General features: G+C 51.5%; 103 protein-coding genes and 1 pseudogene (2 of these 104 only partly in view). 22 read left to right on the top strand and 82 right to left on the bottom strand.

What is annotated here, in order from left to right:
• The 4 genes from CJP46_RS06915 to CJP46_RS06900 all read right to left on the bottom strand — a co-directional run.
• A protein-coding gene (locus CJP46_RS06915; RefSeq protein WP_094594816.1) for a response regulator crosses the window boundary here: on the bottom strand, positions 1-271 show its beginning. The gene continues 1,394 nt to the left of window position 1, outside the view; 271 of the gene's 1,665 nt are visible here — the first part of the coding sequence; it begins with the start codon at positions 269-271; its stop codon lies off the left edge, out of view.
• Positions 272-273: 2 nt separating this feature from the next.
• Positions 274-2,073, bottom strand: coding sequence for a cache domain-containing sensor histidine kinase (locus CJP46_RS06910; protein WP_094594815.1), 1,800 nt, complete (start codon positions 2,071-2,073; stop codon positions 274-276).
• A gap of 381 nt (positions 2,074-2,454) precedes the next feature.
• Positions 2,455-3,780, bottom strand: a complete 1,326-nt coding sequence (locus CJP46_RS06905; RefSeq protein WP_094594814.1) for a sensor histidine kinase — start codon at positions 3,778-3,780, stop codon at positions 2,455-2,457.
• A 1-nt stretch (position 3,781) separates the two neighbouring features.
• On the bottom strand, positions 3,782-4,468 hold the full coding sequence (locus tag CJP46_RS06900; RefSeq protein ID WP_094594813.1) for a response regulator transcription factor: 687 nt from the start codon (positions 4,466-4,468) through the stop codon (positions 3,782-3,784).
• A 156-nt stretch (positions 4,469-4,624) separates the two neighbouring features.
• On the opposite strand from CJP46_RS06900, the gene CJP46_RS06895 reads away from it, so the two are divergent.
• The 3 genes from CJP46_RS06895 (at position 4,625) to CJP46_RS06885 (ending at position 6,677) form a co-directional block, all read left to right on the top strand.
• Positions 4,625-4,834, top strand: coding sequence for an SHOCT domain-containing protein (locus CJP46_RS06895; RefSeq protein ID WP_094594812.1), 210 nt, complete (start codon positions 4,625-4,627; stop codon positions 4,832-4,834).
• 107 nt (positions 4,835-4,941) lie between these two features.
• Positions 4,942-6,000: a DJ-1/PfpI family protein gene (locus tag CJP46_RS06890; RefSeq protein WP_094594811.1), complete on the top strand. Its 1,059-nt coding sequence runs from the start codon at positions 4,942-4,944 to the stop codon at positions 5,998-6,000.
• A gap of 29 nt (positions 6,001-6,029) precedes the next feature.
• Positions 6,030-6,677: a DUF2306 domain-containing protein gene (locus CJP46_RS06885; RefSeq protein ID WP_094594810.1), complete on the top strand. Its 648-nt coding sequence runs from the start codon at positions 6,030-6,032 to the stop codon at positions 6,675-6,677.
• Between the two features lie 116 nt (positions 6,678-6,793).
• On the opposite strand, the gene CJP46_RS06880 is transcribed toward CJP46_RS06885, so the two are convergent.
• Positions 6,794-7,345, bottom strand: a complete 552-nt coding sequence (locus CJP46_RS06880; protein ID WP_094594809.1) for a P-loop nucleotide/nucleoside kinase family protein — start codon at positions 7,343-7,345, stop codon at positions 6,794-6,796.
• A 184-nt stretch (positions 7,346-7,529) separates the two neighbouring features.
• Here CJP46_RS06880 and CJP46_RS06875 point away from each other — a divergent pair, with 184 nt between their 5' ends.
• A complete protein-coding gene (locus CJP46_RS06875; protein ID WP_094595106.1) occupies positions 7,530-8,093 on the top strand; it encodes a restriction endonuclease in 564 nt (187 codons plus the stop codon).
• 86 nt (positions 8,094-8,179) lie between these two features.
• On the opposite strand, the gene CJP46_RS06870 is transcribed toward CJP46_RS06875, so the two are convergent.
• The 9 genes from CJP46_RS06870 to CJP46_RS06835 form a co-directional block, all read right to left on the bottom strand.
• Positions 8,180-8,992: a formate/nitrite transporter family protein gene (locus CJP46_RS06870; protein WP_094594808.1), complete on the bottom strand. Its 813-nt coding sequence runs from the start codon at positions 8,990-8,992 to the stop codon at positions 8,180-8,182.
• Positions 8,967-9,317 (bottom strand): nitrite reductase small subunit NirD, encoded by a 351-nt coding sequence (nirD, locus tag CJP46_RS06865; protein ID WP_094594807.1) that lies wholly within the window; start codon positions 9,315-9,317, stop codon positions 8,967-8,969. Before nirD ends, CJP46_RS06870 begins: the two co-directional genes overlap by 26 nt.
• 15 nt (positions 9,318-9,332) lie before the next feature.
• On the bottom strand, positions 9,333-11,738 hold the full coding sequence (gene nirB, locus CJP46_RS06860) for a nitrite reductase large subunit NirB (protein WP_094594806.1): 2,406 nt from the start codon (positions 11,736-11,738) through the stop codon (positions 9,333-9,335).
• A 384-nt stretch (positions 11,739-12,122) separates the two neighbouring features.
• Positions 12,123-12,377 carry a hypothetical protein gene (locus CJP46_RS36085; RefSeq protein ID WP_143812928.1) on the bottom strand — a complete coding sequence of 85 codons (255 nt, stop codon included), beginning with the start codon at positions 12,375-12,377 and terminating at the stop codon, positions 12,123-12,125.
• A gap of 52 nt (positions 12,378-12,429) precedes the next feature.
• Positions 12,430-12,609, bottom strand: coding sequence for a hypothetical protein (locus CJP46_RS06855; protein WP_094594805.1), 180 nt, complete (start codon positions 12,607-12,609; stop codon positions 12,430-12,432).
• Between the two features lie 52 nt (positions 12,610-12,661).
• Positions 12,662-13,093 carry an NUDIX hydrolase gene (locus CJP46_RS06850; RefSeq protein ID WP_094594804.1) on the bottom strand — a complete coding sequence of 144 codons (432 nt, stop codon included), beginning with the start codon at positions 13,091-13,093 and terminating at the stop codon, positions 12,662-12,664.
• Positions 13,094-13,387: 294 nt separating this feature from the next.
• Positions 13,388-13,831, bottom strand: a complete 444-nt coding sequence (locus tag CJP46_RS06845) for a GNAT family N-acetyltransferase (protein WP_094594803.1) — start codon at positions 13,829-13,831, stop codon at positions 13,388-13,390.
• 113 nt (positions 13,832-13,944) lie between these two features.
• Positions 13,945-14,403 (bottom strand): NUDIX domain-containing protein, encoded by a 459-nt coding sequence (locus tag CJP46_RS06840; RefSeq protein ID WP_094594802.1) that lies wholly within the window; start codon positions 14,401-14,403, stop codon positions 13,945-13,947.
• 47 nt (positions 14,404-14,450) lie between these two features.
• Entirely contained in the window at positions 14,451-14,846 is a 396-nt protein-coding gene (locus CJP46_RS06835) for a VOC family protein (RefSeq protein ID WP_094594801.1), read from the bottom strand.
• A 162-nt stretch (positions 14,847-15,008) separates the two neighbouring features.
• On the opposite strand from CJP46_RS06835, the gene CJP46_RS06830 reads away from it, so the two are divergent.
• A complete protein-coding gene (locus CJP46_RS06830) occupies positions 15,009-15,491 on the top strand; it encodes a nucleoside deaminase (RefSeq protein WP_094594800.1) in 483 nt (160 codons plus the stop codon).
• Between the two features lie 106 nt (positions 15,492-15,597).
• Entirely contained in the window at positions 15,598-16,509 is a 912-nt protein-coding gene (locus tag CJP46_RS06825) for an AraC family transcriptional regulator (RefSeq protein WP_094594799.1), read from the top strand.
• A gap of 221 nt (positions 16,510-16,730) precedes the next feature.
• Here CJP46_RS06825 and CJP46_RS06820 read toward each other — a convergent pair whose 3' ends face one another.
• From CJP46_RS06820 to CJP46_RS06785, 8 genes are all read right to left on the bottom strand, one after another.
• Positions 16,731-17,324 (bottom strand): isochorismatase family protein, encoded by a 594-nt coding sequence (locus tag CJP46_RS06820; protein ID WP_094594798.1) that lies wholly within the window; start codon positions 17,322-17,324, stop codon positions 16,731-16,733.
• Positions 17,325-17,365: 41 nt separating this feature from the next.
• Positions 17,366-18,577 carry a multidrug efflux MFS transporter gene (locus tag CJP46_RS06815; protein ID WP_094594797.1) on the bottom strand — a complete coding sequence of 404 codons (1,212 nt, stop codon included), beginning with the start codon at positions 18,575-18,577 and terminating at the stop codon, positions 17,366-17,368.
• 106 nt (positions 18,578-18,683) lie between these two features.
• Positions 18,684-19,502, bottom strand: a complete 819-nt coding sequence (locus CJP46_RS06810) for a helix-turn-helix transcriptional regulator (RefSeq protein ID WP_094594796.1) — start codon at positions 19,500-19,502, stop codon at positions 18,684-18,686.
• Positions 19,503-19,670: 168 nt separating this feature from the next.
• Positions 19,671-20,348 carry a DUF3995 domain-containing protein gene (locus CJP46_RS06805; protein WP_094594795.1) on the bottom strand — a complete coding sequence of 226 codons (678 nt, stop codon included), beginning with the start codon at positions 20,346-20,348 and terminating at the stop codon, positions 19,671-19,673.
• Between the two features lie 11 nt (positions 20,349-20,359).
• Positions 20,360-21,376 (bottom strand): hypothetical protein, encoded by a 1,017-nt coding sequence (locus CJP46_RS06800; protein WP_143812927.1) that lies wholly within the window; start codon positions 21,374-21,376, stop codon positions 20,360-20,362.
• Positions 21,377-21,585: 209 nt separating this feature from the next.
• Positions 21,586-22,245, bottom strand: coding sequence for a response regulator (locus CJP46_RS06795; protein ID WP_094594793.1), 660 nt, complete (start codon positions 22,243-22,245; stop codon positions 21,586-21,588).
• A 43-nt stretch (positions 22,246-22,288) separates the two neighbouring features.
• Positions 22,289-23,734: a sensor histidine kinase gene (locus CJP46_RS06790; protein WP_256992217.1), complete on the bottom strand. Its 1,446-nt coding sequence runs from the start codon at positions 23,732-23,734 to the stop codon at positions 22,289-22,291.
• 235 nt (positions 23,735-23,969) lie between these two features.
• Positions 23,970-26,882, bottom strand: a complete 2,913-nt coding sequence (locus CJP46_RS06785; protein WP_094594792.1) for a glycoside hydrolase family 3 protein — start codon at positions 26,880-26,882, stop codon at positions 23,970-23,972.
• A gap of 272 nt (positions 26,883-27,154) precedes the next feature.
• On the opposite strand from CJP46_RS06785, the gene rlmD reads away from it, so the two are divergent.
• From rlmD to CJP46_RS06770, 3 genes are all read left to right on the top strand, one after another.
• A complete protein-coding gene (rlmD, locus tag CJP46_RS06780; RefSeq protein WP_094594791.1) occupies positions 27,155-28,660 on the top strand; it encodes a 23S rRNA (uracil(1939)-C(5))-methyltransferase RlmD in 1,506 nt (501 codons plus the stop codon).
• Between the two features lie 256 nt (positions 28,661-28,916).
• Positions 28,917-29,882 carry a phosphotransferase gene (locus CJP46_RS06775; RefSeq protein ID WP_094594790.1) on the top strand — a complete coding sequence of 322 codons (966 nt, stop codon included), beginning with the start codon at positions 28,917-28,919 and terminating at the stop codon, positions 29,880-29,882.
• Between the two features lie 46 nt (positions 29,883-29,928).
• Positions 29,929-30,636, top strand: a complete 708-nt coding sequence (locus CJP46_RS06770; RefSeq protein ID WP_094594789.1) for a DNA alkylation repair protein — start codon at positions 29,929-29,931, stop codon at positions 30,634-30,636.
• 83 nt (positions 30,637-30,719) lie between these two features.
• Here the strand turns inward: CJP46_RS06770 and CJP46_RS06765 are convergent, their stop codons facing one another.
• Positions 30,720-32,435: an ABC transporter substrate-binding protein gene (locus CJP46_RS06765; RefSeq protein ID WP_094594788.1), complete on the bottom strand. Its 1,716-nt coding sequence runs from the start codon at positions 32,433-32,435 to the stop codon at positions 30,720-30,722.
• Positions 32,436-32,708: 273 nt separating this feature from the next.
• Here CJP46_RS06765 and CJP46_RS06760 point away from each other — a divergent pair, with 273 nt between their 5' ends.
• A complete protein-coding gene (locus tag CJP46_RS06760; RefSeq protein ID WP_256992215.1) occupies positions 32,709-33,578 on the top strand; it encodes an AraC family transcriptional regulator in 870 nt (289 codons plus the stop codon).
• 17 nt (positions 33,579-33,595) lie between these two features.
• Here CJP46_RS06760 and CJP46_RS06755 read toward each other — a convergent pair whose 3' ends face one another.
• The 5 genes from CJP46_RS06755 to CJP46_RS06735 form a co-directional block, all read right to left on the bottom strand.
• Positions 33,596-35,107, bottom strand: a complete 1,512-nt coding sequence (locus CJP46_RS06755; protein ID WP_094594787.1) for a glycoside hydrolase family 43 protein — start codon at positions 35,105-35,107, stop codon at positions 33,596-33,598.
• Between the two features lie 259 nt (positions 35,108-35,366).
• On the bottom strand, positions 35,367-36,365 hold the full coding sequence (locus CJP46_RS06750) for a cation diffusion facilitator family transporter (RefSeq protein WP_094594786.1): 999 nt from the start codon (positions 36,363-36,365) through the stop codon (positions 35,367-35,369).
• A gap of 166 nt (positions 36,366-36,531) precedes the next feature.
• Positions 36,532-37,194 (bottom strand): hypothetical protein, encoded by a 663-nt coding sequence (locus tag CJP46_RS06745; protein WP_094594785.1) that lies wholly within the window; start codon positions 37,192-37,194, stop codon positions 36,532-36,534.
• A 105-nt stretch (positions 37,195-37,299) separates the two neighbouring features.
• Positions 37,300-38,442 (bottom strand): NAD(P)/FAD-dependent oxidoreductase, encoded by a 1,143-nt coding sequence (locus tag CJP46_RS06740; RefSeq protein ID WP_094594784.1) that lies wholly within the window; start codon positions 38,440-38,442, stop codon positions 37,300-37,302.
• A 97-nt stretch (positions 38,443-38,539) separates the two neighbouring features.
• On the bottom strand, positions 38,540-38,968 hold the full coding sequence (locus CJP46_RS06735) for a GNAT family N-acetyltransferase (RefSeq protein ID WP_179281054.1): 429 nt from the start codon (positions 38,966-38,968) through the stop codon (positions 38,540-38,542).
• Positions 38,969-39,371: 403 nt separating this feature from the next.
• Here CJP46_RS06735 and CJP46_RS06730 point away from each other — a divergent pair, with 403 nt between their 5' ends.
• Positions 39,372-40,676: a catalase gene (locus CJP46_RS06730; RefSeq protein WP_256992256.1), complete on the top strand. Its 1,305-nt coding sequence runs from the start codon at positions 39,372-39,374 to the stop codon at positions 40,674-40,676.
• 226 nt (positions 40,677-40,902) lie between these two features.
• Here CJP46_RS06730 and CJP46_RS06725 read toward each other — a convergent pair whose 3' ends face one another.
• The 9 genes from CJP46_RS06725 to CJP46_RS06685 all read right to left on the bottom strand — a co-directional run bounded on the left by CJP46_RS06725 (position 40,903) and on the right by CJP46_RS06685 (position 57,981).
• The gene (locus CJP46_RS06725; RefSeq protein WP_094594781.1) at positions 40,903-42,039 is read right to left on the bottom strand and encodes a glycoside hydrolase family 88 protein; all 1,137 of its coding nucleotides are present in this window, start codon (positions 42,037-42,039) and stop codon (positions 40,903-40,905) included.
• 109 nt (positions 42,040-42,148) lie between these two features.
• Positions 42,149-46,318: a glycoside hydrolase family 2 protein gene (locus CJP46_RS06720; protein WP_094594780.1), complete on the bottom strand. Its 4,170-nt coding sequence runs from the start codon at positions 46,316-46,318 to the stop codon at positions 42,149-42,151.
• Positions 46,311-46,991 (bottom strand): hypothetical protein, encoded by a 681-nt coding sequence (locus CJP46_RS06715; protein WP_094594779.1) that lies wholly within the window; start codon positions 46,989-46,991, stop codon positions 46,311-46,313. Before CJP46_RS06715 ends, CJP46_RS06720 begins: the two co-directional genes overlap by 8 nt.
• 233 nt (positions 46,992-47,224) lie before the next feature.
• A complete protein-coding gene (locus CJP46_RS06710) occupies positions 47,225-51,001 on the bottom strand; it encodes an Ig-like domain-containing protein (RefSeq protein WP_094594778.1) in 3,777 nt (1,258 codons plus the stop codon).
• Positions 51,002-51,146: 145 nt separating this feature from the next.
• A complete protein-coding gene (locus CJP46_RS06705) occupies positions 51,147-52,655 on the bottom strand; it encodes an ABC transporter substrate-binding protein (protein ID WP_094594777.1) in 1,509 nt (502 codons plus the stop codon).
• 38 nt (positions 52,656-52,693) lie between these two features.
• On the bottom strand, positions 52,694-53,578 hold the full coding sequence (locus tag CJP46_RS06700; RefSeq protein WP_094594776.1) for a carbohydrate ABC transporter permease: 885 nt from the start codon (positions 53,576-53,578) through the stop codon (positions 52,694-52,696).
• Between the two features lie 15 nt (positions 53,579-53,593).
• On the bottom strand, positions 53,594-54,628 hold the full coding sequence (locus CJP46_RS06695; RefSeq protein WP_256992214.1) for an ABC transporter permease: 1,035 nt from the start codon (positions 54,626-54,628) through the stop codon (positions 53,594-53,596).
• A gap of 220 nt (positions 54,629-54,848) precedes the next feature.
• A complete protein-coding gene (locus CJP46_RS06690; protein ID WP_094594775.1) occupies positions 54,849-57,158 on the bottom strand; it encodes a helix-turn-helix domain-containing protein in 2,310 nt (769 codons plus the stop codon).
• 61 nt (positions 57,159-57,219) lie between these two features.
• Positions 57,220-57,981, bottom strand: a complete 762-nt coding sequence (locus tag CJP46_RS06685; protein ID WP_094594774.1) for an SGNH/GDSL hydrolase family protein — start codon at positions 57,979-57,981, stop codon at positions 57,220-57,222.
• A 133-nt stretch (positions 57,982-58,114) separates the two neighbouring features.
• On the opposite strand from CJP46_RS06685, the gene CJP46_RS06680 reads away from it, so the two are divergent.
• A complete protein-coding gene (locus tag CJP46_RS06680; protein WP_094594773.1) occupies positions 58,115-58,981 on the top strand; it encodes a helix-turn-helix domain-containing protein in 867 nt (288 codons plus the stop codon).
• Positions 58,982-59,058: 77 nt separating this feature from the next.
• Here CJP46_RS06680 and CJP46_RS06675 read toward each other — a convergent pair whose 3' ends face one another.
• The 4 genes from CJP46_RS06675 to CJP46_RS06660 all read right to left on the bottom strand — a co-directional run bounded on the left by CJP46_RS06675 (position 59,059) and on the right by CJP46_RS06660 (position 62,045).
• On the bottom strand, positions 59,059-59,451 hold the full coding sequence (locus CJP46_RS06675) for a YkvA family protein (protein ID WP_094594772.1): 393 nt from the start codon (positions 59,449-59,451) through the stop codon (positions 59,059-59,061).
• A gap of 186 nt (positions 59,452-59,637) precedes the next feature.
• Entirely contained in the window at positions 59,638-60,015 is a 378-nt protein-coding gene (locus CJP46_RS06670; RefSeq protein WP_094594771.1) for a VOC family protein, read from the bottom strand.
• 223 nt (positions 60,016-60,238) lie between these two features.
• Complete coding sequence (locus CJP46_RS06665) at positions 60,239-61,471, bottom strand: RICIN domain-containing protein (RefSeq protein WP_094594770.1); 1,233 nt, start codon at positions 61,469-61,471, stop codon at positions 60,239-60,241.
• A 253-nt stretch (positions 61,472-61,724) separates the two neighbouring features.
• On the bottom strand, positions 61,725-62,045 hold the full coding sequence (locus CJP46_RS06660) for a hypothetical protein (RefSeq protein WP_143812926.1): 321 nt from the start codon (positions 62,043-62,045) through the stop codon (positions 61,725-61,727).
• A 118-nt stretch (positions 62,046-62,163) separates the two neighbouring features.
• Between CJP46_RS06660 and pdxR the strand changes: the two genes are divergently transcribed.
• Complete coding sequence (pdxR, locus tag CJP46_RS06655) at positions 62,164-63,600, top strand: MocR-like pyridoxine biosynthesis transcription factor PdxR (protein WP_094594768.1); 1,437 nt, start codon at positions 62,164-62,166, stop codon at positions 63,598-63,600.
• A gap of 57 nt (positions 63,601-63,657) precedes the next feature.
• Here the strand turns inward: pdxR and CJP46_RS06650 are convergent, their stop codons facing one another.
• Positions 63,658-64,578 (bottom strand): VanW family protein, encoded by a 921-nt coding sequence (locus tag CJP46_RS06650; protein WP_094594767.1) that lies wholly within the window; start codon positions 64,576-64,578, stop codon positions 63,658-63,660.
• Between the two features lie 245 nt (positions 64,579-64,823).
• Between CJP46_RS06650 and CJP46_RS06645 the strand changes: the two genes are divergently transcribed.
• Entirely contained in the window at positions 64,824-65,207 is a 384-nt protein-coding gene (locus tag CJP46_RS06645; protein WP_256992213.1) for a MarR family winged helix-turn-helix transcriptional regulator, read from the top strand.
• Between the two features lie 64 nt (positions 65,208-65,271).
• Positions 65,272-66,498, top strand: a complete 1,227-nt coding sequence (locus CJP46_RS06640) for an epoxide hydrolase family protein (protein ID WP_094594765.1) — start codon at positions 65,272-65,274, stop codon at positions 66,496-66,498.
• Between the two features lie 155 nt (positions 66,499-66,653).
• On the opposite strand, the gene CJP46_RS06635 is transcribed toward CJP46_RS06640, so the two are convergent.
• From CJP46_RS06635 to CJP46_RS06580, 11 genes are all read right to left on the bottom strand, one after another.
• Positions 66,654-68,105 carry a sensor histidine kinase gene (locus tag CJP46_RS06635; protein WP_094594764.1) on the bottom strand — a complete coding sequence of 484 codons (1,452 nt, stop codon included), beginning with the start codon at positions 68,103-68,105 and terminating at the stop codon, positions 66,654-66,656.
• Positions 68,102-68,815, bottom strand: coding sequence for a response regulator transcription factor (locus CJP46_RS06630; protein ID WP_094594763.1), 714 nt, complete (start codon positions 68,813-68,815; stop codon positions 68,102-68,104). Before CJP46_RS06630 ends, CJP46_RS06635 begins: the two co-directional genes overlap by 4 nt.
• Positions 68,816-68,908: 93 nt before the next feature.
• Positions 68,909-71,107 (bottom strand): M1 family metallopeptidase, encoded by a 2,199-nt coding sequence (locus tag CJP46_RS06625; RefSeq protein WP_094594762.1) that lies wholly within the window; start codon positions 71,105-71,107, stop codon positions 68,909-68,911.
• Positions 71,108-71,162: 55 nt separating this feature from the next.
• Positions 71,163-71,531: a YxeA family protein gene (locus CJP46_RS06620; protein ID WP_094594761.1), complete on the bottom strand. Its 369-nt coding sequence runs from the start codon at positions 71,529-71,531 to the stop codon at positions 71,163-71,165.
• A 13-nt stretch (positions 71,532-71,544) separates the two neighbouring features.
• Positions 71,545-73,476, bottom strand: a complete 1,932-nt coding sequence (locus CJP46_RS06615) for an ABC transporter permease (RefSeq protein WP_094594760.1) — start codon at positions 73,474-73,476, stop codon at positions 71,545-71,547.
• Positions 73,463-74,230 carry an ABC transporter ATP-binding protein gene (locus CJP46_RS06610; protein ID WP_094594759.1) on the bottom strand — a complete coding sequence of 256 codons (768 nt, stop codon included), beginning with the start codon at positions 74,228-74,230 and terminating at the stop codon, positions 73,463-73,465. Before CJP46_RS06610 ends, CJP46_RS06615 begins: the two co-directional genes overlap by 14 nt.
• Positions 74,231-74,531: 301 nt before the next feature.
• The gene (locus CJP46_RS06605) at positions 74,532-75,755 is read right to left on the bottom strand and encodes a cytochrome P450 family protein (RefSeq protein WP_094594758.1); all 1,224 of its coding nucleotides are present in this window, start codon (positions 75,753-75,755) and stop codon (positions 74,532-74,534) included.
• 19 nt (positions 75,756-75,774) lie between these two features.
• On the bottom strand, positions 75,775-76,392 hold the full coding sequence (locus CJP46_RS06600) for a TetR/AcrR family transcriptional regulator (protein WP_256992212.1): 618 nt from the start codon (positions 76,390-76,392) through the stop codon (positions 75,775-75,777).
• A 214-nt stretch (positions 76,393-76,606) separates the two neighbouring features.
• Complete coding sequence (locus CJP46_RS06590) at positions 76,607-77,251, bottom strand: PspA/IM30 family protein (RefSeq protein ID WP_179281053.1); 645 nt, start codon at positions 77,249-77,251, stop codon at positions 76,607-76,609.
• A 4-nt stretch (positions 77,252-77,255) separates the two neighbouring features.
• The gene (locus CJP46_RS06585; protein ID WP_094594755.1) at positions 77,256-77,756 is read right to left on the bottom strand and encodes a hypothetical protein; all 501 of its coding nucleotides are present in this window, start codon (positions 77,754-77,756) and stop codon (positions 77,256-77,258) included.
• A gap of 235 nt (positions 77,757-77,991) precedes the next feature.
• Positions 77,992-78,468, bottom strand: coding sequence for a hypothetical protein (locus tag CJP46_RS06580; RefSeq protein WP_094594754.1), 477 nt, complete (start codon positions 78,466-78,468; stop codon positions 77,992-77,994).
• A gap of 36 nt (positions 78,469-78,504) precedes the next feature.
• Here CJP46_RS06580 and CJP46_RS06575 point away from each other — a divergent pair, with 36 nt between their 5' ends.
• A complete protein-coding gene (locus CJP46_RS06575; protein WP_094594753.1) occupies positions 78,505-78,729 on the top strand; it encodes a hypothetical protein in 225 nt (74 codons plus the stop codon).
• 95 nt (positions 78,730-78,824) lie between these two features.
• Here CJP46_RS06575 and CJP46_RS06570 read toward each other — a convergent pair whose 3' ends face one another.
• From CJP46_RS06570 to CJP46_RS06550, 5 genes are all read right to left on the bottom strand, one after another.
• On the bottom strand, positions 78,825-79,304 hold the full coding sequence (locus CJP46_RS06570; RefSeq protein ID WP_094594752.1) for a GNAT family N-acetyltransferase: 480 nt from the start codon (positions 79,302-79,304) through the stop codon (positions 78,825-78,827).
• Between the two features lie 74 nt (positions 79,305-79,378).
• Complete coding sequence (locus tag CJP46_RS06565; protein ID WP_094594751.1) at positions 79,379-79,795, bottom strand: NUDIX hydrolase; 417 nt, start codon at positions 79,793-79,795, stop codon at positions 79,379-79,381.
• 71 nt (positions 79,796-79,866) lie between these two features.
• Positions 79,867-82,215 carry an RNA polymerase recycling motor HelD gene (gene helD / locus CJP46_RS06560; protein ID WP_094594750.1) on the bottom strand — a complete coding sequence of 783 codons (2,349 nt, stop codon included), beginning with the start codon at positions 82,213-82,215 and terminating at the stop codon, positions 79,867-79,869.
• A 347-nt stretch (positions 82,216-82,562) separates the two neighbouring features.
• Complete coding sequence (locus tag CJP46_RS06555; RefSeq protein WP_094594749.1) at positions 82,563-83,345, bottom strand: NAD-dependent epimerase/dehydratase family protein; 783 nt, start codon at positions 83,343-83,345, stop codon at positions 82,563-82,565.
• Between the two features lie 28 nt (positions 83,346-83,373).
• The gene (locus tag CJP46_RS06550; RefSeq protein WP_094594748.1) at positions 83,374-83,658 is read right to left on the bottom strand and encodes a GNAT family N-acetyltransferase; all 285 of its coding nucleotides are present in this window, start codon (positions 83,656-83,658) and stop codon (positions 83,374-83,376) included.
• Positions 83,659-83,874: 216 nt separating this feature from the next.
• Here CJP46_RS06550 and CJP46_RS06545 point away from each other — a divergent pair, with 216 nt between their 5' ends.
• Entirely contained in the window at positions 83,875-85,284 is a 1,410-nt protein-coding gene (locus CJP46_RS06545) for an amino acid permease (protein WP_094594747.1), read from the top strand.
• A 78-nt stretch (positions 85,285-85,362) separates the two neighbouring features.
• On the opposite strand, the gene CJP46_RS06540 is transcribed toward CJP46_RS06545, so the two are convergent.
• Positions 85,363-86,046 carry a hypothetical protein gene (locus CJP46_RS06540; RefSeq protein ID WP_256992211.1) on the bottom strand — a complete coding sequence of 228 codons (684 nt, stop codon included), beginning with the start codon at positions 86,044-86,046 and terminating at the stop codon, positions 85,363-85,365.
• Between the two features lie 181 nt (positions 86,047-86,227).
• On the opposite strand from CJP46_RS06540, the gene CJP46_RS06535 reads away from it, so the two are divergent.
• Entirely contained in the window at positions 86,228-87,736 is a 1,509-nt protein-coding gene (locus CJP46_RS06535) for a stalk domain-containing protein (RefSeq protein WP_179281052.1), read from the top strand.
• Positions 87,737-87,816: 80 nt separating this feature from the next.
• Here CJP46_RS06535 and CJP46_RS06530 read toward each other — a convergent pair whose 3' ends face one another.
• Entirely contained in the window at positions 87,817-88,356 is a 540-nt protein-coding gene (locus CJP46_RS06530; protein WP_094594745.1) for a hypothetical protein, read from the bottom strand.
• Positions 88,357-88,609: 253 nt separating this feature from the next.
• Here CJP46_RS06530 and CJP46_RS06525 point away from each other — a divergent pair, with 253 nt between their 5' ends.
• On the top strand, positions 88,610-89,203 hold the full coding sequence (locus tag CJP46_RS06525; RefSeq protein WP_094594744.1) for an NADPH-dependent FMN reductase: 594 nt from the start codon (positions 88,610-88,612) through the stop codon (positions 89,201-89,203).
• Between the two features lie 96 nt (positions 89,204-89,299).
• On the opposite strand, the gene CJP46_RS06520 is transcribed toward CJP46_RS06525, so the two are convergent.
• The 7 genes from CJP46_RS06520 to CJP46_RS06490 form a co-directional block, all read right to left on the bottom strand.
• The gene (locus CJP46_RS06520; RefSeq protein ID WP_094594743.1) at positions 89,300-90,142 is read right to left on the bottom strand and encodes a nucleotidyltransferase family protein; all 843 of its coding nucleotides are present in this window, start codon (positions 90,140-90,142) and stop codon (positions 89,300-89,302) included.
• Positions 90,143-90,205: 63 nt separating this feature from the next.
• Positions 90,206-91,024: an ammonia-dependent NAD(+) synthetase gene (nadE, locus tag CJP46_RS06515; RefSeq protein ID WP_094594742.1), complete on the bottom strand. Its 819-nt coding sequence runs from the start codon at positions 91,022-91,024 to the stop codon at positions 90,206-90,208.
• 15 nt (positions 91,025-91,039) lie between these two features.
• Positions 91,040-91,654 (bottom strand): nicotinate (nicotinamide) nucleotide adenylyltransferase, encoded by a 615-nt coding sequence (gene nadD / locus CJP46_RS06510; protein WP_094594741.1) that lies wholly within the window; start codon positions 91,652-91,654, stop codon positions 91,040-91,042.
• Positions 91,655-91,664: 10 nt separating this feature from the next.
• Complete coding sequence (locus CJP46_RS06505) at positions 91,665-93,155, bottom strand: nicotinate phosphoribosyltransferase (RefSeq protein WP_094594740.1); 1,491 nt, start codon at positions 93,153-93,155, stop codon at positions 91,665-91,667.
• 89 nt (positions 93,156-93,244) lie between these two features.
• Positions 93,245-94,021 (bottom strand): NUDIX hydrolase, encoded by a 777-nt coding sequence (locus tag CJP46_RS06500; RefSeq protein WP_094594739.1) that lies wholly within the window; start codon positions 94,019-94,021, stop codon positions 93,245-93,247.
• 213 nt (positions 94,022-94,234) lie between these two features.
• Complete coding sequence (locus CJP46_RS06495) at positions 94,235-95,833, bottom strand: copper amine oxidase N-terminal domain-containing protein (protein ID WP_094594738.1); 1,599 nt, start codon at positions 95,831-95,833, stop codon at positions 94,235-94,237.
• Positions 95,834-95,971: 138 nt separating this feature from the next.
• Positions 95,972-98,728, bottom strand: a complete 2,757-nt coding sequence (locus CJP46_RS06490; RefSeq protein WP_094594737.1) for a DEAD/DEAH box helicase family protein — start codon at positions 98,726-98,728, stop codon at positions 95,972-95,974.
• A gap of 185 nt (positions 98,729-98,913) precedes the next feature.
• On the opposite strand from CJP46_RS06490, the gene CJP46_RS06485 reads away from it, so the two are divergent.
• Positions 98,914-99,342 (top strand): EamA family transporter, encoded by a 429-nt coding sequence (locus CJP46_RS06485; RefSeq protein WP_094594736.1) that lies wholly within the window; start codon positions 98,914-98,916, stop codon positions 99,340-99,342.
• 29 nt (positions 99,343-99,371) lie between these two features.
• Here the strand turns inward: CJP46_RS06485 and CJP46_RS37495 are convergent, their stop codons facing one another.
• From CJP46_RS37495 to CJP46_RS06445, 10 genes and pseudogenes are all read right to left on the bottom strand, one after another.
• On the bottom strand, positions 99,372-99,773 hold the full coding sequence (locus CJP46_RS37495) for a phosphatase PAP2 family protein (protein ID WP_373557973.1): 402 nt from the start codon (positions 99,771-99,773) through the stop codon (positions 99,372-99,374).
• A gap of 447 nt (positions 99,774-100,220) precedes the next feature.
• Positions 100,221-100,577 (bottom strand): annotated as a pseudogene (locus tag CJP46_RS37490) (DedA family protein); the annotation flags it as partial.
• Positions 100,578-100,985: 408 nt separating this feature from the next.
• The gene (locus CJP46_RS06475; protein ID WP_094594734.1) at positions 100,986-101,642 is read right to left on the bottom strand and encodes a TVP38/TMEM64 family protein; all 657 of its coding nucleotides are present in this window, start codon (positions 101,640-101,642) and stop codon (positions 100,986-100,988) included.
• A 3-nt stretch (positions 101,643-101,645) separates the two neighbouring features.
• Positions 101,646-102,812, bottom strand: a complete 1,167-nt coding sequence (locus CJP46_RS06470) for an MGDG synthase family glycosyltransferase (RefSeq protein WP_094594733.1) — start codon at positions 102,810-102,812, stop codon at positions 101,646-101,648.
• 84 nt (positions 102,813-102,896) lie between these two features.
• Positions 102,897-103,073 carry a hypothetical protein gene (locus CJP46_RS36080; RefSeq protein ID WP_179281051.1) on the bottom strand — a complete coding sequence of 59 codons (177 nt, stop codon included), beginning with the start codon at positions 103,071-103,073 and terminating at the stop codon, positions 102,897-102,899.
• 47 nt (positions 103,074-103,120) lie between these two features.
• Entirely contained in the window at positions 103,121-103,918 is a 798-nt protein-coding gene (locus tag CJP46_RS06465; RefSeq protein WP_256992210.1) for an alkaline phosphatase family protein, read from the bottom strand.
• 123 nt (positions 103,919-104,041) lie between these two features.
• Positions 104,042-104,665: an undecaprenyl-diphosphatase gene (locus tag CJP46_RS06460; RefSeq protein ID WP_094594732.1), complete on the bottom strand. Its 624-nt coding sequence runs from the start codon at positions 104,663-104,665 to the stop codon at positions 104,042-104,044.
• A 196-nt stretch (positions 104,666-104,861) separates the two neighbouring features.
• Positions 104,862-106,268, bottom strand: a complete 1,407-nt coding sequence (locus tag CJP46_RS06455; RefSeq protein WP_094594731.1) for an ATP-binding protein — start codon at positions 106,266-106,268, stop codon at positions 104,862-104,864.
• A complete protein-coding gene (locus CJP46_RS06450) occupies positions 106,265-106,942 on the bottom strand; it encodes a response regulator transcription factor (protein ID WP_094594730.1) in 678 nt (225 codons plus the stop codon). The genes CJP46_RS06455 and CJP46_RS06450 overlap by 4 nt, the downstream gene beginning before the upstream one ends.
• A gap of 203 nt (positions 106,943-107,145) precedes the next feature.
• Positions 107,146-107,919, bottom strand: a complete 774-nt coding sequence (locus CJP46_RS06445) for a C40 family peptidase (protein WP_094594729.1) — start codon at positions 107,917-107,919, stop codon at positions 107,146-107,148.
• A 287-nt stretch (positions 107,920-108,206) separates the two neighbouring features.
• Between CJP46_RS06445 and CJP46_RS06440 the strand changes: the two genes are divergently transcribed.
• Positions 108,207-109,034 (top strand): COG4705 family protein, encoded by an 828-nt coding sequence (locus CJP46_RS06440; RefSeq protein ID WP_094594728.1) that lies wholly within the window; start codon positions 108,207-108,209, stop codon positions 109,032-109,034.
• A gap of 135 nt (positions 109,035-109,169) precedes the next feature.
• Here the strand turns inward: CJP46_RS06440 and CJP46_RS06435 are convergent, their stop codons facing one another.
• The 5 genes from CJP46_RS06435 to CJP46_RS06415 all read right to left on the bottom strand — a co-directional run bounded on the left by CJP46_RS06435 (position 109,170) and on the right by CJP46_RS06415 (position 114,882).
• Positions 109,170-109,925: an ABC transporter permease gene (locus tag CJP46_RS06435; RefSeq protein ID WP_094594727.1), complete on the bottom strand. Its 756-nt coding sequence runs from the start codon at positions 109,923-109,925 to the stop codon at positions 109,170-109,172.
• The gene (locus CJP46_RS06430) at positions 109,916-110,593 is read right to left on the bottom strand and encodes an ABC transporter ATP-binding protein (protein ID WP_094594726.1); all 678 of its coding nucleotides are present in this window, start codon (positions 110,591-110,593) and stop codon (positions 109,916-109,918) included. Before CJP46_RS06430 ends, CJP46_RS06435 begins: the two co-directional genes overlap by 10 nt.
• Positions 110,594-110,781: 188 nt before the next feature.
• Positions 110,782-111,954, bottom strand: a complete 1,173-nt coding sequence (locus CJP46_RS06425) for an amidohydrolase (RefSeq protein ID WP_094594725.1) — start codon at positions 111,952-111,954, stop codon at positions 110,782-110,784.
• A 141-nt stretch (positions 111,955-112,095) separates the two neighbouring features.
• A complete protein-coding gene (gene pepF, locus CJP46_RS06420; protein WP_094594724.1) occupies positions 112,096-113,895 on the bottom strand; it encodes an oligoendopeptidase F in 1,800 nt (599 codons plus the stop codon).
• Between the two features lie 96 nt (positions 113,896-113,991).
• Positions 113,992-114,882, bottom strand: a complete 891-nt coding sequence (locus tag CJP46_RS06415; protein WP_094594723.1) for an AraC family transcriptional regulator — start codon at positions 114,880-114,882, stop codon at positions 113,992-113,994.
• Between the two features lie 149 nt (positions 114,883-115,031).
• Between CJP46_RS06415 and CJP46_RS06410 the strand changes: the two genes are divergently transcribed.
• On the top strand, positions 115,032-115,343 hold the start of the coding sequence (locus CJP46_RS06410; protein ID WP_094594722.1) for a sulfatase. It continues 1,170 nt past the right edge of the window; 312 of the gene's 1,482 nt are visible here — the first part of the coding sequence; it begins with the start codon at positions 115,032-115,034; the stop codon falls past the right edge of the window.

Below are 115,343 nucleotides of genomic sequence, written 5' to 3'. Positions count from 1 at the left end.
CATAATCGTAATCGTCATAGCTGCTGAGCATGATGGTCTTAACCGACGGATACCGCTCACGTAGGATCCCTTGAAGCTCGACTCCGTTCATTTCCGGCATATTCACATCGATAATCGCGATATGGGGCTGCGATTCCTCGATCATCCGCAAAGCCTCGGTCCCACTGTAAGCCTCGCCGACGAACTCGAAGCCATGCTCCTTCCAGTTGAATAACGTCCGAATGACATTGCCAATCAACGGTTCGTCGTCGATCAAAAGCACTTTAAACATCGTCAGATCACCTCTTGATCAGATTGATCGCTATTAACAATTTGAGGTAAACGAATGTCTACCTTCGTATATAGACCCGGCTCGCTGTATAAGCGCAAACCATACGAATCGCCAAACATTCTGATGATCCGCTCGTTCGCATTGCGCACTCCCATGCTGCTGAAGCGCGATGGCGTATCCTCATGTCCCGCTTCTCCAAGAAGAGCGTCCATCTGGTTCTGTGTCATGCCCCGGCCGTTGTCCGTGACTTCGATCCGCAAATCCTGATGCTCCGCATAAACTCGAATAAGGACGAAGCCCCCTTCTCCAGAAGGTCCGATGCCATGCATGATGGCATTTTCGACGAGAGGCTGAAGGATCAGCTTCAGCACACGGCACTCCAACAAGGCGTCGTCTTCGATCTGCGTGTGCACCTCAATGGGCTCCAAATATTTGTATTTCACGATGGATATGTAACTGTTCACATAGTCAAGCTCCTCGCGCAGCGTCAAAAATTCGTTGGAATTCCCCAGTAAGCCCCGCATGAGCTCAATGAGCGAGCCTGACACTTCCTCGATATTAGGCACCCCGTTCAGCTTAGCTAAATACTTGATCGTATTAAGCGAGTTGTACAAAAAGTGCGGGCGGATTTGTGCCTGAAGGGCGGTCAGCTCGGCTTCCCGTTTCTTCTTCTCGCTCCATCGGATGCCTTCCATCAGCCGTTTCAATTCGTCCACCATGCTGATGAACACGCGGTACAGCTGTCCGATCTCGTCCTTTGATCGAATCTCCGTTCTCGGAAACGACAAATTCCCATCCTTCACCTGCATCATCATGGATCTGAGCCGCCGGATATTTAACGTGGTCCGCGAAGAGACCTGATGGGAACCGATCAGGATGACGATAAAGACGATGATCGATACCTCGGTCATCAAGTTACGGATTCGCGTCGATTCGCTAAGTAACGAATCAAGCGGGATCAGTGCCAGCGTGCTCCAGCCTGTGTAATCGGAATGGCGGCTTACGACGATGTAGGACCTGCCGTTAATCTTCTGCTCCACCACGTCGTTATCCCCGGCCAGCTTCCCTTTGATCTTGACGATCGTATCCAGCGGGGGCGTATAGGAAGACGGTGCGGACTCGGATTGATACACATAACCGTTTTGCTCATCGAGAACATACAGCATGCTGTCCGCAGTCGGTTTGACTCCGTATGTTTTTTTAATAAAATCGTAGTCCAAGTCGACCATGACAATGCCGACCGTCTCGCGGTTATAACGAACCTCGCGGCCGACAGTAATCGCATCCGCGGTTCCTTCAGGCTTAAAATACGCATGGCGCGATCCGTTGTGCAGCATATAGTTCAGCATCGGGGTACCCAGGACGCTCCGGTCCATCCAAGGACCACCGGTAAAAAACACCTTTCCGTTCAGCCCGACAACCGCCATACGGGAAATATAGGGCTTGTACTGAATCAGTCCCGATAAATATTCCGTAATCCGCTTCTGTTCCTGGAACCATTCATAGCTGGGTTCTTCGTTCGGGCTCATGATCGTTTTGATCACCGTATTTTTATTGGTCACGACAACTGTGTTCAGCCGGTCGATCTCCTCCAGCATCACGTTGAGTGATTCATCTGCCTGCCGGATACTATCCGAGACGGAAGTAACCGCATTATGCTTGATCGTCTCGCGCATATTCACATAGACGATACCGGTTACGGAGACGATGGACAGAAAAGTGATCAGGCCGAAGGCCATAAAAATTTTCCCCTGGAAACTCGTTTGCGGCCAAAGCCACCTTCGAAGCGTTGATAAATTCATATTATACCACCCTCATTAGTATGTTTAATAATCGATTTATTTTGCGATGGACTGGCAATCTGCTTGCAAGCGCTTCCCAATCCTTAGAAAAATATATTTACTTGTTCTCTAAGGTTACCGATGGAAGACATGGTAAGACTTTGAACTTACGCAACAAAATGACAACTTACCAATTAGCGGGGCTGTTTTTTAATGGGGGAAATGTATACATATTATATAAGGGAAAACAAAAAAATGTCGAGTCAACCTGACATATTGCTAAATCACGGCCAACCGATAGAAACAAAAACCCTGTTGATACCACGCCAAAAAAGCCGGCCACCGTATGGCAGTGACCAGCCTATCTGAATATGTTATTCGCCGCATGCTCCATGATTGAATCTATGCTTCTGCAGCTGGAATCCAGCCCGTCAACCGTGCACCGCCATGCGGATCGTTGCTTGCCGTGAGCTCGCCTCCATGCTGCCGAATGATTCGTTGTGAAATAGTCAATCCCAGACCGCTGCCTCCGGTCGAACGGTTTCTGGATGCCTCCCCGCGATACAATGGTTCGAACACGCGCTTCAGCTCTTCCGCCGTGAATCCCGGCCCGTGATCTCGAATCATGAACGTGATTTTGTCTTCTTCCTTATTACACTGGACGTCAATCGTACCTCCTGGCGGGGAGTGTCTCACCGCATTGTCCAGCAGGTTGTTCATCGCGCGCTCCAACAGATGCTCATCAGCGCTTACGATGCAATCGGCGGCCAGATGGCTTTTGATCACAATGCTTTTATGCCCGGCACTTGGAGTCAAGCTGTCGATTGATTTCTGAAGTACGAGCGGCAAATCGATCGGCGCTTGGTTCAGCTGACGATCCCAATGCTCCATTTTCGTAAAAGTAAAGAGGTCTTCCACCAATCGATCCAATTGAGCAGATTTCTCCTTGCAAACCGCTACATACTTTGAAATTTTCTCCGGCGTTTGGGCAATTCCTTGCTCCAAGCCATCCAAATATCCTCTCAGGGCGAACAACGGAGTACGCAAATCATGCGCAACCGCAGATATGACAAAGCGGCGTTCTTCCTCCAGCTTTACTTGCTTCTGGTAGGACGTTCGCAGCCCTTTAACCATCACATCAAATCCGTCCCCTACTTCAGCGATTTCCGTAATTCTCGATTTCGGTAACCGTACCTCCCAATCGCCTGAAGCGATTTGCCTGGCGGCCCGGCTCATCTTCTCCAGGGGCTTTAGCAGGAATCTCCGCATCTCTACTCCAACGATGAAAAAAGCGAGCAGCAATCCGGCAAACGCCGATATCATGGGCAGCGTATTGGATTTGGGCAGGTAAAGAATCACCCTTCCAAGCAAATGTCCATTCTCGATGACAGAGAACCGCTCGGTTGATCGCAAACCACCTTCACGCTCGGTCGACCGATAAATCTCCTCATCGGAATCGGATAAAATGACCACATCCAGTTTGGATTGACGCAGCTCATTATGCAGCCGACTCTGCCAATTCGGATCCCGCCATTGGTCTGAGTCCGCCTCGATCCGATGAACCGCCTCGTTCAAATGCCATTGCAGATTTTTATCGTACGGCTGATTGGATCCTATCTTTAGCGAATGGGTCTCCAGGAAGTGAGCTGCAACGAAGAAAACCCACGGCACGAGAGTGATCATAATTAAGCAGAGTATCGTAAACGTGCGAATGCGAAGTGCCTTCATCTTATCCTCCCTCGAAGCGATACCCTACGCCCCATACGTTGACCAGGTATTGCGGATGATTTGCATCCATCTCTATTTTCTCCCGGAGGCGGCTGAGATGAACCCGAATCGTATGCCGGTCGCCTATCCCTTCCCAAAACTTTGCGAGCAGCTGCTCATAGGAAAATACATGCCTTGGATGTTCAGCGAACAATCGCAGCAAATCGTACTCCTTCGGAGTGAGCACGATGCTGACCCCATCCACAAAAACTTCCCTAGTGGACAAGTTTAATTTGATCTGGCCGTAATCGAGGACCTTTTCATTCGTATGCTCCCGCGAAGCGGTGCGCCGCAGTACGGCTTTCACTCTGGCGACAATCTCTCCCGGAGAAGCCGTCTTCACGATATAATCGTCGCCGCCGAGCGTCAGCCCCCGAATCTTGTCCACATCATCGCTGCGCGCGCTCAGAAAAAGGATCGGAACGTCGCTTTCCGCGCGAATCCGGCGGCATAAATCAAACCCGTTTTGTCCCGGCATCATAATATCCAGAATCATGCCGTGAACCGTATTCCGTTCGAACATGTCCCACGCCTCCGCCGTATCGCAGGCCGTAATCACATAAAAATTGTCATTCTCCAAAAAGTCCTTTAAAAGTTCGACGATGCTGGGATCGTCGTCTACAACGAGAATCGTATGGCTTCCGCTCATGTACATCCCACCTTCGCATCCTAGTTTATCATTTTTTCGGTCAAGAGCTAACGGCCTTACCCCTTTTGTGATGCAATGTTTATAGTTTTGTGACACTTTTATTTCTTCATTTGAGATATTCATTTGATAGGATGTTGTTCGTGAAGGAGGTTGGCTATGGAAACAAGCAGTGTTTATGTGTTCAGCGCTTTATTTTGCATCACGCTTTTTTGTTTTTTGGCGGTCCGGATCTATTCGATTCGTCACAAGTCCGGAAACGGCCGTCGCCAGGAGGATGACATTGCCTGGATCCTCAAAAACCGGATGGCCAAAGGTGAAATTGACGAGCAGGAGTATGGCCGGCTTAAGGACTTACTAACCAAATAACAGCCATGCCTAATTGACGTTTCGACATGTGTGTCTCGAAAGGTTGTGAGAACAGGAGCACAAGTTGAGCGGACGGGGTTTGGTCTTACATGAAGGAGGATGTTTCTATGTTAACCGTTCAAATCGTGCTTTTTGACGGCTTCGACCTACTGGATGCCATTGCACCTTATGAGGTTTTTTGTTCCGCTGCCACAATGTCGAATAACGCGCTGAATGTGCAGCTTGTCACCGCCGAAGGACCAAGAAGCGTGATCAGCGGCGTCCAAGGGCTGCCCATTGAAGCAAGCAGCAAGCTGGATCCGGATCGTGCGGGGATCATTCTCGTTCCCGGTGCCGCCGGGGAAGTCGAAGGCGACGGTCCCGACTCCATACCGGCCATTCTGGGACGGGCCGCAAATACGGAATTGACCGATTTGCTCAAGCAAGCCTTCGAGCAGACAGACATTACCGTAGCCACTGTGTGCGGCGGTTCCCTGTTGCTGGCGATGGGAGGCCTGCTCGAAGGCAGACATTCGGTTACCCATCATATGGGCATGGATGTGCTCGGAGCGACCGGTGCCCTGCCCGTCAAGGCACGCGTCGTGGACGACGGCGGACTCGTGACGGGCGGCGGCGTGACCTCGGGGCTCGATGTCGCCCTGCATCTGGTGGAGCGCGAGCTTGGACCCCGGATCGCGCATGCCGTCGAGCAGCTGTTCGAATACGAGCGGAGAGGAACCGTGTGGCGGGCTCAAGGAATGGCACCGGACCCGATTAAAACATCATCAGTCGATGAAACGTCCCTTTCGCCAAGTACTGAGGCGGTGAATTCAACTTCCGGTCCCCTGCATAACCCATCCGTCCAGCAGGAATCAGCCTTCGACGGAGAGTGGAATGTGACCATTACAACGCCCGTGGGCAAAATGGATGTCAAGCTCTCAATCGCAACAACTCATGGGGTAGTTCACGGAACGGCCACCCAGGGGGAGGAAACAGTCAAGTTTTTGAATCCCGTTATTCAAGGCAGCAAGCTGACCTGGTCCCAGCAAGTGACCAAACCGCTGCGGCTAAATCTGAAATTCGAAGTCAACGTTAACGGCGACGAGCTGAACGGTGTTGCCAAAGCCGGCGTACTTCCGGCCTCCAAAGTCGTCGGCAAACGCTTGAAATCATCTTTTCAACAATGATTTGAAGAGCATAGGGGGTTGTGAATGAAGTGAACAAACGGAAAACCTTGTATGGTCTATTAGCCTGTGTCAGCATTCTGTTTATCTTATACGCGCTATTGGAAAACTATATTTTCGATCCCGGTGCGGAAGGCTTTTTAAGCCATAAAACCGCTCTTAGGCGGGAGTTTCATCTACCGGTCTGGTTAAGCGTCATGCGCATACATGTTGCTTTTGCGTGCATTGCCATGGCGGCTGGGCTTGTCAATTTCTCCAACGTCATCTTTCAAAAAAGCCGCAAATTCCACCGGATCAACGGGTACGTGTATATGGTATCGGTGCTTCTTGTCGTGATAACCTCCGGATACATGGCGCCTTACGCTACTGGAGGAAAAATGACGAGCATGGCTTTTAATGCGCTGAATTTGATATGGCTGTTCATGACCGTGACGGCCCTTGTCCAGATTAAAAAGAAACGAGTCATCCGGCACCGCAGCTGGATGATTCGAAGTTATGCCTTTTGTTTTACGAATCTGTTGATTCACCTGATCACTTCCATTTTCCATCAGGGCTTCGGGTTAGAATATGCTTCGAGTTATACCATCGGCGTGTACGGCACGATCGTGCTGCTTCTGATTGTTCCAAATATTCTGATAAGAACGATGGGGGTATCGCGAAAGATTGCTGTTGATCTGTAATAAAAAATCCTGCTTGAGATGCGAAGTGCTAATGTTCTTCTTGTAAAACTACGAAAGGCTGCCGTGCGTACGGCAGCCTTTTGGCAATCCGCTGAACAAGCAGCAGAGTGTGGCGGTCATTGTTGTTGCCCTTCCTCATTTTCTACAACGAACTCTCCTTCCCCCCGAGGCTCTTCAAACGAGTTAAGATAAGCGCTCAACGTCTCCTCGGTTATAGGAAACGCGGCATTCGCATCGAAACGTTGGCTTCGGACTTCGAGACGCTTTCGCAATTCATCAGGGTGTACTTTCAAGTAAATTAACTTCCACTTCCCTCCCGAGGTTTCAATCAGCATTTTATAATCATCCCTAGCGGAACGGCTCCAAAAACTGGAGTCGACTACAATCAGCATTTTGTCTTGAATGAATGTGACTAGCTTTTTGCGTAAGTTTGCATGTGCTTCATCCAAGTAATCCCTGTATTTTTCAACGGGATAATCGATTCCATAGCGACCGTGCGTATTCCAAACCTCTTCGTCAATAGAGAGACGGATGAACCCGCGTTCCTCCAATCTCTGGGAAAACGTAGTTTTCCCAGAACCGGCGATTCCGCACATGAGCACGACGAGAGCAGAGTCACGATCCCGTTCCCGATCCAACCCATTCTCGATTTCCGGCATATCGGTCATACATAGATCACACTCCCCATGTTTTATTTATGTATATACTGTACTCTCTCGCCTTCATGTGCAACCCGTATGTGATATTAAATGACTTCCGAAGTTGACGCGATTTTGATATAGTGGATAGGAACAAACATTCGGATATTGGAGGAAACCTATCTTGCCTACTACCTTGGATACAACGACCATCATGATCGCCGGGCTGGTTGCCCTGCTCCTCGTCCTATTCGTCATACGTTTGGTCAGAAACCGGAGAAGAAGGATCCGCCGGGAGGCGAATCCGCGTAAAATCACCATCAAGGATATCGATCTAATGGCGGATGGCTCCGAATTTGAACTGTATCTCTTCCGGCTGTTTCATGAGCTTGGGTATAGGGAAGTTTACCAGACGACAGCCAGCCGGGACTTCGGCGCCGACTTGGTGTTTACGGATCAGAACGGACTGAGAAACGTCCTTCAGGCCAAACGTTACGGGAACAGTAATCCGGTCAGCATCGGTGCGGTTCAGGAGATTTATACCTCCATGCGCTACTATGAAGCTGAACGTGCAATCGTGCTGACTTCCGGCAGGTACACCGATTCCTGCCGCATCCTGGCGGCCGTGAACGAGGTGAAGCTTTTGGACAGAGAAGATCTGGAAGAGCTGATCATTCTATTCAAAAGCCGCCGTTATGATGAAGCGATGGCTATCATCGAGGAGCCTGCGGAAACGGAGGAGCCAACGTGGAAACCAAAAGTCAAGAAAGCAACCTGATCATGCGTTCCCCGTAGGCCGAGCCGCCTTACCTCTGCCATGTTCAGCTTTTATGATCATTTCACGACGTTGTTTCGTGCGCCGCATCAACTTGCGGTCCTTTGGCTCTGTGGCAGAGCCTCCATCTCCACCTTCTCTTTATCTTTCGTCATATACCAATAAGCAAGCCCTACGAACACGCTGCCGCCGATCATATTACCGAGGGTAACCGGAATCAGGTTTGCGGCAAGGCCTGCCCAGGTCACCGTGTCCGGGTGCGGGATGAAGAGCGAAACCGAAAGAAGCGTCATGTTGGCTACGCTGTGCTCGAAACCGGATGTAATAAAGGCGAACAGGCACCAGAATATCATGACCAGCTTCGCGATCTCTTCCTTCAGCTTCATGGAGCACCAGACGGCAAGACAGACGAGCGTGTTACATAAAATTCCCCGCATGAACAATTCCATAAACGGCGCATTCATCTTAGCGGCAGCCGTGCTGTTGATGAATTCTGCCGTTCCCCCATTCGCCAATCCCGTCCATACGAAGACCGCCGCGACCAGCAAGGAACCGGCAAAATTGCCGATATAGCTGTACAGCCATATTTTGATCGTGTCGAGCCAGGTCGTCTTCTTGTTCAGCGTGCTGACCACCATGACCATATTGTTGCCGGTAAACAAGTCAGATCCGGCCATCAGGACCAGGCTCAGGGCGATACCAAAGCTGGCTCCCATTACAATTTTCATGGCGGGTGCGTGGACAGGCGCGAGTAAGCCGCCGATCGTAAAGATCAGAATAATGCCAAGTCCGACAAACAAACCGGCAAGCATGGAGGATACCAGATATTTGCCTATACTCCTGTTCATGAGGCTAACCTTGTTTATCCCGGCGGTTTCAACGATCTGAATGGTGTTTTTCATGCTCCTTCAGTCCTCCAATATAGACGTATCCGTCGATAACCGCGGTTTCGTACGTCTGGATGCAGCCGTCGTCCGGCTTTTGCACTTCCCCTGTCGTCAGCGAAATTTTCCAGTCGTGCAGCGGACAAAAGACAAATTCACCCGACACGATCCCCTCAGCCAGCGGACCGCTCTTATGCGGACACCGGTTGCTTACCGCCCGCACCTCCCCGTTCGACAGCCGGAACAAGGCAACCGACTGATCTCGCACACGTACCTCCTTGCCAATCTGCGGCTTCAGTTCCTCCAGCTTCATCACTTTTACCATTTCTCTCGTCACGCTCATGCGCTTTCCCTCCCCTTACGGTCTCTCCACGGTATACATCCGGCGGCGTTCTTCATCTTCCAGCGCAGCGGACCAAGCTTCGCGATACGTTGTCTTCGCATGTTCGAAGCGGCTGGCCAAACCGGCAGCCTCTTGCTCATTGGTCAGCATTTGGCGCACCCAATCCGTGCCCATCCGCTTCACCCACGGAGCTGTACGTTCACCGTAAATGCCGGTTTCGCGGTACAGCTGCACATAGGCTTTAGCCAAAAAGATCACTTCGTCCTCTGACGCCACCGTCGTCAGGCTGTCGCATTCCCGGACCTCAGTCCCGCCGTTTCCGCCAAAATACAGCTGGTATCCGTTCTCCACGCAGACGACGCCAAAATCCTTCGTCAGTACCTCGGCGCAGTTCCGCGGACAACCCGTAACGCCCATTTTCATTTTGTGCGGTGTATCGACCATCTCGATTTCCTGTTCCAGCCGGATGCCAAGCCCTAACGAATCCTGCGTGCCGAATCGGCAAAATCTCGAACCGACGCACGATTTGACGTTACGCAGCGACTTGGAGTAAGCATATCCCGAACGCATCTCCAGCTCCTCCCAAACTTTCGGGACGTCTTCCTTCTGAACCCCGTACATCCCAATGCGGCTGGCGCCCGTAATTTTCACCAGTGGCACGTTGTATTTCTTTGCGACTACGCCGATGCGAATCAAATCCTCCGGTGTCGTCGTTCCGCCATACATCCGCGGGATGACGGAGAATGTACCGTCCTTCTGCATGTTGCCTTCCATTCGTTCGTTGACATATCTGGAAGCCTTATCGTCCGCATACGTGTCGGGATGCAGCATCCGCAGGTAATAATTCAGCGCTGGACGGCACTTCGAGCAGCCTTCTTCGGATGCAAATCCGAGCACGATGCGCGTCTCCCGCGGCGACTGCAGGCCTTTCTCGCGAATCGCAGCCACCACCTCGTCACGGGTGAGCGTCGTGCAGGCGCACATGCCTGCTGCTTTTTGTGCCGATGCGTCGAATTTGTCGCCGAGCGTATGGGCGAGGATCGCCTCAACCATGCCGCGGCATTTGCCGCATGAGCCACCGGCTTTGGTCACAGCTTTCACTTCGTCGAATGTGGTCAATCCGTTTTCGAGAATGGCGCCGACGATGCGGCCCTTGGTTACACCGTTGCATCCGCAAATCGTTTCATCCGCGCTGATCGACGCGACATCGAGACCGCTGTCTCCCCCGGCTTTATGGAGCACGGAGGCGCTCGTATACTCCTGAATATCGCTGCCTTTCTTCAGCAGGCTGAACAGCCGGGTCCCGTCGGAAACGTCCCCGTACAGCACAACGCCGACGATGCGGTGATCCCGGACCAAAATCTTTTTGTAGGATCCTGCGACCTCATCCTGTACGACGATCGCTTTCGTGTTCGCATCCCCATGGATTTCTCCGCCGGAAAACAGATCGCATCCCGCCACCTTCAATTGCGTGGACAACACGCTGCCCGTGTAGCCTTCCGTGGCCCGGCCCGTAAGATGGTCCGCAAGCACGATGCCCTGTTCGTACAATGGCGCCACCAGGCCATAGGCAACGCCGCGGTGTTCGGCGCATTCGCCGACGGCATAAATCGATGGATCCGCCGTCTGCATCAGGTCGTTGACTTGAATCGCACGGCCAACCGCTAGACCCGCTTCCCGCGCCAGCGCGACATTCGGGCGGATGCCGACGGCCATGACCACAAGATCGCATTCGACGTTCGTACCGTCTTCAAACCGAAGACCTTGTACCCGTCCGTCACCGTAAATTTCGGTCGTTTTCTTTTCCATCAGAAACTTCATGCCCTGGGCTTCCAGATCCTGTTGAAGCAGCTTTGCCGCGGCAGCGTCGAGCTGCATTTCCATCAGATGAGGCAGCAAATGAACGACATGGACCTCCATCCCCTGATTCATCAATCCGCGCGCCGCTTCCAAGCCGAGCAATCCGCCGCCGATGACAACGGCCTTTTTGTACTGTTTAGCCGTTTCCAGCATCATTTTCGTATCTTCAATCGTGCGGAAGCCGATGACGCCTTCCAGGTGGTGTCCCGGTACAGGCAAAATAAATGCGCTGGATCCGGTCGCGATAATCAGCTCGTCGTAGGGAACCACGGTTCCCCGGTCGGTTCGGACTTCTTTGGATGCCCGGTCAATCTCTACTGCCCGTTCCTGGGACAGCAAATGTATGTTATTGGACCGATACCAGTCCCAATCGTTGATCGTGATTTCTTCAAACGTCGTTTTCCCTTGCAGCACAGGGGACAGCATGATGCGGTTATAGTTGGGATACGGTTCATCCCCGATCATCGTAACCTCATAGCGGTCTCGGTCGCGGCGGAGAATCTCCTCGATACACCGCGCTCCCGCCATCCCGTTGCCTATCATCACCAATCGTTTACTCATAAACACGCCTCCCGTGCAGCATTGTGAAATTAATTACATTTATATCCTAGCGGATATGGGAGGCTTTGCCTGTGAAGTAGATCACAGTAGCTAAAAATTCGCGATAGTCAGGGACTCTGCGGCGTGTTTTGCTCTGGATCTCAACGGTGTGAAGTGCAATATAAAAAGCCACCCTGATGGATGGCCTTCTATACCTTCGATGTCGGTAGCTGACTGAAGGAACCGATCATACTCCTGAGCACAAGGCTTCTGACCCGCTGGGGATTGCAATTGGAATGACCTCCATGCATCATCAGAATGGGCTCTCCTTCTCCAACAATCGAGTATTCTATCGAATAGCCTGCTTTGGTCGTATAATAGCTGATCGTCCGGTTGACTCGATCCCTAATCATGAGGAATACGCCAGCCCCCTTGCACCCAACCTATGAGGTAGCGAATAGCAGCAATCATGAATGATATGAAAAACAACCCGGAAGCTACATACCAAATAACAGCTTGATAACGGTCAGGTTCAGGAGGCTCGCCGACCGGACCTGTCTCGGGGATGATCGGATGCAGGCACAAATATCCTGCCCTTAACGAGCAAACGGCCGATATCAACGAAGAGATGGCCAGCAGCACCCATTTCATTTTATCCATATCCCGACCCCTTCCCGTAAACAAGGTACAAAACTACGGCTCCTGATTATTTTCAATCCCAAGTTAGCTCGCCTTTTCTCATTTTGGCAATATAAATGATCTGTCCTGTATGGTAGTGGACTTCTCTGAACATTGCCATCATCAGATTTAGGGCTGTCGTTTCGTTGTTCACCTGGCTGTATGTAGGGGGAGTGACCTTCATGCTTTGGATAAATTCGAGTGCAAGATCCATGTTTACACCTCTCCGTTTTATAGGAAGACCTTTATGAATCTCCTCCAGCTCTTTATTCGATCCACTGTCTTGCTCCCACCTTGTGGAACAGCTCATAGTCGTTGTTATTGCGTAGTGCATCTTCGATACGTCTGCATGTAAAATCGCTAATGGGTCTGGGAAGTTCATTTCTTGCAAAGAATCCGCATTCCACAATTTCAGGCGAGCTTGGCTGAGGCGTCCGGTTATCTGTACTGGTTGCAAGGAAAACGAAGTGATGTATGTCATAGTCCGGATCGTAGTATATCCCCGTTAAGTTACCGATAACTACTTCCAACCCGACTTCCTCAAACACTTCTCTTTTTGCGGTTTCCTGAGCCGACTCATTCTCTTCCGCCTTACCGCCAGTCAGGTCCCAATTGTTTTTGACATAGCTGTGCTTCACAAGCAGCACTCTTCCCTCTGTATCAAGAATAATTGCCGCTGAGCCGATTAACTTTGACATAAAAACGCTCCCTTCGGATTCAAACGATTTAATCTAGACCCCATATGAGGAACTGGAGTTAGAAATTCAATGGACAGCTCAGCTTTACCATAATTCCCCTGTTTAGTATAACAGAACATACATTCTGTATGCAGTATAAAAAATAACCTACAAGAGCGACAATGATCGTCAGTTTGTTTTTCAAATCACGTCCGATTATTCAATATGGAAGGATGCAACGTGCTTTTTTAGCAAAAAAAGAAGCCGCTAAGATCGGCTTCCCTTATTTTCAACTAAGTATTTATAATATTTATTTCATAATTGCAGCAACCGAACAACCTCGCCATCCCTTAGTTCATTGCTAACCTTTAGAAATCCCAGAGATTCGTATAAATGACCCGCGGTTAAGTTGTTAGGACGGTGGCCGATCATGATTTTTTCACAGTCCGTTTTTGCCATCGTTTCGATCAGCTTGTGCATAGCTGCCTTTCCAAATCCTTTGCCCTGAAAATTCTGATCAATCATTATCGCTGGTATCCAAAAATTCCCTTCCTCGTCCGGTTTATTACAGAAGACCAGGAATCCAACCAACAGGTCATCCTTATGAATGGCGCGCAATTCAAATTCACAGACATATTTCGATTCAGCAATCCAATAAACGACTGGTGCTGGAAAAATTTCTTCTTGTTCTTTTTTTACCCTTAGCTTCGTACAAGCATACCAGTTCTTAGCGGTCACCGGCTTCAGAACAATACCCATAAACCAATTCCTCCAGGACTATTAGATGAACGATCCCTTACATCGTATCATTTGGGCATCCTGCCTGGTTGGTATAAAATTGTTATAGGAAGCTTTTATATCCCAGCAATCATTTAATTCACATCACCAAGATATCGGACATTCACTTCATTATTCATTAAAATATGGCCAAGTGGTTTCGGATACAGCCTGATGTCATCGAGATGACGAATGTCTACCCACTCAACGCCTATCTGATCCTGATCGGGATTGGTTCCGTTCATCCGTGCCGGCGCTTCCTGGGCAAGCGAGCAGACAAAATAAAACTCCACTTGATGAACGCCTTGATCCCAGGCTGCGAACTCATGATTTTTACCTATATACTCGCGCACGTAAACAAGGTCCTGCACCTCAACTTGGACTCCAAGTTCTTCAATGCATTCCCTCTTGAGGGTTTCTTTCAGCTCTTCACCATGATCTTGACCACCGCCGGGAAATAGATAAAAAAATCCGTCGTTATCCTTATTTTTGGTCAATAACAATTTTTCATGTTGAATGATGATCGCTTTAGCAGAGTTTCTAATCGGCTTCATGCTAACCTCACGATTTCTTAGAGTTATGTGTTGAATGGATTTCGTCTTTAAAATCCGTTATGTTGGACAAGGTCGTGACGGTTTCCATAGAGATCCTCGAAGACCGCCTCGATCCCCCAGGGAACCTCTTTCGGTTCACTGAAAAAATGGACTCCGTTTGACTTCATTTGTTCGTAATCACGATAGAAATCATCGGTTTGTACGACGAGGAATACATGGTTCGCTGCTTGGGTTCCAACCCTGTCAAGCTTAGCCTCCGTGTCTGCCACCACAAATACGATGGCGGTTTGCGCATCCTTTGACGGTGCGACGGTGACCCATCTCATGCCGTTCCCGAAATCGTTGTCCGTTAACAGAACAAACCCCGCTTTTTCCGTATAAAATTCTATCGCTTCATCATAGTTTTTAACCAGTAGCGTGACATGTCCCAGTTTTTTTTGCATTACTTTTCACTCCTCCTTGGTATATGAAAAAGCTCAACCCAACTGAATCATTTTTATATTTCCCCTTCCGCCCTTGTCCATGTTAACATCATCGCATATCAGAAAAAAGAAGAAATTGACTGTATCAATCAGCTTCTTCATGCCATATAGGAGGTCCTTATGATGATCCAAGATCATGATCTGAAACATCTCAGACGCTGCGTGGAATTGGCTAAAGCCGCTCTTGAGGTAGGAGATGAGCCTTTTGGCTCCATACTTGTCTCTGCCGATGGTCAGGTACTTGCGGAAGATCATAACCGCGTAGCCGGCGGCGATCATACCCGGCATCCGGAATTTGAGCTGGCTCGCTGGGCGGCCCGGAACATGACGACGGGAGAACGAAGCAAAGCAACGGTCTATACCTCAGGCGAGCACTGCCCGATGTGCGCTGCGGCCCACGGCTGGGTTGGATTAGGCAGGATTGTTTATGCCAGTTCGTCCAAGCAGCTGATGCAATGGCTGGAGGAAATCGGAGCTGCTCCATCACGAGTACGCAGCCTGCCGATCCAGGATGTGATTCGCGACACGGTTATCGACGGCCCTGTCCCTGAGCTTGCTGAGCAGCTGCGCGATCTTCATCGCCAGTTTCATGCGAAGGATCGGTAACCCCCTCCCACTGTGTTACTGATCGGTCATCCTTTGCATCATTCTTGCCTGATTCCATCTCCTTTGTTATTCTTACCGTATGTTTGAACTAGGAGGCGTTTCAAAAATGGATTTAGAGATGCAACCCACCGGGCTTGAACCGTATTTGCCTGAATTATCCGCACGGTTAAACCAGTTCTTGCAGACGGACGGATTACATATGACGGAGATCCCTTCGCTGCATATGATGCGGGCCACGGCAACGTCCGAACCTATACATAGCATGTACGCGCCTTCTTTGTGTTTCGTTGTCCAAGGCGCCAAATCGGCAGCACTCGGTCATGAAACTTATCATTACAATCCGACCACATACCTCGTGACTTCCGTCCATCTCCCGATTAAAAGCGAAATTACCCAGGCTTCGCCTGAAATTCCGTTCATTGGACTTCACTTGGAGTTTACGCCGGATCAAATTCTGGATATTTTGCAGCATTCGGATCTGTCCTGGCCCGAAGAGTCGGAGCCGGGAAGCGGTATATTTTTAGGCAAGACTAATCCCCAACTGCTGGATGCGTTATTGAGGCTGGTGAAATTGATCGACCAACCTGCTGAAATTCCGATTCTGGCTCCCTTGATTACTCGTGAAATTCTGTTCCGCGTTCTGCAGGGCGAACATGGACATTTGGTCAAGCAGTTTGCGGTGATCGGCAGCCAGGCGCACGCCATTGCCAAGGCCATTCAGCTAATTCATCGCGATTATTCCAAGCCGCTTCGCGTCGAGGAATTGGCCAAGGAAGTAAACATGGCCGCTTCGTCTTTTCATAAACATTTCAAGCAGGTCACAGCCCTGAGCCCGCTGCAGTACCAGAAGCGGATCAGACTCCAGGAAGCGAGGCATCTCATGATCAGCGAACAAATGGGAGCAGCCGATGCCGCTTTCCAGGTTGGTTATGAAAGTCCTTCCCAGTTCAGCCGCGAGTATGCCCGATTGTTTGGCCTGCCGCCTAGAAGCGATTTGAAACAAGCCTCTATTCAGTAATGGTGACCCTAGTATCCGTTTAATTGACCACACGCTGATCCACAAGAAAAGTAATCAGCCCCATCTCGATGAGATAGGGGCTGAAAAATTTTCAGCAGAGCTGAACCATTCTATAATCGCAAGGAAAACTGCCGCTAAACGCGGTCTGTCTTCTTTGAAGGTACGTCGATAGACGTTTTTCTTACGTCCGTATCGAATTGCTCTCTTCACGAAGACCAGATCTATTTAAGCATGTCCACAATTTGTTCGGCAGTGCGGACTTTTCCGATGCGAGGAAAAATGGTTCCGCACACATAATCGTGCTCTTCCTTAGTAGATGCAGTCATCGCGTCTTCGGCAAACACTTGGTGGTATCCATGCTGATAGGCTTCACGGGCTGTCGTGTCCACGCCGATGGATGTCGATATGCCGCACAGGACAATTGTATCAATGCCGCGGCGCCGAAGCTGCAGATCGAGATCCGTGCCGAAAAATGCACCCCATTGCCGTTTGGTGATCACATGCGCGCCGGGAACGTGGGCAAATTCGGGCAGCAGATGGTCCCACCCTTCCGGCCACTGCATCGGAGCCGCCTTTGTGTCCGTATCCGGGTTCAGCATGTCCCTCCCATCCATTGATGATACTTTGACGAATATGATGAATGCTCCCTTGTTTTGAAAAGCCTCAACCATTTTGCTGGCGTTGCCGATCACTTCCGTGCTGGAATGCGGGGCGGCTTGCCGCCCGCTGGCTGCGATTCCCTGCTGCAGATCAATGACCACCAATGCCGTCTTTTCCGCTTTCAAAGTTCCTTCTCGTTGCTGAAGTTCTCCCATGTAAATCGCTCCTTTTAAGGTTAATTGTACTGAGTCCTTTTTTAGTTTTTTGCTAGCACGGCTTCTTGGCGGTTCAGCTTCCGGTACAGCTTAAAGTATACCCAACCCCCATTCAGCAGCAGCAATGCGCCCGTGATAAAGAAAACGTCGCGTGTGCTGAAGAATGCGGCGATCTGTCCTCCCAGTAAAGCACCGCCAAACACGCCCAGGTATCCTGCCGACATATTGAAACCAAATATTCGGCCGGTCAGACGCTGAGGTGTAATTTTTTTGAGCAGGATGTTGATGGATGGGGTTAGTCCCCCTGCCGTCAGGCCAAACAGAAAACGCAGTCCCATCAGCTCCCAGGCATTCCGTACGAACGCTTGAGGAATGAATAGGACGCCTGCAGCGATCAGGGCGACCAGGATGACTCGATGTGCTCCAATCCGGTCGGACAGCTTCCCAAGCCGGGGCGCAGCCACAATATTCGCAAGTCCCGACGCCGAGAACGTTATTCCGGCCATTAAGGCAACATGCGCCGCATTACCGGAAATCTGCGTGATGTAGACGGTGATGATCGGTTCTACCGAATACAGGGCAACCGTCAACACGAAAAAGGTTACGAACAGAGTCACCGTCAAGCTCTTTTCCGGAACGGCATCCCATACATCCTTGAGGCTCGGCGCCGTCTGATGTTTACGGACAAAGTTTTCCTTGACGAAAAAGGCGGTTGTCAGAAACGCAATAAACAGCAGCACACCGGTAATAAAAAACGAATTTTGCAGTCCAAAGTTTTCCGCGACGAATCCGCCAATTGTCGGCCCCAAGAGCGATCCCGCAATATTAGCGGTTGATAATGTGCCGAGCGCATAACCCGCATGCTCCTGATCCGTCTGCGTGGCGATGAGCGTCGTGCATGCCGTACTGTATCCGGTAATAACGCCCTGCAGCAGGCGAAGGCCGATCAACACATAGACATGATGAGCAAATCCCATGCTGCCTACGACAACCGCCATACCCAAGCTCGCCCGCAAAAGCATCGGTTTGCGTCCGTATTTATCCGCCGCTTTCCCCCAGATCGGAGAGAAAATGGCCGAAATGATAAAGGTCGCCCCGAAAGCCAACCCGGAGAGCTGCGCCACCGATTCCGCATTGTCTGCGCCAAGCTGCTTTATATACAGGGGCAGGATCGGCGCTATCTGGCTCATCCCGACACCGGTGACAAACATGCCGAACCAGCATACGATCAAGTTCCGTTTCCATATCGGCATGCCAAAAAGGCCTCCTTTCTGCTGTAATCCGTTGCTGTTGTTCTAATGACATGAACAATAACAACCTCATACTAACGCGAAACAAGACCTCTTACCATGCACGATCTTAATGACCATGGACAATTTTGCTGTAAAATTCCGAAGGGCTGACGCCCTCGATTTTTTTGAACATGCGGCTGAAATAAAATTCATCCGAGAATCCCAACTCGCCTGCGACCTCCTTGACCTTGAGATCACCTTCTAAAAGCAGCTCCTTGGCTTTATCGATTTTGAGCTTGTTAAAAAATCCGATCACGGAATATCCGGTGTTTTCTTTAAATGTCCGCGACAAATATGCAGGAGATAACTGGACCGTTTCCGCCAGTTCGCCAAGCGTGATTTTACCTTTGACGTGCTGGTGCATGTAATGAATAACTTTTTCCACTTTCAAAGAAACGGCGTCCGGAGCATGCTGCTGCTTAATATGCTGATAGATAGCGACGAACAGCTGCTGAAGCAGGATTTTGCTCATGAATTCATACCCCGGGAGCTTGGCCAGCCAGCAGTCCACAAGCCGGTGGAAAAAGTCTAGAACCGAATGAGCATCTTTGATTGAGAGGATCGGTTCTAAGGGGATCTCAGGGTTTTCGTCCGTAACCTCCCATCCTCTATCGTTCAGGATTATACGGGAGCAGCTGAAGTGTACGGTCAGGAAGCCGGCCGATTCCTCTCCGCCGGGCTCGACTGAATGAAAGACTCCTGGAGCGATATAGTACAGCATACCTCCTTGGATGGCTGTTGTCGTTCCACCGATCGTGATGCGGCCGCCTCCTCTGGTAACCAGCACAAGTGCGTGATGCGACAAGGTTCTGGACAGCCGGCGCGGATGCTTCCATGTACGTCCGTTGCAATAATGGATGTGAAAAAAAAGCTGATTACTGTTCATGGGTCTCCCGCTTTTTTGATTAATGTCATAAATTATTTATCTGATAAATCATAGGATCAAGGTAAAGAGCGAGTTCAAAAAGCCGCTAAATTAGCGGCTTTTGGTATATAAACCCTCAACTTTCCTAAATCGGATCATACATGATAATTATGGCTGTAGTCAAAGATATCAAAAACTCAAAATATTGGAAAATCCAAATACGATCGACGCAATTAATAGTAAAGTCAGAAGAGATACGATCACAACAAATCGAATCACCCACTGCCGGAATCTTGGCAGCATTACCCCGGTAGCATGAGCATAGTACGCGGCTGCCAGTCCGCTCAAAATGCCCATGATAAGAAACCAAGGTTCGTAAAAGAAGAGATCCCATACAGCAAGCCGTTCTTTGTCAATGACTGCCCACCCTTGCAGCTCTAAGGGAATAGCCCCGATCAGAAACAGCGTTTTGGTTACGATCCCTGTCGTTCCATGGGCGATAAGCATCGCGGAGCTGAACAGCGTGGGAATCAAGATGAACAGGCGTGGAATCCTTTTGTGCCTGAAATGCGGTACCCAGACAGGAACCGTGAGACCCCATGGCTTGACAAGACCCAGCAGAATGAAACCGCAGATCATGATCAATACACCCGCTCCATAGCTGGCCAAGCTGAACGCATCTGGATCGGAAAGTTGTCCAAAACCGCCAATGGTACCGGCAGCCGCTTCATAAAAGCGTACAAAAACGGCGTAAAGCAGCGCCCACCAGAAACCTGCATATGCGGGCCAAATCGATCGCTTAGTAAAGCGTTCAAAGGCATTCATTACCTGGGTGGTCGAAGTTTCGCTCGTATGATCTTTGTTCATGGCCATCCCCCCTAAGCCCGGTTGCAATATCCGCAACCGCCGCGGCGACGGTAATAGTAAGTGACGGCGGCTATGCCAAGCGCCACTCCCCAAGGCACCCATAATATCATCGGGCCGATGCCCCCTTGAACAGCGTTCAGCGGGAAACCATCGAGTGGGATGAAGTTGAAGCGGATACCCAAATATGCAAAACTAAAAACGACGCCAGCCGCAGTGACCGGAACGGCTACGAACAGGGAGGGAATGACCGCCAGTGATATGGGCACCCTTTTACCCCCTACCAATGGAAACCAACGCGGAAACACTTCTCCCCATTTCTGGATCAGTCCAAGGGTCAACAGACCGCCGCCAATGCATAACGAGCCAAACACCCATTCCGTTACATAAGCCATCGGATTCATCCTAGGGAAGTCCCGTACGAAGCTTGGGTCGACCCCCATAGGAATATGAAGTGCCCAAGCAAACCGGGATACCGCATACGGAACGGGGGCTAAAGCGGCAATAACCGTTGCGATGCGACCAAGCCTATCCAGCAACCGGTGATTCCCGCCTTCCGTTCGCCCGCAATGCATGCAGGCATGTACCGATTTACGCCGGTATCCCAATCCGGCAAACGCCCACAGGCAAGCGCCTAATATACAGACCAGTTGATAAAGCATTTGCCCGGTAAAAGTGAATTTAAATAAAAATGCGTAAGCCATACTCATGATCAAGCTGATATCCGGGATCAACAAAATTAACGTGATAGCGAATCCCCAAGCATAGCCTTGTATCAGCCAACGCGGAAAAATGCCGTTCCGGTCGCTATGCATGGCAATACCAACAAATACGCCGGCAAAACAGAGCGTCATTGAAATCAGACCGGCCGTATGTTGGGGAATATAGGTGATTAGGGCAGAAAATATCCCCATGTTCCCCTGTTTAAAAGGATATCCGCCTCCGCCTTGCAGCCAGTAAAGCTGAAGTCCCCCGTAGATCAGCGACCAGATGATCGCTGCACTGCCGATCCAAGCTGGCCATCGATTCAAAAATCCACCGGTCCCCTTTTCCCGTTGAACAATCGCAGTCATCGCACTCACCCTTATCATGTATTATTTGCAGAAGCGAAGATCTGCAAGCTTCGACTTCGTTAATGATGATACATGAGGGTACATGGTTTGAAACGCTTCCAGAGGACCGTTTAGACACCCGACTGGAGATCCGTTTAGCGGCAGGACCTAAATGTTCGTTCAGTGGCCTAATTCGGCTTCATTAACCCTTTCTGCCAGGCAAATACGGCAGCTTTGGTCCGATCCAGCATATGGAGTTTGCTTAAAATATTGCTGACGTGGCCCTTCACCGTTTTTTCGCTGATGATGAGCTTCTCGGCAATTTCGGCATTCGACAGCCCTTTGGCGATCAGGCGCAGCACCTCAAGTTCACGATCGCTTAACTCGGCAAAAGGGCTGGCATCCTCCCGCCGCGAGTCGCGAATATCCTGAACGACACGGGCGGCCACCCGCGGATGCATCATCGATTCTCCACGAACGGATCTTCGTACCGTTTCGACCAATTGTCCCGGTTCGATATCCTTCAGAATATAGGAGACCGCCCCAGCCCGAAGTGCGGGAAAAATGTACTGATCATCGTGAAATGAGGTCAACACAATGACCTGCGATCTTGGACTGACCTGCTTTACCATCTGGGTTGCTTCTACGCCGCCGATCCCGGGCATGACCAAATCCATCAGCACGATATCGGGCACCAGTTCACCGGCCATCCGAATGGCTTGTTCTCCTGAATCCGCCTCCCCAACGACCAGGCAATCCGGCTGTATTTTGAATAATGCGTGCAATCCCTGCCTTACAATCGCGTGATCATCGACAATCAGAATGGTGATCAGTTCCGATTCTGTCACAACGGTTCACTCCCACATTAGAAATCTTTCATTTCCCGTATCTTCAGCTTATTTCCTTCTGGGTTCCACGGGAATAACACCGTGCTGTGATCAAGGTGCCTTTGCCTGGCTCACTCCAAATATCAAGCTTACCGCCCAGGGCTGCCATGCGCTCCCTCATGGATGAAAGCCCGACGCCGGGACGGATGTGCGGTTCATCAAAACCGCGGCCGTTATCCCGAATCATTAGTGTTATGGAATCGCTGCACTCCAAACGAACCGTCACTGCTCCCGCACCGCTGTGACGAGCGGCATTGGACAAGGCCTCCTGCGCAATCCGGTAGAGAGCTTCCTCGATGGCCGGAAGCGCCATATTATCGCCGAAGGACTCAAATGCCGCCGCAATGCCGGTTTGCCCCTGCCAGGCCCGAACATACTCCGAGAGAGCCTTGGGCAGATCTTTATCCTCCAATGCAATCGGTCGCAATTCCAATATAAGCGCATTCAGCTCCCTCTGCATATGGCCAATCAGCTTTTCCGCTTCCGCCAAATGCGATTTGGCAGCTTCTCCATCCTGTTCTATCAAGGATCTTCCGGTATTTACCCAAATGGAGACCGCAAACATTTGCTGCTTGATGCTGTCGTGTAGCTCCCGCGCCAAACGATTGCGCTCCTCGATCGCCGCCAAATCCTGCCGTGTTCGCAGCAGCTGTTTGAGCTGTCCGGCCATATGATTTAGCCTGTGACCCAGTTGTCCCAACTCGTCACCGGAAAGGTCCTGTACAGACGCGGAAAAATCGCCTTCGCTCCAGCGGTTCGCCGAGGTGAGAAACTTTTGGATCCGGCGGACGAGACTCCGAGACGTGACAATGCCGAATGCAATACCGACAATTGTGGCGCCAATCAGAAAACCCAACAGACTGATACCGAAAAAACTTGCCGCATTCGGAATAAACTGGCTGAAGGTTTGGGATGCCAGATGGATATGGCTCGCCTTGACGACAAGAACCGCCCGAACTTCAACCTTATTAGCAATCGGCGCCACGATATATACAGTATCTTCGACTTCAGCTGTATAAGTCTTCGTGGTTTTGTTCACAGTGGGCTCTAGTGCAAAGGCTGACTGGATGTTCAGCCGGACTTTATCAGGCAATGGCAGCGATCGGCTCTCTTGTGCAGTCTCACCGGAACCGGCCAGCAGCTCGCCCTTAGGGCCAACCACCGCCGAATAACCTTGGAATTCAGCGCCGAATTCGACTGGCCACTCCTGTAGAGCTTGATCGAGTTTGTTTTGGTTGATATATGGCCCGCTGAAGCTTGAAGCAGCATTTTGGGCAACCGTCCCTACCTGCATGGCAAGTACTTTGTTCGTGTTGAGATTCACAAAAGCGTAATAACCCAAAACGGCAATCATCTCGAGCAGGATCATGACGACAATCGTTATGAGAATATAAAATAAGGTCAACTTCCACTGCAGCCGGTGAAACCGCCCGGATTTGTTCGCTAACACGGCAAATCCCCTCTTTTTCAGATCAATTTATAGCATTCCATCCGCTTCGGATAGGCGATTCGATTATAGCATGGAAACATTGACCAGTATATTGACAACAGTTACGATGATTAACCGGCGAAAAAGAAAATAAACCCGTCTCAGACAAGACGGGTTTATTTCGTAGGAATCGAAAAACTATTTTTGACCAGAGTGCATGATGGATTGGATCATTACCGTCGGGAATTGAAGGCCATTAAGAAAACTGGAAATGGCTGATCGACACATGTCCTTTCATGATCAAAAACACATTATGGCTGCCATGGATCCCGCTCAACTTACAGGAATAATCCTGCCATGTCTGCGGATCGCCTGAAGTTAGCGTGATCCGGCCCGCAGGCAGTCCTTCAGGACGATCGAGCCGCACTTCAACGACGGCATCCGCCGTTCCTGCCGCGCGAATCCGCAGCGTATCTGCGCCGTCCTCGAACTGGGCGTCATGAAACGCGATCCATCCGGCTTGATCCTTCACAACGACAGCACTGCCGCCTTCCGTACACTCACCGATCAAGACGCCTTCGTAATCGTCGTAATTGGTCGCTTTAGTTACAAGCGTGAGATCGCGCGGCGGGATCGTCTCCCCGTCAACAACCAGCTCGGCTGCCAGCGGCAGGTTCTCGGAAGAAGCGCCAGCCATGATCGTATAGGTGCCGCTCTCGATGCAATAGCGCTCGCGGGTAACATCCCATATTGCCAGCTGCTCTAGCGGAACTTCAAAGGACACATCGGCCGTCTCGCCCGGCTGAAGCATCACCCTGCGGAATCCGAGCAGCTGCTTGCGCGCACGCTTGACGCGGGACTGATTTGCCCGGCCGTACAGCTGCACCACTTCCTCACCTGCCACTTCACCGATGTTGGTTACCCTGCAAATCAAACGAACCGCTTGATCCGTGCCTGCCGTAAGCTTTTCCTTGGCAAGCTGCAGCCCCTCGTACCGGAAGGTGGAGTAAGATAAGCCATGCCCAAACGGATACAAAGCCTCGCCTTCAAAATATTGATACGTTCTGCCGTGCTTAATGATATCGTAGTCCATAAATTCCGGCAGCTGGTCGACGGATTTATACCATGTCATATTCAGTCTTCCCGCCGGGTTCGTGTCGCCGAACAGCACGTCTGCCAATGCATGCCCCAGCTCCTGGCCGGCATGGGACGTGTACAGAACGGACGGTACATGGGCGTCCACCCAGTTCAGCGCGTACGGGTAGCTCCCCACGACGACGACCACCGTGTTCGGATTGGCTGCATAGACCTCCTGAATCAGCTGTTCTTGCGATTCCGGAAGCGTAATATCCGGACGGTCGATCGTCTCCTTGCCGTTAATCAGCGGATGATTGCCGACGAAAACGACAGCCAGATCCGCTTCGGCAGCAGCTTCTTTGGCAGCTTGGAGCTTGTCCGTGACGATTTCCAGCTCGAACAGATCCGCGTGAACGATCGGAGCATCCTCACCGGATACCTCGGCGGCACCTGCAACGTTGATCTCATTCGCGGTCTCCGCGGCTTGGCCGTCGCCAACCAGCAGCTGACCTGATTCAGGGTGCACTGTGACCGGCGTACCGTTCCATGTCGAGAAGGTAACGGACCCTTTCTCATGCTCAGTAGGATGGACAAGGAAGACCTCTTTCGTGAACCATTCCCAAATTTGTTCGGACGAAGCTTTAACGATCTTGTCATCGGTTGTCAGGTAGCGGCCGTTGTTTTCAGCGATCAAGGTGTGGCTTCCCCAACCCCAATCCGTCATTTCGAACACCGACGCATCTAAAGCGTTTTCGGTAGACGCAGCCAGCGCGGCCTCTTCTCCGTCCTGAATTCGGACATACCGCCCCGTCTTTTTGGATTTGAGCCGGATCCGGTCCGTTCCCCCACTGTACAGCGTCTTACCGTTCGGTCCTACCGCGGTAAGCTTCTCTTGGATGCCCTGCAGAGGTGTGACTGCATAAGGCAATGAGCCGCTGTACCAATCCCGGTACACGATACCCGCAAGCGGTCCGATCACGGCGACTTTGTTCAGCTTGTCCGCTTTCAGCGGGAGGAGCCCACGGTCATTCTTCAGCAGCACCATCGCCTTGCGGGTAGCTTCCCGAGACAGCTCCGCATGCTCCGGCCGCAGGATCGCGGATTCGTCGATCGCAGCATACGGATTTCCCTCTTCGGGATCGAATTCGCCGAGCCGGAAACGGACGCGGAAAGTATTCGTCAGCGCAACGTCAAGGTCGCTCTCGGCCAGTAAGCCCTCACGCAGCGCCTCACGCAGCGCCTCTTTGATCACAGCCGAGTCGTCTGTGATACTGTCAATGCCGCCCTCTTTAACGGAGCGGGCAACGGCTTCCTTATACGTATCCAGGTATCCGTGGTCCCGGACGGTACCGGTCACGTCGAAGGCATCGCTCACGACAAAGCCGTCCATACCCCATTCTTCCTTAACGATGGCTTTGACGTCCGGACTCAGGTTGGCCGGCACGCCGTTGATGGCATTGTAAGCCGTCATCATGGACTGCGCCCCGCCTTCTTTGAACGGAATCTCAAAAGCTTTCAAATAATATTCCCGCATGTTGCGCGGATCAATGCTGACCGAAGCATCGCCCCGGCCCACTTCGTTATTGTTTGCAATAAAGTGCTTCAATGTGGCAACCGCTTTCAAATATACGGGATGATCGCCTTGAATGCCCTGAATGAGCGCGGAGGCCAGTTTCCCGGTCAGGATCGGGTCTTCTCCGTAGGCTTCTTCCGTTCTCCCCCAGCGCGGGTCGCGCTCCAAATCGACGGTCGGAGCCCATAGCGTCAACCCGTTTACTTCGGGATTGCGGCGGTAGAATCCTCTGGCCTCATCTCCGATCACGCTGCCGATTCGTTTCATGAGTTCCGTGTCCCACGTGCAGCCAAGGCCGATCGGCTGCGGAAATCCAGTTGCTTCTCCGAGCCACGCCATACCGTGGGCTGCTTCTGTTCCGTGTTTATACGCTTTCACGCCAAGCCGTTCGACGGCAGCTTGATATTGAACCATCAGCTCCACTTTTTCTTCCAGCGTAAAGCGGGAGACAAGGTCGCTCACTCGTTCTTCAAGAGGTAAGGATGTATTCTGAAATGGATAGTCTGTCTGTGCTGGCATCGTTATCATCTCCTTCAGGCGTATTTTAAGCCATATCGGTTTCAGGAGATACCCGGATAATTAGAGGCGTTTTCATATAGAATTCATAGAAAGAGCTGGGCCGTTGGATAGCGCCGGAGGAATGATTCGTATGTCTCTATTCACAAGGATAAAAACGCACTACCTTAATAAAAAGTCTCGAAAAATGCAGAACCTCTTGGCGGAACATGGCATTGATGCCTGACCGCATGGTATAGTGAAACGAAGAACAAGCAATGGAGTGTAGAACGAACATGAGTGAACAAAAATACCCAAAAAACAAACGACAGTCCCAAGCTGGGACTCATGTATATCGAAAGGATTCAGCTGCTCGCAAAGATTTTCGTAATAAAGAACCATTGAAACAGCAGCATGGCTCTACCCGCGAACATGCCGATGAACTTCGGACCGGTGACCGGATCGTCGTGACCATCAAGCGTTTGGGCATTAACGGTGAAGGTGTAGGTTATTATCGCCGGAAGGCGGTTTTCATCGATGGTGCGCTGGCCGGCGAAGTCGTCAAGGCTCAGGTGACCGAGGTGCAGCCTAAATTCATCAAAGCGCAGCTTACAGAGGTGGAGAAACGATCTCCCCACCGGATCGAACCTCCCTGCCCGGTCTTCGGGGTTTGCGGCGGCTGCCAGATTCAGCATATCGCGTACGAAGGACAGCTGCAGGCCAAAATGGACATTGTCCGCGAAGCGTTCAGCCGCTATGCCGGTCTCGACCAGCTCAAAATGAAGCCGATTCTGGGCATGGACCACCCTTGGGGATACCGCAACAAAGCTCAGCTGCAGGTGGAACGCCGGAACGGCGAGATCGTTGCCGGGCTGTATGAAGCCGACAGCCACAGCATTGTGGACATCAGCGGCTGCCCTATCCAGCATCCTAAGGTGAATGAGGCTGTGGAGAAGGTGAAATCGGTTCTGGAAGAACTGCGTATTCCGCTGGCGAAAGAAAACGGCAATAAAGAAGGCGTGCGTACAATCGTGGTGCGGCACGGTTTTCAATCCGACCAGCTGCAGGTGACTTTGGTTTCCGCGAACAGCAGCCTGCCGCGGCAGGACGACCTCATCCGTCTGCTCAGGCTGTCCATCGACGGATTGGCAGGGATCGCCTTAAACGTGAATCCGAAGCGGACCTCGCTGATCTTCGGCGACCGGACCCTCACCTTATGGGGGGCCGATTCGATGCAGGAATCCTTGAGCGATTTGGAATTCTCCTTATCGCCGCGAGCTTTCTTTCAGCTGAATCCGCAGCAGACCGTGAAGCTGTACGAAACGGTCCGGGCAGCGGCCGGTCTTACCGGCCGTGAGACGGTCATTGACGCTTACTGCGGCACCGGGACCATCGGTCTCTGGCTCGCCCCGCATGCCAAAGAAGTCCGCGGCATCGAGACGATCGCGGAAGCCGTGGAGGATGCCACGCGGAATGCCGAGCGCAACGGCCGTCATAACGCCAGCTTCCATGTTGGCGAAGCGGAGGATCTGCTCCCGCGATGGGTCAAAGCGGGACTTCGCCCCGACGTCATCGTCGCCGACCCGCCGCGGACCGGCCTGGACCGCCGCTTCCTGGAAACCGCGCTGAAAACGAAGCCAAAGCGTTTCGTCTACGTATCCTGCAATCCCTCCACGTTGGCCAAGGATTGCAAGGTACTGATCGATGGTGGTTACGAACTCCAGTGGGTACAGCCGGTGGACATGTTCCCGCAGACGAGCCATGTGGAGTGTTGTGCGCTGCTAGTTAGAAATAAAGAATAAACAGAAGGGTTCGAGAATTTGTAAAAGATTCTCGAACCCTTCTGCTTTAATTTTCGATACGATCATTGGACTGAAGCTCAGACATTCATGAACGTAGTTCCTAACGATTCATCCTCGAACTTCCCTTTCGCTCATGGTTTGGGGAATATGATATGATGAATTGGTAATCATCGGGATAACAATGAATGAATCCGATCCTTCGGAATATGGGAGTTGGTGATGGAAAGTGGAGTCCGTTACTAAAGAAGATCAAAACATGATCTATTTCGAACTACAAGAATATTGCGAAAAAGAGTTTGGATTCAACATCTTACAAGCAACTCGGATTAATAGAGGTTGGCTGAATCTTAAATGGAAAATGGAGACGAATCAAGGCACTTTTTTGTTGAAAGAATATAATCAAGTCAGATTTAAGTTGTCTGATTTAACTCAATTACAAACCACACTAGAAATACATCAAAAGCTGCACACTGAAGGAATTTCATGCCCAAGACTTCTGACCCATGCAGGACAGATACTGCATATAACTAACAATAATCGAAGATTTGTCATGATGGATTTCCGTGAAGGCGACGTTGTAAAACCAGGGAAGGTTAATGAAGAGCAAATTCATGATCTTGGTCGTCAAACAGGAAAAATGCATCGATTGTTAAATATGGAGCTTTCAATCCATAACCCCAAGCCCCAGTTCAATCCTCCAAGTAAAGAATCAAGATTGAGCCACTGGTATAATCTTTTTAGAGATGCGGAAATGGAAGATAAGCAATGGCTTCTGCCGTTTGTTGAACTTCAAATAAAAGCGACGGAAGCATTTGATTATGCTATGCTGACTGCCTGTGAAGGTGGCTTGGCCCATCGGGATTTATGGGTAGATAATATTCTTTTTCATGATAATCGACTATCAGCCATTTTAGACTTTGACCGTTTGAATTATGATTATCCTGAGCTTGATATTGCAAGAGCGATCATATCATGTTCCCTCTTCAATGATCATTTTCAATTAGGAAATGCAATGGCGTTTTTGAACGGATACCGAACGGAGCGTGATTTTCCTGCCGGGAATTTAGAAAGAGCATTGCGAATGCTTTGGTATATGGAAAGCACATGGTGGATCAACAACAATATGGACCAACACAGTGTCCCCCCTGCAAGGTTTGCTGAAGAGATGTTGTGGCTTTCGAAATCTCACCTCGAGTTGAAAGAGATGTTTGGGAGCATGTAGCGATACGATCGTAAATACGACAACAATTTAAGAAAGTGGTGTCACAATGGATTTTGAACAGGTCATGCAGGAGCTTGAAGCTCTCAGTAAGGAACGGCTCAAGAAGCAGTATATGTCCAATGGAGCGCACGAACCGCTGTTTGGCGTAGCGACGGGTGCCATGAAACCCATTGCCAAGAAAATCAAAATGGATCAACCACTGGCTGAGCAGCTGTACGCTACGGGAAACTACGACGCCATGTACTTTGCCGGCATCATTGCAGATCCGAAAGCGATGACCGGGGCCGATTTTGAGCGTTGGATTAAGGATGCATACTTTTATATGCTGTCCGATTACGTGGTGGCGGTTACCTTGGCGGAAACCGATATTGCCCAACAAGTCGCTGATCAATGGATCGTTAGCGGCGAGGAGCTAAAAATGTCTGCGGGATGGAGCTGCTATTGCTGGCTTCTAGGCAGTCGGCCGGACGCTCAGTTTGACGAAAGCAAACTCGCGAATATGCTGGAGACGGTGAATAAGACGATCCACGAATCTCCTGAACGAACCAAATCGGCGATGAATAATTTTATATACACCGTCGCCGTATCCTATCTGCCGCTCCATGAAAAGGCGGTCGAGACCGCAAAAACCGTCGGCCCGGTAGAAGTAAAACGGGATAATAAAAAAAGCAGTATTCTGCTCGCTTCCGAAAGCATTCAAAAAGCGGTGGACAAGCAGCAGCTTGGTTTTAAACGCAAATATGTAAGATGTTAAACGACCTGTCCGTATAACCTTTTTAAAATAAAAAGATGCACTTAGGGAGCACTTAGCTCCTTTAGTGCATCTTTTTGTGCGCTTTACTTGCCGCTCCACAGCTCCACTCTGGCTTTGACCAGCTCCGTGTATAACTGTTCCATCTTCACGGCGCCCGCATCGTCGAGCTCCTTCAGCATGCCGTCAAAGATCGCGTCGAACTGCTCCGGTTTCGCCAGAACGGCTTCCGGGATCCGTTTGCGGATAATATCCTGCGTTTTTTGGTAGATCACGTTATAATTGCCGTCCTGCGGAGCCGCAATATTCCAGGCAGCCCCCCAAGGCTTGACCGGAAATTCCTTACTCGATGGAAACAGGTCCTTCCAGGTGGTTGCTCCGTATGCCTTCAGGGTTTCCTTTTCCGGCTCGGTGTATGAGGCGATAATTTGTTCCGGGAAATTCGTCGTATAATAATTTCCTGTGGCGTCCTTAACGCCGTCGCCGTAATGGGCCGACATGTTGCCGTACAGACCGATCCCTGTCGTTTTCGTAAAATTGGCGTTATCGTTGACTTTCTTGTCCAAAACTTCCTTCGGGATCACCCGTTTGCCGTCCACGATGTTATAATCCTTGCCTTCAATCCCCCAGTTGATCAAGACCTGACCTTCATCAGATGCAAGGAAGTCGAGAAACTTGATCGCCCGTACGGGATCTTTGCACGCGGTCGTAATTCCAACGCCCCAGCCCGACATAAATCCGGTATCCTGGAAGTTATGATCCTTATACTCTTCCGACATGGTCACCGGGAAATGAGCGTAGGTGCGTTCCGCCTTCCCGCTGGACTTCAGGGCATTCTCTGCATCCGCATATCCCCATTTGGCGTCGATCAGACCGAGGACGCGGCCGCTGGCGATTTTGGATTTATACTGATCGCTCTTTTGGACAAACGTTTCTTTATCCAGCAGTCCCACATTGTACATATGGTTCAGCCAGCGGAAATATTCCTTTTCCTCCGGCCGCTTATAGTGCAGCTTGGCTTCAAAAGTGTCCGGATTAATGTAATATTCACCGTCGTCTTTGAGACCGGTGGCATACACCGCGGGGTTGGTGACCGTGATCATGATTCTCCAGTCATCGGCGTCCAAAGTTAACGGAATGGTCGGTTTGCCGTCAATCGTGGGATGCTTATCCTTATACTGCTGGAGAACGTTTTCAAAATCTTCGACGGTTCTGACTTTTGGATAACCCAGTTCCTTCAGCACCGCATTTTGGATTTCAAAGCCGCTGCCGGCGTCAAAGTCTTGCTGATCAACAGCTGCGTTGCTGGGTATGACATAGATGGATTTGTCGTCATTGCTGTAAGGCAGGCGGTTCATGTACTTGCCATATACCTTTTTCAAATTGGGCGCATACTTGTCAATCAAATCGGTCAGGTCGATCATGGCTCCGGCTTCCACCAATTTGTCGACATCCCCTTTGGCATAGATCAAATCAGGGAAATCCCCGCTCGCCGCCATCAAGGAAATTTTATCCGCACCCGCGCCGGATACGGCATACTCTGCGTTCAGGGTCACTCCTGTTTTTTTAGTGATCTCCTGCCCTACCTCATCCTGCATTTTGTTCCAGTTCGGGCTCGCGTCCGCCCCAAAAAACGAAAAGGTGATCGGGCTCGTATCGTCCGCTTTGGAATCCTGTGTGTTGCCGGAAGACGGTGCAGAATCGGCCGACTTGCCGCCCCCTGAACTGCTGCATCCTGCCGAGATGAGCAGCATGCTGGCAAGAAGTATTACCCCGAATTTTTTTCCAGCTGTACCTGTCATGTTCATCGTTCCCCCTTTTTTTCATAAAGAATGCGTTTGCAACATTCGGTTTGTAATGATTGCTTTAAACGCAGACCGCCCTTACAGTCGTTACTTTTGTAAAACGTTTTCGAATCATCCTCCAAAATCTTCTTTGCACATCCCTCCCCCACAAGTTTCCCGGTCAGGTCAACAACCATTGTAGCTCGCAATCTGCTGCCACACCTTGATTTTTATGTCGCGGTTATAGGATGATATAGACATCAATCGATACATTTTCGGGTGGGATCCTTCTTGAGTACCAACGTATACTTAAACTGGTTTACTTCCGACGAGCAGTTTCCTTTCTTCATCCAGTATGGTGGTCATGACGAAGACATGCAGCTTCATAAGCACATCGACTTTTCCGAGCTGGTGATCGTACTGAACGGACATGCTACGCATATCGTCAACAATGAAGCCTCTTTTATCAAAAAAGGCAACGTGTTTGTCATTAACGGCAGCACGCAGCATGCTTATAAAGATCCGTACGATTTTAAAATTTGCAACATCATGTTTAAACCCGAAATGCTGAAATATGTCGGCCCGGATTTAAGGGTGTCGCAAGGCTTTCAGGCGCTTTTTATTTTGGAACCGCTTTATCGCCATCTCCATCCGTATGAGAGCAAACTCAATATTCCGCTGTCCAATCTCGAACATGTGGCTTCGCTCATTTCCAATATGATTGACGAATACCACAATCGTCATCAAGGATACCAAACGATGCTGGCAGCGCGGTTTATGGAGCTTGCCGTTTACTTGTCCAGGCTGTATGAGCGCCAGGATCAGGGTGTCGAGAGCAATCTGATGCATCTGGCGAATGCGGTCTCTTATATTGAAGACCATTACCTGGAACCGGTCACCCTGGAGGAAATCGCGGATAAGTCCGGGATTTCAGTGCGGCACCTGAACCGGATCTTCCGGGCATATTATCTGACATCGCCCATAGCCTATCTTCAGCGGCTTCGCCTGGACCGGGCATGCATTCTGCTCAAACAGACCAACCTATCGATCACCGAAATTTCTTACGAATGCGGCTATAACGACAGCAATTATTTGACGCGCCAATTTAGAAAGACTTACGGCATGACACCCAAAGCATTCCGGAAAAGCGTGCAGCAATAACGGCTTGAATACCACCGTCAGCCAACCGGGTCATATTCAAACCAATCGTACGACGCAGGAGCGGGCTCCTCGTAGGCAGATGCCGCATACATCGCGATGAATATCCCCGTGAAGCCCCCGGCTACTTCCGTGGAAAGCAGGTGAGTCTCTCCGTAACCTACCTCTGTTAGCGCGGCTCCCGGTTGTCCGTAATAAAACACGAATTTTTCAGGCTGTGCCTCGATTTTCAATACCATCGGCCCTTCTGGACACGCATGTTCTTCTTCCACTTGCAAAGATCCGACGGTTCGCCGGAGCCGGATTTTTTTGATCCCATCCCTTGACGTAACGGCGAGATCATAGTGATACCTTTCATTCATATAAACGGTTAACCCTGCTTCCTCCTCATCACCGCCCGGTTCATAATCCATCGCTGCCGAAATATGGCAGGAGAAATGGCAAAGTCGGCGGCCAACAAACGCCGGTGAGCCGGTATCGGAAAGCGTCGTTTGATTTCCGCGAAGCTCCAGATATCCGGGTTGGCGTTGTAAGGACCAGCTGCCTGGCAAAGGATTGCGTAAAAAGGTCCATTCAAGATTAAGCTCCGATCCGTCAAAGTCATCTCTGACCGGCTTGTTGTCCCACAGAACGGCAGGTAGCTTCGGCGCTCCCATGACGGGATCGATGCGGCCGTTCGTTCCGATGATCGGCCAACCGTCCGTTGTCCAGGTCACCGGGGCAAGAAACACTTCCCGGCCAAGATGGTGGCGCATCGGATAAGAGGCTGGCCGGATTCCTAAACACACGGCCCACCAGCTTCCATCATGAGCTTGAATGAGATCGGCGTGACCCGTCGCGTGAATGGTACTTTTCAAGCTCCGGTTCGACAGAACCGGATTATGAGGGCAAGACTCATAAGGACCATAAGGATCGCTGCTTCTGGAGATCGTCACCATATGGCCGTACTCGGTCCCGCCTTCGGCGATCATTAAATAATAATGATCCCCAATTTTGTACAGATGCGGCGCCTCGGGATAAGCGCCTCCGGTTCCTTTCCAGATCAACCGGCTATCGGTAAGCATCTCACCGGTATCCTTATCGATCTCGCATTGATAAATACCGTCACCTTCGTCACCCGTTCGTGTCGATTGGAAATACACACGTCCGTCCTCATCGAAAAACAAGGATGGATCAATCCCGTTCTGCGCAACGGATATCGGATCGGACCAAGGGCCGGCGGGCTGCAGACTGGTCACATAAAAATTTCCGATCCCGCTAACATTTGTTGTTGTCATATAAAACATGCCGTCATGATAGCGAAGAGTCGGCGCATAGATGCCGCCTGAGCTTCCTGCATTAGCCAGTGGCAGCTGCTCCTCCGTTGTCAGGCAATGCCCGATTTGCTGCCAATGCACCAAATCCTTGCTGTGAAAAATAGGGACCCCCGGAAAATACTCGAACGTGCTTGTAACCAGATAGTAATCGTCGCCTACCCGGCAAATGCTGGGATCCGGATGAAACCCGGGAATGACGGGATTGGTATACTGCATCGATGCTCAGCTCCTAATCGTGATGATTCAATTGTTGGCTCCTAGAAACCGGTTACACCAGGCACTCCTATGTTCATCCGGCTCTGTCCCATATTTTAAACGGTAGCCTGGCGTCAAACCTTGATGATCAAGTCAGGAAAATAGCATGATCTAGACATTTAAGCCACATATACAAAATTTTCCCCCACCGCTTCTTGGATCGAGCAGTCTAAACAAAAAAAGCCCGCGGTCTGCGGACTTTTCAAAACGTCTTCATCGATTACGAGAACTCATTCAAATGCTCCGGTGTCCAGTTTTTTACACCGTTGTCTTCAATGATGCCCAATACGACATCCGAAATATCCGGGTCCGAGCTGAGCTGGTCCTGCACGCGGAACTTAATGTCATCGGCATCCGCAAGCGACAAACCGCTCCGAAGTTCGATCTTCGTATCCACATGATAGTAACGGCCCTCCTGAATAATCCGCAGACCGTTAATATCGGTGACGTCCTGATCGGACATGATGATGGACGACACCTTCTCCGCAACATCACGTGGGGCGGCCACACCGATTAATCCGACCATATTATCGTAGCCTACCCGGAAAGCCACGGCCACCATGAGCACACCGATGATCACGGTCACGATACCGTCCAGCGCTTTAAATGCCGTAAATGTCGTGACCACCACAGCGACGAGAGCCAGAAACGCACCGCTCACTGCAACCAAATCCTCGTAAAAGACGAGCCGCGTCGGAGGTGCTGAGCGCGATACGTGCTTGAATGCCATGGGAATTAATGAGATTCCGGACGCTTCGATCCTTGCTTCCCTGGCGATTTCTTTCATCACCTTAAACAAAATCGCCCCATCGATAATCAGATTCAGAATAAGTGCCCCTACGTTAATCCAAAAAGCTCCGCCCGCCTTGGCAGGATGATGAATCAAATGCCATCCTTCCCGGATCGTTTCATAGGCCATGACCGTCACGACAATGACGGCGACCATGCAGAAAATGTTGATGACACGACCAAAGCCAGTCGGAAATTTACGGCTTGGCCTTCTTTCCGCAAGCACGCTTCCGGCAAACACAAACCCCTGGTTTACACAGTCTGCCAGCGAGTGCATAGCCGAAGCAAACATCGCCCCGCTGCCGCTCAAAGCGGCTCCGACTCCCTTGGCTGCTGCGATGACTGCATTGCCGAGCATGGCGATCGCCGATGATTTGTTCCCTTTTTTGATGAGTGCAAGCCAATGTTCCCGTTCCTGCTGCTGTGCCATCCTTTGCCCCCTGCTCAGAATCCGACATGTTTGATCTTGTTCTTACGATGGGAAAAATAGCCGGGTTTTATGCAGCATAACGGAAAAAGGACGCAGTTATAGGTAATGGACAACTTCATGTGCAAAAAATGAAAAGCCCGCTATCAAGCGAGCTCTCGATAATGCCTTAATTTGCGCCGATCATAAGCCCGGTATCACCAGGATCCTGCAGCCAGATGGACGAGATCGCCCATTGGTCATCAGCAGGTCCAACCCCCTTCTCAATCGTGAGCATAGCTTTGCCCGTGCCTTCCACTCCTGCGGATGTCAGCAGCGGGTAATCGAAGGAGATTTGCACTTTGTCGTCCGACAATGTCTTGGTCGTCATGTTGGTGACCGTGCCCATATGAGGACTGGAACCCCCGGTAACCCAGAAATTGTCCTCAAACTGCTGTTTGGTTTTGGCCTGCAGCGCGGGAGTCATGACCGCGTACTGCATCGGTCCGCTGCGCTTCTGGACGCCGCGGATCCAGGTCTTGGCGGCATCCTCGGGCGTATCGGCCTGCAGTGCGTTCATGAAGCCGTTCACCTGCTGCGCCAGCTTGCTCGCCTCAGGCAAAGATACATGAATGCCGTCGCTTTTGTACGCCACTTCGCCTTTCAGCTGCTCCACGATCGCGCGCAGCGAGACCATGGCGGTTCCATTTTCAATCTTCAATTTCAGATAAGTATTGGCAAATTCCGCACCATTGATAAAAATCCGCGGGGCGGCCGACATCGCCAGCGCGGAGCCAGACAGGATCACAAATACCGAACATGCCGCAATCATCACCTTCAACCGTTTCTTCATGGATCATTCTCCTTTTTTTATACACGTCGCTCGAGACGTATTTCATATGTATAGATGTCATTTCTATTTTAGTAGAAGGAGAATGCAAGAAGGGTTACGTTCGGGTTACGATTCGGTTAATGAACCCTCACCAATGGCTCTGCGGATATCGTAATCGTTAATGTCGATATCCAGCTCGATGCCTTGCGCCAACTTAGCCAACTGATAGCCGATATAAGGCCCCATCGTCAATCCGGATGCGCCGAGCCCATTCGCCGCGAGCAGACCGCTCCAGCCCGGAACGGCACCAAGGACCGGCAGAAAATCGGAGGTAAACGGGCGGAATCCAACCCTGACTTCCTGAAAGATGCCGTCTGCCAATCCAGGCGCCAAGGTTAATCCTTTATTCAAAATCTCCTGCATGCCGCCTGCCGTAATGGTTGTATCGTAACCCTTCACTTCATTTTCATGAGTTGCTCCGATCACGATCTTCTGCTCGTCAAAAGCAAGCAAATATTGATCCGAGGGCGGCATGACGACGGGCCAAGCGCCTGTACCCTCACCATTCTTGAGCTGCAAGTGCATGATTTGTGCCTTTTGATAGCGGACGTTAAAGCGGACACCGAGCGGCTGCAGCAGTTGTCCCGCCCAGGCACCTGCGCAGACGATGGTACTGTCCGCTAAATACTCGTCCGATTCGACCGTTACCCCGATCACTCGGTTTCGATCAGCCCGAAGCTTCGCATCCCCGTGAATCACGACGGCCCCGTTCCTTTGGGCTGAGCGAATCAGAGCATCGCGCAGGGCTCGGCCGTCGACCCGGGCGGCGCCGCTGATCCGAACCGATTGATAGCCTCTCTCCAGCAGCGGAAAGCATTGATGGGTTTCTTCTTCAGAAAGCACGGTAATGCCGCCGATTTCCGGAGCATCCGCTTTACGCTGCATAGCCCGCTCCTCCATTTTTCGGATTTTCTCCGGATCCTGGTGAACGCTAAGGGCACCGACCATCGCATAGCCTGTTTGGGTCTCCCCCTCCCCCTCCAGTTCCTTGATTAACCCGGGGTAAAAGGCCGCGCCTGCCTTGGCGAGCCGATACCAAGCCTGATTGCGGCGCTGCGACAGCCATGGACAAATGATGCCTGCGGCAGCATCCGTCGCCTGTCCTGGATCCTTGCGGTCGATCAGTAAGACTTCCGCGCCCATTTTTGCCAGCTGATAGGCCGTCGATGCACCAAGGATGCCTGATCCGATGATGATATATTTCTTCATGATTAAATTCCTTTCCTGATGCCTGTCACCCCATTATAGCGAACACTTCTCTAATTGAGGAAATTCGAACCTAAACTTAGGCTCCCTGAATGTACCCTTACAAGTATTTTTTGAAGCCTTTGCTGACAGAACCGTCATATCCTTCTCTTTCGAAAAATTGATGGGCTCTTAATCTTTTGGAATGACTCAGCAGCATGATTTTATGACAATTCAAAGACCGGCAGTATTCTTCAGCGTATTGTAATAGGGATTGGCCGATATTTCGGCTGCGGTGGTCCTCATGAACGACGATGTTCTCGATCACTCCATACGGCCTCGTTCCATGCATTGCTTGCAGACAGATATTCAGCGTAAGCGTCCCTAGCAATGCTCCCCCTTCTTCATAGACCAGTACAAAATTGAAAGGGTCCATTCTAATTTTATCGATTTGCTCTTCCAGCACGTTCATTTTTTTGCTGTTCGGAACCAGCATCCTGTACAGGCTGCTCAGCTGTTCCTTATCTTTACCTTCCGCTTCACGAATCATGATATCGTATTCCTCCAATCGATCTGACGGCTCTATGATCCTCTTTGATCGACTATATTTCGATGCCCGGCACCGCGAAACCTGCATTAGCATGGATGCCCCTCATCATCGCGATCGTCTCGCTGCGTTCCTTTAAGCCTTACCATCAACAGCCACAAGGTCATATTTTCATTGGAAGCCCGCATACACCATATAGGAGAGAAGTCATGGAAATGGAGGGCAAGGAATGAAGGAAGAGAACGGCTGGTTCCGGTTGGAATCGGCGTCCCAGCAGAACGGCGCTACCCCTCAAGCCAGCAATGCAGCGAACCATCAACCAGGTCCCGCGGATCAAAATGCGGGGAACCAGAGGCCACATAAAGAAAACCAGTCCTTACCATGGGCAAAAGATTTGCCTGCTGTTATGCACTCGCAGACGGTTGGCGAACGAGGACCCGTTCTGGAACAGGATAACATTTTGCATGAAACGCTGGAAACCTTTGTACATACAAAAATCATTGAGCGCCCTGTTCACGTGAAAGGCTTTGGCGCATTCGGTTACTTTGAGACAGTCAATGCCATGGCCGACTATACGATGCTCAGTTTCTTGCAGACGCCCGGTCAGCAAGTTCCGGTAACGGTGCGCTTTTCCCTTGCGGTCAGTACAAAAGGCACGCCGGATACTTCCCGGAATGTGCGGGGATTTTCCACCAAATTTTACACGGAGCAGGGAGTATTTGATTTGTTACGCAATCATATCCCCGTCTTTTTGGTTCGTGATGCCGTCCGGTTCCCGGAATCGATCAAGGCCTTTCTCCCCTCGCCGAAAAACAATCTGATCGATCCCGAACGCTTCTGGAGCTTTGTGGCCAGGGCGCCGGAATCCACCCATTTTCTCGTCTGGCTCTACTCCGACGTAGGCACGGTGAAGAGTCTCCGCCATATCAAGGGTCACAGCGTGAGCACTTACACTTGGAAAAATGCGAAGGGCGTACGCACCTATGTAAAATACCACTGGATGCCTTTAGCCGGTGAGCAGTACATCGATCGGCAGGAGGCGGCCCGGTTGGCTGGTGAAAACCCGGACATTGCCGGCCAGGATCTGTACGATACCATTGCCGCGGGCAAGACCGTGGAATACGGGCTGTATGTGCAGCTGATGAATCCCGATGATGCGGCACATCTTCCGTTCGACCCCTTGGATGATACGAAAGTGTGGGACCAACAGCAGTATCCTCTTCGTCCGGTCGGCCGCCTCGTTCTGAACCGCAATACGGATAATTATATGGGGCAGGTGGAGAAAATTGCCTTTTCCCCATCCAATCTTTTGGAGGGCGCCGAATTGTCGGATGATAAAATGCTGCAGGGCCGCGCCAACATTTATTGGGATTCCCAGCGCAGGCGGTTAGGTCCCGGTTTTCGCAGCATTCCGATCAACCACCAGGAGGATTGGTCCCCGGCTTCCTTAGTGACCAGCGGAGACGGAAGATACGTGGAGGGCAAGCTCGTACGAACCGAAATATCCAAACCGGACAATTTTACCCAAGCCGGAGAGTTTTACCGCGCCATTTCACCATCGCAGCAGGAGCATTTGGTGGATAACTTGGCTGCCGATCTGAAAGCAATATCCCATGAAACGCAGCGCATCGTTTTAAGTTACCTATATCAAGCATCTACGGAGCTTGGTGAAAGGGTTGCACGGCACATCGGGTTGAAGGATAACGGATGAAGCCGAAATAGGAAACATTTCGAAGGTAAACGAGTCATTCGGGCTTGCAAATCGGAGGCGGGATGCCTTCTTTAACGTGTCCCATCTCTTTTTTGTCTTGAAGCGCATTTCGGCTCCACTTGCTTCTTAGCTCAGAAAATGGCTGATGGCGGCACTAAGGCCGCCATCAGCGATCATCACTATAATCGTTAAAGATTGCACCGTTCTACTTTGTCTTTGCCCTTTATTAGAGCGATCTTTCGTACCAATAGCCGGGCGAGCGGCGGTCCAGACGCATCAAGGCTTCGAGGAAAAAATAATCGCCCCAAATGACAAAATCGTCCGGCGAAATCCCCCCTCTGACAAAGTAGGAACCGTGCCGCAAAAATCCCTCTTCAGCCGTGCTGCCGGCCGAGAAGTAACCGTTCGCCATGGAGATGACGGACTGCTCCGCAAACTCCTGAAAAGAAGCGAGCTCAGGGTCCGATTCATCCAAATGTTCCGCCAGCTCCAATATTCCGCATGCCGCAATCGCCGAGGCGGAGCTGTCTCGCGGTTCGCCCTCCTGCCGGGGGGCGTCAAAATCCCAGAAAGCCACAAGATCCTCGGGAACCTGATCCATGAAATAACGGGCCAGTTGCTTGGCCGTGTCCAAAAAATAAGGCTCCTTCATATACCGGTAGGCCAGCGCAAAACCGTAAATGCCCCAAGCCTGGCCACGGGACCAGGTAGATCCATCCTTGTAGCCCTGATGCGTGCCGCCCCGGATCGAATCTCCCGTTTGCGGGTCGAAGTAGAACGTATGATAAGATGATCCGTCCCCGCGTACCAGAAATCTCCTGCTCTTGTCCGCATGAATACGGGCGATCTCGGCATATTGAGGATCCCCGGTCTGCTCGGAAGCCCAATACAGAAGCGGAAGATTCATCAGGCAGTCGATAATGATGCGCCCGCCGTTATCCGGATCCCCTTCCGGACCCCAAGCCTGAATGATTTGTGCGGACGGCCTCCATCGTTTCAAGAGCAGGTCGGCTGCCCGCAGAGCGGTTTGCCTGGCATTCTCATCCCGTTCGACAATCCACCCTGCCATGGCTGACAGAGAGTACAGGAAACCGATATCGTGGTGCTGCAGGTGGCTTTCCTGCTGCAGTCTCTCCTGAAAAGAACGGACGCTTTGGACCGCAGCGCGATGGATGTCCGGATCTTTGCCGTACTCGTAACTCAACCACAAAATGCCGGCCCAGAAACCTTCCGTCCAATCGGTATGGTTCACCAGCTGATATTTACCGTCCCCATGGCTGACATGCGGAAATTGACCTTGAAAGCGGGCGATATTGGCTTTGGTGGTGATCAGCGTTTGCTCGATCGTTGTGCTCCAGTTCATAACAACCTCCTGAAAAAATGAATGAGTGAGGGTTTCGTATGGGATCTTCGAACATAAGCCCCTTATAAAAATGCATTTTGCTGAATCGGCAGTACGCTTGGATGCCTGCCTACTTCGGTTCGACTTCATCCAGCGTCAAGCGGAACGCCAAATCCTTCATGTACGTACCGTCCGAATTCAGGAAGGTCATGCCAAAGAGAAGGTCTCCCCGTGTCCCGCGAACGATGGCGATCAGCCGGTTCAACCCGCCCTTCAGGATCGTTTCCTGGTTGGGCTTGGCGACCCTTTCGCCGTTTATATAGATCTCGAACCATGCTTCGGTATTTACGCGGAGCTGTCCCTGCCGCTTCTCATGTTCCTCCCCGGGCACCAGGACGAAACAGCTTAGAAACCATGGCGTTTCACCAGCTTCCGCAATGCGAAGCATCCCGTCTTGAGCGCGCCGTTCTTTTTTCTGCATCCATCCGTACAAGCCTTCGCCCAAATTGTTCAGCGAAAATTCGGGATCCGTGTGGTAAGCTTTCATCGCTTCGTAATCGACATGCGGCGGACACGGCAGGGCCATCACCGATTCCACGGCCCATTGCGCATCCCCCTTCTCGCTCCTCAGCAAGTTGTCATCGTAGGAAGCTCCAAGATTGGCGAACAGGCGCGAATACAAGCGCAGCGCCTTATCGCTGCCGGGATCGGGCAGCAGCTGGGAGCATAGGATGGTCCCATAGCCGGTTTGAGCTTCGATCACGAACGCCCCAGCAGATTCGGCTTTAATACGATTAAGCTCCACAAGCGCCAATCGGCTGTATTCCGCGGTATAGCCGTTTACGAAATAATCCTTCCATGCGGTTCCTTCTATACTGCGGCACAGCACCTCCGTGCCGGGTGCTTCGATCTTGTGGGTGGCCAGCACCCGGTTGACCACATCGCGCGGCGACAAGAATACCTTGTCGAAGCCAAACAAGTCAACCGGGCTGATGCCGCGCATGGCGGCGTTATCACTCGCCGCCAAGTGATATGCCTCGTGCGGCGTCACCCGCACGGGGCGGTCCAGCAGGCGCGCCAGCGCTACCTGCTGCGGATCCTCCGCCGGCAGGACGAGCACGCGTCCGCCGGCTTCGGCATGGCGCCGGACGGCCTCGGCCGCTCCCGGCGCCTCAAGCAGGCAGGCTTCGGCCACCAGCAGGCCGAAGTCCTGCCCGGGAGGCATGGCGGCACGCCGGCCATGCCCGTCTGCGTCCGGCGCTGGGGCGATGCCGGGCTCCGGACCCCCTGGCGCGGCGGCTGCGCCCGCCGGCGCGAGGAACGGCGCTGCTTCGCCAAGCGCCGTATAGTTCAGCCGCAGCTTGTCGAGGAAAGCTGCGGCCGGTCCGCCGGAGCGCACCAGCGCGACCGTGCGGGCGGAAACGCCTGCGCCCGCTTCATCCGCGCGGCCGGCGTAGGCGAGCATGTTCCGCAGCAGCAGGCAGGCCTGCGGAACGCGCGCGACGTTCGCCATCAGATCCAGCTGGCTCGCGATAAACATGCCTGCGCCGCTGCGGTATTCGATCAGCGGCGACCACAAATCTCCGCCGTCTCCGAAATCGCCGGCGCCGCATTCCAGCAGCAGCGTGAAATCGCCGATAACCGGTTTTTCAAAGGCCGCATGAATGATCGGCAGCGGTCCTTCTTCCTGCAGCTCCTCATGCCAAAACATCAAATCCTCGTCACCAAACCCCTGCAGGATGGGATGGTTGTAACTGCCTGCATGCGCGCGAAAGAAGGGTCTGCGCGACAGCGTTAGCTTGCCGAGCGACAGCTGGTTTTGCTCCAGCAGGATGAGACGGCCTCCGCGTTCAACGAATGCCTTCAGCAGCATCTCCAGCTTACTGTCCGCATCCTCCGCATAGGTGCCGATGATGAGTAAGCTGCCCGCGGACAGATTGGGCAAGCTTTCCCACTCTATTCTTCCGCATTCAGGAATCATCCGGCGGATGGTGTCATATTCGCCGGCCGGTCCCCAAAAGAATGCTTCCCGGTCGACTTCCACCGCCAGGCTGCGCAGCCTGGCGGAAACCAATCTGTATTCGATATGCAGCTCATGCACAAGCTTCCCGCCATGCGTCAGCTTCGCTGTCAGCTCAGCCCTTTGTTCAGTATCCACGGCCTCCGGCATCCATTGCATTCGGATGAGTTGGTGCTCGGCCGGGGCTTGACGGAAGTCAAAGCTTTGCGCGTATACGAGCCTGTCTTCCTGCCTGACCTCGCATTCCACCCGGACATCCTGCGCGGCAAGCGTATCGTTGTACACGTCGAAGCTGCGGTGGATAGGGGCATCATCATAAAAGCAGCGATTGTATTCGGCCGCGATGATGGTAGCCGGCTTGAACGCCTCGGCCATGATCTCAAAGGCTGGATTCGGCGAATAGGACGGGTAGTCCTCAGGCAGCAAACCATTATTTAAGGTCAGCGAATAGGCCGGGATCCGCTTCGGCTTTACACCGGGTTGGCCGAGATCGGTTGGCGGTAGAATCACGTCGCGGTCAGGCATAGCCCGCATAAAATAATGGGCGAAGTTGAATGTCGAAATGCTGGACACCTCTTGGCGCCGCGCGTATTCTACAAACAGCCGCTCCTTCTCGGCAATTCCGGCCGTGCTCTCATCCGTCCCGCGGTATGCCCGGAGGCCGACGTACATGCTGCTGTTCTGCGGGCAGATGTACCACCATCCGCCATGCTCACCGAACGTCAGCGGAACGGCACGGTCCCACTGGCCGATCGTGCCGTCGATATTATAATGGCGGCTCTCCACCTCCGTATCTTCTTTCGACAGAAGACGGTTGTCTCCTTCAGCAAGAATCGGGCGGGTCGGATCCAGCTCGCGGATGGCCGCCATCAATCCGGGGATATGCGTTTTGAAACCGTCGCGCCCGTCGACCCAGCGCATCTCGTTCTGCACGCTCCACAGGATGACGGACGGATGGTTTTTGTCCCGCTGCACGAGGCGGCGTACATGGTTCCGGCAGTTTTCCAGGTAAGCCGGATGGTCCGCCTGCATCGATTTGCCGGAGCCGTATATCGCCGTTTCATCCACGATGAGCATGCCTTCTTCATCGGCGATCCGCACATAGTCCTCAGGGTAGGGCTCGGCATGCAGCCGGATGCTGTTCACGCCGACCGAGCGGCACATCCGGTACCAGTTCCGGATATACGCTTCGGTCTGCTGCACCCCTCCTTGAAAATGCCACGAATCTCCACGCAGATTAACCGGAATACCGTTCAGGACAAACTGCGGTCCCTCGCACCAAAACTCCCGGAAGCCGAACGGTACATGGGAGCTGTCGATGACGCGCTCATCCACCATCAGCTCAAGCTCCGCCCGGTAGAGGAACGGGGAATCCGGGCTCCACCAGTGGGCGTCCTGCCAATCCATTTCGAAGGAGGCAAGGTATGCCGTCCCGTTCGATTCGTTTTCGCATAACGTTAGAACCCGGTTATCGGCACTGTTAGCAGGAAGGGCCGCTGCACTTGCCACAAGAACCGGGCTTGGATCCGGCGGAGTCGAAGTTGATTGAGCATGATGCGGATGAAGCTCATCCTCACGCAGCACGCCAAGTTCCCGTACGACAAGCCTGACCTGAACCGTACCCTGCTCCATCTCAGTAGGTCCTCCGACAACCGCTCGCACCTGCAGTTTCCCTTCCCGGAAAGACGTCCGAATGTTGACGTCCTCCAGCGACAACTCCGGATAGCTCTCCAAGTAAACGTCCTGCCATATGCCGCGGCTAACGGTGCCGAACCAGGAACCGGTAAGTCCGGTTACTTTTTGCGTTCCGGATGGTAGGGTCACGCGGTCAACCCCCCCGCAAACGACGTGCAGGTGATGTTCACGATCCGGCTGCACCCGGGATGTAATATCCAGCCTCAGCGGAAGATACCCGTCTTCCCACACGGCGATTTCCTCCCGGTCCAAATAGATGACAGCCTTCTGCATGATGCCGTCCAGGCGCAGCACGATCCGCTGCCCGGCCATGCGATCCGGAAGCCGGAAGCTCCGGTGCAGCACGCCCGCCTCAGCGGCGTCCCATTCCTTCGGATAATCGTAGAGGTCCATTGGGACGTATTCGTAATCAGGGATGTCGCCGAACAATCGGCCGTTTCCCTGCTTATAGGTCCGCCTCCAACTGGATGGGACTTGAACCTTATGCTGATCGTACACGATATTTCCTGGCAGGCGTCGGCACCGGGGCTGATCGTACAGCGGCATGAAATCCCATTCTCCGTTCAGGCATAACGAGTCACGCATGTTGTGCCCCCCTTCTTTCGGACGGGGAGCGTAACTCAAGCACAAGCATCAGCTTGCGCCAAATGTCCTGTCCTTCAGGAGCCGCCTCCCACTTGATAAAATGCGGTTCCATCACCTCGGCCCAGTTTTCGGGCTTCAGCATTGTTTTCAACCGGCCTTCATAGGGCGGAGGCGTGAGCGTCTCCGGCAGCTCGGAATAGAAAAACAACAGGTTTTCATGCATGCCGATGATGCCGTACTTATCGCCGTCTCCGGGCTTTTCCTCCTGATATTGATAATGGTAATACACATATCTTGCCATTTGTTCCGGCCTTAGCAGAGCCATTCTTCCGTACGGCGTGCGGTCATGGTGGGCACGGGCCCACTGCGGATTTGAAACGGGGCGCTGGTAATGAAAAATATCCGTCATCGGCACCCAGCGTCTTCCCGGTGCGCCTCCCGGCCACTCCGCAAGCCGCTGTCCGGTTTCAATCAACAAGCATTCCGGGGGAACCGGCTCGCTCAGACATTCATAATAAAGAAACAGCTGTTCTCGATCGGCAAAAAGGCTTAGATTGTCGACCTGCAGCCGGTTCATTGCTTCAGCAAGCGAAAGCTCTCTCTCTCGGGCTCGAAAAAATGAGCGAGGACTGCCCTCACCGTTCCAAACGGCTCGAAATATACTTCGAATCATGTTGTCCCTCCTCGGGGCGGTTTTTGGTTATGTCATGGTAAATTCCGTGAATAGCGATTATCCATGAATATCACTGCTGCTCAGTTTTAGCACGATTATGCCATGCAAGATATACGGTATTGTCCGGTGAATTGCATTGAACCACTAGGTTAGGCACCGGACAGGGAATCGTAAAAGCGCCCCCTCCATTCAGGGAGAGAGCGCCGAAGAGAACTTACAACTCCAGGAAAGCTTTAAGGCACCACTGAGAAACGGATATCGTCGAACAGCATGTAATCGAATCCACCCACATAGAAACCGACCTTTCCGGTAGGTTTGTGACCCGGATCGGTGCCGGACAGTCTCAGCTCTCCGTTCACATAGAGCTGGATGTCGCCGTCTTTGACGACCGTCTTGACGTTGTATTCGGTATCCGGCTGCAGGTCTTGTACGAGCAGTGCCTCTTCCTTGATCTTCTGCCATGCAGTGTCGTACAGCATCCAAGCCGAGGTGCCGTCGGCCCTTGTTTTGTAACCGATCCGGGTGGAACCGGCGGCGTCCTGGCGGTCAAAAATGTACATAACTCCGTCGTTCGGCATAACGGAAGGCGTCTTCAGCTTGAATTCAAGCTGATAGGACGAGAAGTCTCGATCCAACAAGCCGGTGGCGCCGTTTACAATTTTATAGCGGTGGTTCCCGTCCGGATCGGCGGCAATGCTGCGGTTGGGGTCGACAGGCCACCCGTTTCCTCCGGATTCAAAGTCGGTCTCATGCATCACATTCGAGACTGTAACTGTCATGTCCGCCTTAATCATCGGGTTAACCTTGGAGACGGCCGTAATAACCGTCTCGCCCTCGTATACGGCGCTGACGATGCCTGTATCGTTCACTTCCGCGACGGCCGGATTGGCCGATTGCCAGGTCACATCTGAATCCGGCGTATCCGCGGGATCAAATTCCAGCTGGAGCTGCCTGCTCTCTCCGGCAGCCAGCCGAACCTGGCTTTCCGCCGGAATGATGCCGGCCAGATCGGTGTTCAGCGCCTTAAACTGGATGTCATCGAACATCATGTCGCTGACGTTGTTAACATAGAAACCGACCTGACCCTCCGCGTTGTGCCCTGGATCGGTGCCCTTCAGCCGGAAGTGGCCGTTCACATACAAGCTGATGTCGCCGCCTTTAACGAGCATTTTGACCGCATATTCCGTGCCCGGCTTCAAATCATGCTCAGGCATCTTGACCTCTTTCAAGACGGTCCACGCCGAGTTGTACAGCAGCCAGGAAGAAGTGCCATCCGCCCGTGTCTTGTACCCGATGCGGCTCGATCCGCTGCCTGCCTGACGGTCGAAAATGTATAATGTGGCGTTATCACCCAGAGTTTCCGGCGTCTTCAGCGTAAAGCTCAGCTCATAATCGGAGAACTTTTTGCTGCTCAGCGCGGACGCGCCGTTCAGTAATTTGTACCAACGGTTTTCATCCACTTTCACGATGCTCCGGTTGGCGTCCACGGGCCATCCATTTGCGCCGGATTCGAAATCGGTGTAGTCCATAATGCCGTCGCCGGCTTCAACGGTTACATTGACTGAAGCCGTCAACTGCGGATTTTCCACAGATGCCACAGTGATCACGGTTTGGCCGACAGACTGTCCGGTAATAACACCTGCGTTATCGACCGTTGCGATCCCGAGATTGGCGGATGTGAAAGACAGAGCCGGATGATCTGCATTCCATGGCAGGACCGCGGTTTGCAGTTTGACCGTTTTCCAGCGGTCCACCGTAACTTCCTCGCTATAGACGGCAACCCCCTGAACAGGATGGCTGTCCTCCCCGGTGCTCGTACCGGCTCTGCCGTTGATACCGATCTCACCGAACGGGATCTTAGGAAAGCCTGGTATGGCGCTGAATACGGCGGCATCCGGCCGCATCGTCAAATCTCCGCCCGCCAGATCCACAAAACCCGGATCCTCCGTCGTAACGAAGTTATTGGCATACTGAATCAGCCCGAATTTGTCATAAGCTCCGTTGGCATTGGTCGTCGTGCTGCGCGGAATGGTCGGGTTGTAGATGACATTCCCCTGGAACGTGTTCGTATCGGGATAATAGCGGTTTTCCGTAAAGAAGTTGGCCAGCTCGGGATACTTCGTCAAATAAGGCGTTCCGACAAAATCGTTGTTTGCGGCGAACAACGCCTGCCATTTCGGCATGTAGTTTTTCGGGATTTGATTGTCCGGCTGATCCCCAAGGTAGATGTCCGCGTAATCATACGGAACCTTGCTGTCCACAAAAATATTGTTGCGGGCCTGGATATGCGCGCCTCCGTTGTTCTTGATCGCCGAGTTGCCCATTTTATAGAAAATGTTTTCGTCGATCTGGAGCCCCATGGTGAAATTGTCGGGATAGACGCCCTCCACACCGGCCTTGCTTTCTCCAATATTGTGAAAATAGTTCCTTCGGATGACGGTCCCCCGCTGCTGTGGAGTTTCGCCTGCGTTCATGTAGATCGCCCCAAGATCTGAGAAGGTTTTGCAGACATCGTATATATTGTTATACTCCACGACATGGTCGTTGCCGAAAACCAGCACACCGGGATGAGGCGCGTCATGCAGTTCGTTATGCACCATACGGTTGCCGACACCGGAAAGAAGAACGCCGGGATTGTATGCTTTATGGTAATAAGCAAAATCATGAATATGCGAATTTTCCACGACGTTGTTTCCCGGCTGGAGCGTCGTCTTATCACCGCCCGTCAGCGTGACCGCCGTCCCGCCGATATGGTGGATGTGCGTGCTGACGATAGCATGGTCGGTTCCCGGCACGCCCTGAAAATCATTGTAATAAAATCGGCTCTGCGTATTGACCAGCACGCCGCTGTTCGTGAAATTGCGGATTTCGCTGTTCATGATACGTACGTGGCTGCCACCCATAATGACCGCTGCCGAGTCGCGCCCATCTTCCATGACCAGTTCGGAGATGTCGATGTACGAAGCGTTCAGCGCATTGATCATCGGCGTTTTCAGCATCGTAACCTCGATCGTCGGGTTCGCCGCTGTAAATTCGGCGTTCGGCAAAAGATACAGCTTCCCCGCCTGACGGTCGATATAGTACTCGCCCGGCATATCGATTTCTTCCAGCAGGTTTTGCGCAAAATGAAAATCCGGATACCAGTTTTTGAGCAAACCGCTCATCTCTCCGTAACGGAGGGTGATGGTTTTGGCAGTCGTGTCAATGGAGGCGATTTTGTTGTAGGACCATTCCCAGCTGTAGCCGAAAATTCCGTCCAGCCAAATATCGTCCGCCTGGGTCCAGTACTGTGGCCGGTCATACGTATAGGAAAAGGTTCCTCCGCGCGTATGTACCTCCCCGTTCGGATCCTTCCGCGTCGGGCCCGGATCGATGATCTCATCCATTTGTACCGTCCCTTGGTTCGGCCATCTCGCCAAGGTCATGCCCTGTCCATTGACGTACAGTTCCATCGGCGGAACTTTGCTCAGATCGTTGGCAAGAAAGTACCCGTGGCGGCTCAGCTCGCCGTAATCGGTAATCCCAAGGCCGGCCAAGTCGGCCACCAGCACTTTTTCTCTCGCCTCGGGGCTGATGATACGGTTCAATATGATTGGGTCGGTGACCTGCGCGAATGCGGATTTATCCAGTCGCTTCGATCCGGACAAGACCACCTTCTCACCTGGATAAGCCGTATACTTGATCGGCTTCCCGGCTTCGCCGGAGTCCTGCTGGTTCAAATCGAAGCTGGAGGATCGTTCATACCGCCCTTCCCGCAGGTATACCGTCACGCCGCCGGCGGGCAGGCCATCCTCTGCTTTCAGCTTGCGGACGGCGTCTCTTGCCTTCTCCAGCGTTTTAAACGGATGGTTTTTGGAACCGTTATTCGTATCACTGCCGTTCGTGGCTACATAAAGCGACTTTCCCGTTGGTTTGGCGACGGCTTCATCCGCTGCAGCGGGCGGCGGAGTGGGGTTAAACGTGATCAGCACGATGGCCGCGAGTACCGCGAGCAACCGTTTTTTTGCCATGGCTTCTCTTTCCTTTCAGCATGGAATAGGGACGGCCTCGGTCCCGTCGTATGCTTCCAATGAAGCCGTCCATGACAGCAGGTTTCTCCCCGTTATCCGTGCGCCGCTTGTGCTTCTATACTTTCCAATGTACTTCCTGTACTTCTTACTTTTTCAACCCCTTGTCTTTCAGGAATTGTTCGAACTGTTTCTTCACCTCCTCCACGTACTTATCTTCGCCCGCTTCTTTCAGCTTGCCGTAGAGCACGGGCCAAGTTTCGTCAAAATCTAGCGTCCCGGTCACGAGGCCACGCTTGTATTCGCCCCAAACGGCGTTCAGGTTGGCGATTTCGGTGCTGACCGGCTCCGAATTAAATTTGAAGGCGCCGACCGGATTGATTTCGGCCGTTACGTTGATCTTCTTCGTTTCTTCCCAGACGTTCTCCGGCTGGCCTTCTTTCAGGTAGGAATTGAATACGCTGCCGAACACCCAGTCCATATTCGGCTTATAGCGGGAATCCGGGAGGGCGCTAATGTATTCGCCGGTCTGCTTCTCGTAATGAACGCCTTCCAGGCCGTTGCAGAGCAGATTGTACAATTCCTTGTCGGTGTTCACGAGATTTAGCAGCATCATCGCCCGGTCCGGGTTCGGCGAAGTGCGGCTGATCGATTGGTTGGTGGTGGCCGAGTAGCCGTTGGAGAACCAGTTACTGATTGGGATGATAACCACGTCGTGACCGCCGTTCCTTGCTTTGATTTCGGCTTCGACGCCCGGTTTCAGGACGATGTGGTAATCCACCGCGATCTTGCCTTTGAAGTCGCCCGATTTGACGGTAGCCGCGTCCTTGTAAATATAGCCTTCCTTGTACCATTTGCTGGCCAGGCGGAAATTGTTCAGCTCTTCTTCAGGATAACGGTAGAGCGTATACGTCGGGTCATCCGTTTTGATGTAGAAGTGGTCATCGAGTCCCGGCACGATCCAGTATTTGTCGTCGTGCACCTGCGGGTTGATGAAATCGGTGCCGAACACGCCGAACGGGATCATATCCGGTTCGTTATCCTTGATCTGCTTCAGGAACGGTTCAATATCCTCGATCTTTTTAATCTTCGAGGTGTCAAGTTTGTACTTGTCGGCAAGCTCCTTCAGCACGATAAATCCGTAGCGGGAACCGTTGATTTGCTGGTTGGGGATGCCGTAAATCTTCCCGTCGACGGAAAGACCGTCCCACATTACCTGCGGCACATCGGATTTCAGTTCCGGCGCGTATTGGTTCAGCAGATCGTCGAGCGGCTGTATGGCCCCTTTACGAACCAGCTCCTCCGGCTTCAGCATGTAGCCGGTCCAGAGTATGTCGAACTTCTCGCCCGCCGCAAGCACGGTGTTCATTTTCTGCACATAATCGCCAATCGAGACCGGCATCAGCTTGACGGTGGCGTTGATTTTTTCTTTGACGATTTTGTTGACTTCGTCCTGTACCTTCTGCTGATCGGGCTGAAGCTGAGACAGCGGATAATACCAGGTCAACTCGACGGGCTTGAGACCGCTTTCGTTTTTCGCATCGGTCGTTCCGGCCGACTCTCCGCCGCCGTCCGCGCTTTTTCCGCCGCCGCATCCGGCAAGGACGGTCGCTGCCAGCAGAATAAACGCCAGCACGCCAAACCACTTTTTCTTCATGTGTGTGACCTCCTGTTTTTATAATCGTTGTTTGTATGTTAACCCTTGAGGGAGCCAACCGTAAGCCCTTTCACGAAAAACCGCTGGAAGAACGGGAAGATGACCAGCATCGGCCCTCCGGCCAGCACCGCGATCGCCATCCGGGCGGAATTGTTCGGAAAGCTCGCCAGGTCGATGCCCAGCTGCGACGCAAACTCGGTATTCGTCGTGATGAATTCAATGCTGTTCAGCGTCCGGACCAGCAGCAGCTGCAGCGGTACCTTGCCCGGATCGTCAATGTAGAGCATCGCATTAAACCAGTCGTTCCAATAGGAGAACGAGATCAGCAGGCCTAATGTGGCCAAGGCCGGCGTGGACAATGGAAGAATGAGGCGAAAGAAAATCCGGAACTCCCTCGCCCCGTCCATTTTCGCCGATTCGATGATTTCCAGCGGAATTTTGGACATGAATCCCTTCATGACCATGATGTTGAACGGTGACAGCAGCACTGGCAGAATGAGTGCCAGCAGGCTGTCTTTCAGGTGCAGGTACTGGGTCATGAGGATGTAAGAAGGAACGAGTCCCCCGCTGAACAGCATCGTGAAAAATACGTAAAAGGTCGTCATCCGGTTATAGCGGTAATCCGGCCGGGAAATGACGTAAGCGGTCATCGCGGTCAACAGCAGACCGACGAGCGATCCGATCACCGTCACGGTGATCGTAACCCCGTATGCCTTGATCATCACATCCGGGGCATCCAGCAGATAGCGGTATGACTCCAGACTGAACGATTTCGGGATGAATTGATATCCGTCCCGGGACAATGCTTTTTCGTCCGTGAGCGACACGGCAATGACGAGCAGAAACGGCAGCACGACCAAGATGGACAGGATGATAAACAACAGGTTGATCAATACTTTGGACAGCTCAAATGTTTTAGTCACCTTTACGTCACCTCCTTACCATAAGGAATGGTCGGGATTGATTTTGCGCACGATCCCGTTGGCCAGCAGAACCAGTACGAAGCCAACAACCGACTGGTAAAAGCCCGTAGCCGCCGACATGCTGACGTTCCCGATTTCCCGCAAAGCGCGGTACACGTAGGTATCGATAATGTCGGTGGACCCGTACAGAAAGCCCGAGTTGTTCGGAATGAAATAGTGCAGTCCGAAATCGCCGCGGAACATGTTGCCGATGGACAAAATCAGCAGAATGATGACCAGCGGTGACAGCAGCGGAATGGTGATCTTTCGGGCCATCTGCCATTTGGTCGCCCCGTCGATCCGAGCCGCCTCGTAGTATTCTCCGTTGATCCCCAAAATTCCGGCGAAATAGATCAGCGTATTGAACCCGACGGCTTTCCATAAATGAACCACAATGAGTATGACAGGCCACGGCGCCGCATTCTGATACCAGCTGACCGGATCCATCCCGAACGCTTGCAGGGTACGGTTGATCAACCCGTCGGCATGGTTCAAGAAGGCATACGCTACATAACCGACCAGTACCCAGGACAAGAAATGCGGCAGAAACAAGGCGGTCTGATAAAATCTGCTCCATTTCTGCTTGATTTCGTTCATCAGGATGGCTAACAGCAGTGCCGCCACGGTGGTAACCACGATATAGGCAGCATTGTACAGCACCGTATTGCGAGTAATCCGCCAAGCGGTATCAGTAGAAAATAAATAACGGAAGTTTTCCAGTCCCACCCATTTGCTGCCGAAAATGCCCAGATCATACCGATAGTTTTTGAAGGCGATGATGAGCCCGACCATCGGAATATAGGCGAATATCAGCTTATACAATATTCCCGGCAATGAGAGCAGGAAAAGCTCCCGGTTATTGCGGAAATGGCGCAGCTCCTTCCGAATGATCGATTTGTTATTGCGCTGTTTTGGCGGAACGTCCGGTGAAGGTAATGGCCCGGATTGCCCCGGTGCTGGCGCCATCCGGCTCTTTTCTGCGTCACCCGCCGGTGAAACCTTGTTCAACATATCATAAGCCCCTTTCCTCCTATGCACTCTGCCTCGTGTCAGGCTTTGCACGTCTAACGATAACGCAAACCCCTTACTGCTGCGTACTGTACAATTGCAGGATCACTGTACTGGCGGGCTGTATAGATGCCGGATTCCTGTATTTACAGGGCTGCCGTCTCTTCTTGGCATGAAAAAGACCCGCCTGGGAGGAAGTCTCCAGGGCGGGTCTTCATCATAATCATATGCTTCTCTTGATGGCCGATTTCAGGCGGTACTCTTTGGGTGTGGTTCCATAACGTCGTTTGAATAAGCGGTAAAAATAGCTTTCGTTGCCGAAGCCGACCTTTTCCATAATTTCCGCTACGGTCATCTCCTGCTGTTCCAGATACGTCCGGGCCTCAGTCAGACGGGTGGCATTAATCTGATCGACAACCGTCGTTCCTTCCTGCGCCTTGAACACCTGACCAATATAGACCGAGCTCATCTTCAGCATGTCAGCGATCCGCTGCACGTTGAGGTCCGGGTCGGCAAAGTGTTTGTCGATGATTTCCTTTACGGTATCGGCAAGCAGTCTGTTCTTGTCTTCGCGCCCGTTCCGGCGCTGTTCGAATACCTCGTGAACAACATCGAGCAGCACGGTTTCAATTTCATCCAAGGTTTCTTTCTCAAGAATTCGCCGGTTGATGGCCTGAACATTGACCGATACCGGGTTCAGATTATGATGGTTCATCTCACCCAGCGTGTTGCTGAGCGTGACTGCCAGATGCAGCAGTGCGGAGTACATATTCTCGAAGCTGAATCCGCCGATGAGCTCTTTCCAGTTCCGGATCGCCTGCTCGGTCTCTTCCAGATCGCCGCTCTTTAATCCTTCCGTTAGGCGCCGCTCCAATTCCTGAGGGATGTGGAACGTATCATTTACCTCACTGCTTCGAACCCGTTCCGGTTCAATAACCGCACCCTTGCCGAAAACCATGCGGTAATTGGCGTGGCGAACAGCCAGATTATAATGCATCGTGATTTCGCGGTAATCTTCAAAAGTGTCGCTCAGCGTTACCGTGAAGGTGACCCGGTAATATTGAAGGATCGTCTGCTGAAGCTCCCGAAAGCGGTCGGCGAGCGAAACAAGATCCTTCGATTCGCCGCCGACGATAAAGACGAGATGCCCGCTTTTCATATCCGCGGCCTCGCAGGATCCCTGCTTGCGAAACAACTCTTGCCCAATATTGGAAATGGCGAAATACAGCAGCGATTCCGCTTGCGATCCCTGGCCGCGGGCAAGGCTTTGCACGTCATCAATCTGGACTAGAGCCAGCCGGAGCCGTGATGGATAAGTGATATCGACTCCATACTGCTCCCGGATCCGCTGAAACTCCAGTTCGTTCACGCCTTCGCTGAGCCCGATCAGGCTCCGCAGATGATAGACCTTGGCGATGTTCCACTGTGATGCCCTCTCCTGCTCTAGCCCCTTCAACTTACCGATCATTTCCGTTACGTTGGCTGCGATGATTGACAGCTCATCCTTCGCCGGAGGAGCATCGCGCCGCTGCGGCGGTACGAGTGTCAACAGCTGACCGACCGGCTTATACAGCCGCAAAGAAAAGAATATGGACAGCAGCACGGCTAGTACCGCGACGGACAGCGTCACGACCATCTCCGTCCACTTCATTTGCCGGACGCTGCCCAGCACGTCGTTATAATTCTGAAGGCTGACGATTTGCCAGTTGTTCAGTCCTTTGCTCAAATACGTAACTTTGTATTTATACGGACCGTGCTTATAGATAAAGGAGTCCAGCGTGTTCACGGATGCATTGATCCGCGGAAGCAAATCGTTTTTTACGTTCAGCCCCTCCGGGAGCGTCCGGTCATTGGAGATCAGCATGCGCCCGTCGCCATCAGTCACGAACAGCATATCTTTCTCCCGCTCTGCAACACGATTAAGCGCTTTCACGTTATCCAGCATCCATCCCGGCTTGACCGTCAAAATCCGGACGTTGTCATTTACCGAACCTAAGGAGGGCCCGTCATAAATGAAAAAAGCGAACACGTCAATCCCCTCATTCCGGCCGTCCAGATCCATGGGAATCAGCTGAAGCTTCGGAAGGTCGCTGCGGGACGACATATAATCCGCCAGCCTTTGATACAGCAGCCTGTTGTCCATATCATGATTGAGCGATGAGAAAAACCGGTGCTGCGCCCCATTGTAAAAGACGGCTGCGTGCAGATATGGAGACGCCGCAACCGTCTGATTCAGACGTTCGATCTTCAGAATGCTCTGCTTGTAATCCGCTCCGGATTTCAGTGCGATCAGCTCTTCGTCGTTATACAAGGATACCGCCAAGTCCTTAACGATGCCGTTCATGTTTTCGATATTATAGTTGATTTGAGTCAGCAGCTTGCGGTCGGCTTCGTTCTGGAGGCTGAGTACCTTGTCGCGTGCGACGGCGTTCATAAATAGGGAGGCCACCGCCAGCGTGGCGACAACGAGCATAAAGCAGAGCAAAATCCGCTGTAAATATTTCCGTGTCCGCAGCATTTGCAGCAAGTTCATCGTTCCTCTCTCCCTGCGTATATTGGAGTGACCTAACTATAATCCGGTTGATTTTTATGTGTCAATCCGTTTCTTCTGACAGCGATCTCCAAACCGCATCCACGTCGGGAATGTTACCGGGTTCAGCGCCGAACAATTCCTTGAGGAGCGTCCGGGCCATGACCCAGTGGCCGCCACGGTTCGGATGAATGCCGTCTCCGGAGATGTAGGCTGGATCCAGCGCTCTTTGATGCTTTATATGATCCAGCAGCGGACCGCGAAAGTCGATGATTTGGTCGGCCACATCGCCAGCAGACAGGAGCCACGCGGCGTATTGGTCCAGAACGCGATCATAATCTTCGAAAGGAGCAAGATAACTGAAATCCGGTGCGTCTTCGGGCTGAAGCTCGGCATGCATGGAGAACGGGTCAAACGGCGGCGGCGTCAGCAGCACCACCTTTGCTCCTGCCCCTCGGCTGCGTTCGACTAGACGATGCATTCCCGCTTGGTAGGCGGCAAAACGCTCCTGTGAATAAGGATGGTAGATTCCGTCGTTCATGCCGTAGCAGGCGGCAACGATCCCGGGGGACGCCGTCTCAAGCGCGACCCGGAGCCGGTTGTGTACGCACGGGCGTGGAAACGGATGTGCCACCTCGCTGAGTCCCGACACAGTTTCGCTGGGTACGCCGCACGGAAGCATCTTTACCTCCAATGTCGGCCGGTGCTGCCGCAGCCAAGCTTCGGTGTACCGGATATAATGACCGCTGGCCGTAATGCTGTCTCCCAGAAAAAGAATAACTGGTTTCACGGGTTGATTCGTCTTTTCATTCCACCAAATATCCATATGTACCTCCCCATTGATGTTCCCTAAGCCTATGTATGATCTATATGCGATGCATGGGCCCGTAAACTTAATGGTAGCGCGGGACACCGATCTTCGCCTTGACGATGCCGTCAATGTTTAGCATAATTTGGACATGATGACCAGACTGTTTGCAATGGATATCGGGCTCGAGCCGGGATTTACTTTCCGCATCCAAAAATGTCCGTTAACCCACGAATTCTTCGTGCATAGCCACGATTTCTCCGAACTCGTCGTTATTTTGGCGGGCAGCGCCGTTCATATCATTGAGGGGAGGGAATACCCCGTTACAGCCGGCCAAGTATTCTTCATTCACAGCGGCGTTTCCCATGGATACAAAAACGTCGACGGTATCGAATATATCAATGTCATGTTCCAGCCCGAGCAGCTGCTGCAGCTATCCGAGCTGAGACTGATGCCGGGCTTTCAGGCGCTCTTCTACATCGAACCTTTCTATCGCAAGGAAATGAACTTTAAGGGCATGCTGACTTTGAATGAAGCGCAGCTGCAAGAAGCGACCCGGTTGCTGGACTCAATCTTGGCCGAATATGAACTGCGGCCGCAAGGATACCGTCTAATGATTCGCTCTTATTTTACCGCCCTGGTCAGCCTGCTTTCCCGTTATTATCAGATCGGCAGCGGACCGGAAGATAACAAGGCGCTGCGGATCGGTGAAGCCGTCACATACATTGAGGAGCATTTTCTCCAGCCAATCACCCTGCGAGAGATGGCGGACAAGGCCTTTCTATCCACCCGTCAGTTTCAGCGCGTCTTTACACGCAACTACCACACAACCCCGATGGATTACATCATTCGCAAGCGGCTGGATTATTCGTGCACACTGCTGCGCCATCCAGGCCTGTCCATTTCCCAGGTTGCGCTCGAAAGCGGTTTTCGGGATCAGAACTATTACGCCCGTCAATTCCGCAAGGTATACAACTGCACTCCATCACAGTATCGGGAAAAGTTGGGGGCGACATAAATACACTGGGGCTGTGCCATACTTCAAACCGCCGATCTATCAGGAATCCGGAGCCTGCCCTTGGGCCCCTCAATGGATCACAGAGGTTCAATCAAATGGGTGTACAGATAAATCAATACCGCTGCAATCACAGCTGTCCATAGGATTATAATGATGCCGCCTGCAACCCAATTTGCCGGTTTCCCTTGTTTCATGCGTATATCCGCTTTCTTTTTGGAGTCCTCAATGACCTCTTCTGGCATCATTTTGATCGCAGCCAACACGCCCAGAGGAATCAGAATCAAATCATCCGCATAGCCAATGACGGGTATGAAGTCCGGTATTAAATCGATCGGGCTGAATGCGTAGGCAACGACGCACATAGAAAATAGCTTTGCATACCATGGCGAGCGTTTGTCCCGATAAGCGAAATAGAGTACGAATACCTGTCTTTTTAATTGTCTGGCCCAAGATTTGAGTTGTTCCATCATGTCTTCCAATCTCCTTGGCATGAAATGTTTTAGCGGTTGTTGTTCTAATGTTTCCGGTTGTAACGGGAAGCTTCTGATTTGTTCCTTGTTTTTGCCCCAGCCAATCAAAGAAGCCATGTCGTTACTATTTAAAAAGAGCGATGGATCGCTTCCATCGCCCGTACATCCGGCCGTATCATGCGGCTGTTATTTTGTTTCCATCACCGCAAAGTAATTTCCTTCGTCATCCGCAAAGTTAAACACTCTGCCCGTAGGCAGCTCGACGATTTCGCCAACCGTGACCTGTTTATCGGTTAAATCACGATACAACGCTTCCAACTCTTCGGTGAAAAACATTAAAGAAGGCGTGCCGAGGTTAACGCCGGCGGACATTTTCGCGACGGTATCCTTATCGTGCAAAACGATGCTGGAGCCTGCCTCCTTGGCCGGGGCCACTTCGATCCATCTCATGTGTTCATTGTTTTCTTCAGAAATGACACGAAAACTTAACTTTTCCGTCCAAAATTGCACTGCCTGATCTTGATTGTTCACATACAGCATCACTTGACCGAGCTTATTGATCATTTGTGCTTACTCTCCTTTAGATCGAAAATGGAATAGGGTTCGTTCTCATGATTGACTGCAAGAGAAATCCCTATGCTTCGAACCCCTCTCGCATCATAATCTCTTCGTATTATAGCATGTCAACAATCCATAGGTTTATTATCGATTGCGCATCTGATGAAAGGCGTTTCTCAGCAGCCACGTACAAAAAAAGCAGTCCGAAAGAGGACTGCTTGATCGAGCCTTAATTGATTTTGGTTAAGGCCCATTTCTGGGCATCCGTGCCGTTATCCGTCCACTGCTGAACGGCCGCACCATCCGCTGTGGATGAACCGGATACGTCAACGGCGAGCCCGCTAACTTTAGAAACCAGCTTGTAATATCCTCCTCCTGCATCGATGATGCTCCATCTTTGCGCGTTCGTTCCGTTGTCATCCCACTGCTGCAGCTGGACACCGGCCGCCGTTGACGAATTCGGGACATCCAGCACCTTGCCACTGTGTACGGCTGTAAGCTTGTAATAACCGTCACCCGTGCTTTCGATCCGGAATTGCTGGTTGCTGGCGGTATAATTCGTCCACTGCTGGATTTTGGCCCCCCTCGCCATGGACACGTCGACCACATCCATCACTTTTCCGCTCGCCTTGGAGGCCAACGTATAGACCCCGTTGCTGATCGCGCTGGACTGGCCATTGTCCTGATATACGCGGACATAGTCCACGAGCAATTGGGACGGGAACGGAGTCGAATCGTTCGGAGCACCCGGCCAGTTGCCGCCGACCGCAAGGTTCAGGAGCAGGAAGAACGGCCGCTGAAATTCCTCGGTATTTCCGGTGCCGTTCTCGATATAGAATTCATTGAATTGCTGCCCGTCGACGAACCAGCGGATACACTTCGCATCCCATTCGACGCTGTACACATGGTATTGGGAAAAATCGAGGTTGCCCGATACTCTGCCGTACTCCGCATGCCCACCCGCATCCCAGTGAACGGTGCCGTTAACGTAGGGATTGTTATTGACCCGCTCCATGATGTCCGTTTCCCCGCTGTATGGCCATCCAACCGTGCTGATATTGCTGCCCAGCATCCAGAACGCCGGCCACAGGCCTTGCCCGGAAGGCAGCTTGATCCTTGCCTCTATTTTGCCGTACGTGAAAGTTTTCAGGTTTTGCGTTTTGATTCGTGCCGAGGTGTAATTCATTCCGCCGTAAGACTCTTTTCTTGCCGTAATCACCAGATTTCCTCCGGTAACCTGCAAGTTCTGCGACCGGTCCGTATAGTATTGAAGCTCGTTGTTTCCCCATCCGCCGCTGCCGGTGCCGATCTCCGGAGTCCAATTGGAACGGTTCAGCGAAGTTCCGTCGAATTCATCGCTCCATACCAGCTTCCAGTTCGGAGCTGCACTCGCCTGTTTGACAGGAAATAAAGCTATCATAAGACTGATCATGATGATTCCGAATAATCCTTTTTTCAGCATCTTGTTCCCTCCTCATCATATTGGGAAAACGTCACAGACACTTTAAGGAAGATCATCGCTGTATCATCAAAGAGCCCGCCATCGGGACGGAAATCACCTCGCTTTATGCTTGGATTGGTACAACGGCAGGGAAATCTAGAAGTCTCAATCTATTAAAGCAAGCGCTTACATTGATAGTATATCCGTTTCGAATAACATTAACAACCTTTATTTATAATATTTTACATTTATTTGTTCATCTGCTCATGCTGTCTTATTTGATCAATATCATGATAAGTATGGCTGCTGCAACGATGCTGATTAAATAGAAGCCGAGAAGCCTAAACCATTTTTTGCCCGTATCCTGGAAATATTGTGGGTTTTGTTCTTTATTGCTTTGGGATTGTCCAATTCTCATCGTTGCGAAGAGTCCCCATATTAAAACGATCACGGCAAGAACCATAAGCCAGACCATGCTGTTCACCCGCCCGTCTAGTAGATTTGATGCAGTTTCATTATAATCACCATCGGGCGTGAGCACACCAGCCATTGAAATCGTTCCCGGACCATCCATTTCAATAAATAAACCGGCCATGTTCAATAAATCGCAATACTTTCGGCGGGAAAAAGACGGAAATGGTTAAGCAAATAAGATATATTGGAAGGTATGATCAAAATGAGCCGATCAATTGTTTTTCGAGGAAGTGAAAACATTGTGGATACTTGACCGTCAAAGTAAAAAATCGCTGTATCAGCAAATTGCCGACCACATCGAACAGCGAATTTCGTTCGGAGAATTTCCGCCCGGCAGCCTGCTTCCTTCGGAAAGGAAACTGGCCGAGAAGATCGGCGTAAACCGGAGCACGGTCGTGCAGGCTTTTGCGGAACTCCGATCGCTAGGAATTATCGAAAGCCGCTCCGGCAGCGGAACCCGGGTGAGCCAATTCAAATGGGGCGCTTCGCCTAAACATACACCGAACTGGAACAGGTATGCCGAAGGCGGAAGCTTTCTTCCGAACCTTCCTTTTCTCCGGAGAATTCGGGAGGCCCTGAACCAGGATCCTTCCCTAGTCGATTTTGCGAGCGGAGAACTTGCGGCGGATTTGGCCCCGACCCGAGAAATCAGTGAAATCATGAGCAGCCATCAATATGCTTCGTATTTGGGATACGACAACCCGCAGGGATATACCCCGCTTCGGCAAGCATTGGTTCAATATTTGGCCGAATACCGCGGAGTACATGCGACGGAATCGTCCATCCTGATTACGTCAGGATCTCAGCAGTCCTTATTTTTAATCACGCAATGCCTGCTGTCCCCCGGTGACGCCGTCGCAATCGAAGACCCTTCCTATTGTTATTCGCTGCCGATGTTTCAGTCGGCTGGGCTAAGAATCTTCCGGCTTCCCGTAGATCAAGACGGCATGAGACCGGAAGATATTCGTGCATTGTACCAGAAGCACCGGATCAAGATGATCTTTACTACTCCGAATTTTCAAAATCCAACGGGGGCGCTTCTATCTGGCGAAAGGCGCCTAAAGTTCCTTCATATCGCAAGCGAGCTGGGACTGCCCATCGTCGAAGACGATCCTTACAGTCTAACCGACTATGAAGGTTTATCGCGTTTGCCTTTAAAATCGACCGATACGTCCGGTTCCGTCATTTACATCGGATCTTTTTCCAAAATCGCGGCTTCGGGACTGCGAATCGGTTGGATGGTTGCCCCCAATTCCGTCGTGCAGAGATTGGCGGATGCCAGGCAGCAGATGGATTTTGGACTTAGTGTCATTCCCCAGCAGGTGGCGGCGCAGTTTTTGGAATCGGACTTTTTTGAACCTCATCTTGGCCGCTTGCGTGCAAATCTGATGTATAAACGTGATCTTCTGATCGAAGCGCTGCAAAAGGAACTGCCGGGATTGATTCAATTCCATATTCCGCGAGGCGGACATCATTTGTGGTGCAAGCTGTCTCCTCAAGTAAACGATGCGAAGCTGCTGGAAGCGGCGATCCGAAACGGTGTCGTATTTGTGCCTGGCAGCGTATACGGTTCCGATTCCGGATATGTCCGCTTTACGTTCGCGCGTGCAAAGACGGAATGCATTGGACAAGGCATCGCCGGATTTGCCCGTGCCCTGCGGAGCCTGAGCAGTTAACTTCATTGGATATGGGGGAAGTGAAAATCGTGTCAATTGTAAGCTTGCGGCCTAATTTTAATGCTCGGGGCTTGGAGTCGGGCTTGCGGAAATGTCGCGTATTTCTTCAGGCAGATGATTAGAAATGCTCGGGACCTTTTTCGGGAAGTATTCGATGACGTCTGACGAGAAAATGGACACGCCCATGCTGCCTCCACCTGCAAATGCGCGCAGAAGGACCGGCTGGTTGTACGCGTTGTCAAATACGAAATCCGGTCCGCCCCAGCTTACCGTTGCATCTCGGCCTGAAGGGACATAAGGCACGTGACGGCTGTGGGAATACCGCTGCACGATCTTCAGCCCTGCCCGATCGGCGGCATTAAACAAGGTCGAGGACACCTGGCAGATGCCGCCGCCTACGCCTTCGGATAATTCGCCCCGTACAATGACACCGGCCCGGCGGTATCCCTTTCCCGTCGTTCGTATGCCAACCACCCTGTTAAATGAAAACCTTTCGCCGGGAAAGATAACGGTACCGTCAATCGCTTCGGCCGCCAGGGCAATATTATGCGATCGGTCTCGGTTGCCGGCGTTGTAATATGTAATATAATAACCGATTTGCTTGGAACGCAAGGAAGCGAGCAGTTCCGTATCGACTCTCGGGTATATCGGATAGGTCGGAACCTCAATCACGGCCGGCCCGCTCGTCTCGTACAGATACGCATAATACTTCATTAAAAAGGCCCTGCGGTCAAGCTTATACCCGTTCTGCCCCTCGACAATGCGCCCGCTGGCATCAAATCTGGCGTTTTGCGCTTCTTTATAGGTTTTCCGGTCCAGTTCGTTAACCCACTCGTTATATTGTTCCTTATCCAATAGTGGAAAAACCCCAAAGGCGTGCGCATCCCGCTTGAGTACGGATATCGTTTTTCCTTCATGGGTGACTGTGAGCTTATCCAGTGCCTGTTCTTGATCTGCAGTCGGGTTTTGCAGCAGCATGAACAGGAGGCATGCCGCGGATATCCATCTCAAGCCTCATCACTCGTTTCATCATGGTGTTTGGAGCAGATCCTGCTTTCATCCTGCTATTATGATGCGAATCCACAAAAATCATTCACATCCACATTTCAACCATCCCATTTATATTAGACATTTATATAAGTTGATTATATAATCAAGACATGAAAAATAAACATCACGCCAATGAACTGGATGTCGCTAATTTCGTCAAAGTGATTGAAAACTTGACCCGAATTAACATCCGCCTGCCTTCCATTGATAAGCTGAGTTTTACCACATTGTCGGTTCTGCACACGCTGACCCAAACCAGTCCGATGCGCCTGACGGAGCTGACCGCTACGGAGCAGGTTACCCAGTCGGCGATCACGCAAATTGTAACCCGGCTGGAACGGGACGGTCTCGTAGAACGAAGGTCCGATCCGAATGACGGGCGCGTAGTTCTCGTACATATTACCCCCCAGGGAGCTAACGTGATCGATTCCCGGCGCCAGGAACGGATCAGACGGATTGCCGGTTTTGCCGAACATCTCACGCCTGAAGAGAGACAGGCGATAGCTGGCGCCATCCCGGCATTGAGGCGGCTGGTCGAGATTGCCGGCGACGCTTAGCGGATTTTTCGATTGATCGTGCGCCTTTTCGTCAGCTCCATATCACGTCAGAGGAGGATAAACTATGTCCCATGCCGTTTTTCCGCTTAAAGCAAGTCCCATCCATGTTTCCGACGAAGTGCTGAAGGATCTGAACCGTCGTCTTACCTCTGTCAGATGGCCCCTCGATGCCGGCAATGAAGACGGTTACTACGGCGTACGCCGCGATGATCTGAAAACGCTCGTCGAATACTGGATTCACGAATTCGACTGGCGTAAATCCGAGAAGGCGATCAACGCCTATGAGCATTACCAAGTCAAAGTCGAAGGTGTGCCTGTCCATTTTATGCGCAAGCCCGGAGCCGGGCCAAACCCTGTTCCCCTCATTTTGTCCCATGGCTGGCCCTGGACGTTCTGGCATTGGTCCAAAGTGGTGGATCCGCTCGCGGACCCGGGCGCGCATGGAGGTGATCCCTCCGACGCTTTTGACGTCATCGTCCCATCCCTGCCGGGCTTCGGCTTCTCTGCTCCGCTTCCCGACCATCCGGACATGAACTTCTGGAAGATGGCCGATCTGTGGCACACCCTTATGACGGACATTCTCGGATACGAGAAGTATGCTGCTGCCGGATGCGATGTCGGCGCGCTGGTTACCGGTCAACTCGGGCATAAATACGGAGCCGAGCTTTATGGAATTCATATCGGTTCGGCTCTCAAACTGGACTTCTTTAACGGGGAACGCGCCTGGGATTATGCCGGCGGACGACCGATTCCGGAAGACCTGCCTGGAGAGATCCGCCATCAAATGTTGAAGCTGGATCGCCGGTTTGCTTCGCATCTTGCCGTGCACGTTCTGGATCCAGGCACACTCGCTTACGGACTCGGTGATTCCCCCGTCGGCATGCTCGCCTGGATCCTCGAACGCTGGATCAAGTGGAGCGACAACAAAGGCAGCATTGAACAAGTGTTCTCCAAAGATGATTTGCTTACGCACGCTATGATTTTCTGGGTCAATAACGCCATCGAAACGTCAATGCGTGTGTATGCCAATAACAACCGGTATCCATGGGAGCCCTCCCATCCACGCCAGCCTGTTATTGAAGCGCCGACCGGCATCACTTTCGTCGGCTACGAAAATCCACCCGGCGTGACGACCGATCAACGCGTCGATCATTTTCTCAAGACCGACCGCGCTGCGTGGTACAACCATGTGAACATTACAGCCCATGAGGAAGGAGGACACTTTATACCGTGGGAAGTTCCTGAGCAGTGGGTTGATGATTTGCGGCGGACCTTTCGCGGCCGCCGGTAACTGAAGAAGGGCCGCCCGCAAAGGGTGGCCCTTCTTCTATGATTTGAATGAGGCAGGCTACCTATCCGAATGACTGCCCTTCTCCCGCCTGTTGAGAGAAAACCGAACGAGCCAGGCGAAAACCGAGGTCGTCGATTTGAAACGTCGTCTTTATATTATAAGATCTCATCGGATCTGTGAACTTCTGCAAGCAGATGAAGCCTGATTTCGATCCTCGTTCCTTGATGGAGCACGCTGGTGACGCGGATCTCTCCCCCGTGCGCCTTGACGATATCGTGCGAAATAGCCATACCCAGTCCGGAGCCTTTATGCTGCTCGCCCGTATGGGTCCCGCGGTAATAGCGGTCAAAAATCCGTTCCAGTTCCTCTTCACGGATGCCTTTCCCATGATCCTCTACGATAATCGACACCGAACCCGCCGTTCTTGCAACCCCCACCTCAATGACCGTATCCTCATCATTGTGAACCATCGCATTGTATATCAAATTGCTGACTGCCCTGCGAATGAGGAGGTCGTCCACTTTTTCCTGGATCGTCTCTTCACTGTAGCTGAAATCGATGTTCCGGCCGCTGTAGCGGGGATCATTCAGCACATCGATGACGACGCTGCGTACCAGGCTGACCAGATTGACGCTTTTCAGGTTGAGCGTGATATTTTTGTTTTTAAGGCGGGTGGACAGGTTCAAATCCTCGATAACGTCTTTCAAGTAGTGGGATTTCCGTTCAATGATTTCAGCGTAATCTTGCATTTCTCCGGTCGTAAACTCATAATCCTTGTCTCTCATCATTTCGGCGTATCCTTGGATCGAAGCCAGCGGCGTTTTGATATCATGCGTGATGTTTGCAATCCATTCTTCCTTCATGCGGTCCAGCTTTTTACGTTCGGCCTCGCTCGCTTTCAGTTCCGCGCTCAGCAGGTTGACATGATGAAACACGTCCTTGTATACCCCTTTGGGCTCGTAATGAATCCCGTATTTTTTATGAGCAAGCTGCTTGATCGCATCGATCAGGGTACGAAGCGGACGGGTCAGCCTTTTGCTGAACAGGTAAGCGATGCACAGCGCGATGAGCCCGTCGACACCGATGACGGCCAAGCTTCCGATTTTGAAGAAGCGTACAACGGAGCGAATGTCATATGTAAGGACATTCCGCTCCATATAAGTATTCATAAAACCGATTAAATAGCTGTAGCGCTGCTGTTTCCCCTGCTTTTCCCCGACAAAAACGGTCGACATAAGCTCTTTTTCCATATACTTGTAAGTCTGGACCATATCCATCGGCGTATATTTGGTTTTTGCATCCGCGGGTACATGGTAGCCGTACACCTGCCGGCCGTCCTCGTCCAAAACTTGGATCCACGCCTGATTGCGGTCAAGCATTTCCTTTCCCTCTCCGGTCACCGTCATCCCCGAATCGGCGAACATGATCTCTTTGCCGAACGACCGGGTGATCGCTTCCGGATTGTTTTTTTCATTTTGAAAAGAAAAATGAGGAAAGGCAAACTGGTTGGCATAAATGCCGGATACAACCAGGATATTCATAAAAATGACGATGACGACGATGAGAACCACGGATGACAGGTACCTTCCGGTGAGCCTCCATTTCATCGCTTCGCGCCCTCCAGGGCCAGCTTGTACCCCAGTCCCTTTACCGTGACCAAGTACTGCGGATTGGAAGGATCGTCTTCGATTTTTTCCCGGAGCCGCCGAATGTGGACCATCACGGTATTATCGTAACCGAAAGAGTCCTCTCCCCACACCTGGTCATACAGGCTCTCTTTGCTGATGATCTGGTTCGGGTGCTTCAGCAGATGGGTGAACAAACCCAGCTCTTTCGGCTTCAGCTCGATCATTTCGCCGTTTTTCTTCAGTTCGATTTTTTGCTCGTCAAGCACAAACGGGCCTGCTTGCACAATATGCTCTCTTTCCACATCCTCAGAGGCAGCTTCCTGCCTGCGAAACCGGGCTTTGATCCGGTATGCCACTTCCTTCGGGCTGAACGGTTTGGTAATGTAGTCGTCGCCACCGATGGCAAATCCGAGTATTTTATCGATTTCCTCTGTCTTGGCGGATAGGAAAAAAATCGGTACATTCGAAACGCTGCGGATTTGCTTGCAGACGTCATAGCCTTCTCCGTCCGGCAGCATAATATCCAGGATGACGACGTCAGGGCGCTTGTCCTGAAACTGCTGCCAGCCTTCATTCGCGGAAAAAGCGGTAAACACATGCTCAAATCCTTCTTTCAGGAGAACGGTTTTCAAAAGCTTAACGATATCTTCCTCATCATCGACGATCAGTACTTTCTGACTCTGCGGCATGCGATCAGTACCTCCTTTCTACATCATTTCCACCCTGCCATCTACTATAACTCTATTTTCAAGCCGCCGTCCTTTTTTGAAACGTTGCCCGCCTCATTCTTGCGCGAAAAACTTAGACATGGGGTTGGCGGTTTTCCGGTCTGACGTGATTTTGCCTGACGGGTCCATGACATAATATTGGTAGTAATCCGTGCTGAAGCTAAGTGCATTTAGCATCTGAGCAGGATAAACCTTCATAGCCGGTTCGCTGAGCGCCTTTCCGTTCCAGAAAAAATGCAGCAGCAGTCGGTTTTGGTTATAAGGATGCTTGATGATATACGCGCCTGAAGCCGCTTTTTGACCCATCAAGCTTGTCCAGTTCAACCCGATCGCCTTTGCGTTTTGCATGATGCCGGGTTTCAGCGCCTGGATCAAGCCGTTCGACCCGGCTCTGCCGATGGCGATAATGTTGCTGGCGGCCAGTTCCTTCTCCATTTGCTTCTTGAGAACTTGACGCTCCGTAATGACGTCGGCTTGAATTCCCATCAACTGCAGGGAACCCTGCAACTGTTTCAGCATCGATTGCTCCTGCTTGTTTGCGGTATAGTCTGCCCGGTCGCTCATCACGATCGTCAGCGGTTCGCCCTGAAGCGCTTTATCCACGATGCGGCTCATGGTTTCCGCTCCAAGATTAGGTACCTGGGACAGAGACGAATGGTATATGCTTTTGAACTGTTCATGCCAATAGGCGGTTTCTTCCGCCTCGGACAACCGGAATTCAGGCTTTAAAGTAAAATTCGGGTCATGCAGTGCCCGGTCCATTTCCTGCCGCGCTTCCGTACCGAGCGTATCCTGAATCGTCTGCAGCAGGCCGTCGATCGTGGCATTTTTATATTCGTAGCGTTTGAAATATTCCCTCATGAACGCATCGAATGGGTCCTCACCCACCATGCGGTACAGCTGGTAGATTGCCTGACGTCCTTTTCCGTAAAAGACCGGGTTCTCTTCGTCCTGAGCTTCCTCATTGGTGGAAGCAATCGGCTTGTCTATGGAAGACAAGTCATCGATCTGGATCGATTGAAACCCGCCAAGCGTATCGCCACGTTTTTCCGCAAAATATGCTTTTGAGAAGTCGGCAAATCCTTCATCCAAAAAAGACTCTTTCTCCGAATTGTTGCCGATCAGGGCATGGAACCATTGATGGGCAATTTCATGGACGAATACGTCATCATGCGCCGGATCGCTGTTCTGAGCGACTTGCCCCATTTGAATGACCCGGGAAAACTCAACAGCAACCCCCTCTACATAAGATTCCGCAATTCGGAATTCCGGATAAGGGTACTTGCCGTATTTTTCGTTAAAAAAATGTATCGCATCAAAAGCAGCGTCGATGTACTCATCCACAAGTTTCTTCTTATCCGGCATATTAGCAAAATAATAATATTCAACCGTTAGTCCGTCACGCGTGACACTCTCCACCTTATAATTCCGACTGGCGAAAAAGACGAGCTCCCGGGTGTTATCCGCTGTCGCGTTAACCATTTTTCTCCCCGGTTCCCCTGAAACCTCCTGCGTCGTGATGGTCCCCGGCATCAGGATTTGATAGGAGTCGGGTACATTCAAATGTACTTCATAATCCGAGGCGTCGTAATAATCGGTTTCGAAGGTTTTGCTGTAAGGCGTTTTGTCCCATTCATGCTTGCTAGCGTCATAGACCGACGCAACTGGGAACCAATGCGCGCCGTTCACGATATCTTTGTAATACGACAAACGCTGCATCCCGTACGGAATCTTGACATCGAAGCCGATCTGGACCGTCACCGATTCGCCTGGTTTTAATCCCTGCTTCAATTGAACGGTCAATGCCTGGTTGCTGTTTGAAAACTCCGCGGATTGCCCGTTGACCTTGGAGCTCAGGATGTCGATCCCACCAAGAAAGTCTTCCGGCTTCTTCTGCGGATTTCCCTTCCGGATCTCCTCATTATTTCGCTCAAACATCGACGTTTGGGTCGCTTTGGACCGGTTCGCATCGGCAAACGTGTGAAATACGATCTCCTGCAGCGTATCCTTGGACAGGTTCCGGTAGGTGACTGATTCGCTTCCCTGGATGCGCATCGTGTTCTCATCCAACCGCGCGTTGATCCGGTACTGGACCGGAGCATGTACCTGTACGGATTCGTCGAACGAGGCAGTTGGTGTCGCCGGGTCGGCTAGCGCCTGAGAGGAGCCTGCGACGGGGCAAGCTGCGAGCGTAAAAGCCAGCGAATAGGCCAACGCTTTTTGAGATACGGCTTTTAAGGTTGTACGATACATTGGATTCTCTCCTCTTTTGTGAGTTTTACTGTAAATCGTGGTTCACGCAGAGAGGTTAGTTCCCCGCATCGTTCAGCTTCTGCTTCGCTCCTTCCGGCAGTTCATCGGCCTTCACTTCCTGGTAGGAACTAACCTCATCCCCTTTTACATAAATCCGCAAATAAGCGTCCCTGCGCAGTTCCTTATGCGCCGTAAAAGTCAGATCTTTTTCCTTCCCGCTTGGATTAAAACCATCCAAAGTGTATTCGTAATAGACATACTTCTCACCACTGTCCGTTTTGTCTTCCATTCGCTTTCCGTCTTGGTTAATCTGCACATAATACTGCTGCGCGCCGAGGCGGTTCAAATTCACGTTTTGGATGAATACGACGAATCCGACCAAGAAGATCAGAATGACCGCGATGGCAATGAGTCCTTTTTTCATATCAATCCACTCCTCATTTTACATTCGTAACGATTTTGTAGTAGCTGTTGACGGTCAGGAAATAATAAACGAGATAAATGCAAATATAAATGCCCATGCAGCTGACGACAGGCACGACCAGGCTGGTCATCATCAGCTTCGATAATGCCGATAAAGCCACGGCGCAGTGGGCAATGCCGGCCGCAAGGGGCAAGGCGAAAACAAACAGCACCTGCTTGGCGACCGATTTGCGGATCTCGCTCTTTTTGACGCCGATTTTATGCAAAATCGAATAGCGTGCTTTGTCGCTGCTTGCTTCCGTCAGCTGCTTGAAGTAAATGATGCTGCCCGTCGCCGCCAGAAACACAAGTCCAAGGAATCCGCCCATAAAGATCATCAGCCCGGTGGACTCCATACCCCGTGCATAATCGTCATAGAAGCTCGATAGCTCTGCTGTCTCCGGCAGTATGCTTTCCAATTGTTTGGTCAGTTCCTTTGCCTTGTCCGGATGCGTAATTTCGTACGCTTGGACGGTCAAATTCTTGGCTTTCGGCTGGAGCGCCGCGAACAAATCGTCGCTGACGACTATGGTTGAATAGACAGTCCCGAGGTTCAGCATGCTGTATGTTTTCAATGCGGTAAAAGTGATGTTTTCATGGATTCCCTTTCCAGTCAGCAAAATGGTGGATCCTTCATATGCCGGCGAAATCCCCTTCATATACCCAGGCTCCAGAGCCGCGGCATCGCTGCCTTGAAGACTGAGCACGTCACCCCGTCCTTGAAGCTTGGCCAGCTTGTTGAAGGTGTGGTTCGATATCACCGTAAACGTCTGTTCATTGGAGCCGGCCGTTTGCCCCAGACCTGTAGTGTCAGCATCCACTTCAAGCAAAGGAACCGACTCATGGTAGATCACCTTGTGCCCCGGAGCTTGTTCGATAGCCTGATTCGCTTTGATCTCTGCCGCTTTGTCCCCCCCGATAAACATGTAGCTGTTCGGATTCGCCAGCGCCACATTGATCCGGTTGTTATAATATAGGCTGTATGCCGTTCCGACCGCCGTCAGCGTCGTTGCGCTCAGCACGGCGATGATCGTCAGCGTCCGCGCATTCCCTTTCATCCGGTACAAAAGCTGGGAAGTACCGATCAGGTTCAGTCCCTGCCAATAGGTTCTTTTGCGTTTGCGGGCGAGCTTCAGCAGCGTAACGGTCAATGTGTTAAACAGCAGATACGTGCCGAGAATAACCGAAACCAGGATAACCAGCGGGGTCATCAGCACACCGATCGTCTTCCATGCCTCTGACGTCAGCATGTTTTGCAGCGCAAGCCAGTAGCCGAAACCAACAAGCAAAATCGATAGAAGCGCAATCCACATCGATGACCGCGGTTCCTTCTCCCGCTCCTGGTCCGCACGGAACAGCTCGATCAGCTTGAACCGATAAATCAGGCGATAGCCTTGAACCGAAGTGAACAGCGTGATGACCAAGAACACGATAATCGTATTCAGGACGGCTGCCGGCGAAATGGCAAAGTTCGGCATAGCATCGTAACCCATCACTTTCATCAGAAGCATGACAAAAAAGCGGCTGAGCACGGATCCGAGCGCAATCCCGACGATCAGTGCCAAAGCGCCCATCAGGAAATTTTCATAAAAGAGCATCCGGCCGATCTGCTTTTTGCGGACGCCGAGCAATGAATACAGCCCGACTTCCTTTTTACGCTTGCGCGTGAAAAACGAGTTTGAATACCAGATGAAGATGGCGACGAAGACGATCAGAACGACGGCCGCTCCGCTGAACGCTGAACTGATTTTCGGCGACCCGTCCGATGCCGATTGAATGGTGTGATCGTATTTTAACGACACGAACGTAAAATAGATGACAATGCTGAAAATCATCGATGCAAAATATAAGAAATAATTTTTGAAGTTATTCCGGATGTTTTTCCCGGCGATATTAAACAGCGTCATGTTCCTCACCTCCAAGCGTCGCCAGTACCTCAAGGATTTGCCCGAAAAACGGCTTCCGCGACATATCGTCCTTATGAAGCTCCTTAAACAGTAGACCGTCGTTGATGAAAATGACCCGCTTACAGTAGCTCGCCGCATACGCATCATGCGTGACCATCATGATGGTGGAATGATTAGCCTGATTCAGACTGCTCAAGCTCTCCAACAGGCGGGTTGCCGATTTCGAATCGAGCGCGCCGGTCGGCTCGTCCGCCAAAATCAGGCTCGGATTGGCCACGATCGCCCGCGAAGCCGCCGCCCGCTGCTTTTGTCCGCCCGAGATGTGGTACGGGTATTTATCGAGGATTTCACGGATTCCGAACGTGTCGGCAATCTCGTGGACCCTCCGTTCGATTTCGGCCACCGGTACTTTGGACAGAGCCAGCGGAAGCAGAATGTTTTCCTTAACTGTGAGCGTATCGAGCAGGTTATAATCCTGAAAAATAAAGCCGAGCTTATTCCGGCGAAAGTCGGACAGCTTCTCCTCATTCATGGTCACGATGTTGTGCCCGTCAATGATGATTTTCCCGGACGTCGGCGTGTCAATCGTCGAGAATATGTTCAGCAGTGTGGATTTTCCCGCACCGGATGGTCCCATGATGCCGACGAATTCTCCCTCATCGATGCTAAGGTTGATATCGTGCAGTGCCGTATATTGGTTTCCTTTGGTGCCAAAGGATTTATTGACGTTCTCCGCTTTCAGTATCGTTTTCATGAGGTGTCTCCTTCAGTTGTGCTGTATTTTCGTTCCTTATCACTTACATCCTTATGTTAAATCCCGAACCTTTCAGCATGTTAATCCCAACCTTACAGGAACCTTAAATTGATAGAAGGTGCAAAAAAAACGGAAAGAGTTTCCGTGTAACTCGGTGATGCTTCGGATGGATGCCCTTTATGGGCTATCGTCGTCAAAAATAAAAACTCGCCTGTTTCCAGACGAGTTGATCCAAGATATGAGGGTAAAGAAAAAAGTCCGCATATCGCGGACTTTCCTCTAACATGGATATGAAACAGCTTCAGAAGCTGACGGGAAGGCTAACGAGCGATCGCAGCGTGCTGTAATGATATGCCAGTTCCTCCGGTTTAACGTCAAGACGCAGGTTGGGGAAACGCCGTAATAGCGAGCCGAACGCGATTTGTCCCTCCATTCGGGCAAGGGGCGCTCCCAAGCATAGATGGATTCCTCTGCCAAACGCCAAATGATCGATCTCTTGTCTTGTGATGTCCAGCCGCTCTGGCCCATCGAATCGGCTTGCATCCATATCCGCTCCAGCCATTGAAACTACAACCATTTGGCCTTTTCGAATTTGTGTGCCGTGTATCTCGATATCTTCGTCCGCGTAACGGCTCGTAATCATAACCGGACCCGCATACCGCAGCAGCTCTTCAACCGCAGCCGGCAGAAGTGCCGGATCCTCCCGAAGCAGCCGCATTTGCTCTGGATGCTGAAGCAGCGCCAGGGTTCCGTTACCGATTAGATTCACGGTCGTTTCATGTCCTGCCGTAATGAGCAGCCATATCGTGGAGAGCAGTTCGTTCTCGTTGAGCTTATCTCCCTCGTCGTACGCCTGGAGCAAACCGCTGATGACATCGCTTCCGGGGCGCTCTCTCTTCTCGGAAATTAATGATTTGATGTAGTCCATAAACTCCTGAAGGGCTTCTTGAACCAAGTTTGCTTGGCCCGGGTTCAACGCGGCTTGGGCCAGCTTGTGGGTCCACTCGCGAAAACGAGCCTGATGATGACCGGGAATCCCCAGCATTTCCGAGATTACGATGATCGGCAGCGGATAAGCAAAATCAGAAATGAGTTCCATCCCGCCCCGGCTGGACACCTGATCCAGCAGCTCGTCAGCGATTTGTTGGATTCGCGGGCGAAGCTCCTCAATCATACGGGGCGTAAATGCTTTGGAGACCAAGCGCCGGAGCCGGGTATGGTCTGGGGGATCCACGGTGAGCATATTGGGCATATTTTTGAACCATTCAAGCAATTCATTGACGGAGCTGTTCTCAGGTGAAGTTTTCTGCTGTGAAGGGTACTTTTGCCGGTCCGAGAGGAACCGGGGATCTTTCAGAATCGCCGAGACATCCTCATACCGGAAAGCCACCCAAGCTTCGCCCATGCCAAAAAAGTCGTCAAGCCGGTAAAGCCTTTCCTGACGTTGGGCCAGCTTTTGGTAGAACGCATTGAAATCACGCATCGTTTCCGGCGCCACAAAATCGCTGCTTGTTATGTCTTTCACGGCCGCTCACCTCTTCACTTTAATTTTCCATACCGTATCGGATCATATCGCAAAAAGCTTCCAATTCCTCCATTAGGCTGCGGGTATAGGCTTCATCAATTGGACTCATACCGGTCGTCTCCTTCAGAAACTTCGTTTCGAAATGTCTGGTTATTGCCATGACGAGCTCAAATGCATATTTGCGGTTTACGCCTTCGCGAAGCTGCACCTTGTCAAAAAGCTGTACGAGCATCGCGTGGCGGGCTTCGCTAACCTGACCGTACTTATCCCCGATTTCCTCCTTCAAGCCGTCTGGAGTGGCATAAAACGCCTCATATACTAACTTCCATTCATCAGAGTGCTCCCGAAAATAGTCGAGTTTCGCACGGCTTAACTGAGTGATGGCTGCAAAAAAATCGGTGTGCTCCGTCCACTCATTGTAATGGATGCCGGAACGGACTTTCTCGAAGCAGTGGTCAACTAAGCTAAGATACAGCTTCTTCTTACTCGTGAAATGATGAAAAATTAAAGCTTTGGAAATACCGGCAGCATCCGCCAGCATTTCCGTTGATGTATTCTTGTAGCCGTTGCGGGCAAACACGGTTAAGCAGGCTTGCAAAATCTGATCCCGTTCATAGAGCTGTATCGGCAGGCTCATCACCTCTTTTCATTTTACTGACCAATTGGTTAGCAAAATCATACCGCATGCTGACCTCTCGGTCAATATAAATTACAAAAAAATCCATCTGTAGTCGCAGAAGGATAAAATGAAAATCCCCGCTTCGCAAGGAAACGAGGATTTTCGGATAAATCGGCCTATTCTCGATTGCGATTGAGGCGTAAACCGCCCACACACCATCCACCTTCCAGCATTAACAGCTTTGCTTCGGTGCTTTCAGTTTGGCCAGTTCCTCCTGAACTTCCTGCTGCTGCGACCAATCTGTTAATTTGTCCTCCGATGGATTGGCCAGAGTCCCGGCTTCCACGGACATGAGCTTCTGTTCCATCCGCTCAAATCCACGCGAGATTTTGCTGATGTCAGAGGATGGGGCGGTCTTTGCTGTTTCCCGAATCGTATTCACCGCATTGGCGCGAACGAGTAAAAAGGTCAGCTTGTCGGAGAGCTCTGTATGCACCTTCTGCAGCCTATTGAGCTCTGAGCGCAGCGTTTCGGCTTGTTTTCTGACCGTTTCGCGCTGCTCCGTATAGGTCTGATGCAGCTTGGCATGATGCAGCTTCTCTTGAATGGCGATCGCAGCAATGTCGTCCTGATTACGTTCAACGGCGAACTTCGCCTGACGCTCACGCTTGTTGATGATTGCGGCGGTTGATGCGAGCAGAAGATCATACCGCTGCTCTGCAGCCATCTGAGTTTCCAGCGCTGACCGTGCTTGATCGATCTGGTCTTCGAGCTGCCTGATATAATGCTTCGCCATGCTTATGGGATCCTCGACCTGATCCAGGAGCCGGTGCATGTCTGCTGCAGCAATATCTTTTATTCTCGTAAAAATTCCCATATGATTAATCCTCCTTATGTTGTCTGCGTTCCCATTCATCCAGGAATTGTCCCCGGCCAGAGCTTAACTCATGCGGTAACGGCGGCACGGAATACGCCTGAGAGATAGGCGATTTGCGTTGGCTATTTATTCTTCTATATAGCAGGAAAGCGGCGATCAGAATAATCGCGCCCCATAGCGGGGTGAATAAACTGAGTGTGCCAAGTGCAGCCAAAATGACTCCGGCCCATTTGAGCCCTCCCTTGCTTTTCAAAAATAGAAGCATCCCGCCGATCATCAAGGTGATCTGAAGAAGTGCCGTCCACACAGGGCTCATTTCCGCTTCCATGCGCTCTCCCGGTCTACTAAATCCCGGATACACTTGATGTCCCTGTTTAACAAATCCATGCACATTCCTGCCGGGCGCATCATGCCCAATAAAGAGGCTTAATTTGATAAGCAGCACAAGGAGAAGGACAGAAACCGATCCGATCACAATACCGGTAAGTAACGAGGATTTTTTCAAGAAACTCACCTCCTTTCCCGCATCCGTTTTGGTCATGTATATGTTATGCCTTGTCCCTTGCGTATCTATAGATTAAGAGAACAACCTTTAGCGAATCTTAATCTTGAAAGAAAGGAATTTAAGAGTATTAAAGCAATCGAAAAAGCCCGCGGTTTCCGCGGACTTTCGGCATACTCTATTCAGATCATTGATTTACTAACGTAGTTATTCAGGTTCACTGAGGATTCGTCATTCATCAAATCTTTCTATGACTAAAAGCATGAAGCTTCCGAAGCCATCTTCGGATCCAGCCGATGATCACGGGCACCAAGAACAATGTGACCAATCCCGCGGCGATGAGGACCCCAATCTGCGTTTTCTTTTCGCTGGATATCATTTCCTCTAAACTGCTTCCAACCAAAATCATTTGCTCGTCCTCATCCTCGCCGGGCAGATGGATGGGCTCCAAATGTCCGTTAACCGCCCGGCCGATCACCGTCACCTGTTGGCCGGGTACAACCGCATGGTAACCGTTGGCCGTTTCCTTAGGGCTCTCCACAAGCAGCGGGCGGGAAGTCCTCCCCTCGTGGATAAAGGGAAACTGGTCCGGATGCACGGTTTCGGAATCAAGAGGCAGCCAGTCCGAGTAAAATTTGAACCGCTCACTTTCCACTTTAACGCCTTGAATGGTTAAACTTCCCCATACTTGTGGAGCGGCGTCTTCATTCCACATGTAGTTACACCCGCTTTTGCTGCAGTGCCTTTAGTTTTGCTGGGGAGAGTAACAGCGGATATCGTTCAGGGGCCGATCGTCACAACCATACACATCGTTGACATTGGCGATCCAAGTCCAGACGGGATCCACGTACAAACGGCGGATGGTAAGGAATACAAGCTCGGGGACAGGCAAATTTTCATGGAAAGTGGCGGCACATACCGAATCCAGGCTCTGGAATATTCGGGAATGATACTAGCGGCCGAGAAGGAGAATTAACGAAGGATTCGATAAACTTCAAGCATAACTAGCCCGCTGCATAGCGGGCTTTCGCTATTAGTAATTAATCGGCTGCCTCTCTAAATCGTTGAAACTCAGTCCAGATTTCTTTTCATTTGTACCGTGATGATTTTGCGGCCGTCAGCTAATTTTGAAATTTTCAAATCAAATGGCCTGAAGAAGTGTTTATGATAAAATGCCAGCCCTCTTGAATTCGCGTGATGACAGGAGAGGAAGAGCTCCCTCACCCCGTAGTTTTCCTTTGCCTTGTGCATCATGGCATGCAATAAAAACTCACCGGCTTCTCGCCCCCTGTGACTTGGTGAGACAATGACGTTGCCAAGCCAACAAACATGACCGTTATGGTTGTATAAATTAGCGTAAGCGACGATTTGGCCGGATTCTTCTTCTATAACGACGGTTGGTTCAAAGCGGTTCATGAGTGAATGCGATATTTGTTCTGGTGTTAGCGGAAAAATAAAACTTGGACCTACATACAGCAGCTCCTGTTCCGTTTGCGGGAACCCACAAATGTCTGTTAAATCCATCTTGGATAATGCTCTGTGAGTATACATATGTTTCGCTCCTACAGCGGCGTTGAGTGGATAAGATGCGATATAGATCGTCCGCCCATGCATTGATAAAGGAATTAAACCAATTCGGGAAGCGCAAAGACGCCATGCTTCGTAAAGTCGCTGATGATCGCCTCAGGTAAATACTGAACGAGCTCCGACTTCGTGGCCCATCTAAACTCGTCGTGCTCATGCGAAAGGGTTACACGCGGTTCATCCGTGCCGCACAAATATGATACAAGCACGATTTGTCTGCCCGGATCCGTAAAAAATGTCGTTGCAAACAGCAATCGATCGACACGAACGTGAATCCCCGCTTCTTCTTTAATTTCGCGAATCAATGCGGTTTCCAAATCCTCGCCAAATTCCAGATTCCCACCGGCCGTTTCCCAGCCTCCGGCGTCAACTTCGTCTGAACCGGAACGTTTGAGGATCAGGATACGGCCTTGATGGATGACGACAGCTTTTAAAACGACAACGATTTTACCCGTCATGGTATGGTCCTCCCAACATGCAGCGTTTCCCATTGTGTTAGACGATACATGAAATGGGGGTAGTTTTCAATTCATGAAATTGAATCTTTCGCAATCCATGCAGCAGCCCCTTGAACAAAGCGGCTCGGCTCGCCGATGCTGTACAGCTGCAGCTCATGCATGGCCCGGGTGCAGGCGGTGTAGAACAATCGACGCAAACCTTCTTCTCCGTATTCTTCGTCCGAAGCATTGTAGACGATCACGGCATCAAATTCGATTCCTTTGGCCAAATATACCGGAATGACGACGATCCCCTGTTTATATTCGATCGAACCGCTTGTGATAAGTTTGATGTCATCTATATCATGGAGTGTTTCAAATACGGATGCACTTTGGGCTGCAGATTTGCAAATAATCGCAATGGTCCGGTGTCCCTGCTCCCGGAATGACTTCACTTTTTGCCGAATGGATTGATGTAACTGATCCGCATCGGCGACACTCGTGAGCACGGGGGTATTTCCGTTCCGGTCGAAAGGTATGATTTCGTTTCCGCCGGGGATGAGTGCCCGCGTAAATTCAACGATCGGTCTGGTGGACCGGTAGCTTTGATTCAAGAGAATCACATCGGTATGTTCAGGTCCATACAATTCGGCCAGCATACCAAAGTCATCCGTACCGTCGGCATGAGCGAATACAGCCTGGTTGAAATCGCCAAGCACCGTCATTTTCGCCGCCGGAAACAGCCTTTTAATAAACTCGAATTGAAAAGGCGAATAATCCTGCGCCTCATCTACCAGGACATGCCGAATCGAAACATTCGTCTGAAAACCTTCGATCAGCTCCTTCAAAAGCAGATAGGGTGTCGCATCTTCGTACAGAAGCTTTCCTTCGTCCAGCAAATGAGACGTCATCTCGCCGATTTCGTTCCATTCCGGTGGAAGTTCCGCCCCACCACCCTCGCTGGCAGCCAAATGCGAAACAAACATTTGCTTATATATGGCTGGAATATCGATAAAACCCATTTCCCGAATGTTTTGCCAAATACGCTTGAATTTTCTGCGGACCATTCGGCGTGCAAGTTCTTTGCGAACATCTTCCAGATCCACATCTTCCACCGATTCTTCGGTCATCCCGTGCTTTTTGCGAAGATGCACATAAGCTTGCTGATACTCGTCATTGCTGACCAGCTCAATGGCGTCCTGTACCCAAGGCTTTCGCCGCTCAGCCTTCTCCGCTGCTTTGACCAGCTCCTTCAGCCACTCCGACAACTTTTCCAGTCTATTTACAAATCGAAGCGTCGTATGCTCACGATAAAATCTCTCGTTGATTTGCTCGGCTGAAGCGATCGGTTTGCCTTTGAAGGAAATGTCCCTGAATACCATGCCGGACTTTTCCAACGCTTGGCGGCAGGATTGGATCCTATCAAAAAATGCCTTCGTCGCCTTAAAGCGGATTCCCGCCATCCGAACGTTGTAGTTGGGGTCATCCGAAGCCGTAAGGACGTATTCCAGCTGAGTGTACGGGTCTTCGACGTCAAAAGAATCGCTTAGCCGGTGGTTCAGATACTCCTGAAAAGTGACCTGCTGCATATTCTCTTCCCCAAGCTCAGGCAGCACGCTCGAGACATAACTCTTGAACATGGCGTTTGGCGAAAATAGGAGCATTTGGTCCGCGGTCAAGCGGTTCCGGTATTTGTACAGCAAATAAGCGATCCGCTGGAGTGCCGCCGACGTCTTGCCGCTCCCGGCCGCACCTTGAACAATGAGCAGGCGGGTGCTGTCATGGCGGATAATCCGATTCTGCTCCTGCTGAATCGTCGCCACGATACTCCGCATGTGCGTGTCTGCGGATTGACCGAGCACCTGCTGGAGAATCTCGTCACCGATGGTGAGCCGGGTATCAAACATCGACTGGATAACTCCGCTGCGGATGATGTACTGCCATTTTTGCTCCAGGATGCCTTGGATCGGCCCGCCGGGCGTGACATATTCAGCCGGACCCGGCGTGCAGTCGTAGTACATGCTTGACACCGGAGCTCTCCAGTCGTAAATCAGGAACTTTTCCCCGGTGGCGTCCGTGAGGGACGAAACCCCGATATACACCCGTTCCGTATCGCCCATTCCCTCTTCGGCAAAATCAATGCGCCCGAAATACGGCACATCCTGCATGCGTTGAAGCTGGGACAGCCGCTTGGAGGCCTGGCGGTGGCTTCCCTGGCTTAACGAAAGGACCTCGGACTGCTGCCGCAAGCTGATAATCGTTTCGAGAAAATCGTCAAAGTTGTCCGTGTTCACCGTGACATCTTCCCAGAAATGCTTGCGGATGTCCACGACCTCTTGCCGGCGGCGGGCCGTTGACTCTTCATATTGGTCGATCTGATCTTGAATGATGCCGATCACCTGATTCACTCGCTGCTGCTCCTGCTTAAGTTCTTGACTCATAAGAACACTCCTTTACGAAATAATCGTGAGCACCTGAAAAATGGGGGTTGACGGGGTTGACGTTTTGGTGTAATATATAATTAGGAAATACTGATTAAAACTTTTATGATAATTGATGCATATTTTAATTTATCATGTTGCTTCAATTTTGGCAACTCTATTTTTGTTTATTTCCTAACTCTACCTGTCAACGGAATAACGTTCCGTCAGGCGGAGTTTTTTGATTTACTTAGGCAAACGTTCCGTCTCGCTTTACAACCGCATGTAATGTAAATGAAACGTTAAAAGGAGTTACACCGTATTCAGACGGCGTAACTCCTTTGTATTTAGACTCTCTCCCATTTTTCCTATTCTTTCTTCACCCCAGGACCCCCCTGATATACCCCTTCCTCCTGTTTGATATCGTCTTCATCCAGTCCTTGCCGGGCCAGCACATCCGCTGCGTTGTCCTTGGGCTGATAGCCAATCTTTTCGCGCAAATAACCGATATCGTAATAATTGTCATCATTCGCAGAAGTCCCGTACAAAGTCAAAAACTTGAGCGATGAATCTGCTTCAATGCAGCATTCGGCCAATTGCACCATATCGCGTTCGGAGATCCAAATATGCGCAGTACGGTCCGAGTGCGGACGGTCGTCTCCGGGAAAATTGCCGATCCGGATGTTCATGGAGGAAACTCCATACTTATCTGAATAATAACGGCCTAGAAGCTCGATATAGCTCTTGCTAAGCCCATAAAAGCTGTCTGGCCGATGATCTTCGGGCTTGATATGCTCTCCTACTTTATAAAAACCGGTGGCATGATTGGAACTGGCGAAGATCACCCTGGATACGCCGCCTTTTCGGGCGCCTTCGTATATGTGATAGGCTCCCGTAACATTGATCGGCAGCACCTTGCCGAGGAAGTCATCTTCGTCTTTTGCCCAGCCAAAATGAAGTACCGCATCGACACCCTCCAGCGCTTCCAACACTGCCGCTCCATCCGTAATATCCAGCTTACTGACTCCTTGCTCCGGATCGGGACGGATATCCGTCCCGATCACGTCATAGCGTCCTGATGACCGAAGTCCATCCGCTACACAGCTTCCGATCCGGCCGGCTGCTCCGGTAACGAGTATTTTTCGCTTCATTCGGTCCACCTCTTTTCGGTTTGTTTTTTTAGAGCTCTTCTTGCTGCCACACATCTCTATAATCTTTATGGCGCTTGAATTGAACGTGGGCAAAAGAGCAGGCCGGGATAATTTTTTTGCCTTCCTTCCGGGCCATATCCACAACCGCCTTGACCAATTGGTCCCCGATCCGCTGTCCGCGCAGCTCTTCGGACACATACGTATGATCAATCACGACCGTTTGATCATCCACGGGCTGGAAAGTGATTTCCGCCACCTGCCGCTCGTCCTCTACCATCACGAATCCTTGACCCGCTTCCCGAATTTCTCTCAAGTAATCCCACGCTCCTTCTGCAAAATTGTTCTATCTATATTCTATCTTCTTTATTCTTCCCCGCCGCAGGGACAAGCGAAACCTACAGAGGGCTTGACGGGATAAAAATGCCCCCTGAAATTTACTCTGGTGCTTTACCAGAAGAAAGTGTATGATAAATACTTGTCAGTGTATTTCAAGTACGAGGCATTATTCGATCAAAAGGAGTTTTACATCATGACCAGACACAAATTGGGATTCTGGATATTGACCGCCCTCGTCGTGGGGAATATGGTCGGTTCCGGAATTTTTATGCTGCCCCGTTCGCTGTCCGAGGCGGCCAGTCCCGCTGGCGTCATTCTGGCCTGGCTGGCGACAGGGCTTGGAGTCCTTATGCTGGCCCTGGTCTTCGGCAGCCTGGCTGTCCGTAAACCGAAACTGAGCGGCGGACCGCAAATTTATGCGAAAGAGCTGTTCCGGGAAGGGTCGCACGGCTCTGTCCTGGCCGGCTTCATGTCCACATGGGGATATTGGGTCGGTAATATCGCCGGGTTTGTGGCGGTCATCACGACTTTTGCCAGTTACTTATCGACCTTTTTCCCGGTGCTGACCAGTGATAAGGTGTGGGTCGATACCGGAATATTGACGTTAAAGGCAGGCAATGTGCTGACGTTCCTCGTCTGCTCGCTTCTGCTGTGGGGAACGCATGCAATATGCCTGAGAGGCATGAACGGCGCGGGCCGGTTAAATTTTATCGCTACGGCTACCAAGGTGGTGGGCTTTGCCCTTTTTATTATCATTGCTTTGTTCGCTTTTCAAAAAAGCAATATCGGCCCTTTCCTAGCTCCGCGTACCGATGACGGCGGTGAACCGCTAGGCCTGCTCTCCCAGGTCAATGCAGCCGCGGTGGGAACGCTGTGGGCTTTTATCGGCGTTGAATCCGCCATGGTCTTTGCCGCCCGCGCCCGCCGCAAGCAGGACATCCGCCGCGCAACCATAGCCGGGCTGCTCATCTCCCTCGTACTCTACGTCGGAATCAGCATCCTGACGATGGGACTGCTTACGCAGGACCAACTGATGGCTTCCCAGAATCCGCTGGTAGACGGAATCTCTGCCGTGATGGGCCCGATCGGCGGGAAGCTCCTCGCTGCGCTGGGCTTGATCAGCCTGCTCGGATCAACCATAGGCTGGGTGCTGCTGAGCGCCGAAGTGCCGTTTCAGGCCGCCAAGCTGGGCGTATTTCTGCCTTCCTTTTCCAAGGAAAACGGGAAGGGCATGCCCAAGTCGTCATTATGGATCTCAAACGCGGTCGGTCAGGTTTTGCTGCTGTCCACCATCTCCGGCTCGATCTCGGCAGCGTTCGATTTCATCATCTATATCGCCACACTGGCCTATTTGGTGCCTTATTTGATCGCTTCTATCTATCATATTAAGCTGATCTGGACCGGACAAACCTTTACAGCTTCCAAAGAACGGGTAACCGAGGGCATCATCGCGGTGCTTGCGGCATTGTATTCGCTTTGGGTTATCGTGGCGGGAACGGCGGATTTAAAAACCTTCCTGCTGGGGATTGCATTGATCATCAGCGGCATCCTGTTCTACCCGCTGCTGTTCAAGAGACGCAAGGCACATAGAATATCCAATTGATCATTCGAGCATGAACAAAAGGCGGCCATCTTGGATGGACGCCTTTTTTGCTTCGGAAATGCAGCAGCGATGATACAGTTACGGCTTACCGATATACAGCTTCCCGTTCGCAAAAATCGCCGAATACCCAAGCCGGTAAAGCTCGAAATACGCGGCCAGCGGGTCTCCGTCAAGCCCGTACCGATGCCATTGAAGATAATAGGAAATCCAATAGTCGCAGGCGATGGAATAATAAGCCTCGCTTAAAACATGAACGGGTTCATTATCATCGGTATGCTCGCTTATCAGTTCGAACAACGATTCGTGCACAACGGGATCGTACTCCTGCCGGATTTTTTCCATTTCGCTGCCGGAAACGATCTCGACTTCACGGATGGACCCGAGATATGTCGACGCCTCCACCGCTTCCTCCAACTCGGCATGATCCTCCATTAGCTGCTTCAAGCCAAGGATATGACTTTTGCCGAGATCCTTAAGCTCCTTTTCGGATACATGATCAGATTTCCCGTTAAAATAACCGGGCATCCCTTCCCCTTGAAAATCCTGCGGATCCAGCATTTCATAAATCGGGAGGATACGCTTCAAGTAGACGTCACCATCCTCGAGCGGCGTGAACGTTGCTTCCAACCCATTCCCGCTGGGCATATAGATTTGAAAATAGCCGTAATACATATCTTCCTCAATGGGCCCCGTCGTTTCCTCAGCCTCTTCTTCATCCATCAAACCAAGCACGTATCTTCCAAACTCCTGCTGATCGATCATCTCCACCTCCTGATCACCAGAATCTATTAAATAGAATTATAAAGCGTAGGGATCGGCCGGGGCAACGGTTGGCCGGACAAGGATCTTTTCCGATAAAGATTACGCTTGGGTCGCGCAACTTCCCGCATGTTGCTTGCGTCTTGATTAGTAGATTCATGAAAAAAGAACACGGAGGATGATCATGAAATATTCCCGCTTCATGCAAGGCGTGCTGCTATCTGCAGTGGTTATGGCGGCGGTATCACCCCATACGCTTGCGGCAGCATCCACTCAACCGGGAGATCGCATGGATTCTGCAACACTGTTATCGGCTTCCAGCTCTGCAGAGTCACCGGCCGCTTCAGCTTCCAGCACCGCCGCTTTGGGAACGGCTTTCGTTCAGGTGGCAGCCGGGAATTATTATTCTGTCGGATTAAGGGCAGACGGCTCGGTGTGGACCTGGGGAAGAAACTTATTGGGCGAACTCGGGATTCCCGATACCACAGCGGTTTCCAGCATGGCGGCACCTGTTCGGCTCAGCACACTGCCACCATTGAACTCGATAGCTACCGACGGGTATGGTTACCAACTGGGCGTAGCACGCGACGGAACGGTATGGGAATGGGGATCACGGCCGGGCTACGTCCGGGAAACCCAGGTTCCGCGAGCGCTCCCGGGTTTATCCGGAATCTCGCAAGTAACGACACTGCAAAAGTACAGCTTTGGTCTCGGAAGCGATGGGTCCGTTAAAGCGTGGATGAGAGATCAGAAGAGAGGCGATTCGGGCCCGCCGATTTCAGTTAATGGCTTGAAAAATATCGTCCAACTGCAGTCGGCATCCGATTTTATCTATGCGCTGGATTCCGCCGGATCTGTCTGGAGGTTTACGGTGAACACCTCAGAGAATCAGCTCCACCTCTCCGTACCGGTCCGAATACAGGGTTTGCCGGCATTGAAGCAAATTTCCACGCAGCATGCCTATGATGCTTATGGAGTAGACAGCTCCGGCAAGGTATGGAAATGGTCTATCCAAGCTTCTTCGGGCACAGCAAAGCTTTATGTAAAGCTAGTCAGCATTCAGCCGTCCCTTCAGGTCCGTAATGTTTATGCTTCCCCCGGTTATGCATTGCTGGTGACCCGGCAAGGAGAAGTGTGGATGTACGACGGCAAACCGGGCGGATCAGCCATTAAAGTCAAAGGACTGCAGAGGATTGCATCGGCAGCGGCCGGGGATACCCATCGTTTGGCCGTTGATGCCAAAGGCCAGGTATACGGCTGGGGTGCGAACAATTGGAACGAGGTTGGCGTCCCGCGAAATACGGGTGACGGCATGGAATACGCTCCGGTTCCCATTCAGCGGCCGATCACAATTCGTATCAACGGCAGCTTGCTCCCTGCCTCCTTCCCGGCAGTCAACAAGAATAACTCGATCATCGTACCTGTCAAAAGCGTAGCGAAGGAGCTCGGAGGTTCACTCGAGGCCTCTTCAGATCAGGCGGGGACTACTTACAGGCTTCAGTACGGCCAAACTACGGTAACCTTCCGATCCGGCTCGGCCGAAGCCGCCATTCAGGGGCGGTCCATTGCATTGTCCGGCCCGGTAAGTATGATAAATGGCGCCGTCATGGTGCCTGCTTCCCTGTTCAAGCAGCTGGGATGTCAAGTAGATTGGAATCCCAATCTTGCCGAACTGAGCATACAAGGCAAGTAACAGATGTAGATTACAAAAAGCACACGCCGATATGCGGTGTGTGCTTCTTTTTAATTGATTTTAACTAAAAGCTATAATATTCAACGGTATGTTTGCTCAAGCAGTGACAGCAGTTTCCTGATGCCTGGAGCAAGCTCCACGTTTCCGCTCATGATCCGGTTAAAGTCCGGTATTCCCTGCTTCAGCAGCAATCCGCTGAAATAAAAATATCCGTAGAAAGCATCGGGCTCATAACCGCGCGGTTCTTCTTCCTCCCACTGCTCCTCATCCCCATTATCTTGATCGGGCCATAGATACTGGTCATCCAACAGCTCGTTCATGGATTGAATCGTTCCCACTTTTTGTATATCTTGATCTGAATTTGCTGAAGCTACAGCTAGGTATAATTCAATTTCATCCGTTGACACCTGTTCTGGTTCCTTTTTTCTTAATTCCTCTATTAGTACAAGAACGGTCCAAGGGGTCACCTGCCACAAGGTTCCTTGATGTTCAATCAGTTCTGCCAATGGAGCGTACCGATTTTCGTCAATCAACCGGGGAATGTCCGTGCCTCTCCCATATGCCGTCGTCAACCGATGCCACGGAACATTATCGATGTTCATGTCGGCTAAAGCCTTCATCGTATGATCTCACCTTTCGCTTTCTGTCTTACGGGCCACCGCTTTTATTTACTTCAACACCGCGGTCCATGCTTCCTTTCTAGCGCGGCCATTTCAGTGTGTTTGCACCTAAGTTACTTAAATAAAGTTTTTGTCTTGACAACATTAGATTAAAAAAATATAATAACTTACGTAAAGTAACTTACTAATGAATTCAGACTGCAGTCGGTTCATAATCAAAATACACTTCATTGGTGATTCAGGTGGTGCAAAGATGTCGTTTTTCAAAAAAATATTTGGCTCAACAGCCAAGGAGGAAGTCACAATGAGCAAATTGAACATCGGAATTATTTTGGGAAGCACACGTCAAGGCCGGGTAAGCCCTCAAGTAGGACAATGGGTGAAAGAAATCGCAGACCAACGCGGTGACGCTAACTACGAAATCGTGGATATCAGCGATTATCAACTGCCTTTCCTTGGAACGACAGATGGTTCCGAACCTGGAATCGTCACCTGGAACCAAAAGCTCGGCGAGCTGGACGGCTTCGTGTTCATCGTTCAGGAATACAACCACAGTATTACCGGCGCACTGAAGAACGCCATTGATTTTGCCCGTGAAGCGTGGAACAACAAGGCAGCAGGCATCGTGAGCTATGGCTCCACAGGCGGTGCCCGTGCGGCGGAACATTTGCGCGGCATCTTGGGAGAACTTTTGGTTGCCGACGTTCGTGTTCATCCAACGTTATCTCTGTTCACCGATTTCGAAAACGGTTCGGTCTTTAAACCGCAAGCTCTTCATCTGGACAATGTCAACGCGATGCTGGATCAGGTCGTTGCTTGGAGCGGAGCTCTCAAAACTCTAAGATAATTGAATATTCAATGAATACAAACGCGAAAAAGCTGCCGAATTCCCGGCAGCTTTTTTTCAACTTTATTACCATGGTTGGCTAGAGGCACAGGGGCTTCAATCGGCCGATGTGATCAGACGCTCGGTTTCATGCACCAGGCCGCCCAGGATGTCGAGTGCCTCCTTCAACCGTTCGGCATCAGCCGAAATCAAAGTAAACATTTGATTAATCCGCTCTGCGTATGCAGTAGGCACGATATCCAAGCCGTCGATGATGGCTGCGGCTCCCTTTTCGTTCATGCAGTACTGATTATTTATGGCGAACAATACCTGGTTTAAGCAGGAAACCGCCCTGAAGCAGCATCCACCGACATAAGAGGCGTCTTTTTTGACGACCCCTTTCATCCCGATCTCGAGCGAAAATTTGGCCTCCCACAAAAACTTGCCGATGATCGCCTGCCGGTAAACGGCCGGGAACGGCGCCGTTCTGGGCTTCAATGCGGAAATGATACCCGAGGGGTCCCATAGCACTTGGCACAAGGCGATTTCCGCCAGATAAATGGAGTTGATAAAGCCGTGAGGGTGTCCTGGTTGATAGTCGATTGTGATGTTTCCATTGAGACAATCGTCTATGATCCTGGAGACTTTACGGATATCTCGGTACAAAAAATCGACGGGGATTTGTTCGACTCGCAGCCAGCCTCCGCCATTGATCCAAGGTCCCCATCCCCCGATCTCCGTCAACAGGTCCTTTCTGCCGTCATCATCCAGGTCGGCTGAAATCCGGCGAAGTTCTTCGATATCCAATCCCTCACTTGAATCGTAATAGATGCCGATATCGATATCCGAACCAGGGTGGTGGGTCCCCCGTGCTCGGGAACCGCCAAGCACGATGGCCGATACCCCATTCACTTTACGAAGCTGTTCTGTTATTTGATTTATAATGGACTGGATATCCATGCAGGGTCACCTCATTCGGCTCATTTCATTCATTATAGCAGTCGCCATGCCTTGATACCGACCTTATTTCCACCATTCATCAAATGGGGTCACCGGCAGCTCACGTTTATGCTGCGAATGTTTGTAACGCTGCTCGATCTTGTCTTGCTCCTTTGGTTCAACTTGATGCCCGGTCAAATACTCGTCGATCACCTCGTATTCCATGCCCAGCTCGGTTTCATCCGGCTGCTGCGGCTTGTTGTCCAATAGATCGGCCGTAGGCGTCTTGAGATACAGCCGCTCTTCGGCCTTCAAGGCTTTGAGCAGCTGGCGCCCCTGCTCCTTGGTCAGTCCGGTAAGAGGCAGAATATCGGCTCCTCCGTCACCGAATTTTGTGTAGAATCCGGTGATCGCTTCGGCGGCATGGTCCGTGCCGATCACCAAGCACTGGCGTTCACCGGCAATGGCGTATTGGACGATCATCCGCATTCTGGCTTTGACGTTTCCTTTGTGATAATCGGGAAGCCCGCCCCCAGTCGATTCCGAATAAGTAAGAGCGAAGGCGTTGACGGCATTCATGATGTTGAAATCAAAACTCTCATCAGGTTTGATAAAATCCAGCGCCTTCCGCGCGTCATTCTCGTCCTGCTGAATGCCGAAAGGGAGCCGCACCGCGTAAAATTTCGCATCGTATCCTTCCGCTCGAAGTTCCTGGACCGCCAGCTGGGCAAGCCGTCCGGCCAGGGTGGAATCCTGCCCGCCGCTGATGCCAAGCACGAATCCTTTGGCACCTGTCTTTTTGCAGTAATCCTTAAGGAAACCGATTCGTCTCCGAATTTCCTCTTCCGGCTTAATCTCGGGCTTCACATGAAGTTCTTGAATAATTTGTTGTTGTGTATTCATTAGACTGACTCCCTTCTATCGGTATAATTTATGTTGGTTCATATAAGCATAACAGTTGTCGGGAACCAGATAACGCGGCTCCCCGCCTCGTTTGAATTCATCCCGGATGTACGTCGAGCTGATTTCCATCGCAAGCCCTTTGTCGATCAGATGGAACGTCTGCCCGTCATCGGCGTTGCGCAGGATCGGCGATTTGCTGATGGCCGCCAGCATGTTAATACCATCCCGCGCCATCACGATAAATTTGTTTTCCTGAATGAGCTCCTCGGATTTCTTCCATTTCTCTTCTCCAATATCAAGCAGCAGATCCGCTCCCATGATGAAGTAAATATCGTCCTCCGGGAAGATCTCCTTGTAGTGCTTCAGCGTCAGGTAGGTAGCGATTTCCCACCCCGCCTGTTTCATCTCATAATCGTCCGCGATAAATTTATCATTGCCTTCAATTGCGAGTTGAATCATGCTCCACCGCTGCTCGTCGCTGGCATGCAGCGTTTTGTCCGGCCTTTTGCTAGAGCAGGGCAGGAAGATCACCCGGTCCAGCCTGCAGCGGTGAGCCACGGTGCTGGCCGTCCACAGATGAACGTTAGTAATGGGATCAAATGATGATCCGTATATTCCGATTTTCGCCATATTACCCTCCTTAAGATTGCAGCTGCCGTTCAATGTCCCGCTGGATCCCCTCGATCAGCTTCATTTTATTATCCCAGCACGCCTGGCTCAGGTTCACGGGATATTCGGCCGGATTCAGAATCCGCTGATATTCCTCCCAGAGCACTCGAAGGTTGTCATGTGCAAACGCCCTGATATCCCTCAAGGCAGGCAGTTCATACACCAGCTGTCCGTTTTCAAAAATCGGTAGGTGAAGTTCCCTGGCCTCAAAATCGGTCACGAACTTGGCAATGTACGTATGCACAGGATGGAACATTTTGAGGCGTGTTTCTGTCTGCGGTTCTTCATGCTCCAGCGCAATATAATCGCCTTCCGATTTGCCGTTGCTCCGGTTGATGATGCGGTAGACCCGTTTTCGGCCCGGGGTTGTAATTTTTTCGGGATTCGAGCTGATCTTGATCGTGTCGACCATTTCGCCGGCATCATTCTCAATGGCAATCAGCTTGTATACGGCTCCCAATGCGGGCTGATCGTAAGCAGTTATGAGTTTGGTACCGATACCCCACACATCAATCTGCGCCCCCTGCGCTTTCAGGCTCATGATCGTTTGTTCATCGAGATCGTTGGAGGCATAGATTTGGGCTTGCGGAAAACCGGCATCGTCGAGCATTTTTCTAGCCTCTTTAGATAAATAAGCCAGATCGCCGCTATCCAAACGTATGCCTTTGAAGGTGATCCGGTCCCCGTATGCCTTGGCTGCCTTAATCGCATTCGGTACGCCTGATTTCAAAGTATCATACGTATCGACCAGGAAGAAGCAGTCCCGGTGAGACTCGGCATATTTGCAAAATGCAGTGTATTCATCCCTGTATGCCTGAACCATCGCATGGGCATGCGTTCCTGCAGTCGGGATACCGAACAGCTTGCCTGCGCGGACATTCGATGTCGCATCAAAACCTCCGATGTACGCCGCCCGCGTCCCCCAGATGGCCGCATCCATTTCCTGAGCCCGCCGGGATCCGAACTCCATCGTGACGTCGCAACCGGTAACTTGCTTGATGCGGGAAGCTTTTGTCGCAATCAACGTCTGATAGTTGACGATATTCAGAATGGCCGTCTCGATCAATTGGGCTTCCGCCAGCGGAGCTTCGATCCGAATCAACGGTTCATTGGCGAACGCCAGCTCGCCCTCCCTCATGGAACTCACCGTCCCCGTAAACCGGATTCCGGACAGATACTTCAAAAATTCGTCGCTGTATCCTTCTTCCTTCAGGTAGGCCAGGTCGGATTCCGTAAAGCGGAATTGCTGCAGATACCGTACCACCCGCTCCAGTCCGGCAAAGACGGCGTAACCGTGCTGAAAAGGGATTTTGCGGAAATAAACCTCAAATACCGCCCGCCGTTCATGAATTCCATCCTGCCAATATGCCTGAGTCATGTTGATCTGATATTTATCCGTATGCAGCGCAAGGCTGTCATCTGCATAACGGGGATCGGTAGCTGGATTCGATTGCTGATTCATGGGTTGGTCCTCCTTTTGTAAAATAACAATTAACCAAATGTTAAATTATTGTTCGAAAAAAAATAGATCTCTATTTCTGTAAAATGGATTTACTTCTTGCTGTGATATATGGAGCTGCTGATGTCCGCGTCCACAAAGCGGTACAGCTGCGTCGGTTTCTTTGACGTTCGGCTCGTCTTCTTGCCGGCCACTTCCTGGATAAACGGGAGCGACTTGATCTTTCTGGCAAAAGCAGCATCCAGCGCAATCGCCGAATCGTTCGTTACGGTAAGCAGAACGCTCTGCAGTTCCGAATACGTAAACTCTTCCGGCAGAAAATCCTTGGCGGCAGTCGTCTCGAGCAACTTCCGCCGAATGACTGCTATGGCGTCCTTAATGATGGCTTCATGGTCAAACGCCAGTTCCAGCGACAGTACGTCGTCGACCGGAAACAGCTCGACCTCGCTCGCATCGTCATTGGCTGCCCGCTGGGATAAATGCCGCTCCGGCACGATCGCGTAATGCGCGTTCGAAATGATCCAGCCCCGCGGGTCCCGGCCCGGCGTATCGTACACGCCAAAATGCTCCAGATGAATATGCTCGACACCGGTCTCTTCCTTCAGTTCCCGCTGCGCGGTTTGAAACGCGGATTCCGTCGGCTCTACAAAGCCTCCCGGCAGCGCCCATTTCCCTGCTTCGATGTTCGGGCGGCCTTCGCTGTCCGTCATGCTTCGTTGAATCAGCATAATTTGCAGCTCCATGACCGGCGGTTTAAATACCTCGGTCTTCTCCGAACGGATCGTAAAGACCGCGATATCGGATGTATAGCCGTCAGGTGTGCGGTACTTACGGACATCGTATTGCTGAAGTGCTTGTTCATTGGACATGTTTGCTGGCGCCTTTCCTGTTTCGATTAACAATTAACGATTTGTTAATTAATAATATACACAGGCTGGTTTTTTGTGTCAAGGGTTATTTTCCCAAAATATTGGCATGGAACCTTCGACTTGCCGCCTTATTATAAATTTGTTTTGCCTTGAAAAACAAAAAACAAGCCGGCTTCCATCTCGGCTTGTTTCCTGATCGTCATTCCTAAGGCCTCACTTTGAGACTTTGAGATGTTCAAACTCTTTAACCATTTGCGCATTATCGAGATAAATATTTTTTCCTCCTAACTCGGAGCCCACGGCCAGCTTGTTTCCTCCAGACCTGTAAATGCTGACGGAATCCCCGGCAGCAAACTCTACCGACATGCCGTGGAAGAACGTTTCAGGAAATGTCCGCGGAAGCGTCACTTCCGTGCCTTCGGCGGTAATTTTTTTTAGGATCCGGCAAACGGTACGAATCCCCTCCTGATCCTGCTTGTTCGCTGCGATCAACGGTTTATAAGTGATGTCCCCATCCTGCATATGAACAGACTTCACGGTGTCGACAGAGCAAGAAGCGGCCATCTCCTGAAAGCTGCGTTCTTTAGGGAGTGCCTTCCTTTCTTCGGCATAAGACGGCCGTTCGTAGGTCAGTCGCTCGGAGCGGGCGTTTTTTTGGAACGGGCTGAGATAAGCGAAATCTAAAATTCCATACCCAGGATACCCAGTATCCCCGGCGAAGCTCAGCGTATCTCCAGGATACGGCATCTGGTTCTCACGAGCGTATGCCAAATCTTTTCCCGTTAAAAGCTTGTCGGCGAGTATCGTGGTTGTATTGTCCTTCAGATCGACCAGCGTCAGCATTCCGGTTCGGCCCGGCCGAACCACCAAATAATCCGTGCCAACGGCCTGAACGCCGAACACGTCATTCTGTTTGGTCAGCGCAGGCAAATCATACGTGGAGACGATCTTCCCTTCATCGTTATATACCCACACGATCTTTCCGTCCGTCAACACCGTATATTCAATCCAGCCTTTAGGATCATAGATCTGATAATATGACGTATTTCGTTCGTACCGGAGGTCATAGGCCGCATCCTTCTGCGAAACGATTTTATTATCTCTTATCAAAAGGGAATGGACTTCATAGTGAGGTTTTTGATTGTTGTATCTATCCACAAACGTCAGCACCGTATTCCCTCCTTGCTGGAGCCCGCCTTCAGCCGAAATTGTTCCCTGCATCTCCACATCCAGCTTCCCAATGTTCAATACATCGGATTGTTCGTCCTTAGCCGTATACAGCTCATGGGACGTGCGATCCCACCATATCGTTAGCCACGAGTACAGGTTGAGGTAATCGTCCGATTTCACCATATGTACGGTTTGCGTGGCTTTCTCCCATTTCACATCCACGCCTGCAGCCTCAGAGAAAAAGCGCAGCGGGGCGTACACCCGCCCGTCGACCATTCGAAGAGGCGAGGACAGTGCGACAGTCTGCCCATTGACGTTCGCACTTGTCGAGCCGAAAGGCAGTTTCACCGTGAGCTTCGGATACCTCATCGTTGCGGTTTTGGCTTGATCGTTCCAGGACACCAAGGTCCCGAGCAGCTCCCCTATATCCCGGACCGGTAGATAAACCGAGCCTTGATCCAGGATAGGAGGCGTTTTCAGATTTGAAGCTTTACCGTTCATCGTAATATTAATGACCGTTTTTGCTGCTGCTTTGGGTGCCGCAGGATTGTCGGCGCTAACAGGCAGCGCGAAAACGATTGCTGCAGTGGCGGCCAGAAGAGCAGCCGGCAGAAATGAATTCCATTGTAGTTTGAAGCGCATCAGATAGGATCCTCCCGTTTTAAAAAGATGAGTGCCTAATCAATAAACGCCGGGAATCAGCTGTTGGTTGCTGCCCTTGAGGAATTTCCTCGCATATAAATCACCAGCTTCAGTGCCGCATGCAATGGTTTGCTCAGCTTACCGCCAAGCACTGACCCGCTCGGATTTGCGGACAAACATCGATGTCAGGGACTTCGCTCTCGCATCGAGCAGTTTCTTGCGGCCCTCAGGAGTTCGGGTATAGACCAGCTCGGCAGGTCCGATATGCTTTCGCCACAGAACGGCAAAGCGCTCGGCATGTTCTTTGCGTCGCCCGATCTCCTCCGGAACGGCATGGTAATCATGCGACCGGCTGAGCCACCGCTGCGATGTGCGATAAACAAGATAGCGAGGGTTGTCGATCGGATCGAGCAGCTGCTGCAGGGCATTCAAAAACAGCGTCTTTTCATGCGTGCTTCCGTCTCTCAGCCAGCATACGACGGTACCTCCTTCCTCCTGGGTTCCGATCAGATGAATGCTTGGTGCGGGCTGAACCAGCTTCATTTCATACAGCACGGTATATATGGTTAATCCGACTTCGCGAATGCTTCGGTCCAGCGACTGGTGCTTGATCGTCATTTTTGCAGCCCTGTAGATCCAGGGGCTGGCACAGACGGCCGCCAAGAGCGCAGCGATACCGAATTTGAACCATCCCGGCGCATCCGAATTCAGCATCTGAGGCGATGAAGCCGCGTCAAAAAAGGTTTCCAATGCCAGCACCAACGCGAAAATCAGAACCGCTTTAATCGTATAAGGATAGACCACCGGCCGAGGAACACTCTTCCGATCCGCCTTCAGCTCCTCGGTCATCGAACCCTGAAGGGCGACGGCTGCTCCCCAGTGCTCCTTGAGCAAATGCCGCTCTTTTGCCCTCTCCAACGTTTGAGCATTGTAGTGCCCAATATCTCTTTCCGATAACTGCCCCTGCGCCAATCCCATACGCTCCATGCCAGACTCGATCGTTTCATTCGTAATGGACAAGCCCACCAAAGAGCGGAAGCGTCTGGCAAGAGACGCCATATCCTCCCCGCCGTCAGCAAGCTCCGTATCGACGCAGGCCAAATGCCATATCGCTCCGGTTTTGTCCGGATTGCCCCGCTGCGACCGGATCGCCCGTCCCCTCATCTGATTGGACAGCATAAAAGAGCCTACGTAGGAGGCCATGATCATCGAATTGATCCCCGGCGCATCCCAGCCTTCGCCGAGCAGCGCAGCCGTACCGACGAGTACGCGGACGCCGCCTTGGTTAAAAGTCTCTGTGACCCATTCGACGATAACTGAACGATTCGAATCGCGCACCTCAATCGACACGTATTCGGAATCGTGGACAAGCGGCCGCTCCGTGAGCGTAATTCCGCGCTGATCGGCCCTCTCCCGCACCCAAGCCGCTGCTTCGGTAGGCAGGATCACAAGCGAACCGCTCAGAACGCCGATGGGGAGCTCCCGCCCGCTCGGTTCTTTTTCTTTAAGCCGTCTGCGGATCGTTTCGAAAATCGGGACCACCCCGAGGCGCTGAAGCGGCTGCTCCTCCCCCGCTTGCTTAGGCATGTCTTCCTTCCGGATATAATCGGTTAGGATGACCATGCGCAGCCCTTTGCCGAGGACGGTCCTTTCAAAATCGAGAATATGTCCGATTTGCTTCAGCTTCGATACGCTGTGAACCAGCATTTTGTCCAGCGACGGCGTAGACCGCAAGTACAGCTTCCGCCGCTCAATCATACCGAGTTGGCTGAGCCGCCTGCGGAGCTCCTTCAGCTCCGGCCTATCGGAATCCACGTTGGGATCTTTGAACAAAATTCCGCCGAGCAGCTCCTCCAGCCATTCGTCGCTTAGATTGGGAGTATCCGCCTCTTTAAGCCCCAGCAGTTTGACCGCGTCGCGCCACACCGGCTGATTTGCCGCCCGCAAGAAAATGACCATGCTCGAGTAATATTCTGGAGAAGATAAAATCTCTTCCATATGGGATTCCGCGTTCGTTATCCAAGGATGGCCGGCGATCAGCTCCGTCATGAACGGGTCCCGGATGAGCTCGCCTCTCAGCTTTGCCGCCTGCATGCGAAACTCGCGCAGTTGGGCCGCTTCGTTCTCCTCAGGCGGTGTCAGCATGATGTAATCCTGATGCGGACACAATTCTCCATGGCGGACAAGCTCAGGCACGTTGATCTCCTCATCAATCGGCCCACACAGCTCGATATAGCGCTGCCACTCGTTCGGGTTCACGTCATACGGAGGCGTTGCCGTCAGCGCAATTTTGGTCGGCCGCTCCAGCATGCCGCACAGCTGAACGGCGCTCCTCCACCAGGACACGCGCAAATGATGGGCCTCGTCAAAAATGACGGTGTGCAGTCCCAGCTTCTTCAGCTTTTCCATCATCTCCATCGCTTCTGAAGGCTGGTCCACCTCGTCTTCCTTCACCGCCTCATCCGTGTCTTCTTGAATCTCCTGCTCCTCCGGAGCCGATCCATGTTCTTGGTATCCCTGCTCCTCATCCTTTTTCTCGGCGGCACTGAGGACGGTATGTAAGGCCTGATATGTAGTAATCGTGACCATGGCCGGATGACGGATCGAAGTTGACAACCAATCCGGTCGTTGGTCCGTATCCAGAAAAAGTTCCATGAAGCGGTTTGCCCACTGCTCCTTAATCGTCAAGGTCGGTGCCAAGATCATCGTCGGCCGGTTGATGCGCAGCATGACTTCCAGGCCCAAAACGGTTTTGCCGGATCCGGGAGGCGCGACAAGATGCAGGTGCCGATTGCGCAAATGCTCGTCCAATCGGTCCAGTATCCGCTTCTGATAGGAGCGCCACGGATAGCAAAATTTGATATGGTCAGGAAAAGCCTTGGTCTGTTTCTCCATGGCAGTCCACCTCTTTTCATGTATTTCTTTTCATCCTATCCCTCTTTACGCGGAAAATCGTACCAGGGATTCGGGGAATGGATATTTTGTAAAATCATTCATGATTTGACCCAGTGATGAACAATACTATAATAGGGAATCTTTGCCGCTATTGAAAAGTCTTTTATGGAAAAAGGGGGATGCTTATGCCTGCATGGCTTATTTACGCGTTGCTTTCAGCCGCAGCGGCTGCGCTTGTGTCCATTTTCGGGAAAATCGGTCTGCAAAACATCGATGCCAATGCCGCCACGGCGATTCGGGCCGTGATTATGGCCTTGTTTCTGCTCGGCGTCATTGCCGTACAGGGGAAGTTCGGCCAGCTTGGAGGCATTTTGACACAGAAAAAAGCACTCAGCTTCATCGTGCTTAGCGGAGTGGCAGGTGCAACATCGTGGCTGTTTTATTTTTTGGCCCTCAAGTACGGCAAAGTTTCGCAAGTCGGGCCGATCGACAAGTTAAGCGTCGTGATCGCCGTCATTCTGGCTTTTCTGTTTCTAGGCGAAAAGATATCCTGGCTAAACTCGGCCGGCGTCGTGCTGATTGCGATCGGCGCGCTGCTGGTTGCCGTGAAATAACCGGATCACACGCCATTTTTCCTGTTGTCTTATTCGGTGGCCGTGCCGATCTCAGACTCCTTGAACTTTCGCATAACTTCCAGCAGCATCACATGCAGACTGACCCAGACTCCACCAAAAATGTACCCGGCAAACACATCGCTTGGGAATTGCAAATGAAAATAAATCCGGCTGATCCCTACGGCCAAACAAACTACGATCACTGCCAATACTACTGGGATCCGGACATAACGGAAGCGATAATGCCGCAGCAGCATAAAAGCCGAGAATCCGCATACCGTCAGCGTGACTAACGTCTCTTCGCTCGGAAATGTATTGAACAGCTGTACGCCCGCTGCAACCGGGCCTGGACGGTGAAACAACAGGCGAAGCACTCTGTCCAATAGCTCCCCGCCGGCCACGACCCAAACCAAAAACGTCAAATCCAGCATGCGGTCCCGGCTGTGGAGCACGATCCACAAGCCTGTCAGGCATAGAACAGGTCCATACAAATCCAAGGTTCCAAACCTTTCGAACACACGCATCCAACCTGCCCACTCGGGGCCGAACAGAGTCGAAACGATATATGCGGCGATTTGGTCGAATTGTCCGTACTCATGCGCCAAAAAATCCTGGATAACGCCGAGCATCAATGAAAAAAACAATACAAACGCGGCAAACGAGGCTAAGAGCAATAGACGGACCTTGCCGAACGATTGAAAGTGGCGTACCCCGCTTGCCAGCAAATCCATCAATCGCTCGATCACTGGGCGTTTATATTTCCGGTACGCATAAATGGCCGCTGTCACCAGTGCCGAACCGATCCCGAACACAACCATGTACCGATTGACCGTAGAGTGATATACTTCCCATTTCGGGCCGAGCACCTTGCCGAGCGAAATGAACAGGCCAACCCAAAAAAGCGCACCCGTATAGGCAAAAAGCGCATAACGCCGGAATGGCATACGCGTGACGCCGCAAAAGTAGCCGGTAATGTGACGGACTCCCGGTATAAAATAAGCGGCAAACAGAAGCTTATCCCCATAACGCTCAAACCAGCCGCTGATTTGATCCATCCGCTCATCGGTGAGATGGATTTTGCCGCCGTGTCGGGAAATAAAAGGGCGTCCCAGCCGGTACCCAATCCAATAAGATAAAGTCACGCCGGTCAAAACGCCGGCTCCGGCCGACGCCATGCTCAGCAGCCAGCTCAGCTTGCCCTCATACACAAACAGGCCGGTATAGCTCATCATCATTTCGCCGGGAAGAGGAAGGGCAAGCATTTCCAGGCACAAGAATAGATATATCAACCCGTAACCATAATGTTCAAGCATGTTCGTCAGCATACGTACTTCCAGCTCCCTCTACACATAACCGCATTACCTTAATTAATCTTGATCGGCTTTAATGAAGCCGCCCTCTTTATATTTCCCCTCAATTTCACGCTTTTAACATGCGCTGAACCCGTTTCGAATGATCCGCAGTAGAAAAGGATCGTGCCTTCTTGTCAAAACGCAGGCTCCAATCCGAAATAACCAAGCCTAACGGAAATCCGTCGAGCTTGGTAGGAAGTAACGTGTCATATTTTGAAACGCTAAGCTATTTCCTCATTGGTTCCAATAAACGGACCACCGTTCCTTGGCTGCTATCACTCCTTGTTTAGGTTAATCCGCCGTTACCCTGCTATCCTGAGACTTGCCGGACGTCCGCTTCTTTACATACCATGACAAACCGGCCAGAATGATAAAAATCATGCAGCCGATGACAGCCCAGAGCAGCGAACCTTTCCGAAACCCGGCATACATGACACTCATCGCCACAGTATGCGGGAACACGCCGATAGACGTCGTGAGGATATAAGCGATGATATTCACCCTCAGAAGCCCAGCGGCATAGTTGACGGCATGATAGGGAATAAACGGAACAAACCGGGCGAACAGAAGACCTTTAAACTCGCTGGTTCTCAGCCAATCCTCCATTTTGGCAAGATACGGTTCAACCCGCGTACCCGCAAAATATGAAGTGAAAGACCGGGCCAGCCAATACCCCCCGATAGCTCCGATGATCCCCGACGCCCACAAGCAGAGACCTCCCCAATAAGGTCCGTAGATTTCCAGAACCATTATAGCGGTGAATTCGCCTGGCAGCGGGAGCATATTAAGCAGGGTTTGAAACAGCAGCACAGTGATGAAGCCAAGGAGACGATAGTGGCGTATCCACGCGATAATACGTTCCGCATCCCCTGTTTCCAGCACATAAACGGAATATATCGCCAAACCGGTTACGAGCAGCATGACGAACCATTTGAATGAGTTTTTCATCGTTTACGGACGAAGCACTAGCTCATAATCATGGTTTGCATCTTGATGATTCTGCAGCGTCATCAAAATATCGTTCACGATCAGCTCGCCTGCTGTTCCTTTATGAAATTCAGCCATATTCCCGCGGATCCGATCGGATATCACCGGTGCCCCGAGAAAGTGCCGGAGCTGATCCGCGAGCTGACGGACATTGGATGAAATCTGGGCCATGCCGTGGTTTTTAAAATACCTGGCGTTTTCCCTCTCCTGTCCGCCATAAGGACTGAGAATAAAAATCGGCAGCTTCAGGATGACGGCTTCGGATAAAGTTATGCCCCCAGCCTTCGTTACGATGCAGGAGGACGCGGCCATCAAATCGTGAATGTTCTTCACGTATCCAAGAATATTCACCTGCGGCTGATCTGAAAACAGCGTTGTTAATTTCTCATAGGCTTGCTGCTTGCGTCCGCATACGACTGTGATTTCGCCAACTTCCTGGTCAACCAGCAGATGAATGAGCTCGACAAGCTGCTGGAACACAGTAAAAGTGCCTGCCATAATCAAAATACGTTTACCCTTGGTCATTCCTTGTGCAGCACGGCGCAGCGGCGCTTCGGCAGCTGCAGAATAGAATTGGGGACGCACAGGGATACCGGTAACGCTGATTTTCCCCGCCAAGCCGTCATAATTTTGGACCATCATGTCCTTGATCTCGTTGGTAGCCACATAATAGGCGTACGTATCCGGATGAATCCAGCGGGAATGGAGGGCATAATCGGTAATGACGGTAAACGTACGCGCGGCATGAACGCATTCCCGCGGCGAAACGACGCCGAAAGGGAATGTATTGATGACCGCATCGGGCCGGAAACGGCTGATGGTCTCCAGCATTTTGGGTTTAACGAATCCGTTCAGGTACCGCATCACTGGACCGGATGGATTGGAATCCCTGGTCATGTAATAGCTCCAGCCGTAATAATCGAAGCCCAGTTGGGACGTAAACGAGCTCATTTGATACACTTTCGAGAAAAAGGAATTTAGTACCGGATGAGCTTCCCTCATGAGGTCAATGATCTGCACCTGGTTGACCTGCTGCGCATGAAAATAATGCAATAATGCCGAGGATACCTGCAGATGTCCGTCTCCAAAGCCGGCAGTCAAAATTAAGATACGCGGGTGACGGTTAGACATGCTTGTTCCCTCCCTATGGTCTCATCGGATTAGCCAGGCGACACAAGTCTATGCCTGATCCGGTCAGAATGATCTGCCAAGAGTTTAACCGTAGTTTCGCTGATATGAAAAATCTTTTCCGGGAATGACCAATATATGGTCCAAAATAAATTGCTGCTCATTCTCGGAGAGGCCGGACCGTTGAATCATACGGCGAATACGCGTTTCCAAGTCATGCATCGACTGCAAAAATAAATCCATATCCTGAAGCTGCTCATACATGCCTCTCACTCCCCATCTATATTCAAATTCCATGGCTTAAATTTCAGTTACGACGCTTTCCACAGATTCCGGATCGGTTCGCTGCCTGAGGTGCGGCCAAGATGCGGCAAACCGTACAGGTCTTCCAATGTCCGCAGAACATTTAAATGGGTGACGTTCTGATCGATTAAGGCTTGACGCACATGATCCCCCACAATGATGGTCGGGATATGATTCCGGCTGCCGTAATCGTCTTCGTCCCAGGTTAAAATCAGCATGCTGTTGTGGCTCTTCGCCCATTCGATATAGGGACCCATGTTCTGTTTAAGCCACTTGTCTGCCGCTTGGATCGTTCCATCATGCATATCGTGATCCAGATTGGGGATCACAAAGGAAACAGTCGGAAGCTGGCTGTAATCGGCCGGGAAGTCGACAAACCTACGGTTAGCCGATTTTGGAACGTTCGTAAAGTTCACCCAGGGACTATGCTTTCTTCCGTACTGATGGCTGGTGCACACGGTCGATCCGACGGATGGAAGTCCTTCCGAGTATCCGGCAAAGGTAAGCTTGTGTTTGAACAGCTCGCTTGCCAGATTTGGCGCGTTAAACGTATGCCCGCAGGAATCATTGTGAACGCCTTGGTCAGAACCGGAAAACAGGATAAGATAATTCGGCTGGCTCGGATGAGCATTGGCATACGATTCCGTGAAATACGCCCCCTGCTTAACCAGGCTGTTCATATAGGGTGCCGCCTGATTTCCGATAATATTTTTGCGGGAATGATTCTCCTCCACGACGATGACGACATGATCGGGAATCTTCACTGTTCTTTCGCTTAGCGCTGCATTTTGGCTAACGGGTTTCACCGTCTGGGGCTCTGAAACGCTTTGCCCCGCCTCCGCTTGACCGGCTCCCTTAGGCCCAGTACAGGAACATAAGATACTGAGAAGAGCCAACAGAATCGGTATTTTTCGCATACGCATTGCCGTTCACTTCCCTGCTGGTATTTGTTCTTCTTTATTCAGGTGCCGGGGCAAAATCTTCGATTCGTATTTTTCATACCACCCGAGACCTGTATTAAACCAACGGGATACGAACAAGAAGCGCTCTGCAAGGCGGTGCACCCCTGCTGCACATATGATACCGATCAGCGCCCCACCTAATACGTCGAGCGGATAGTGTACTCCCGTCCATACCCTGGAGAATGCGATGCTCGCAGCCAAGATCAGCCAGATGATCCCTTCTTTTCGGCGATATATCACGAAAATCGCGGCAATGGCAAATGCTCCGATGGAATGATCACTTGGAAATGATGCATTGGCAGGATGCGGGATCAATTGGAGCACAGAATGGGCCACAAACGGGCGATCCCGATAAAATAGGTGGCCGATCACCCAGCTGATTCCAAGCCCGATGGCAGCGGAGACGACGGACTCCGCCACCATTCTCCGGTTGCTCTCCTTACGGGTGAACCAATAAACCAGCAGTCCGACAAAAAACAAATAAAATGCACGCTCCGCCAGTAAACGCATAACAGAATTCAGGGAATAAACGGATCTTCCCCACTCGTTAATGACATGAAATAGTTGATAATCGATTTGACCGATGCTCATTCTCATACTCCTTCTGCTTTTTCTGATCTGATATATAGATTGAACTCAAGTTTCGAATTGAAACCCCTGTTGTCACGGCTTATCCAAGCCCTTGAACATGAATTTCTTGAGTTCATTCTAAATAACGATCGGTAGAGATCAGCTTAGCGCAGGAATATGAAAATTTAATGAGAACCAGCCAAACGAAGCATCGGCTTTAGAAAGATATCCCAGGGAACGACAAGGTTACGCGTGTTCCTTCGTCTTCGACGCTCGTAATCGCGATTTCGCCTTGATAATGCAAAATGAGATTTTTGGCGATCGCCAGACCTAGGCCTGTTCCTCCAATTTCTCGGCTGCGAGCCCGGTCGACGCGGTAAAATCGGTCGAATACATGCTGGATCTCGGCCGTCGGGATGCCGATTCCATAATCTTGAATCGATATGCACACCCGTTTATTTTCTTCATAGCAGCGAATGTCGATTTCTTTATGATCCGCTGAATATTTGACTGCATTTTCAATGACGATAAACAGCATCTGCTCCAGGTGAAGCGGGTTGATCCTCACCATCGTACCGGTCCCCTCTGCTTTCAAGCGAAAAGCAAATTCCGGGTACAAGTCCTCCATCCGCTGAAGGGTCTGGCCCAAAAAGGGGTCGATGGTGACAAGCTCGATATGTTCAGTTAATGTCGAGGAATCTGCCCTTGACAGCGCCAGGAGCCCTTGCACGAGCCCCTTCAGTCTTCGGACTTCTTGAAGTGACGCCGTCAGCGATTCCTCCAGGATAGCCGGATCCTTTTTCCCCCACCGGTTCAGCAAGTTCAAATGGCCTTCCAGAATGGTGATGGGCGTGCGGAGCTCATGCGAAGCATCGTCCACGAACTGCTTTTGCTTGCGGAAAGACACTTCCAGTTGGTCCATCAGCTCATTGAACAGGCTGGCCAGCTGCGATAACTCATCCCCGTTTCCGATATTTGCGACGCGTTCTTGAAGCCCGTTTTGCTTCACATTTTGAATGGTAACGGCAAGCGCCTTAACCGGCCGCAAAAACTGCTTGGCGATCGCCCAGCCGCTGGCAGCGCTGATGCATACGGCCAGAAAACCTCCGATAACCATGACCCACAGCAGTGTAGCGTTAAAATGGTCAAAGGTCTCGAGATTCGTCGCAATTTCGATCGTTCCCCGGTCGTTCTTGAACGTAAACGGCGACCGGTACACGAGAATGTGATCCTCTTCATGCCACGCATCCTGCAAAGAACTTGTTGTGCCCGGACGGGGGGTGATCCATTTTGGATTAAAATGGTTCGAGACCAGCATCAGATTCGCCCCATTATCGTCAATCAGGCGAATCATTTGATTTTTACCGAGAATATTGCGCATGAAGGAGCTCGCTTCCGATGATTCCAGCGATTCCTTGGATGCCGGCTGTTCCTTCAAATAACCCTGAACCTGTGACATCATGACATGAAGTGCGTCCTGTTCCTGTTTCAACATCCAGTGCTTCAATACCAGGTACTGGGCAAAATTGTATGTAGCGAACAGCATGAAAATCAGCAGGGTTGCGCCAATCATCAGCTTCCATATGACAGGCAGCCGCTTGAGCCAATCGGTCATCCGCTTCATGGGCGCATCACATATCCCATTCCGCGCACGGTTTGGATGACGCTTTCTTCTCCGGGAGAGTCCAGTTTATTCCGCAAATACCGAACGTACACATCGACCACATTTGTCTCCACCTGCGAATCGTAGCCCCATACCAAATCAAGCAGCATATCTCTCGTCTGGACCAGGTTTGGATGTTTCATAAACACGACCAGCAGGTCGAATTCACGCTTGGTCAGCTCGATTGGGTTTCCGCTCCGGGTAGCTACTCTGGCATCCAGATCCACGGTGATGTCCCGGAAAGTCAGAATTGCCCGATTCTGTTGATCCTGCATCTCCATCCTGCGGAATATCGCGCGCATGCGGGCCAGAAGCTCCTCGATGTCAAACGGTTTGGCGATATAGTCATCGGCACCGCTATCAAGGCCTTGCACCCGATCTTCGAGGCCGTCTCTCGCTGTGAGCATGATCACCGGGGTGCTTTTCGTTTCTCTGAGCCTGCGGCACACTTCTACCCCATCCAAATGAGGCAGCATGATGTCCAGCAGGATCAAATCCCATTCCTCCGCCAAAGCAAGCTGAAGTCCGCTGGATCCGTCAAAGGCGGCCTTCACATAAAATTGCTCATGCTCAAGTTCCAGCTGGATGAAGCGCACGAGGCTTTTTTCGTCTTCTATAATAAGTATCCGTTTCATTGATATCTCCTCCAGGTTACAGCTACGATGACAATGATATAGGAATTCCATGAGAAATCGATGAGAAGATAGGTACCGATGCCTTTTTAACATTCAGTACTAGTTTGATCATACCTTGAAATTGTAAACAAATGATAATCCTTCCTAACATTTTCTGTATACAAAAAGCAGAGCCCCTAAGAGACTCTGCCTTGAATGCTTTTCTATTGTTCCCTTTTTTGATGATCTCCATCTGCACTTTCGGATTTTCTCCAATGATGTTGGGAGGCATGCTTCTGTTCATTTGTCGGCTTTTGCACGGAATCGCTTTGGTCGTCAGATGCCGATGGTACAGTGACTGACGCATCGGCAGAATCCTGTCCATTGGAATCTTGGCTGCTTGCATTCTGTCCGTTATTGCTATGTTCGTTCGAAGCCTGGCTGCTTGCTGTCTGCCCGCCGGAAGCCTGTCCATTGTCGGAGATGACGCGACGAGCGGTTACAAAGGTTTTATCCCAGGTGCTTCCTGCAAAATCGGACACCGTCACGCCAATACCGACTCTGTAGGTATTCAGCAGCTGTCCATTGCCTATATAAATGCTGACATGATTGATGACGCCGTCATGATTCGTATCAGAGAAAACCAAGTCCCCCGGCTGCAATTGATCCTTGGACACCGGCGTACCTACCTGCGATTGCTCTCTTGATGAACGTGGCAGATCGATACCGTTTTGCTTAAAGACATATTGTGTGAATGAGGAACAATCGAATTCGTCCGTTCGGCCGGATGGTGCTCCAAATTGATAGCGAACGCCTAGAAACTGTTTACCTGTCGCGGTGACTTGATCCGCCACGGAGCTGCCTTGTACGGATGCCGCATGAACGGAATGGGCCGGCAAGAGCATACTTCCGGAAAAAACAACGGAAAGGCACAAGCCGATTCCCATAAAAGTTTTGCCGATACGGCTCTTTCTGATGAGGTTCGTGTTGTTATTCATATAAGACCCTCCCTAAAAGTCGTATTGGATGAGTGAAATCCATGCGGATTAGCACTTTACCCTTCACAACTAGTTATAGAGGATGAAAATTAAAAACGGATGAGAATGTCCAATATCATCCAAAAGCAATTTTATCCAAGCGCCTGCTGCGCAGTACGTTTAAACATAGTGCATTTTCACAGAAATTTCTCATTCTCAGCTGTTACACTCATGGACAAAACCGACTCAACTCAGGCAGCATGAGCAAGCAGTGGAGGTGGTTTCTATGACGATAGAGGAGGATGTAGATGGAACAGTTTACGCATAATAAGGAGGGCTTGATCCAACCGCCCATGAGTCCGGAAAGGCGGATGTTAAGCAAAGTGCCGCAAGTCACCATCTTTTTTTGGATCATTAAAATCATGGCAACGACCGTTGGAGAGACGGCAGCGGATCTGCTGAACGAAAACCTCAACCTTGGACTGACCGTAACGACTCTGCTGATGACGATGCTTTTGATCGGATCTCTGGTTCTACAGTTCAAGGCGGATAAGTATGTGCCGTGGATCTATTGGCTATCGGTCGTATTAATCAGCGTGGTCGGCACTTTGATCACCGATAATCTGACCGATAACCTCGGAGTTCCGCTGGAAACGAGCACCAGTGTGTTTGCCATCCTGCTGATTGCAGTTTTCGTGGTTTGGTACGCAAGCGAAAAGACGCTTTCGATCCATTCCATTACGACGCAGAAACGCGAAGCTTTCTATTGGCTGGCCATTTTGTTTACATTTGCTTTAGGCACAGCCGCAGGAGACCTCATCGCCGAGACGATGAACTTGGGATACCTGATTTCGGCACTCATGTTTGCATCGATCATCGGTATCATCAGCTTGGCATATTACGGCATCAAGCTGAATGCCGTTCTCGCCTTCTGGCTCGCTTATATCTTGACAAGACCGTTCGGCGCATCCCTCGGCGATTATCTGTCGCAGGCGCCTGGCGACGGCGGCCTTGGGCTTGGAACCGTGGGAACCAGCGCTTTCTTCCTCGTCATCATTGTGGCCTTGATCATTTATTTGTCTAGATCTCAAACAAACGAAAATCTAACCGGTCCGCACCATATCACCGGAAAATAGACGGTTCATTGAAAAGGGCAGCGGGTCCAAATCCCGCCGCCTTTTTTTACTATGACCTAATGTAAAACAATCAGCGTCTTCACAAACCACAGAAATCAACAGTAAAGCAAGTTCTCACTTTGTAGAGGTTATTTATTACGAGTCCGAACGCATAAATTGGCCCAGCTTCCCGAACCATAACCGATAGCTCATCAGGGCCAGCAAAATGCTGGTCAACGCCGCCGACGAAGCGAACGCAAACATGATCAGGATTTGATAACGGACCGCCTCCAGCGGACTGGCCCCGGCCACGATCATACCGGTCATCATGCCGGGCAGTTGGACGAGCCCGACGGTCTTCATCCCGTCGATCGTCGGGATCATGCTGGAACGCGCCGAGCGGTTCAGCATTCGATGGATCGCCTGGCGCGGGCTTGCGCCGAGAGACAGCAGCGTTTCCACTTCTCCCCTCGAGGTCACTGCTTCCCGTTTCATTTGGTTCAGAAACAAACTGGACACGACCATGGCGTTCCCGATGGTCATGCCGCTGATTGGAATAACATAGCGAGCCGTGAGCGGGATAATGCTTAGAAAGAGCAGCAACCCCATCGTCACCACTTCTGTAATCGTAATGGTCAAACCAACGTACAGATAGATGCGCCGGAGCCCTTTTCCGCGCTTGCCTGCATTCCAGGTAGCTACCGCAATCATAACGACGAGGATCAATGCAACGAGCAGCAGATGTTGTGTGCCAAATATGTATTGAAGAACAAACCCGACAGCCAGCAGTTGAATCGCAGAACGAATCGTTCCAAACAGAATATCCCGTTCGAGTCCAAGCTTCTGCCATATGGATATGCCGACGGATACTGCAATAAATACAAGCGTCGAAGCCAGCGCAATTAGAGACATGCTATCCCTCCCTCGGACACTGTCCCATTGGAGAGCGACCAAACCCTTTCCCCGATCCGTGCCGCTTGCTCGCGATCATGGGATATCCAGACATAACCCGTTCCCTCTTGCCGGTTGATGTCCGTGATCAGATGCTCGACTGCATATTTGCTGACATCGTCGAGCGAGGAAGTGATCTCATCCAGCAGCAGAAGCTTTGGCCGCAGCAATAAGGACCGCACGAGAGCCACCCGCTGCTTTTCACCGCCTGAGAGGGTGGAAGCTTCTTTGGACAGCCCCATGTCTCCAAGCCCAACGCTTGACATCAGGTGAGCCGCATAGGATGGATCATATTCCGTATGATGCAGCCTGCTCACCGTACGCAGATTATCCTCAATCGAGCCCTCAAGCATGACCGGCGTTTGACTGACGTAACAGACGTTCATGCGCCAGGCTTGGGGGTCCCACTGCTGCAGCGGCTTTCCGAGCAGCACTAACTCCCCGCTGTCCGCTTCATCCAGCAGGCCCAGAATGCGCAGCAGGGTGCTTTTGCCCTGGCCGGATGGCCCGACGAATACGATTTTTTCCCCTGAAGGGACGGTGCCGGACATTTGCGCAAAGAGTGTTCTGTTAGCGACCGTGGATATCGTTTTGCTTAAATTCGTAAATGACAAGATGCTATCGACCATTCATAAATGTCTCCTCTGTATGTGGCATACTATCGTACGATTACCATCCATTTTAAACATTACCGGCCGGATTGTCATGGCTTTGGGATCGATCGCTCAATCCTGGGATGCCCACGCGTCCTATCCATGTCGCAACGACTGTAAGGAGGTGGAAAATAGGGAATAAAAAAAGCCGCGAAGCTCGCGGCTTATCGAGTATTCAATTCGTTCAGGCACCGTATCGCCAGATGGCTGTAATATTCAGCCGCTGGGAGCAAGGCGTCCTCTTCCGGATTAAATTTCGGATGGTGCAGTGCATAGGGCGAGTTGGACCCCACGTACACAAATGCGCCGGGAATTTGCTGAAGATAATAGGAGAAATCCTCTCCTCCCATGCTGGGTCCAAGCACTTTGGTGACATACCCGGATTCCTCCGCCGCTTCGCTGGCAAATTGGGCCCAGTAAGGATCGTTGATCGTGGCGAGCGGCCCCGGGTACCATTTCAACTCGGCCGAGACGCCCGCAGAAGCCCCAATCCCGTCAATGATCTGGCGGATCGTGTCCGGAATCCGCTTCTGCACTTCCACATCCAGCGTTCTGACCGTCCCCTCAAGCTCCACCGTTCCGGGAAGGACGTTCCATGTATTCCCGCCGGAGATGCGGGTTACGCTAACTACGACGGCATCCAGTGCGCTAACCCGGCGGCTGCTGATCGTTTGCAAAGCCAGAATAATTTGGGATGCGGCTACGATCGCATCGGTCCCTTTCTCAGGCGTCGCCGCATGGGCGCCGATTCCGTTAATGACGATTTCGAACCGGTCGACGCCGGCGGTGATGGCGCCTTCGCATGTGCCCAGCTCCCCAACCGCAAGCTCCGGCGAATTGTGAAGGCCGAAGATCGCCGAAACGCCTTCCAATCCTCCTGAATTCACCACGTCTTTAGCACCGTGTCCAGTCTCTTCCGCCGGCTGAAAAATGATACGCACCGTTCCTTGCAGCTCGTCCTCTTTTTCCTTCAGCAGATAGGCTGCTCCCAATGCGACGGTCGTATGAAAATCATGGCCGCATGCATGCATTTTCCCCGAATACTTGGATCGGAACGGAACGTCCACCTCTTCGTCGATCGGCAGCGCATCAATATCTGCCCGCAGTGCCATGATCGGTTCATTGCCGGTCCCGATTTGGGCGATAACCCCCGTCTTCAAGTTAGGTAAATCCAAAATTTCAATATTGGCTTCCTTCAGCCACGCTTTGATTTTGCGCGTCGTTTCGAACTCTTCATTGGATAATTCGGGCTCCTGGTGCAGATCGCGGCGGATGTCCACTAAGCGTTCCTGCAGCTCCGCAGCGGAACCGGCATTCGTTAAACCGGGATTGGCCATGCGAATTCCTCCTTCATCGTTTTAATCAGACTAATATGGTAGGGATTCAGATGTCAAATGATTTATAACGATTCGGTTTGTCATCGCTCAAAAAAAGAAAGGTCCGGAAAATCCGGACCTTTCATCTCTTCCATATAAAAATCAATACAAACTTTCAAGCTCATCGATCAGAGAACCGACATAAGCGGCCGCACTACGGATCGGATCAGGCTGCGACATATCCACGCCGGCCAGCTTCATCAGCTCCAGGGGACTCATGGAGCCTCCGGCTTTTAATACTTCGAGCCAGCGGTCCACCGCAGGCTGTCCTTCCTCCCGAATCAGCTTGGCTACGGCAGTGGATGCAGAGAGACCAGCCGCGTAGGTGTAAGGATACAAGCTCATATAGTAATGCGGCTGCCGCATCCAGGTTAACTTGGCTTCTTCGTCAATGACCACGTCCGCTCCCCAGAACGACGACAGAATATCGCCTTTCAGCTCGCATAAGGTTACTGCGGTGATCGGCACATTTTTCATGGCCAGATCGTAAACTCTCCGCTGCAGCTCCCCTTCCAATAAATGCGTCACAAAATTGTGGAAGTACGTGCCGAGCAGCTGCGAAATCACCCAGCGGCGCATTCTAGGTTCATCGGACTGTGCCAGCAAATGATCCGCCAGCAAGAGCTCGTTCATGGTAGACGGTGCTTCGATAAAATACAGCGACGGACGGGCATTCGTCAGCCGCTGGTATTTCCCTGCGAGCATCAAATGGCCGGCATGCCCTACTTCGTGAGCGAGCGTAAACGCGCCACGCATGCTGTCAGACCAGCTGATTAGAATATACGAGTGTACGCCCGGAATCGACGAGCAAAAGGCTCCCGTGCGTTTGCCGGCATTGTCCGCGTAATCAACCCATCTGCCGCGGAAAGCTTCCGATACGATTTCCCCGTACTCCGGTCCGAGGACGGCCAAAGCTTCCTTGATCAGATCCCCGGCTTCCTGGAAAGATATTTCCGGATTGTATCCCGGATCGAGCGGCGCTTTCAGGTCAGCAAACGTCATCTCGTCCAGTTGGAGCACCTTTTTCTTGAGAGCGGCATATCTGCGCATATGCGGCGCCAGCTCCTCCTGCAAAATATCCAGGATGTTATCGTACATTTCTTTGGTGACCTGCTGAGGCTGCAGAAGCATGTCGGTCACGGACTCGTATCCGCGCAGACGGGATTCAATAACCTGGCGCTTGACTTCGGTGCCATAAGCCTCGGCAAACGTATTGCGGTATTTGTGCAGCGTGTCGCTGAACGCTTTAAACGAGTTGCGGCGCAGTTTCGTATCAGGAGATTCGCAATATTTATTCTCATACAAGGCAAAGGAGACCGGGACTTCTTCCCCTTGGCCGTCAATCGCCGTCTTAAACGTCATGTCGGCCAGCTTGCTCCGTTCATAAATACGGTATGGAGCATCCAATACCTCGCCCAGCGAGGCCAGCACCTTCTCCGTTTCCGCCGTCAAGCGGTGGGACTTCGTTTGCAGGAGCAGGCGAAGGCTGCGCACGAATTCCCGCATTTCAGGCTGATCTGCTATGTACTGGTCAATCGTGCCGTCCGGAAGCGCAATGATTTCGGATTTGATAAAAGACAACGCCGAGCTGACCTGCGAAGCAAGGTCGCGCGCTTTCGAAGCGTTCGTCTGATTCTCCGGATTGATGCTGTCGCCGGACTGATGCAGGTACGCATAAGCTCCGGCACGGCTCATTCTGCCGGAAAGCTCTTCCTGGGCCAGCAGGCAGGCCAGCAAAGTACCGGCGCCTTCGCCAAGTTTGCCCTCATACTTCGCGACCGTGCCGATATCCCGCTGAATATCCATCAGTTCTTGCTCCCACGCTTCTTTAGACGGAAAGATATCATCCAGATTCCAGGTGGTTTCGACTGGCACTTCGGTCCGCGTTAAAATTTTCGACATGTGCAAAGCCCCTCTCCCAAGTTCTAGAATTGACCATTGTATAAATACCAATATGCTCCATTGTATCATATATGGATGCTGCAGCGGAAAGCGTTATTATTGGTACAACGGATTGTTCTTCCGATAGTGCGAAGGGGACATGCCGACGATTTTGCGGAAGGTGGCCAGGAAGTGGCTGTACTCTTCGAACCCGACTTCAGCGGCGACTTCCGCAAGCGGTCTGTTCGTGGCCAGCAGCAATCCCTGCGCTTTTCCGATTCTTACCTGCAGCAAATATTGGTAAGGGGATACCTTTAAATGGGTGCGGAATAGAAGCCGCAGATGCCCCGCGCTCGTATTGGCCACCTTCGCCAGATCTCCCAATCTGATGGGAGCGGCATACGATCTTTGAATAAAAGCACAAACCTCGCGTACTCTCTCGTCGACGACCGGTTCCGGGTTCATCAGATGCGGTTCAAGAACACGAATCAGTTCGGCGAACCAGTTCAGGCAGACCGCCTGTGCCTGCAGCTGGGTTGATGCCTGGGAGATGGACAGCTTACCGGATCCTATGCCGGAGGCCTCCCCCAAATCATGCAGCGGCTGCCACGCACGGACAAGGTCGTACCAGCCGTCCTTTAACCTTTGCCCGTCCTGAGCGTGATGAATCCGGAAACGAGGGGGCAGCCCGTACATTTCAGACCATTCGATCCCATGCATGTACACGGACACACTGGCGGACAAATAATGGATCGCTTCTCCTTCCCCCTCCCCTCCTTCCGTCATAAATGTGGTGTTCGGTGGAATCAGCACCACTTCACCCGGCTGCAGGTCATAGGCGTAAGGCCCGGCGAGCAGCCTGCGGCGGCCGGCCAAGATGTACCACAGCGTAACGCCGGGGTTGCGGTACCCCGGTGCGTTCCATTCCGGGCTGCGGATCCATTCAAAAGCAAACTGCAGTACCACTTTGTAGGGTTCATGAACGATTCCAAAAGGATCAGGGAACATTTCAACAGCCACCTCGAGTTCGGCATAACGATGTCATTTTGTTCGTTTTTTACGAGAAAATCATCGTTCTTTTCTACTGGATAAGCTTTCATTTATTTTAACATAGATCAAAGCAGGATTATTTCGCTCTGGAAAGGGATGAATTCTGAATGAAAGCCATTATGGTCATGTTTGATACGTTGAACCGGCGCATGCTTCCTTCCTATGGCTGCGATTGGACGCATCTCCCCAACTTTCGCCGATTGGAAGAGCGGACGGCCGTTTTTGACCGCAGCTTTGTCGGCAGTATGCCATGTGTGCCGGCACGCAGGGAGCTGCATACCGGACGTTACAATTTCTTGCATCGGAGCTGGGGGCCGCTCGAGCCTTACGATGATTCCATGCCGGAGATTCTGAAGAAGGAAGGCATACATACGCATCTCGTCACGGATCATCAGCATTATTGGGAGGATGGCGGGGCG

The organism is Paenibacillus sp. XY044 (assembly GCF_002257645.1).
Lineage (GTDB): Bacteria > Bacillota > Bacilli > Paenibacillales > Paenibacillaceae > Paenibacillus_AQ.
Note: the sequence above shows the minus strand (reverse complement) of the source record. Positions and strands in the feature narration are given on the sequence as shown.

Excerpts from the sequence above, each read along its gene's own strand:
- pepF (WP_094594724.1), bottom strand. The coding sequence starts at position 113,895 with ATGTCGAAAATTTTAACGCGGACCGAAGTGCCAGTCGAAACCACCTGG.
- CJP46_RS06485 (WP_094594736.1), top strand. The coding sequence starts at position 98,914 with ATGCCTGCATGGCTTATTTACGCGTTGCTTTCAGCCGCAGCGGCTGCG.
- CJP46_RS06705 (WP_094594777.1), bottom strand. The coding sequence starts at position 52,655 with ATGAAGAAAAAGTGGTTTGGCGTGCTGGCGTTTATTCTGCTGGCAGCG.
- CJP46_RS06460 (WP_094594732.1), bottom strand. The coding sequence starts at position 104,665 with ATGAGCATCGGTCAAATCGATTATCAACTATTTCATGTCATTAACGAG.
- CJP46_RS06555 (WP_094594749.1), bottom strand. The coding sequence starts at position 83,345 with ATGAAGCGAAAAATACTCGTTACCGGAGCAGCCGGCCGGATCGGAAGC.
- CJP46_RS06895 (WP_094594812.1), top strand. The coding sequence starts at position 4,625 with ATGGAAACAAGCAGTGTTTATGTGTTCAGCGCTTTATTTTGCATCACG.
- CJP46_RS06840 (WP_094594802.1), bottom strand. The coding sequence starts at position 14,403 with ATGAAGCCGATTAGAAACTCTGCTAAAGCGATCATCATTCAACATGAA.
- CJP46_RS06625 (WP_094594762.1), bottom strand. The coding sequence starts at position 71,107 with ATGTATCGTACAACCTTAAAAGCCGTATCTCAAAAAGCGTTGGCCTAT.
- CJP46_RS06765 (WP_094594788.1), bottom strand. The coding sequence starts at position 32,435 with ATGACAGGTACAGCTGGAAAAAAATTCGGGGTAATACTTCTTGCCAGC.
- nirD (WP_094594807.1), bottom strand. The coding sequence starts at position 9,317 with ATGAGCGTGACGAGAGAAATGGTAAAAGTGATGAAGCTGGAGGAACTG.
- CJP46_RS06505 (WP_094594740.1), bottom strand. The coding sequence starts at position 93,155 with ATGAATCAGCAATCGAATCCAGCTACCGATCCCCGTTATGCAGATGAC.
- CJP46_RS06450 (WP_094594730.1), bottom strand. The coding sequence starts at position 106,942 with ATGAAACGGATACTTATTATAGAAGACGAAAAAAGCCTCGTGCGCTTC.
- CJP46_RS06900 (WP_094594813.1), bottom strand. The coding sequence starts at position 4,468 with ATGAGCGGAAGCCATACGATTCTCGTTGTAGACGACGATCCCAGCATC.
- CJP46_RS06455 (WP_094594731.1), bottom strand. The coding sequence starts at position 106,268 with ATGAAGCGGATGACCGATTGGCTCAAGCGGCTGCCTGTCATATGGAAG.
- CJP46_RS06430 (WP_094594726.1), bottom strand. The coding sequence starts at position 110,593 with ATGGTCGATAGCATCTTGTCATTTACGAATTTAAGCAAAACGATATCC.
- CJP46_RS06910 (WP_094594815.1), bottom strand. The coding sequence starts at position 2,073 with ATGAATTTATCAACGCTTCGAAGGTGGCTTTGGCCGCAAACGAGTTTC.
- CJP46_RS06600 (WP_256992212.1), bottom strand. The coding sequence starts at position 76,392 with ATGAGCCTGCCGATACAGCTCTATGAACGGGATCAGATTTTGCAAGCC.
- CJP46_RS06845 (WP_094594803.1), bottom strand. The coding sequence starts at position 13,831 with ATGGGTATTGTTCTGAAGCCGGTGACCGCTAAGAACTGGTATGCTTGT.
- CJP46_RS06820 (WP_094594798.1), bottom strand. The coding sequence starts at position 17,324 with ATGGGAGAACTTCAGCAACGAGAAGGAACTTTGAAAGCGGAAAAGACG.
- CJP46_RS06520 (WP_094594743.1), bottom strand. The coding sequence starts at position 90,142 with ATGGATATCCAGTCCATTATAAATCAAATAACAGAACAGCTTCGTAAA.
- CJP46_RS06770 (WP_094594789.1), top strand. The coding sequence starts at position 29,929 with ATGGATTTTGAACAGGTCATGCAGGAGCTTGAAGCTCTCAGTAAGGAA.
- CJP46_RS06670 (WP_094594771.1), bottom strand. The coding sequence starts at position 60,015 with ATGATCAATAAGCTCGGTCAAGTGATGCTGTATGTGAACAATCAAGAT.
- nirB (WP_094594806.1), bottom strand. The coding sequence starts at position 11,738 with ATGAGTAAACGATTGGTGATGATAGGCAACGGGATGGCGGGAGCGCGG.
- CJP46_RS06415 (WP_094594723.1), bottom strand. The coding sequence starts at position 114,882 with ATGTTCCCTGATCCTTTTGGAATCGTTCATGAACCCTACAAAGTGGTA.
- CJP46_RS06890 (WP_094594811.1), top strand. The coding sequence starts at position 4,942 with ATGTTAACCGTTCAAATCGTGCTTTTTGACGGCTTCGACCTACTGGAT.
- CJP46_RS06630 (WP_094594763.1), bottom strand. The coding sequence starts at position 68,815 with ATGCCGCAGAGTCAGAAAGTACTGATCGTCGATGATGAGGAAGATATC.
- CJP46_RS06825 (WP_094594799.1), top strand. The coding sequence starts at position 15,598 with ATGGATTTAGAGATGCAACCCACCGGGCTTGAACCGTATTTGCCTGAA.
- CJP46_RS06730 (WP_256992256.1), top strand. The coding sequence starts at position 39,372 with ATGCACTCGCAGACGGTTGGCGAACGAGGACCCGTTCTGGAACAGGAT.
- CJP46_RS06855 (WP_094594805.1), bottom strand. The coding sequence starts at position 12,609 with ATGGATCTTGCACTCGAATTTATCCAAAGCATGAAGGTCACTCCCCCT.
- CJP46_RS36085 (WP_143812928.1), bottom strand. The coding sequence starts at position 12,377 with ATGGATAAAATGAAATGGGTGCTGCTGGCCATCTCTTCGTTGATATCG.
- CJP46_RS06880 (WP_094594809.1), bottom strand. The coding sequence starts at position 7,345 with ATGACCGATATGCCGGAAATCGAGAATGGGTTGGATCGGGAACGGGAT.
- CJP46_RS06725 (WP_094594781.1), bottom strand. The coding sequence starts at position 42,039 with ATGAACTGGAGCACAACGATCGAGCAAACGCTGATCACCACCAAAGCC.
- CJP46_RS06540 (WP_256992211.1), bottom strand. The coding sequence starts at position 86,046 with ATGATCGATCAGCAGGAGTTTGGAAGATACGTGCTTGGTTTGATGGAT.
- CJP46_RS06695 (WP_256992214.1), bottom strand. The coding sequence starts at position 54,628 with ATGTTGAACAAGGTTTCACCGGCGGGTGACGCAGAAAAGAGCCGGATG.
- CJP46_RS06675 (WP_094594772.1), bottom strand. The coding sequence starts at position 59,451 with ATGATGGAACAACTCAAATCTTGGGCCAGACAATTAAAAAGACAGGTA.
- CJP46_RS37495 (WP_373557973.1), bottom strand. The coding sequence starts at position 99,773 with ATGCTGGATTTGACGTTTTTGGTTTGGGTCGTGGCCGGCGGGGAGCTA.
- CJP46_RS06435 (WP_094594727.1), bottom strand. The coding sequence starts at position 109,925 with ATGTCTCTAATTGCGCTGGCTTCGACGCTTGTATTTATTGCAGTATCC.
- CJP46_RS06740 (WP_094594784.1), bottom strand. The coding sequence starts at position 38,442 with ATGAAGAAATATATCATCATCGGATCAGGCATCCTTGGTGCATCGACG.
- nadD (WP_094594741.1), bottom strand. The coding sequence starts at position 91,654 with ATGGCGAAAATCGGAATATACGGATCATCATTTGATCCCATTACTAAC.
- CJP46_RS06445 (WP_094594729.1), bottom strand. The coding sequence starts at position 107,919 with ATGAATAACAACACGAACCTCATCAGAAAGAGCCGTATCGGCAAAACT.
- CJP46_RS06815 (WP_094594797.1), bottom strand. The coding sequence starts at position 18,577 with ATGCCGATATGGAAACGGAACTTGATCGTATGCTGGTTCGGCATGTTT.
- nadE (WP_094594742.1), bottom strand. The coding sequence starts at position 91,024 with ATGAATACACAACAACAAATTATTCAAGAACTTCATGTGAAGCCCGAG.
- CJP46_RS06495 (WP_094594738.1), bottom strand. The coding sequence starts at position 95,833 with ATGCGCTTCAAACTACAATGGAATTCATTTCTGCCGGCTGCTCTTCTG.
- CJP46_RS06470 (WP_094594733.1), bottom strand. The coding sequence starts at position 102,812 with ATGTCTAACCGTCACCCGCGTATCTTAATTTTGACTGCCGGCTTTGGA.
- CJP46_RS06735 (WP_179281054.1), bottom strand. The coding sequence starts at position 38,968 with ATGATTCGTGAAGCGGAAGGTAAAGATAAGGAACAGCTGAGCAGCCTG.
- CJP46_RS06785 (WP_094594792.1), bottom strand. The coding sequence starts at position 26,882 with ATGCCAGCACAGACAGACTATCCATTTCAGAATACATCCTTACCTCTT.
- CJP46_RS06690 (WP_094594775.1), bottom strand. The coding sequence starts at position 57,158 with ATGAACTTGCTGCAAATGCTGCGGACACGGAAATATTTACAGCGGATT.
- CJP46_RS06530 (WP_094594745.1), bottom strand. The coding sequence starts at position 88,356 with ATGAAGGCTTTAGCCGACATGAACATCGATAATGTTCCGTGGCATCGG.
- CJP46_RS06570 (WP_094594752.1), bottom strand. The coding sequence starts at position 79,304 with ATGTATACTCACAGAGCATTATCCAAGATGGATTTAACAGACATTTGT.
- helD (WP_094594750.1), bottom strand. The coding sequence starts at position 82,215 with ATGAGTCAAGAACTTAAGCAGGAGCAGCAGCGAGTGAATCAGGTGATC.
- CJP46_RS06535 (WP_179281052.1), top strand. The coding sequence starts at position 86,228 with ATGAAATATTCCCGCTTCATGCAAGGCGTGCTGCTATCTGCAGTGGTT.
- CJP46_RS06545 (WP_094594747.1), top strand. The coding sequence starts at position 83,875 with ATGACCAGACACAAATTGGGATTCTGGATATTGACCGCCCTCGTCGTG.
- CJP46_RS06835 (WP_094594801.1), bottom strand. The coding sequence starts at position 14,846 with ATGCAAAAAAAACTGGGACATGTCACGCTACTGGTTAAAAACTATGAT.
- CJP46_RS06810 (WP_094594796.1), bottom strand. The coding sequence starts at position 19,502 with ATGAACAGTAATCAGCTTTTTTTTCACATCCATTATTGCAACGGACGT.
- CJP46_RS06875 (WP_094595106.1), top strand. The coding sequence starts at position 7,530 with ATGATCGCCGGGCTGGTTGCCCTGCTCCTCGTCCTATTCGTCATACGT.
- CJP46_RS06755 (WP_094594787.1), bottom strand. The coding sequence starts at position 35,107 with ATGCAGTATACCAATCCCGTCATTCCCGGGTTTCATCCGGATCCCAGC.
- CJP46_RS06710 (WP_094594778.1), bottom strand. The coding sequence starts at position 51,001 with ATGGCAAAAAAACGGTTGCTCGCGGTACTCGCGGCCATCGTGCTGATC.
- CJP46_RS06850 (WP_094594804.1), bottom strand. The coding sequence starts at position 13,093 with ATGTCAAAGTTAATCGGCTCAGCGGCAATTATTCTTGATACAGAGGGA.
- CJP46_RS06665 (WP_094594770.1), bottom strand. The coding sequence starts at position 61,471 with ATGCTGAAAAAAGGATTATTCGGAATCATCATGATCAGTCTTATGATA.
- CJP46_RS06870 (WP_094594808.1), bottom strand. The coding sequence starts at position 8,992 with ATGAAAAACACCATTCAGATCGTTGAAACCGCCGGGATAAACAAGGTT.
- CJP46_RS06490 (WP_094594737.1), bottom strand. The coding sequence starts at position 98,728 with ATGGAGAAACAGACCAAGGCTTTTCCTGACCATATCAAATTTTGCTAT.
- CJP46_RS06615 (WP_094594760.1), bottom strand. The coding sequence starts at position 73,476 with ATGACGCTGTTTAATATCGCCGGGAAAAACATCCGGAATAACTTCAAA.
- CJP46_RS06805 (WP_094594795.1), bottom strand. The coding sequence starts at position 20,348 with ATGAACAAAGATCATACGAGCGAAACTTCGACCACCCAGGTAATGAAT.
- CJP46_RS06650 (WP_094594767.1), bottom strand. The coding sequence starts at position 64,578 with ATGCTGCTGCAAAACCCGACTGCAGATCAAGAACAGGCACTGGATAAG.
- CJP46_RS06475 (WP_094594734.1), bottom strand. The coding sequence starts at position 101,642 with ATGAAAAACTCATTCAAATGGTTCGTCATGCTGCTCGTAACCGGTTTG.
- CJP46_RS06640 (WP_094594765.1), top strand. The coding sequence starts at position 65,272 with ATGTCCCATGCCGTTTTTCCGCTTAAAGCAAGTCCCATCCATGTTTCC.
- CJP46_RS06565 (WP_094594751.1), bottom strand. The coding sequence starts at position 79,795 with ATGACGGGTAAAATCGTTGTCGTTTTAAAAGCTGTCGTCATCCATCAA.
- CJP46_RS06715 (WP_094594779.1), bottom strand. The coding sequence starts at position 46,991 with ATGATTCGAAGTATATTTCGAGCCGTTTGGAACGGTGAGGGCAGTCCT.
- CJP46_RS06635 (WP_094594764.1), bottom strand. The coding sequence starts at position 68,105 with ATGAAATGGAGGCTCACCGGAAGGTACCTGTCATCCGTGGTTCTCATC.
- CJP46_RS06525 (WP_094594744.1), top strand. The coding sequence starts at position 88,610 with ATGTCGTTTTTCAAAAAAATATTTGGCTCAACAGCCAAGGAGGAAGTC.
- CJP46_RS06440 (WP_094594728.1), top strand. The coding sequence starts at position 108,207 with ATGGAACAGTTTACGCATAATAAGGAGGGCTTGATCCAACCGCCCATG.
- CJP46_RS06750 (WP_094594786.1), bottom strand. The coding sequence starts at position 36,365 with ATGGCACAGCAGCAGGAACGGGAACATTGGCTTGCACTCATCAAAAAA.
- CJP46_RS06720 (WP_094594780.1), bottom strand. The coding sequence starts at position 46,318 with ATGCGTGACTCGTTATGCCTGAACGGAGAATGGGATTTCATGCCGCTG.
- CJP46_RS06660 (WP_143812926.1), bottom strand. The coding sequence starts at position 62,045 with ATGGCCGGTTTATTTATTGAAATGGATGGTCCGGGAACGATTTCAATG.
- CJP46_RS06425 (WP_094594725.1), bottom strand. The coding sequence starts at position 111,954 with ATGGCCAATCCCGGTTTAACGAATGCCGGTTCCGCTGCGGAGCTGCAG.
- CJP46_RS06620 (WP_094594761.1), bottom strand. The coding sequence starts at position 71,531 with ATGAAAAAAGGACTCATTGCCATCGCGGTCATTCTGATCTTCTTGGTC.
- CJP46_RS06905 (WP_094594814.1), bottom strand. The coding sequence starts at position 3,780 with ATGAAGGCACTTCGCATTCGCACGTTTACGATACTCTGCTTAATTATG.
- CJP46_RS06610 (WP_094594759.1), bottom strand. The coding sequence starts at position 74,230 with ATGAAAACGATACTGAAAGCGGAGAACGTCAATAAATCCTTTGGCACC.
- CJP46_RS06680 (WP_094594773.1), top strand. The coding sequence starts at position 58,115 with ATGATGACCAGACTGTTTGCAATGGATATCGGGCTCGAGCCGGGATTT.
- CJP46_RS06500 (WP_094594739.1), bottom strand. The coding sequence starts at position 94,021 with ATGTCCAATGAACAAGCACTTCAGCAATACGATGTCCGTAAGTACCGC.
- CJP46_RS06685 (WP_094594774.1), bottom strand. The coding sequence starts at position 57,981 with ATGGATATTTGGTGGAATGAAAAGACGAATCAACCCGTGAAACCAGTT.
- CJP46_RS06745 (WP_094594785.1), bottom strand. The coding sequence starts at position 37,194 with ATGAAGAAACGGTTGAAGGTGATGATTGCGGCATGTTCGGTATTTGTG.
- rlmD (WP_094594791.1), top strand. The coding sequence starts at position 27,155 with ATGAGTGAACAAAAATACCCAAAAAACAAACGACAGTCCCAAGCTGGG.
- CJP46_RS06580 (WP_094594754.1), bottom strand. The coding sequence starts at position 78,468 with ATGTGGAATGAAGACGCCGCTCCACAAGTATGGGGAAGTTTAACCATT.
- CJP46_RS06830 (WP_094594800.1), top strand. The coding sequence starts at position 15,009 with ATGATCCAAGATCATGATCTGAAACATCTCAGACGCTGCGTGGAATTG.
- CJP46_RS36080 (WP_179281051.1), bottom strand. The coding sequence starts at position 103,073 with ATGTATGAGCAGCTTCAGGATATGGATTTATTTTTGCAGTCGATGCAT.
- CJP46_RS06775 (WP_094594790.1), top strand. The coding sequence starts at position 28,917 with ATGATCTATTTCGAACTACAAGAATATTGCGAAAAAGAGTTTGGATTC.
- CJP46_RS06590 (WP_179281053.1), bottom strand. The coding sequence starts at position 77,251 with ATGGGAATTTTTACGAGAATAAAAGATATTGCTGCAGCAGACATGCAC.